This is a genomic window from Candidatus Gracilibacteria bacterium, from assembly GCA_041661045.1.
GTDB lineage: Bacteria > Patescibacteriota > Gracilibacteria > UBA1369 > 2-02-FULL-48-14 > 2-02-FULL-48-14.
Genome location: JBAZVE010000001.1, coordinates 922,744 through 1,038,086, shown reverse-complemented (window position 1 = coordinate 1,038,086; position 115,343 = coordinate 922,744). Strand labels below are relative to the sequence as shown.

Here is a 115,343-nt window from a genome sequence, read left to right as displayed (position 1 = left end):
TTTCTTCCACTCCATTCGTTCGAGAGGCAAAGGACAACAAAGCTGTAATAGATGCCAAGGCGGCTACAACAGCGAACCTATCTCTTTGTTTTTCAAGTCTATTCCGATCATGGCTCATTCTCTCGTGTCGTTCAGTCAAATTGGCCAACATGGAAGCACGCAATTCTATTTCCTCAGTAAGTGTAGCAAAACTTGCAGTTTCTGCCGGAAGCCTAGATAAGTAACCATATGAACCAAAAAATCGCTGAACTCCAGCTATAGCTTGTCTCAACTCCTGCCGCTCTGTTTCTGTGAAAACAGCTTGCTTAATGGCAAGTGAAACGGGGCCTTCAGTCTTCCATTTTTCCAAAAACAACTGAAACAAATCTTCCGCCTGCCTATCCAAAGCACCTTTAAACAAACTGAGGATTGAAGAGGTTCTATGCGTCAGCTCGCGACCAACTCGAAGCCCCGTTGGTTTTTCATGAATCAAAGCAATTGAACCCTCAAGCTCATTTGCAAAGGCATCATATTTTCGAGTAAAAAAGTTGGTAATATTAGCTTTCATTTCCTCAATTTGCTGAGCTTCAACATCGGCACCGTTTTCGGGGCGATAAACAGGATGTGCCAGAGAAGTAGCAGATCCAGGCTGATCCGGTAAAAACAAGCCATGAAGTAGACTCATTAACTTGTTTTTTGCCATTGAAACGCGAAGCGTATCCACTTCATTTAAAGCACGCTCGTCAACCTCCATTCTTGCATGATCCATGTGATCGGAACCCATAGATTTTAGAATATAGAAATAAATACACCGGACAAAATCAAGTCCAAATAATAAACAAAAAGCACGAGATGTCAAGTCCTTATAGTCCACCTTCCAAAGAGCTGTGATAAACTACGCGCGATTCCTTTTTAAATTTCTATGGCTAAAAAGAAAATTGAAGAAAACCTAAACCCCGAGGACGAAGACCCCAAAGAGCAGCCCGAAGAATCCGAAGAAGTGGAAAGTGAAGAAGATGCTAAAGAAACGGCGGCACATTTGGCGGCGGAACCCGAGCCTTCCACTGAGCTTTTTGCGCAAGGAAAAATCACGGCTCGCAATGTGGTGGATGAAATGGAGGAAAGCTACCTGGATTACGCCATGAGCGTCATTGTTTCTCGTGCGCTTCCCGATGTTCGAGACGGTATGAAACCGGTGCACCGCCGTATTTTGTTTGCGATGCAAGAAATCGGATTACGGTCCAGTGCCGGATTCCGAAAATCAGCCGCTGTGGTGGGAGAAGTTTTGGCCAAATACCATCCTCATGGAGATCAAGCGGTTTACGATTCCATGGTCCGTATGGCCCAAGATTTTTCACTGCGCTATCCATTGATTCGAGGTCAGGGAAACTTTGGATCCATCGACGGAGACAATGCCGCGGCCATGCGTTACACCGAGTCCAAGATGGAGAAGATTTCAGATGAAATGTTGGCCGACATCGAAAAAGAGACCGTGGACTTTATTCCAAACTACGATGGACGACACAGTGAACCCCGCGTGCTCCCGACTCGAATTCCTCAATTGCTGCTCAACGGAACCATGGGTATTGCCGTGGGTATGGCCACCAATATTCCTCCTCACAACCTCACGGAAGTGATGGAAGCCCTCATTGCGCTCGCTAAAAATCCAGAAATCGACATCGACGGGCTCATGGAATTCATCAAAGGACCCGACTTCCCCACCGGAGCCACGGCTTACGGCCGCGAAGCAATCAAAGAAATGTACACCACCGGTCGCGGCGGAATCACCGTTCGCGCAAAAGCTGAAATTCAAGAGGAGAAAAATGGCCGTCATCGCATCATCGTGACCGAAATCCCCTATCAAATCAACAAGGCCACCTTGGTTGAAAAAATAGCCGAATTGGTGACCGATAAAAAGATCGTGGGTATTTCCGACCTTCGGGATGAATCCAATCGAGAGGGAATGAGAATCGTCATCGAACTCAAAAAGGATTCCTACCCAAGCAAAATCCTCAATCAGCTCTACAAGTACACAACCATGCAGTCGAATTTCAATATGAATATGATTGCCTTGGTGGATGGACTCCTCCCTCGTCTACTCAATCTAAAGGAAGTGCTGGAATACTTCATCAAGCACCGCAAGGAAGTCATCACGAGACGAACCGTTTACGAACTCAAAATCGCCAAAGCCCGCGCTCACATTCTGGAAGGTCTCAAAATCGCGCTCGACAATATTGATGCCGTCATCGACACCATTCGTAAGAGTGAAACCAAAGAAGAAGCGCACGACGCCCTCATGAAGAAATTCAATTTGAGCGATCTCCAATCTCAAGCCATTTTGGAAATGCGTCTCCAAACGCTCGCCGGACTGGAACGCAGCAAAATTGAAGACGAACTCAAGGAGAAAATGGCCCTCATCGAAGAACTGGAAGGCATTTTGGCCGACACCAAGAAAGTGGAGAAGATTATGGTCAAAGAGTTCGAGGAAATCAAAGAAGCTTACGGCGACGCACGGCGTACAGAGATTGTGCCCCATGCTTTGGGCGATTTCTCTGTAAAAGACACCATCCCCAACGAGGAAATGGTGGTCACGCTCACCAAGGAAAATTATGTAAAACGCGTTCCCCCCACCGCTTTCCGCCGCCAAGAACGCGGAGGTCAGGGCAAAGTGGCCATGAGCACCAAAGAAGAAGATGAAATCGAAATCATGCGTTTTGCCAAGAATCACGATAAATTGCTTTTCTTCACAAATACCGGTCGCGTATTCCAACTCCCCGTGTACGAATTGCCTCAGGCCAGCCGACAGGCCAAAGGGATTCCTCTCATCAACCTAATCCAACTCACCAAAGAAGAGTTCGTAACGGCCATGCTCGTGGTGACCAACGAAGAATTCGGGGGTGACTATCTCTTTATGGCGACCAAAAAAGGAACCGTTAAGAAAACAGCCGTCGCTGAGTTTAAGGCAGTACGAAAATCCGGACTCATTGCCATCAAACTGCGAGAAGATGATTCCCTCTCTTGGGTGAAACAAACCAGCACGGGGGATCACATCATGATTGTGACTTACGAAGGAAAATGCATTCAATTCGATCAAGAAGATGTAAGACCAATGGGTCGAGCTTCCATGGGAGTTCGCGGAATCAAACTGCGCGCCGAAGATGAAGTGGTGGAAATGGATACCGTAAAATCCGCCAATGCCGATCTCTTTGTGGTGATGGAAAACGGACTTGGAAAACGCACTCCAATCGAGGAGTACCGCTTCCAAACGCGTGGAGGAAGTGGAGTGAAAACCGCAAACCTCACCAGTAAGACCGGAAAACTCGTGGGAGCCAAGGTTTTGGAACCCGAGACCGTGGGCGACATCATGATTGTTTCCAAAAAAGGCGTGATGATTCGAACCAATTTGGACAGCGTCCCCAGCCGAGGCCGTGCCACACAAGGGGTTTACCTAATGCGTGTGAAGGGGGATGATAAAGTTGCCTCCATGTCTTTCATTGCTCAAAGCGAGATCCCGGAAAATCAGGGAGACGCAGAGGAAGTGGAAACAGAGGAACAAGCCACGCTTATCTCATAAACCGCCATTTATGAAAAACCTCCTCTCCTGGACGAAATCAGGTCTAACCCTGCTCGTCCTCTCGCTTTCTGTGCTGATCCTTTTCCCCATTCATCCGGCGCTTGCCGTGAGTGGAGATTTGGTGATTTCAGAAGCCAGCGTGTGGTTTGGCAATTCCTATTTTTTTGAAGGAGTTCCCACCCGTATTTGGGCCTCGGTACAAAATGCCAGCCCCAATGATCTGTTGGGAACCGTTCGTTTCACGAGCAAAGATGGCATCATTGGAAGCGATCAACCCATTTCCGCCCTTGCCGGAAAAACCGATGAGGTTTTTGTGGATTGGATTCCTCCCAGTTACGGGGACTACACGGTCACGGTCACGGTGATTCCATGGGATGGCACTTCCGACAACCCCGGCAACAACACCATTCAAAAGACAGTCACCGTTCAACAAGACACCGATCACGATGGAATCCCCAATGCCACCGATCCCGATAAAGACGGAGATGGCGTAAACAATGAAGAAGATGCCTTCCCAATCAGTTCCTCGGAGTCCAAAGACACGGATGGGGACGGCCAGGGCAACAACAAGGATACCGATGACGACAATGACGGGACTCCCGATCTACAAGATCAAATGCCGGAAGATTCCAGGTACACCAAAGACCAAGACGGGGACGGCCTTCCTGATGAAACCGATGAAGACCTAGATGGAGATGGCGTGCTCAACAATCAAGAGCCCAATCAAAATACGAATCCAGTCAATCCAGATACAGATGGCGATGGTAAAAATGACGGAGAAGATCCCTTCCCCACGGATGCAAGCGAATGGTTTGATGCCGATGGTGACGGCACGGGAGACAACACGGACTCAGATATTGATGGAGATGAAATGAGCAACGAAGAAGATCCAGACCCCTCCGACCCCTCCCCAATCGCGCAAGTGAATCAATCCGTGATCATTGCCAGTTTGGGAGAAGAAATCAACTTTGACGCCTCTGCTTCACAAGATGATGGACAGATAGTGAAATTCGTATGGCAATTTGGCGAAGAACAAGTGGAAGGGGCTCAAGTAACACGAAGTTTCGACACCACCGGTTTACAAATTGCAACGCTCACGGTCACCGATGATAAAGGCCAATCTGATTCCATGGAAATACGCGTACGAGTTTTTGATTACGGTTTCCTTGTTAAGGCTTTGGGATTCAGCTTATTCCTCGTTTTGCTTGCGTTCTATATCATCTATCGCTATAATCGGCGGGCTTTATCAGCCAAGAGCAGAAGCAAACCTGTTAAAACTAAGAAAAAACCATGAAAACAGACATTCACCCTCAGTACTTCCCAGGAGCCACCGTCAAGTGCGCAAACTGTGGGCACGATTTCAATATTGGATCCACCAAAGAAGGAATCCGCGTGGAAATCTGCAGCCAGTGTCACCCTTTTTACACCGGTAAGAAGGTGCTCATCGACACCGAAGGTCGCGTAGATAAATTCCGTCAAAAAATGGCAGGTGCTTCAACCGTAGCTCGCGATAAAAAAGTACGAAAGAAGAAAACTTTGGAAGATAAGGTGAATGAAGAGCTTTCCGCTCAAATCTTGAAAGAGAAGGCTAAGGAAGAAAAAGCCAAGGAAGCGAAAGAAGCAAAAAAAGCGGCCTCTGCTGAAGTCTCCCTCGAAGCGTAAATTGTTATGGCTTTTGAATTCACTCTGGAGCAGAAGTCCGGCGAGTGCCAAGCTCGTTTGGGTGTTTTGAGTACACCGCACGGAGCCATTCAAACCCCTGTTTTCATGCCGGTGGGCACCAAAGCCACGGTGAAGTCTTTGGATACCAAAGATTTGGAGAATTTGGGAAGTGAAATCATTTTGGCCAACACCTACCATCTGGCCATGCGCCCGGGTTCCGAGCTCGTCAAAAAGATGGGCGGCCTCCACAAGTGGATGAATTGGAACAAGCCGATCCTCACCGATTCGGGAGGCTTTCAGGTCTTTTCTTTGCGGGACAGCAGCAAAATCACGGATGACGGCGTGGAATTCCAGTCCCATTTGGACGGAACCAAACATTTCTTTTCTCCGGAACGGGCCATTCAAATTCAAGAAGAACTGGGCGCCGACATCATCATGGCTTTTGACGAATGTGCGCCGGGCACCGCTACCGAAGCCTACGCCCGCACAGCCATGGAACGCACTCATGCTTGGGCAGTGCGCTGTTTGGCGGCCAAAACCCGTGAGGATCAAGCCCTTTTTCCCATTGTGCAGGGGAGTCATTATAAAAACTTACGGGAGGAGTCCGCAAAATTCATCGCCAATCTGGGTACGCCTGGTATCGCCATCGGCGGTGTGAGCGTGGGAGAGAGCTTTGAACAAAAATTTAGTGCAATAGACTGGGCCATCCCTCACCTGCCAGAGAACAAGCCCCGTTACCTTATGGGCGTGGGTACACCGGATGATATCTTGGAAGCCGTGAGCCGTGGAATCGATATGTTTGACTGTGTGCTCGCCACCCGGCTCGCCCGCCACGGAGCTTTTTGGGATTTCACCGGCCGACACAGCATTTTTAACGAAAAATACAAGTTTGAGGAAAGCCCACTCTGCCCGGAAATACCGTGCCACGCCAGCCAAGAATTTTCCAAAAGCTACCTCCGCCATCTGATGGTGGAGAATGAACTCTTGGGCATGCGTCTGCTCTCTATGCACAACATTGCATTTCTGTTTCACCTTATGAAACAAATTCGCTATCATATCGCTGCAGGAGACTTTTTACACTTTAAAAAAAGCTTCCTCGCCTCTTTCCTCTCCACCCATGATCCGTTACCTGAAGGGACAAGTCTTTGATCACGATGAACGAACAATTATTTTGCTCGTAAATGGCGTGGGCTACCACATTTGGGTGCCCAAAAGCGTTTTGGACGAAGGAAAAGATGAAGTCGAACTCTTCATCCACAGCCACATTCGTGAAGACGCCTTCACCCTTTATGGATTTCGAACAAAAAATGAGCTCAGCTTTTTTGAATTACTACTAACCATAAACGGAATCGGCCCCAAAAGTGCCATGGATATTTGTTGCGAACCCGTGGAAAAAATCCAAAACGCCATCTTCAGCGGCAATCTGGCCGCCCTCACCGGCATCCCGGGCATCGGAAAAAAGATCGCGGAACGCATGGTGCTGGAACTCAAAGGCAAAATTACTCCCACCGATTTAAACGCCGCCGTGAACAGCACTCCAAGCACCGAAGTCCATCCCGATGTGATCTCCGCCCTCGAAAACCTGGGCTACAAGCGCCACCACATCCAAAAAGTCCTCTCCGAAATCAAAGAGGACCTCGATACCGAGGCCCTCATTCGTGTCTTTTTACAGAGGGCTTAGCCCACCTATTAGAGTAAGCATAAAGTTTACGAACTCAGCCCTCACCTCTTTCACCTCTTGATCCAACAGATGTTGTTTTCTATCGAAGTGAAAAGTCGAAAGTGTCCGCATAGTTCCATTATTGCCTTTCGAAAAGGCCACGATTGGAAGATCCGTGCGAACAGCCAGTATCCGCTTACAAACCTCAAAGCCACGGATGTTTCCAGGATTCATCGATCCGGATTGAAGCTCTTGATAACCATGACTACTCAAAGTGTGATCCACCAATGCCAAAACTATCTGAGGCTGTATCACAACCTCCAAAGCTTCTTTCAAAGTTTCCGGAGCCAAGAAGAACCACGGCGAGGGTAGCACCGGGCTTAAAAGTTCAGCTACTCCATCACGAAACCTCGGCTCATCATCAATCAAAAGAACACCTTTACTAAGTTCCATTTTTAGTGGTTAGGACGAATCATAACATTTCACAAGGAATATGGGAAGTAATATCTCTATCTTCTCACACCAGAACTGAACTAAAATGGTGGAGTAAAATCAATACAATCATGTCAAAACTCATCACCCATCTCACCAATCTTCAGTACCTCATCAGCTTCACGGGGACCTACGGGTTCATGCTGCTCGGCCCACGGAAGAATGTTTTCTTCACGGATTTTCGTTATCGCGGCTTTGCGGAAGCCCTGGAAAAATCCAAAACCAGGATTCCCTTCCAGTTCATAGAGCTGAATAAAGACTTTGAAAAAACTCTCAAAAAACTGGCCGGTAAAACCCTGGAATTTGAAGCCAATCATCTCACGGTGCAAGAGCTGCAAAACTGGAAAAAACGCCTCAAAGGAGTGAAGTTTACCCCCATCAAAACTCCCATCGAAACGCTCCGTCTCATCAAAAACAAGGAGGAAATTAAAAACCTCAAAAAGTCGCAAGAGATAAACGAGGAAACACTTAAGCGAATAATAAAGTTATTCAAAAATGGTGTGACGGAACAAGAACTCGCCTGGCGCATCAAAACCATTGGCCATGATCTGGGCGCAGACGACATTTCCTTTGAACCCATCATTGCCTTTGGGCCCAACAGCGCCACCCCTCATCATCAAAACACCAACAAGAAACTCAAAATGGGCGACATGGTGCTGGTGGATATGGGAATGAAGTACAAGGGTTACTGCAGCGACATGACTCGAACATTTTTCACCAAAACGCCCACGCTTGAGCAGGAAACCGTTTATTTTAAGGTGCTCGACGCGCAAATGGAGGCCATCAAGGCTCTAAAAGCCGGCGTGAAATGCGCCGATCTCGACAAAATCGCCCGCACATCCATGGGCTCCGACGCGGAATTTTTCGGCCACTCCCTAGGCCACGGCATTGGCCTAGATGTGCACGAATCCCCCGGCCTCAGCTCCCGCAGCAAAGACATCCTAAAGGAGAATGAGATCGTCACCGTGGAACCCGGCATCTACCTCCCCGGCCGCTTCGGCGTCCGCATCGAAGACATGGGAAGAGTTACCAAAACAGGATATGAGAACTTCACCAAGTTCGAAAAGTTAGCTGGATGGCAATGATAATTGCAAAGCCGCTAAACGCTCTGCATCAAAAGGAGCGGTCACGGTCTGCTCACCTGGGAAGGAAACGACAAGATTCATAAATGTCCGGGGACTAACAGAAGGAGCACCCTCTTCTCCTGTATCGGTCACTTGCAAAACTTTGAGGTTTACGATCGCCAAAGTTCGTGGCAATCCCTCTTCCACTGCAGGCCCAAAACAAGCGACCAAACGACTCAAGTCCTCAGCAGACGCACCACTAGTGTCGACAGTCAGAAGATCTTTAGTTTCAATCCCCATAAGAAAAATTTAAAAGATTTAAACAGCAACGAGCTGGAACTTATCAACTTTATTCAATCGTGTCAATAGGGACACGGGGTGGCTCAAGACAGTAAAATGTAGTGATATCCTGCGAAGTCCATCGCGATAAGCCTTCCCTTTTTATACAATTGGCTTAGAATGAGCGGGTCTTTTAAGTTTTTACTTTATGTGTGGAATCTTTGCCTATCTCGGACCATCGGAAAAAGCGGCGGAAATTGTGCTGAAGGGTTTGAAGAAGCTGGAATACCGCGGGTATGACTCGTGGGGGATTGCGGCGCAGCAAGCGGACGGGGAATTTGAGATTGAAAAGCATGTGGGAAAGATTTCGGAGGTGATTCATTTGGGTGAATCGATGAGTGGACCCACGCACATGGCCATGGGGCATTCCCGTTGGGCCACGCACGGAGGGGTGACGCAGTACAACGCACATCCGCACACCACGGAAAATCAGGATATTGTGATCATTCACAACGGAATTTTTGAAAACTATTTGGAACTCAAGGAAAAGTTGATCGCCGAGGGGCATCAGTTCCGGTCGGAAACGGACAGTGAGGTGTTTGCACACCTCATCGAACAGGGTATGGACGAAGGTTTTGAAGCGGCGTTCAGACGGGCGAGCAAACAAGTCACCGGGCGCTACGCCGTGGTGGCCATGCATATAAAAGAAAAGAAAGTCATTGCGGCTCGCCGCGGCTCGCCGCTCATCATCGGCAAGGCCGCAGACGGCGCCCTGTTTTTGGCTTCCGATGTGCCCGCCTTCCTGGAATACACCAAGGAAATCATGTATCTGGACGACAATCAGATGGTGATTTTGGCGGACGAACAAGCCCGTTTCTTCGACCTCAGCAACTTCCAACCCATCGAAAAGCGCCTGATCTCCATCGATTGGGAAGAAGAAGAGGCCGAAAAGGGCGACTACCCCCACTTCATGATCAAAGAAATCATGGAGCAAAAGGAAACCCTCACCCGCGCCATCAATTCCAACGAAGAGACCCTGCTCAAAGTAGCGGCGGCTATAAAGAATGCGTACGGAACCTACATCGTGGGCTGTGGAACCGCCGGAAAAGTGGCCATGACCGCGGAGTATTTGTTTGCCAATGTGGCCAAAAAACATATCAATACGAAATTTGGTTCGGAGTTTAAAAGCGTCAAACACTTCCTGACGGATCGCTCCCTAGTGATTGCTATTTCACAATCCGGAGAAACGGCGGACACGCTGGAAGCCTTGGAGCTGGCACGAGCAAAAGGAGCCACCATTGTGGCCATTGTAAATGTGGAAACTTCCACCATGGCTCGCCTGGCGGACATTGTTTTGCCGCTTAAAGCCGGGCCGGAAAAAGCCGTGGCCTCCACCAAAGCCACCACCTCCCAACTCGCCATCCTCACCCTTTTGGCCTACGCTACCGCCGGCCGCCTCGACGAAGGAAAAACCATGCTGATTGAAGCCGCCGGGAAATTGAATGATATGCTCAACCCCAGGTACGAGGAACACATCGAAGCCCTGGCCGATCAAATTAAAACCGCCGCCGATATCATGGTGATTGGCCGTGATGTGAACTACCCCATCGCACTGGAAACCGCCATCAAACTGCAGGAAGTTTCCTATATTCACGCGGAGGGTTTTGCCGGAGGCGAGCTGAAGCACGGGCCCATTGCCCTGATTTCAGAAGGGACTCCCTGCATCGTCTTTGCGTCCGACGATGAATACCGCCAAGAGATTCTGTCCAACGCCATGGAGCTCAAAGCCCGCGGCGCCTTCCTGATTGGAGTCTCACCTCAAAACGCCGAGCTTTTCGACGCCTGGATCAAGGTGCCCAGTGCCGGCGCCGCCGCGCCCATCATGAACCTCATCCCCATTCAGATTTTGTCCTACAAGTTGGCCGTGGCGCGCCAAAACAATCCGGACATGCCGCGCAATCTGGCAAAATCCGTAACGGTGAAATAAGCAGCCCTCAAGATTTATTCCGCCATGCACGCCACCGTCCACGAACTCTGTCCGGGACCGGCATAGGCTTCTTCCAAGTTCATCCCCAAAGGATAATACTGTGGATCTTCTTCAGTGAGATCAATAATAAACAAGCGAGAAAAACTCACCGAACCTCCTTGATTGCAGGAAGTGCTCACCAGAAGATGCTCGTCGTCTCCACAAAACGAAGGATAGTTGAAACTGGTTCCCCGGCAGTCCCCCAAAGCGGGATCCGTATCCTTGAGAACGGAGGGTTTTTGATCCGCCACAAAGAGCTCCATGTCCCCAAAAAGACCATCTTCATACAAGCGGCTCAAAAGACCTCCGGCGGAAACATTGTCACAAACCGTGAGGAAACTCAATGCTCCAAAAGTACAATGACCTGATCGAGATTCATAAAACACCGTTTCTTCCGTCTCCATATTGTAAACCGCTCCTTCCCCCTCTCCGGCACTGGTGTCATGAAAAACCACAAGGCTGCCATCCGAAGAAAAATCAGGGTCCTGTTGATTCGCAACACCCGTGAGCTCAGCAGCACCGCTCAAAGACCGTCCATCTGCACTCAAAGTGGCTTGCATGATTTTTTTTGTTTGATTAGCCACATACAGCAAGACATCCCCATCCGGACTCACTTCCGGCCAAGTGGCCCCGGCCAATAAAACCCCGGTCTCACCACTCTCAAGGTCCACAAAGCCCATATCCTTTTCCCTGGCCGTTTTAAAAATGCTGTAGTAAGCCATTGCTCCATTGGGCGCCAAGGCCGGGTACGATTCACTCACCGGGGTATCCGTAATCTGACGAACCGAGAAAACCTCCCCGGAGTCCAAATCAATCTCCGCCTCAAAAAGATCACATTTATCGTCCGCTCCATGATCCGCGCACCCTTCCCCATTCGCCAAATCTCCCGCAAAAACAATCCGAGCCAAAAAGGGCTCTGTAGCAGAAGGCGGTTCTTCAACAGAAGAGACCTCTTCAACAACGGGCTGCCCCTCCAAAGAGGAAGTCCCTCCATTCACCTCCAAATCCGGCGTCGCACACGCACCCAAAAAGACGCAAGCACTCAAAAGCATAAATTGAGGAGAAAAGTGAGCCATAAGGAGGGGGGGATGAAGGACCTCAATACTACACCCACAAGTCCTTTCCAACAAGAATCCATTCCGAAACATAAACTTGACTCTAGCAAGCCCTTCGCACATAATGAGGATGATAAACGAATTACCCCTGAAAGATGAAGCCTCGTAATATGATTTCGGCAGCAATAGTTATGGGCGCGATTTCCGCCTGTACTCCGGAACAAGCGTCTCCTTTTGCGACCAGTGGAGGGGGTGATACTGAATGCAGTTTGGGGGACCTTAGCAGCCATATCCCGGTGGTAGATCTCATCGAAGATACCTTGGGAAGCGACATTCAAGAAAAGGATGGCAGCACCGTAGAGTTTGGGCGTCAAATCCAAATTGCCTCCCTGAACTCCTCCGTATTGGCAAATTTACCGGAAGGTACCACTGCACAAATATGCAATGAAGATGCGTACTGCACTCCTACCTTCCCTGCGGGAGATTTAGACTTAACCAGAGGAGGCCACTTTGTCCCTTTTTCCGGCAATATTCAGATTAGATTTCAACAAGAAGGCTCCTCCTGCGTCGCCTACACAGGTTTTTCAGATTCACAAGAGGAACCTATTTTAGACCCGGATCGTTTTCAAACCAATGAAGGAGGTGCCCCAGAAGCCGCCAGCGATACCATTAAAACCGGAGTTATTTTTACCCAACCTCTCAGCCTTCCCGACGCAACAATATTCACCGTCAATGAATTCAACTCAAACACCGGAGGCTTTGAAACAACGGGATTAATAGAAATGAAAGGAAGGCCAAGTATGAATAAACTCGTATTGGATCAAGAGTGGGAAAACGCTTGCTTCATACTACCGGACGAGAATGGAATGGCATGCATTCCTCTCAATGGAGATGAAAACGCCATGGTAACGACCCTGTTTACACTTCCCCCAGAACTGAAAATTCACCATGAAATAGCTATTCGATTTCAAGAAAATTCTAAATCGTTTTTAGTTGTGGCCGCCGGTGCCGAAGTAACAGAAAGAGAAGATGATATTCCCTTAGAGGACGGCGGAATCATTACCGTAAGCTGCCAAGAAGATGGAGTCTGTGAAGAAGCCGTTGTGGTTCTCAGTGGAGCGAACAGCGGACTTCCCGAAAGCAATTTTAATGCAGACGGAGCCCTTAAAGTAAGGTACAACAACTCAGTCGCAGTCTCCGAAGAAGGTGACGTGGCTTGCGCCACTTATATCTTTCCACAGGAAGAGGGTGGAACAAGTGCCATTGCCTGCGTCAACCTGGATGGAACCAGTATAAGCTCTATGTTCTTGGAGAGTGTCTATCGCGCACATGACGGACATTTCAGAAAGGTCGGTGGAGACTCACTCCCAGGAATATACGATTCAGCGGGATACGAAGAAGGAGACGGTTGCGACAACGGCTGGGTCACAGCCAACATTCAAACAGGAGCGGAAACGATGGAGACAACTGGATTAGCCCCCTACTCAGACTGTGACCATCCATCGGGGAATTCCGTGTTGGCTACCGACACGGAAGGAAGACCGTTCTCACTCACAACGGCTCAAGAGGGAGGCCATTACCTCGACGCATTGGATCCGAATGGAAGTGCCTCATTGTTGTTTGAACGAATGACCCTACTTGTAGATCAACAAGAGTCAATGGATGTGGGTGCGACCGGCTTTTACTTACTTGAAGCTCCGTCTGACTTGGATGGGTACTTCACTTTTGGAGAGGATGTGGCTGCAGTTGGCGTAGTTGCAGCAGCAGAATCATAATTCAATCATAGAGCGACCCTTGTAAGCTGGGCTTTTTTGTGGTAAAATGAAAAGATTTAAAAAATAAAAACCCACGCTATGGCAAACTTCGTCCCTCAACCCAAATTGTTTAAGGATTATTTACGGTTGAGACCCCTCTTGATTGCGGGGTTTGCGCTCCTTGTGGGAGCATGGATGCAAGTGCCGGGCGCGGATGCCGCCACCTACACCGTGACCAACACGGATGATGCAGGTGCGGGATCGTTCCGTCAGGCCATTACGGATGCCAATGGAAGTGTGGGTGCCGACACCATTGACTTCACCGTGACCGGAACCGTGACCTTGGCCAGTTTATTGCCTACCATCACGGAAGACCTCACCATCAGTGGACAAACCGCTCCCAACTTCACCATCGACGCTTCCGGCTTCACCACTTGTCTCGACTTCACCGATGGAGGTGCCCTCAACACTGTTTCAGTAAAGGGAATCACTTGTATTGGAGGAAGCACTCAAGGAATTTACTTCTCCTCTGTGACCTCAATCACCGTGGGAGGAACCGGTGCGGGAGAAGGCGTGACCGTTCATGATGCAGGGGTTGGTCTCAACATCAGCGCCTCCGGCGGAAACATTGTGAACTCTTCTTTTTACTCCAACACTTCAACAGGAATTCGTGTGACCAACTCCACGGCGCTCAACATTGGAAACGCCGCCTCTTCCGGACTCAACAAAATCTACTCCAACGGAGCGGACGGAATCCAAGTATTGGGAGCCTCCAGTGGAATCGTCATTAATTACAATTACATTGGAACTGCCACCGGAACCACCGCAGCCGGGAACACCGGAGACGGAATTGAAATTGGAGGAACCTCCACCACGCTGACCATCAAAAACAACACCATCGTGAGCAACACGGTTTACGGTATCAATGTGGGCACGGGTTCCAGCGTCATCCAAACCAACGACATCGGACTCGGAACCGATGACAGTGACCTCGGGAATGGAAGCCACGGAATGTATGTCACCTCTTCCAGCAACACCATTGGAGGCGCCACCAGCGACAAAAGAAATGTGATTTCAGGTAACACACAAGCAGGAATTTTGGTGGATGGAGCGGTCCTCACGGCAAACACCAATCTCATTCAAATGAATGTCATCGGGCTCAATTCCGCAGGGACTGCAGCCTTGGCCAACGGAGGAACCGGGGTGACCATCACGGGACCCAACGCCACGGGAAATGATATTTTTGACAACAAAATTTCCGGGAATACTAATTATGGAGTTTATGTTTGGGACAGCGCAGACAGCACCGAAGTTCATGGGAACACCATTGGACTCAACAGTGCGGGGACCGCCATTCTAGGAAATGGATCCATTGGAGTTTATATTAAAGATTCCGACACCTGTGAGATTGGAGATTCCGCCGTTCCCAGCACACGAAACATCATCAGCGGAAATGCGGAGGGAATTCAAATAGACAATGGCAGTGGAACCATCATTGCCGGAAACATCATTGGTAAGATGGCGGATGAAACTACTGATGCCATGAATACCACGGGAAACGCCATTGAGCTCGGGGCATCCACGGTGAACACCACCATTGGAGGCACCGTGGACGACGCCATCAACATCATTAAAGCAGTGGACGGACAATCCGGAGTTTTGCTGGTGGCCACCGCCTCAAACGGGAACAGCATTCGAAGAAACACCTTTAAGTCCGGATCTTATACTTATATCACCCGAAGCGGAACTTCCAATGACAGCATTGCGATTCCCGTGATCACCACCGCCAACGAAACAACTGTTTCCGGAACCTCAGGCGCCAGTGCGACCATCGATATTTATATGGATGGAGTGTGGAACACCTCCACCACCGCAGATGGAGCGGGAGCTTGGACCATTGCAGGAACCTATTCCGGAACCACCATCGACGCCACTCAAACCAACGCAGGGGGGAGCACCAGTGCCTTCGATACAGAAACGATTGATCAAACTCCAGCCACCCCCACTCTCAGTTATGATGCAAATGGGATTGGAGATATTTCTCGCATCACCGTCACAGGAACAGACTCCACCGCCAGTATTTTCGTAGATGGGGCGGACAGCGGACAAGATACGGATGGGGCCGGAGCAGGCTTTGTGGATGTGAACACGGTAGTGGGAAGCAATTCCTTCAGCATCACCATTGTGGACAGCGCGGCCCAGGTCTCCACCGCAGCGGTAGCCAGTATCTATAAAGAAGGATCGTCCTCTCCAGATGAAGAGGAAACCCCTCCTGCAGAAGAAACCGTACCTGAGGAAGAGACCACACCCGAAGAGGAAGTCGAACCAACTACTCCCCCATTGATTGAAACCGAAACAGAAGGGGAAGAAGAAAGCATGGCCGGAGAAGAGGAAGAAGGAGAAGCCGTTGTTGAAGAAGAAACCGGTGAATCCACAAGTTCGGAAGACAGCACCAGCGGTTCTTCTTCCAGCGACAGTTCTTCTTCCAGCGGTAGCTCATCTTCCAGCAGCTCATCTTCCAGCAGCAGCACCAGCACAAGTACGAAGCCCATCAAAGAGGATGCTACCGTACGAAGTTTCTTCAGTGGAATCTATGAATTCGTGGAACCGATCACCATTAAAAGCATTCGAGACGGTCTCCCTGAAAAACCTGTTCGAGAAGGGAAGTACAACTTCAAGCTTTTTGAAACCAAGTTCTTTGGAAACAAAAATCCTCAAGGTGTTCCTCAAATCCTCATCAATCTCTTTATTAAAGACAAGGTGCTCAACGGCACCCGAGATACGGATGGAGATGGAACCCTCGACTGGGAGGAGCTCATCGGTGGAGGAAATATTTATGAAGAGGATACCGATGGAGATGGAATCAGCGATACTCTCGAACTGTTTGAGACAGGAACCGATCCTGAATCCTCCGACAGTGATGGAGATGGAATCAGCGATACCGTAGATGAGACCCCCCTCGCCTACACCGCACAGGAAGTAGATCCACAAATCCTCATCGACTACATTGAAGACGAAGAAATCACGGATTCTCTGGGGTCCATCGATTCCGACGAAGACGGTCTATCAGACTTGCATGAACTCACTATTGATGCCGATCCTCAAGATGAAGACAGTGATGGCGACGGGCTCAGTGATGGAGATGAAGTGCTCCACTATGGAACAGACCCCCTTGTCACCACCCCCGCCTCCGCCGCTGAAATGCTCAATGTGGTGAATGTGAAGGATGGAGATACTGTGGAGGAAGGCCAAGTGCTGTTCATCGGTCACGCCGCCGCAGAAGAAGAAACCGTTCAAGCCTACGAAGTGGATGCTGAGAACGAATTGGTTCTCATTGGAGAAACAAAGTCCGATGAAGAAGGTCGTTTCGTCCTCTTAAGCTCAAGCGAACTTGCCGAAGGAGAACACACCGTGATCCTCACCACCGGTAAAAATCTGAACTCTGTAAACGGACTCTCACGATCATTGGCCCTCAATGTGGTCAGTTATGTGAAGAAACCTCAATACATCAGTTTGGGATTACAAGATGGATCGGTAGTGAATGAACGCCGTCCTTCCCTTGCACTAAAAGCAGCAGACGATTACATGATCATGATTGCATGGCAAAGCACAATATACAGCCAAACCTTGATTGCCGATGCCGCGGAACAAACCGTGTACGCAAGACCGGTGGAAAACCTGGAACTTGGAGAGCACACGGCCACATGGTACGCTATGGACCTGGAAACCGGCGCCAAGAGTAGCCCCACACAAATCAAGTTCACGGTGACCAACACCGCCTTCATCAGTGGAGAAACCACTTCTCCTTGGGTGATTGCATTGGGAACTCTCGCGGTGCTCGCCAGCTTGGCCGGACTCGGGCTCTTCTACCACAACCGTAAACTTAAGAACTGATGCGAAAGACCAAAATCCTTGCGACTCTAGGGCCTGCAACGGAAGAAAAACTAGAAATTAAAGCACTCATTGAGGCGGGCATGAATATGGCTCGCCTCAATTTTTCACACGGCTCTTACGACCAATTTAAAAAGATCGTGAAAAACATCCACGCCGCCGAAAAAGAGAGTGGTCAAAAAATAGAAATCATGCAAGATTTACAGGGGCCAAAAATCCGCCTGGGAGACCTCCCCCCGGAGGGCATTAAGGTGAAAAAAGGCCAAGTCCTGAATTTTTGCACTAAAGGAAAACAAGAAAACTGCATTCCCCTCCCCTATCCTCCCTTGGCGGAAGTGGTGGAAGAAGGCGACCATTTATTGATTGAGGACGGCTTGATTCGAACAAAAATTGTATCCAAAGAAAAGGGCTTCGTGAAAGCCAAAGTTTTAATCGGAGGGGTTTTAAAGTCGCACAAAGGGGTCAATATTCCGGACTCTCGACTCCCCGCCTCCGAAGCGCTGAATCAAAAGGATCAAAAGGACCTTGAGTTTGGGGTGAAAACACTAAAAGTCGATTGCGTGGCCGTTTCTTTTGTGGAGAAGGCGGAGGACATTGAACGAGTGCGAAAAGCTTTGCTTGAGCTCGGGGCGAAGCAAGTGAAAATCATTGCAAAAATCGAACGCCCTCGAGCGCTCAAGAAAATAAAAGAAATCATTGAGGCCTCCGATTGGATCATGGTGGCGCGAGGAGATCTTGGCATTGAAATTGAAGCGGAACGAGTTCCTGTGGAACAGAAAAAGATCATCGCCCTCTGCCGAAAAGCCAAAAAACCGGTGATCATCGCCACTCAAGTTTTGCAGTCCATGATCAAAAGCCCGCTAGCCACGCGAGCGGAAGTGAGCGACGCCGCCAACGCCATCTTTGATGGAGCCAACGCCGTGATGCTCTCCAATGAAACCGCCGTGGGTTCCTATCCCACAGAAGCGGTGGCAACCCTGGCGCGCATCGCGGAGATTTGCGAAAAAGCACTGAAAGAAGATCACGAACTCTTTTCTTCTTGAGTGCATCGGGTAGACTGAGGCCATGCGCATTCTTGGAATAGACCCCGGCCTCGCCACCACCGGTTTTGCCGTTTTAGAAATGAATGCAAAAAAAGAGAAAAAGCTCCTCACCGTGGGAGTCTTGCGTACGGCCGCGAAGCGGCCTCTGGGGGAAAGACTCAAAGAAATCCATACGGATATAAGTGAAATTATCCGTGACTACAAGCCAAGCATCTGCTCCATTGAACAAATTTTTTTCTCAAAGAATGTTACGACGGGAATTCAAGTTTCCCACGCCCGCGGCGTGATCATTTTGGCATTGGAAGAAGCCGGGCTCATGGTGCACGAAATCAGTCCAAGCGCCATGAAGCGCGCCCTCACGGGTGATGGGCGCGCGGATAAAAAAGCCATTCAAAAAATGGTCATGCTGGAACTCAATCTCAAACAAGTGCCCAAACCTGACGACGCTGCCGATGCTCTAAGCCTTGCCCTAACCCTTGCCGCTACGATAAGATGACCCCATGAAAAACAGCGCCACTCAAATTGGACTCATCGCCCTTTCCTCATTCCTTTTTCTGACGCTCGCTCTCCTCTTTGTGAGTTTTGCAAAACCTCTGCTCCAGGCTAATCTTTTAGAAGAATCCCTCCAAATCCCGGCCGCAGACCTCCCCCTCAATTATGAAACGCGCCTTTCCAAAGGCGACCAACTTTTTGAAAACGGCTATTATAAGCTGGCGGCAGCGGAATACTCCATAGCCATCAGCTTGGAAGAAAGCGAAGAGGAAGCATATTCCAAACTCGGAGGAGCGTATCTCAAAATGGGGGCCTATGCCGACGCGCTGGGAAGCTTTAAAAGAGCTTACGAACTCAGACCCAGCGATGAAACGCGCGTAGCGGTGGCCGTGGGACTCATGCGAGTGAAAGACTTTGCTGCGGCAAAATCACTATTGGAGGAAGGCAATGTCGAAGATCAGGCCACTGTATTTTATTTGGGACTCATCGAAATGGCCTTTGGAAACTTTGAAGAAGCCGAAAGGAAAATCGAAAAAGCCGCGGATTTGAGTGGGAACTTGGCCAATGGGCTCATCCAACCCTTTCAAAGTGCTTTCTTAACATACAAAGAGCAGCAAGGCGCTCAGCTCATCACCTTAAAAGCTCTGCTCACCAAAGCATTGATTGATGCGGACGAATATCCTTTGGCGGAAGACTTGGGCCTCCAAATTTTGAACGAAAAAAACGATTACCGGGATGTATGGATACTCCTGGGCTATGCCGAACTGAAAATGGAGAAATTTATGGAAGCGGAAGACGCCTTCAAACAAGCTAAAAAGTTGGACGCCGTAAAACCGGAGACGCATTACTTCTTGGGACTGGCTCATTTTGAACAAGAAGAATACGAGGAAGCCGTGGATGCATTTGAGTTGGCGTTGCTCTATGACTTCGAACCTGAGGGTGAGGCATATCGCAAATTGGCGGAGAGCCAAAATAAACTCGGCCGCTACGAAGATGCGCTGGCCGCATACGAATACCTCACCAAAATCGATGCCGGTGACTTTACGCTGTTTGAAGAAGCCCTCCGTTTATCCATGGAAGAACTGGGGGATCTCGACCGAGCGCTGACCTTGGCAAAAGAGGGAGTCAGCAGCTTTCCGCAAAATGCAGAGGCCTATGCCGCCTTGGCGGCCGTGCACTTGAGCCGAGGAGAACTGGAAGAAGCAAACGAAGCCATCGACTCCGCCTTTGATCTAGATCCCAACCTGGCCATTGCCCATTACACCGCAGGGCTGCTGCGTTTAGCCCAAAACAACAAGGATGGAGCACAATGGGAATTCAAAAAAGCCTACGAATTGGCCAATCCCGGGGACGCGCTCAGCATTGAAGCCGCGAAGCAATACAACGCCTTAAACCTTAGCGAGCAAGAAAATCCATGATGCTCCCTTCTCTTTTCCTGTGTTTTATCTTGGGTCTGATTTTAGGAAGCTTTTTAAGTATGTTGATTCCACGACTGCACAAGGGAGAAACCGGAATTGTGAAGGGCCGCTCGCACTGCCCCAACTGCAAAACAGTGCTTCGTCCTCAAGACCTTGTGCCTCTCCTCAGTTTCCTGGCGCTTCGCGGCCGCTGCAAAAGCTGCAAAAAACCAATTTCATGGTGGTATCCACTCACTGAGCTGAGCTCCGGACTTCTCCTCGCCCTTCTTTATTTTCAAGTACAAAACTGGGAGCTCTTTGCCTTTCTGGTTCCCAACTTTTTTGTCCTGCTCTTCATTTTCTTTTACGACCTCCGTTATAAAGAAATCCACGATGCCATCATGCTCCCGGCCATTCTCTATGCCTTTGTGGCAAATTTCTGGATCGGGGACATTCAAAGCGCCGCCTTCGGCGGCGCCATCGGCATCGGCTTCTTTGGTCTGCAATATTTAATCTCAAGAGGGCGCTGGCTTGGAAGCGGAGATATTCGAATCGGAGCTTTTATGGGCTTCATGCTGGGCTGGCCGTTCACTCCGCTCGCCATTTTCATGGCTTACATTTTGGGCTCCACTGTGGGCATCTTTCTTTTGCTCAGTAAAAAAGCAAACGGAAAAACCGCTGTGCCCTTGGGACCTTTTCTTGCCGCCGGAACCGTGCTAGCCTTCTTCCTCGGAGATCCGATTCTAGACCTTTACTTCTTTGCACTATGAAAATTGTGATTTTAGCGGGAGGCGTGGGCACAAGACTCTGGCCCATGAGTCATCCCCAAAAACCCAAACAATTCCAAAAACTGGTTTCCAGCCGAACCATGCTTCAAGAAACCTACGATCGCGTTTCTTTTGTAAAACCGGAGGACATCTACATCAGCACCAACGCACAGTACAAGGATCTTGTGAAAGCCCAGCTCCCTCAAATCCCCGAAGAGAACCTGATTTTGGAGCCCAGCATTCAGGACACGGGCCCCTGCATCGGTCTGGCCGCCGCCCTCATCGCAAAAAAAGATCCCGAGGCCGTGATGGCTGTGGTGTATGCAGATCATCTGGTCCAAGATCGAGAGGAGTTTGAACAAAAATTGTATACAGCAGAGCTCTTGGCAAAGGAGGAGGACACGCTCAACATCATCGAGGTAAAAGCCAAATACCCCAACACCAATTTGGGTTATGTGCGCATCGGACGCATGCTGGGAGAAAGGGACGGCGTCGAAATCTATGAATTCAAAGCCTTTAAAGAAAAACCCGATTACGAAACCGCCAAACGCTTCCTTTCCTCTTACAGTTACCTCTGGAACACCGGATATTATGTGTGGAAAGTGAAGACCATTTTAGAAGAGTTCAAAACCCACCTCCCCAAGACCTATACACAACTCATGAAGATTCAAGCGGGAGAAAGCATCGAAACCTATTACCCCCTCTGCGATAAAATATCGATCGATTACGGGATCATGGAAAAAGTGGACCCTTCCCGTGTGCGCATCATTCCCGCCGATTTGGGCTGGAGCGACATCGGAACCTTTGCTTCTTTGCACGAAGAGCTCGCCGACGACCCCAAATCCAACCTGGTAAAAGGAGATGCCACCGCAGTGGATTGCGAAGGCAGCCTCATCTACAATGAAGGCCAAGAAAAAATTGCCGCCTTTGGCCTCAAAAACATGGTGGTGGTGAGTGCCGATGGATTCACTCTCATCTGTCCAAAAGACAAATCTTCCAATTTAAAAGAACTTTTAAATAAACTTCAAAACCATGAATCAAACGGAAATTAAAGAAGTCCTCAAACCTTGGGGCAAAGAAATTTGGTTCGCCAACCAACCTGAATATGTGGGCAAAATTCTCCACATCAAAAAGGGCCACCGTTACTCACTCCAGTATCACGAACGCAAAAAAGAAACCCAATACTTGCTCAAAGGCCAAGTCAAATTCTACCTGGGTTCCGATGCCGATCACTTGGACGAAATTCTCATGAATCCCGGCGATAAACTGGATGTGCACCCCGGCATGATTCACCGCGCCGAAGCCTTGGAAGACGCTGAGATCTTAGAGGTTTCCACCAACGATCTAGACGATGTCATAAAACTCTCCGACGACTACGGCCGTAGCGGAAAAGGAAATAATTTTGAGAAAGATGCGGAGCTGCATAAGGACTGACCATTGGTAGCAAGACCACACAATTCACCTTCTGCCAATAAAACAGGCTAGGGATAGCTTGTTTTAAAGTTATTTCCTCGTATAATCTCCCCACAAGCTCATTCTTCTAATCCCTAAGCCAAATTCCCATGCTTTCCGTAAAAAAAATGCTCGCCGGTAAAATTTTAGTCATCCTCCTCTTTGCGGGGGCTTTGGGCTTTGTGGATGCAAAGACCGATCTCAAGCTCGGTTTGGATCTTAAAGGTGGAACCCAACTCGACTACGCCATCGACATGAGCCAGGTGGCAGAAGCGGATCAAGACCAAATTGTGGAGGGAGTAAAAGAAGTGATTCGAAAACGAGTGGATAGTCTGGGCGTTTCGGAACCCAATATTTTTGTTTCCACCGTGGGTAGCGAAAAGCACATTGTGGTGGAATTGGCTGGAATCACCGACTTGGAAGAAGCCAAAGCAACCGTGGGTAAAACCATTCAACTGGAATTCCGCGAAGAAAATCCAAATCCTCAAGATGACGAACAGCTCTCTTGGGCCACCGATGCCGCCAATGCTTTTCTCGCTCAAGTGAATGGCGGAGGGGAATTCATGACGCTTGCAGAAGCCGCACAAGAAGAAAATTCAGGTGAAGTGAGGGTGGAAGAAGTGGAACTCACCGACATCAGCACTTTAAGCACAAGCTTGATGGCCGCACTCCAGGGCCGCGAGGTGAATAGTATTTTTGGTCCTTTTGAATTGGATGAAGGCTACACGATTGATGAAAATGGAATGGGCGTGGCCAACAAAGGAATGACCGTGGTGCAAGTCACCGATAGAAAGAATGAAGAAGAAATCCGAGAAATTGAAGAAGAAGTGAGCGCCCGCCATATTTTAGTAGCTTTCGAGGGCTCCGAAACCTCTGCTGAAGGCATCACTCGAACCAAAGAAGAAGCCTTAACGCGTATTCAAGAAGTACAAACAAAATTATCTGAAGGAGCTTCTTTTGAGGAATTGGCAAAGGAATATACCGATGACCCCAGCGGAAAAGAAACCGGTGGAGATTTGGGAGCTTTTGGCCGTGGAGTGATGACCGATGCTTTTGAAGAAGCAGCCTTTGCCTTGGAAGTGAACAGTGTTTCCGAAGTAGTGGAAACTGAGTTTGGATACCACCTCATTCAAGTCTATGAAAAACAAGAGGCCAGCAGCGAAACCATCAGCGTCGAAAAAGTGGCCTTCAACAAGATTCTCTTCAGCACCACTCCTGACCCATGGCTGGAGACACCTGCCATGACCGGAGAACACTTCGAACGAGCCGATGTGGCCTTCAACCAGGCCTACCAACCTTTTGTGAGCATCACATTCAATGAGGAAGGCGCCACACTGTTTGAACAACTCACCGAGAAAAATGTGGGCAAACGAATCGCTATTTTTGTGGGAGGAAACCTAATCTCCGCCCCCAATGTGAATGAAAAGATCAGCGGAGGTTCCGCTCAAATCAGTGGAAACTTCACTCTGGAAGAAGCTCAAAATTTAGCTCGAGACCTCAACACCGGTGCCATTCCGGCACCCGTTGAGTTGGTGGGACAGTACAACATCAGCGCCTCACTGGGGCAAGAAGCTTTGGATCAAAGCCTTTTTGGAGGTTTGATTGGAGTGATTGTACTGGCTCTCTTTATGATTCTCTACTACCGTCTCCCGGGACTCATCGCCACCGTGGCCTTGGGCATTTACTCTCTCCTGCTCCTCTTTGTCATCAAAACCGCCCTTCCCACCGCAGTGGCCTTGCTCATTGCCCTTGGAGTGTTTGGTTTTGCCATACACCTCATTCTTAAGAACAAAGATTCCGGCGGAGAAAAATTCATCGCCTTTGTGGTGACCTGTTTTGTCCTCTTCTTCCTCACCATGGTCCTCTCCACCAAAATCACCCTCACCTTGGCGGGTATCGCCGGAGTGATCCTTTCCATTGGAATGGCCGTGGATGCCAATGTACTCATCTTTGAACGCATGAAAGAAGAACTCGGCAATGGACGAAACCTCCATCAAGCCATTGAAGAAGGATTCAAACGAGCCTGGGACTCCATCCGCGATTCCAACTTCTCTTCCCTCATCACTTGTATCATTCTCTTTTACTTTGGCTCCTCCATCATCCGTGGATTTGCGCTCAACCTCGCGCTCGGAATTCTGCTTTCCATGTTCAGCGCCATCATGCTCACAAGAACCCTGCTCCTAGCTGCCGCCAACACCAAACTGGCCGACAAATTGAGCTTGTGGGGAAAACCTCGCACCTCTCGCAAAGTCTTGCTGCCCATCATTCAAAAGAGTGCCATCTGGGGTGGAATCTCCGGGCTGCTCGCTGCGCTCGCTCTTGTGGCAATCCTTATCTTCCCCATCAACTGGGGTATCGATTTCACCGGAGGAACCTCCTTGGAACTGCACATGGACGAAGGCCGCACCAGCGAAGAAATCAGCCAAAAACTCGAAGAAGTGGAAACGGCTCTTCAAGGAGACTTTGGAACGCCTCACATCGTGAGCACCGACCAAGGCAATTTCTTGATCCGCATGAAACACATGGATGAACCGACCCATCAAGCCATTGTGAGCAAACTGGCCGAAGGTCAGGAATCTTTTGAAGAAATCCGCTTCACCACCGTTGGACCCACAATTGGTGAAACCCTCAAACAAAAAGCCGGATGGGCTTTGGCCATCACCTCCGTGATGATTGTGCTTTACATTGCTTTTGCCTTCCGAAAAGTGACCAAAGAAATCAGTGCGTGGAAATTTGGAATTTCCGCCATTGTGGCCTTATTGCACGATGTGCTCCTCGTCATTGGAGTCTTTGTGGTGCTTGGGCACTTCCTGGACATTGAGATGGATGCCCTCTTCATCACTGCCTTGCTCACCATCATGGGATTCTCCGTCCACGATACCATCGTGGTCTTCGATCGTATTCGTGAGAATCTTCATTTGCGTGGAGAAAAAGACAGTTTGGGAGAAATTGCCAACAGAGCTTTGAATCAAACCATGGCTCGATCCCTCAACACTTCTGTTTCAACCCTCATCACCATCACGGCACTCTTCATTTTTGGCGCCGACAGCATCCGAATCTTCGTACTCGCCCTCATCATCGGAATGCTTGCCGGAACCTATTCCTCCATTTTCATCGCCAGCCCCATGTTGGTATGGTGGACCAACTGGGAAAATCGACGGAAATAGATTGGAGTGACTTGCAAAGAGAAAATCTACCGTTTAAGATGACTTGGCTGCTCACGCAGCCTCAATGCACCCATAGCTCAACTGGATAGAGCACTGGTCTTCGGAACCAGGGGTTGGGGGTTCGACTCCCTCTGGGTGCACCATACTGCACGAAGTGCAGCTTAAAAAAAGAGACCATGCCAATACAAGCAATCTTGCCGGAACATTTTCGGGAGTACAGAGTGCGGCTGGGTTTTGCAAATCAAAACGCCGTAAAAAACTTTTTCGGGGCAAAAGATATTCCCCCAAGCGTGGACTTCAACTATATCGATCAACTCAACGAACGGCTCTATGAAATGATTGATCGGCTCAACGCCGCAGTGGGAGAAAAAATAAAATTGAAAGACGCGGAAGCATTCAAAAAGGAATTTGTAGACGAGCCTTTCCAAATCATGAAGGCCAACGCCATTTTCCCCGTCCTCAACAACCAAGGCAGACGCCCGGAACAAGTCTACTATTCCTGGATGCGCGGGTACATCATTTCAAATTTCTTTCTAAAAGCACTTGAAGCTATTTTTAGAGTGGATTTTTCAAAAATTGAACTCATTGGCGATGATGATCTTAAAAAAATCGAGACTTTCAAGAGAACCCCCAAAGCCGACCTGGAAATCAGCTTGGAGGGAGGACCGAAACTACGGATTGAGATGCAGGCCGGTTTCACTGGAATAAACGACATCAAACAACACAAGGTTTTAGAGGCAAAAAGAGTTTTTCAAAATCTTGGACTCCACACTCTTGGAATTCACTTTGATCTTTACAATGGCCAAGTGGCTTTTATAAAATTGGACGAAATCGAGGAAGACAATATAAACTGGATCACACGACAGCAGATGGAGGGGCAAACCGTATTCAATATAGATCAGAATTATTTCGTATGGAGGATAACGGAAGATCCAAGACCCTATGCAGAGATGATGCCCGATTGACCCAATCCTCATGAAAAAAACCCTTAAAATCATCGATCTATTCTGTGGAGTTGGAGGCTTAAGTTATGGTTTTGCAAAAGACGATCGCTTTGAAATTGTTGCGGCCAACGAAATTCTTCCCCAAATGGCAAAGGCTTACTCTTTAAATCACCCTAAAACAAAGGTCTACAATGAAGATGTAAAAGAGTTTAATGCAAAAAAAGTGAGCAGGGATCTGGGAATTGATCCGGAAGAGATAGATCTCATTATTGGAGGACCTCCATGCCAAGCCTACTCAACGGTTGGGAAACGAGCGAGCAACGATCCAAGAGGGGAACTCTTCAAAGAATATTTTAGGGTTTTGGACGAGTTCAAACCAAAGTTTTTTCTTTTTGAAAATGTAAGAGGCCTCACCTCCATGCAAAATGGAGAATTACTGGGGAACATCATCACTCTTTTTGAATCCCTAGGGTATAAAGTCCAATGCAAACTACTGAACGCAGCGGATTACGGAGCTCCACAAATCAGAGAACGCATCATCTTGGTGGGCTCAAAACTCAAAACAAATTTTGAATATCCCAGCCCAAGTCATTACAACCCGGAAACCGACTCCAACCTTTTTAGTGGTCTGCTCAGCCCCTACCTGACACTGGAAGACGCCATCGGAGATTTACCCTTTATAAATTCCGGGGAAGAAAGTTTTGAGTACGCTTCTGAACCCAAAAATGAGTTTCAAAAAATAATGCGTAAAAATGCACCAGAGAAACTACAAGATCATAACGCCCCAAAAAACAATCCAAACCTGGTTAAACTGATGCAGCTCTTGCCCGACGGAGGAAGCCCGGAAAATTTACCAAAGAACCTAAGGCCAAAATCCGGCTTTAAAAATACCTACTCTCGTCTGTGGTGGAAAAAACCTTCAACCACCATCACAAGAAATTTAAGCACCCCTTCCTCTTCTCGATGTATACATCCCAAAGCCCCCAGGCCACTCACCACAAGAGAGGGGGCGAGGATACAATGCTTCCCGGATGAATATCAATTTTATGGGTCGAGGAGCCAAAGAAATTTACAAATTGGAAACGCGGTGCCTCCATGTCTCTCCATCAGACTTGCCGAAGCCATACTCAACAACTTTGTCTTAGAGGAACTCTCTACTCTCGAAGCGCCCCGTCCACCACTAAATAACGATAAAGTTCTTCAGCCATCTCGCCACGAGTACGATCGGCATCGGGGTTGAAGTTTGCGGTGGTGAGTTCTTCTAAAACGCCAAGGGCAGAAGCCTTCCATACATAAACGGCATACCAGGCGTTTTCATCCAAATCGGGATATTTGAGATTCGCCACAACAGCATCCTGACTCAATTCTACCTCATACACTTCAAAGAGCATTTTGAGCGCCTCCACCTTGTTCACAGGATCCGCAGGCTTAAAGCTGCCATCGCTATACCCTTGAATCCAACCTTGATTCTTGGCGTAACACACATACTTGGCATACCAATCTTCACGGACATCAGGAAAACAGTTCTTGTTTGTGGATGGATCCACTTCAATACCACGACCCTCCACCAAAATCTTGAGGAGTTCCGCTCGGTTGATCTCATTCTCGGGACCAAAGCTTCCATCACTGTAGCCTTCAAAAATCCCAATTTCCACCAAGGCCTCAATGGCATCAAAGTGAATATCCATGTAAGAAACATCTTCAAAAATCCACTCCATGGGCGTCACCACTAGTTCCGAACTGGGGTCCCCAATTTCGTCATTATCCTCATCCAGAGCAGAAAGGGAGAAATAATAAGTTTCTCCTTCATCCAAATGCGTCACCGTCGCAAAAGTGGTGTATTCGTTCTCAATATCCACAGATTTGGAATAAGACCCACTGTTTGTTCCGTAATTGAGCTCGTAACTGTCGATGTCCTCATCCGCAACCCTGTTCCAAGAAAAGGTGGCAGAGTTGTCATCAAAACTTAAGATGGAAAGGGTCAAAGCTCCTTCACTGCGAGCATCAGAGGCATCCTCAATATCCTCTCCCTCCTTCTCACCTTGATCCGTTTCCACTTCCTCTTGAGCTCCATCCATCAAAGCCTGAAAGGCATCTTCACTAAGCCCGTAATTGCCCAAATAGTAATACAGGTAGCCTTGGTCAAAAACCTCCCAGTTGTTCCCACTCTCAAATTCAATTTCCAGGCTGGAAATCACCGCCACCACTCCATCCTGAGCCCCGATGTTTTCCAGGCTTAAGAAGGCTTCCATTGCTTCGTCCCCTTCAATAATCTGTGTTCTCGCCTTGGAAAGGTCATAGCTCTCTCCATCATAAGGAACCAAAGAAACCGCAAAGCTCACGCCCTCCGGCTTGATGATATGAAACATGAATTCATTCTGTCCGGTACTGTTTTCAAAGTACAAATAGTTGGTTCCATACAGGGCTGGTGCATAGTTCTCATCGCTCAAAGTATACTCCTGGCTTTCCTCCCCTTCCAGAATCAAAACAGAGGGGTAAAGGCTGCCTTCTTCATACTCTTCCAAACTCAAATTCCACAAAGTGAATTCCTGAAAAACAGTCGGCAAATCATCCCCCTCATCATCCAGAACGGCCGAAACCGCCTCATACAATTTAAGATCACTGTCATAACTGATATTGGAGTCAAAATAAGTTTCCCAAATATCCTTCACAATGCCATTGTCGTAATACTCACTTAAAAAGCGAGGCCAAATATTCATTCCATATTCATACAAACTTCCTGTGGGCACAATGGAGGCGAAGATGGAATAATCTACATAACTCAGAAAGTCCGGGATATAAAGGCCGTAATCATTCACCGTATCAAACAGAACATCCTCCGCCCAACTGGCAGTGGCTTCTGCAAAGTTGATACCTTGATAGGTGTAAGCAAAATTGAAGTCGTATCCAAATTGAATGGCATGGTAAAACTCATGCCCCATCGTGACCACCAAATAATCCGGGCTCATCCAAGGATCAATGGCAATGTAAGGTTGATCATTGGTCAAAACACTGGTGATTCCCAAGGCCCCGGAGCTGAGATACTCATAATTGTCGTCCAAAATTACAATGATAGGTTCCCCCGTTTCAATAGGCTCTTCATAATTCATTTCTTCCACCAAAATATCCCAACTGTATTCAGCCGACTCCGCAATAAGTTCAATAATGTCAGAGACCCCATCCCCGTCACTGTCCGCTTGATTCCCAATGATGTCTGAAAATTCAAATTGGAAGTGCTCACTTTGAATCGCATTCCGTTTGATCAAACCACTTTCTATGTCCGACTCGAAAGAAACCGCAAAAGCGGGAAGCACCCAAAACAGGTTCAAGCAGGCGGCAGTGGAAAGCAGCGCGCGAAATGTCATCAGAAAATAGTGAAGCAGGTTTGGGGCTTTTTGTAAAATGGTTTATGCTAAGCCGGAGTGAAACGGAGGCTAAGCAATAAGGTTGCGCAAGCAACATCCATCTCATTCTCATCCTCACTATGTACGCAGAAATTTTAATACAACACGCTTTCGCTCGAAAACAAACGGCGCTCACTTATGGAGTACCTGCAGAATTGAATGTAAAAATTGGGGATGGAGTCTTGGTGCCCTTTCAAAGAGGTGAAAAAGCCGGCCTGGTTTTACGGCTCCATGCCCACAAACCGGAGTTCGCCACAAAAAATATTTTAGGACTGCTGAACGAAGAAGGTTTACTGCAAAATTGGCAAATCGAACTGGCCGAGTGGATAGCTGAATACTATTTTTGCTCAAAATACGATGCATTCCGCTTGATGCTGCCAAAAAACATCTTTAGAAAACAAATAAAAGAACGGAAATCCAAGCCTGAAGTCCAAAAAATAAAGGAGGAAGTGATCCACACCCTGACCCCGGAACAAGGAAAAATCGTGAAAACCATTCTGGAAGAAAAGCCCAAAGTTTCCTTAATTCGAGGCATCACCGGTTCCGGAAAAACTGAAATATACAAGCACTTGATCAAAAATTTTATTCAAAAGGGCGAGCAGTGTTTACTCCTGGTTCCGGAAATCTCCCTCACTCCACAGCTTTTGCATTATTTTGAAGCAGCCTTCCCCGAAGTGACCGTGATCCACAGTCGAATCAGCGAAGGGAAACGAGCAAAAGTCTGGCGTGAGATTCAATCCGGAAAAATTCATTTGGTCTTGGGTTCTCGCAGCGCTCTCTTTTCTCCCTTTAAAAAACTGGGACTCATCATTATGGATGAAGAACACGAATGGTCCTATAAGCAAGATCAAAGTCCGCGATATCACGCCAGGGAAACCGCCCTAAAATGTGCGGAGCTCACGGGCGCCCAAGTGGTTTTTGGCTCTGCAACGCCAAGCATCGAGACCTATTTTAAAGCACAAAACGGAGAGTTTGCCCTCTTTGAGCTCGAGGAACGGATTGCCGGGACTCCGCTCCCAACCGTTCAAATCATCGACATGCGTGAAGAACTCAAAGCTCGCAATTTTTCCATATTCAGCGAGGTGCTTGAACAAAAAATTAGATCAACATTGGAGCAAAAAGAGCAGATCATCCTCTTTCTCAACCGTCGTGGAACCTCCTCTTCAGTGCTGTGTAGAGATTGCGGTTTCGTACTGGAGTGCCCCAATTGTGATCTTCCTCTCACACATCACGCCCGCAAATTTAAAAAAGAAACGCTACTCTGTCATCACTGCGGACAAATGGAAAGCTTCCCCGAACTCTGTCCAAAGTGCAAAGGCTCTCGCATCAAAACCATTGGAGTAGGCACCGAAAAAGTGGAAACTGAATTGAGAAAACTCTTTCCACTGGCTCGCATTCAAAGGGCCGACAGGGACACCATGGGGAAAAAGGACAGCTTCAGTGATCTGCACGACCGCCTGCACAATCGTGAAATCGATATTCTCATTGGGACCCAAATGATTGGGAAAGGTTTAGATGTGCCGAATGTGAGCTTGGTGGGAGTGATTTTGGCAGATCTCGGCCTCCATATCCCGGATTTCCGCACTTCAGAGCGCATTTTCCAACTGCTAACCCAAGTGGCCGGTCGCGCAGGAAGAAGAGAAAAACAAGGAGAAGTGTTGATACAGACCTACAATCCGGACCATCCGAGTATATTTTATAGTCAAACTCACGATTACAAAGGGTTTTATGAACAAGAAATTAGTGCAAGAAAGGAGTCGACCATGCCTCCATTTGGCAAAATCCTCAAACTCATGATCTCCAACAAAGACCAAAGTTTCTGCGAGAATGCCGCAAAAAAACTGGAGGGAGAACTCAAGGCAAAAGCCGAATCCCTCCCGCTCCAGATCCAAATTTATGCCGCCCCCGCCTTACTCCCAAGAATCAAAGGACAGTACCAATGGAATGTGCTCCTTCAAGGCCAAAACCCGGCAGCACTACTCAAAGATCTTCCAGAGGAGAGTCTCACGAACTGGCGAATTGACGCGGATCCTCAAATCAGCGTATAAAAAAGACATGCGCATTTTATCCGGAATCAAGCCAACGGGAAAACCCCACATCGGAAACTACTTGGGTGCGATCAAACAACACATCGCCCTACAAGAAGAAAACCACGAATGTCTCTATTTTGTGGCGGACTACCATGCGCTCACCACGGTAAGAAACGCTGAAGAAATGCGAGGCTACCGCCGAGGAGTTGTTTTGGATTATTTAGCCCTGGGTCTAGATCCCGAAAAAGTCTCGTTCTTCTACCAAAGTGCCGTGCCCGAACACGCTGAACTTACATGGATTTTATCCAGCATTGCTCCACACGGACTCTTAGAAAGAGCACATGCTTGGAAAGATGCGCTAGAAAAAGGAAATCGAGAAATGACCGTTGGACTCTTCACTTATCCAGTCTTAATGGCTGCAGATATTTTGATTTACCAAGCCGATTGGGTCCCCGTGGGCCAAGATCAACGCCAACATGTGGAAATTGCCAGAGATATTGCCGAGAAATTCAATCATATTTATGGAGAAACTTTTAAACTTCCGGAGCCCAAAATTGAAAAAGAAGTGGCCACCGTACCAGGCTTGGATGGTCAAAAAATGAGCAAGAGCTACAACAACACCATCAGTATTTTTGATGACGAAGCGGTGATCAAAAAACAAGTCATGAGCATCAAAACCGCCAGCGTGGATCTCAAGGATCCCATGCCGCTGGAAAACGACCTCATCCTTTCTCTATATGAACAATTTTCTAGTTCAAAAGAGCTGGAGGACCTGAAGGCAAACTATCGTGCAGGGGGCTTCGGTTATGGCCGCGCGAAACAAGCTCTCTTCGAAAAACTCATCGGCTTTTTTGCGGAAGCAAAGGTTCGCCGAGAGAAACTTGAAAACTCCAAAGAGCTCGAAGAAATCATGGATATGGGTGCAAAAAAAGCGGCAAAACTGGCTCGAGAAACCATGGCCACGGTCTACGAAAGGATCGGTCTATAAATATCGCAAGCAACATCCTCCACCCATGAAAAAACTCCTCTCCACTCTTCTCTTCACCCTTCTCATTCCCACTGCTTCCGCAGAGTTGACTGTTTCGGGTTGTGAACATCCTTTCATCGATATCGCGGGCCACTTCGCCGAAGATGAAATTTGTTTTCTCTACCAAAATGGCGTGGTGGAAGGATATTCCGAACGGAATTTTTCGCCCGATACCGAGGTCACTCGAGCGGAATTCTTAAAAATCTCCCTGGTCAACTTGGGCTACACCGTTTATTCGGTGCAGAGCGCAAGCTTCACGGACATTGCTCCGGGAGAGTGGTACTACCCATTCGTCACTTTTGCCAGATCAAAAGGTTTTGTAAGCGGGTACAACGACGGCAGCTTTCACCCCAATGCACCCATCACTCGAGCGGAAGCCTTGAGCATGGCAATCCAAGTCGCAGGAATCACGGATTACGAGGTTTACAATTTTGAAAGCCGGTTCTCGGATGTGAGCGGAGACGATTGGTTCGCCGCCGCCGTAATGGTGGGCATTGAATACGGAATAATTGAAGGTTACGGAGACGGATCCTTTCGTCCTCACAACAACTCGACCCGTGGCGAAGCCTCCGTCCTCTCCGAACGCATTTGGAAAGAACTGTATTAAAACAACGCTTCCATAGCGCTGAGCAATGTGCTAGTTTTGGGCCATGAACGGTTACTCAGACATCGTCATCGGTTTACAATATGGAGATGAGGGCAAAGCCCGCGTGATCGACGACATGGCCAGCGACTACACCGTGGTGGCGCGGTTCAACGGTGGCGCCAACGCCGGACACACCATAGAAGCAAAGGGTCTGAGACTGGCACTGAGGCAAGTTCCATCAGGTGTTTTGTATGAGAGCATGGATCTGTATGTGGGCTCCGGCTGCGTCATCGACATCATCAAACTGGCGGAAGAAATCACAAACATCGAAGCTCAAGGAATTATTTTAAAGAACCGCCTCCGTTTCTCCCCTCAGGCCGGGCTGGTGCAGCCGCATCACATTTTGATGGACACCATTTTGGGAAAAGAAGTGGGCACGACCAAGAACGGAATCGGCCCGGCTTACGCCGACCGAGCCCTGAGAATGAATGGCAAAAACACCGTAAATTTAAGATTGTGCGATCTTTTGGACAATGAAGAAAACTGCTTCTCGCTGATGCAAGCCAACTATGATTATGCGGACTCGCTCTATCACTTCCCAAGTTTTGACCTCCCCTCTCATTTCACAAAAATGCGCGCCGCCCTGGAAAAAGTGAAAGATTTTTTTGAAGAAGATGTGCTTTATCTTTATAAAAAAGCGGAAGTCGGAGCCAAGGTGCTTTTTGAAGGAGCTCAATCCTACATGCTGGATGTCAATAAAGGTTCTGTGCCGTTTGTAACCTCCAGCGCAACCTGCGCCCCCGCCGCCTACACGGGCGGAGACCTCCCCCCAAACTTTCATCACAAAACCATCGGTGTGGTAAAGGCTTTGATGTCCAGAGTGGGACACGGCCCCTTTGTCTCGGAATTTGGTGGCAAAAAATCCGAGGATTACTGCATGGCAGTGAATGAAAATGGAGATTCCATCAACAACCGTGAAACCGAATCCATCCTCCCCGTGGAAACACTCTTACAGTCAGAAGATGATTTTGAAGTGGGAAAAGCCTTTCGAGTGCTTTCCAGAGAATATGGAACCGTAACCGGAAGGCCACGACGCATTGGAATTTTGGATTTGGTTCAATTGAGCCACGCCGTAAAATCCAACGGAGTGGAAGAAATAGTGATCACCAAGTGTGACTTGCTTCAATTCTATTCAAAAACCAAAGAAGGAAAGATTCCATTGGTGGTTGGCTATGAGTTGGAGGGGAAAAACATCGATTACATCCCAGCCTCCACCGCAGCCTATGCCCGTGTTCGCCCCATCTATTCATGGGAAGAAAGTTTTACCGAAGACCTCACCGGTATGCGCACAAAAGAAGAGTTGCCAAAAAACTTGCTGACACTGCTCCAAAAAATTGAAACTCAAGCCGGTTGCCGTATCCGCGGAATTTCCGTGGGACCAAACCGGGATCAGTACATTTCCATGCAGGCCGATCGGCCTGCTAAGCAATAAGGTTGCGCAAGCAACATCCTAAGCGGGCCAACGGCCTGCTAAGCAAGAACGCCGCGTAAGCGGCATCCTCTCTAACCGTTAAAGCACCATGACTGCCATCACCAACGAAGAAGTCCTCGATTACCATCGGAATCCCGTCCCGGGAAAAATTGCGACCAAGCCAACAAAAGCCTGCGAAAGCGCCAGAGATCTTTCCATGGCCTACACCCCCGGAGTCGCACTGCCGAGCCTGGAGATTTATAAAAATAAAGACGCCGTTTTCGACTACACCGGTAAGGGGAACTCTGTCGCCGTGGTGAGTGATGGAACCGCCGTTTTGGGACTTGGAGAAGTGGGACCCGAAGCCGCTCTCCCCGTAATGGAGGGCAAGGTGGTACTTCTCAAAAGATTCGCCGATATCAACGGGACGCCGCTCTGTTTGGGAGGTAAAATCGACCATAATGAAGCTCGCCAAAACGAGCTCATTTCCGCCATCAAATTGTTGGAACCCACCTTTGGTGCCATCATTCTGGAAGACATCAAGGCCCCGCTCTGCTTCGACCTTCAAAAAAAGCTGGATGCAGAAATGGATATTCCCGTCTTTCACGACGATCAAGAAGGCACCAGTATTGTGATCACCGCCGGCATACTCAATGCACTGGAAGCGGTGGGCAAAAAAATCGATGCCGTGAAGATTGTTTTCAGCGGTGCCGGTGCCGCAGGGATCTCCTGCGCCAACCTTCTTTTGGACATGGGTGCGGATCTGCAAAAAGTATACCTGTGTGACAGCAAGGGCCTCATCACGGAAGCTCGAGAAGACTTGAACAGTCAAAAACGCAAATTCGCCAAAGTCTCCGAAGCAAAATCTTTGGGAGAAACGGTTCAGGGAGCCGATATTTTCATCGGAGTCTCCCGTGCCGGTCTCCTCAGCAAAGAGGTAGCAAAAACAATGAATCCCGATGCCATTGTTTTTGCCGTGGCCAACCCCACCCCGGAGATCATGCCGGAAGACGCCATTGAAGCCGGAGTAAAAGTCATTGGAACCGGACGAAGCGATTATCCAAATCAAGTGAACAACTCCCTGGGTTTCCCCGGTATTTTTAGAGGAGCCCTGGACACTCGTTGCCGATCTGTAAATCAAGCCATGAAGCTGGCTGCCGCAAAGGCCCTCGCTTCCCTAGTCAAAAAAACGCCACCCGATGAAGTCCGTGCAATCTTAGAAAGCGCTTATCCCGAAGAAGCTCAAAAAGGTCACTTCCAAGCCAAAGAAGGCATCATCCCGGGTTACATCATCCCCAAACAATTCGACATCCGCGTGGTTCCAACCGTGGCCCGCGCCGTGGCGGAAGCCGCAATGCAGTCCGGAATGGCTCGCCTCATGATCCCGGATCTCGACGCCTACGAAAAAAGCGTCTATGAAAGGATTGCTAAAATCTAGCTTTTGGTGTAAAATGCTAGGATTTAGTTAAAAACAAAAATGAAAAAAATCATCTACCTTTTCATTGCCCTAACAGTACTCGGCGGAATTGTTTTCGCCCTCACTCAAACCAGTCTTCTTAAGGGAAGATTTGGAACAGGTGAAGGAGGAACCGAGACCGAAGGATCCGCCGGCATCGATGACGATGGCGATGGTCTTCGCAAAAGCGATGAAGGGGATTTGGGGACAGACCCCAACGACTCCGACTCCGACGACGACGGCTTAATGGATGGTGCGGAAGTTACAGGATTTGGGACAGACCCCCTCAACCCGGACAGTGATGGAGACGGCGTGAACGATGGTGAAGAAGTCAGCAGCGGTAGCGATCCTCTGGATCGTAGCGCAACAAGCAGTACAACAACGAGCACAAGCACTACGAGCAGCATCGTGTGTACCGCACTCACCGTAAGTCCGGCTTCTTATGAGATTCCTGCAAATACAGCGGAGGTCAATTTCGACCTCACCGCCCTTACAACTTTTGATCTGGATGCTTGGACTGATAGTGAGGCTTTTGAAGCCACACTCGTTTTTGAATCCGATGGAGCCGGAGCTTTTCATGGGAACAGCCTCAGCAACCCCGATGGAAGCGTAACAAGCTTCACGGAAAGCGGCCCCATCAACCCTTATAAAGTAGCCCTCACTCAATCCGGCTCCGTAGCCAACATAAACTTCAGTGGAGGCAAAGAAGGAGAAAATATCACTGTTTCCATCAATGAAGATCCTTCATGCAGCACCAAATTCACACTCACTCAAGTAACCGAGGCGGCTCCAACAGAACCAACAGAACCAACCGAACCCGCTCCAACCGAGCCTGATCCAAACCTAGACACGGATGGCGATGGCCTCACCGATGCCGAAGAAGTGGATACCGTAACAGACCCCAACAACAGTGACACCGACGGGGACACTTACTCAGACGGAACCGAAGTCGATTCAGGAACAGACCCTCTCGACGCCACCAGTTACCCCGGTTCAAGCACTACAACAGGCACCACTACCACAACCGAACCTACCACAACCACAACGGAGCCCACCACAACAACAAGCGATGGCAGCAGTTCCTCCGACAGCACCTCCAGTTCTTCAAGCTCCGGCTCATCCACCACTAGCACCACCACTGAATCCAGCACCACCACGACGACAACCGAGACTACAACAACAATAAATGACATTTTAACAAGCAAAGAAGCTGTATGCTCCGAACCCTTTACCGATGTGGATTCAACACACTGGTCCTACAGCAATGTGTGCCGACTCTATCAAGCCGGAATCGTCAATGGCCGAGATGCCAATAGTTTTGTGCCTGAGGGAGACCTCACCCGCGCTGAAGCCATCAAAATATTGATGCTCCTCTCAGGAAAAACGGAGGAAGATGCCGAAGGCCTCCCGGAAGAGTTTATTGATGTGAAATCAAGCGAGTGGTTTCACCCATGGTATGTACTCGCTCAAGAAGCCGGCGTTGTTCGAGTGATAGATAACGGAGGATACGCAAATCCAAATGCGTACATCACTCGTGGGGACTTTATGCTTTACATGGTGCGAACCGCGGAGCAAACTTTGTGGGACTGGGAGGAAGAAGACATCCCCTTCTCAGACCTCAAAGCCTCCGACCCCTACACCTATGCCATTATTATTGGCTACAACAAGATGGTGGAAGACCCTGATGAAGGGACGACTCGTGTTTTTGAAGGATATTCTAATGGCACTGCCGGTGCCACAAAGTCCATTGCTCGCTCAGAAGCAGTGGCGCTCGCTTTAAGATTTTACCTCGCTTGGTATGCCCAATAAATCCCGTAAACCTTTTATCCTTATCGTCCTCGCCCTCGTCCTCCTCGGCGCCCTCGCCTTTGCCCTTGTGCAAAGCGATTGGTTGAAGGGAAGATGGGGAGGCTCTTTGCCGGGCACCTCAGATTTTGAAGAAACAGTCAATTCCGTCGAAGCGTACAGGCAAGATGCGTTAGACGCTTCCGTAGCGGCAATGGAAGCGGCCGGGGAGGCCACCGTCGCCGCCGACGCCAACGATGCTACCGCACTCGCAGCCGCGCAAGCGGATGCCGTAGCCGCCGCCGAGGCCGCCGAAGCCGCTGCCACCACTGCCGAAGCGCTCCGCGTCCAAGCGGAAGAATTTCACAATGCAACAGAAGCCGCCGCAGATGCCGCCGAAGCAGCCCTCTCTGGCTATCAAGCCTCCTACCTTGAAGCCATCTACAATAGAGACTTTGCCAAGGTGGATCTTGAACACAGCTATTATGGGTTTTACAACGAGCTATTGATGTCAAACTGCACCTATACTCTGTACCCTGGATGGGGGGGCTATACCTATCATTCATTGTGTAGCTTTTGGGGAGAGTGGAGGGTGGAATACACTCAAACAAATTCTGTAGATTTTGTAGACTGTGCAAATACAGACAGAGACAATGCAAGCGGCGCAATGGAAAGAGGAGACTACAATAGCACGGCTTGTCTTGAAGTCTATGAATCCTCTTTTCCTGCTTGTGATACCACCACCTCAGGAGTAATCCCAGGAGGGGAGGACCCAGAAGCTTGGTTCGACAACGAATGTACAGTAGAAAACTTGGTGGATTGGGACACGATCTGGGCAACATGGGGCACGATAGGCACGGCAGAGTGGACCCCAGAAGTTGAGGCATATCTTGAGGAGCACATTGAGGATTACGAGGAGCTCCTCCTTCAGTACCAAACCATGAGTACAATGGTGGATACGAGCCACGCGGCGTACACCGATGCCCTCGCTGCCTACAGCGAACTGAACACACTTCGTAACGAAGAAGGCGTATTGATGGAAGAAGCCAACAGAGCTGCGGAAGCCGCGCGAAATTATGCCACTCAAGCCCGTGCTTCTGCCGACGCCGCGCTCAGCCTCAGTATCACCGCACTCGAAAGTGCCTGTTCAGGCCTCGCGGTTTCACCCAGCTCCTATGAAATGGCGGCAGAGGACACCACTGCCGATTTCGATATCACCGTTGGGATCAGTACCACCGCGGTCACGGCGAGCATTCCCTCGCTTTCAGACAACTTGAAAGCATTCACCCTCACAGAAATAGTCATTCCAACGGATGGCACTAGTGTAGAGGGTTGGACGGGAACCCTAAGATTCCAATCCAGCGGAGGAAGTGGAAGCAGTTTCTTCAGTGAAGATGGCATAACTCTTTCCAATCCTTATCTCCTCAACTTAACGGAACCTCGCATTGTAACCATGCACTTTACTGGAGGGAGTGTCGGAGAGACCATCACTGTTTCAGTGGATGGAGAAGAAACAAATTGCAGCGAATCCTTCACTATCACCCAAGCCGATCCCACCGAACCCGACGCACTGGCTTGTACAGGACTTACCGTCACTCCCAGTTCTTACGAAATTCCTGCCAACACTCCAACGGCCAGTTTTGATATGAGTGTGATGACAACCTTTGACTACGATGCCGCAACAAGCATGACTGCACTCAGCGCCACCCTTTCCATCAAAACCGATGGAGCCGGAGGTTTTAGTGGAAGCAATTTGATTCATTCCGACGGCACCAGTGAGTACTTGTACTCCACCGGACCGGAGAATCCTTATCTCATCACCCTCACCGAAAACAGCACCATATTGAGTGGTCTCTTCAGTGGAGGCGTATCGGGAGACACCATAACCGTTGAAATGCTGGAGTATCCCACTTGCGCAAGCAAGTTCACCCTCACCGGTGGAGGAACCACAACACCAGTGGAAGCCAACATTGTTGAATCTTCCGGAACTACAGCTGTAACAGAAGGTGGAGCCACCGATTCCTACACGGTTGCACTCACTGCGGCTCCCTCCGCAACCATGGGCTTCAAGATCACCCCCGACGCTCAATTGACGGTCACTCCAAGTTCGCTCATCTTTGATGCAACAAACTGGAGCGTACCTCAAATGGTCACCGTAACGGCTGTGGACGACAGCAGTGTGGAAGGGACTCATTCCGGAGTGCTCACCCACTCTCTCAGCATTTACGACACCGACGCGAGTACCGCGGTACCCAATCTCACCGCGACCATCACCGACAACGACACCAGCCCAACAACCCCAACAACGCCAACTGAAACCGGTACCATTTCCGTTTCCACCATCTCCGGCAACACGACGGAAGCCGGTGGAACCGCCACATTCACCATGGTGCTCAGCAAGCAGCCCACAGCGGATGTCAGCGTTGGACTTTCCTCATCAGATACAACGGAAGGAACCGTATCTCCAAGTTCAGTCACATTCACCACCGCAACTTGGTCCACTCCTCAAACCATTACGGTCACCGGAGTTGCCGACAGTTCCGATGATGCGGATGTGGCTTACTCGATCATCACCGCCGCCGCCATCTCAACCGATGCGGCCTACAACGGGGTCAACCCCGGTGATGTTTCAGTGACCAATGTGAATTCTGGAGAAGTGATCAAAAATAGAAATTACCGATGTACCGATCCTTTCACCGACACCAATGGAGAATGGTTTGCAGATTTGGTCTGCCGCCTTTACCAAGCCAGCATCATTCAAGGCCGCACTTCAACCACTTTTGTTCCGGCAGACGAAATCACCCGTGCCGAATGGATCAAAGTGATGGTTTTGATCTTTGGTCATGATGTGGACGATGGGTGGGAAGACAAGACCGGCTTCTACGATGTTTCTGCCAACGATTGGTTCTACCCCTACCTCAACATTGCTGAAGATGAAGATGTGATTCGTACACGGGACAATGGATATTACTTCTACCCCAACGAACCCATCACTCGTGCCGATGCCATTCTCTACGCCGTTCGTTTCGCGGACCAAAGCATCTACGATTACGATGTTGAAGACATCTTTGAAGATGTGGATAACGAAGACTACTTCGCCTACGCCTTGGCCATTGCCTACGGAACCCTCGTGGATACCGCTCAAGAAGACAATGTCCGCGTGATTGAAGGCTATGACGACGACAGCTTCAAACCTTACAACGATATTCTCCGTAGCGAGGCCATGGCCATCGCCTACCGCGTCTCCCTCGCCTGGGGCATCGCTTCAGAAGATTGGGAGGACTAGAAAATCGTGCGGACTCATTCATCTTGAAGCGAAAAAGGAGAGATCATGATCTCTCCTTTTTCTTTCTGAAGGTTTATGATTCATTCGTCAGCACCATTTTTCTGATTCTTTTTTAAGCCCTAGACTTTTGGGGCGAAAGCTTTTTTTATTTCCTGAGAGTACATAAAGGCCCCCGTACTCGAAGGAAATAAAAAAAGCTTTCTCTTGCCCGAAAGGATTGCCCTGCGTATACTTTACCCATGCCGACCAAGTACATCTTCGTCACAGGTGGAGTTTGTTCGAGTTTGGGGAAGGGAATCGCCACAGCTTCCATCGGCGCCCTACTCAAATCGGCAGGGTTCAAGGTCTTTACGATGAAGCTGGATCCTTATTTGAATGTGGATCCCGGCACCATGAGCCCCTTTCAACATGGAGAAGTATTTGTCACCGAAGATGGAGCTGAAACAGATTTGGACTTGGGCCACTACGAACGATTCATCGATGAAAACCTCAATGTGCTGTCCTCCGTAACCACAGGAAAAATTTATACAGAAGTCTTGGCAAAAGAACGCCGCGGAGATTTTTTGGGAGGAACCATTCAAGTGGTGCCCCACATCACCGAGGCCATCAAGAATCGCATCAAGGAAGCCGCCAAACAAAGTGGAGCCAAAGTGGTGCTTATTGAGATTGGAGGAACCGTTGGAGATATTGAAGGCCTTCCCTACTTGGAAGCCATTCGACAGATGCGCCACGAACTCGGGAAAGAGAATACGCTCTTTGTTCACCTCACTTTATTGCCTTATCTCAAAGCCTCCAAAGAACTCAAAACAAAACCCACACAAGCCTCTGTTCGCGAGCTGCGATCGATTGGTATTCAACCTGATTTCATCCTGGCTCGCGCCGACAAAAATATTCCAACTGAAATCTTAAAAAAGATTTCCCTTTTCTGTGATGTGGAAGCGGAATGTGTGATTCCCGCGGTGACCGCCAAATCCATTTACGAAGTGCCTCTCAATTTCAATGAATACAAAATCACCGAGCTCATTGCCAACAAACTGCATTTGGGAAATGTAAACCCAATGTTGGAAGACTGGCAAACCTTGGTGAGCAAAATTCAAGCCAAACGAGAACCCATCAGCATCGCCTTGGTTGGAAAATACACCGATCTCGACGACGCTTACCTTTCGGTAATTGAATCTCTAAAAATTGCGTGCTACCACCAAGATTTGGAACTGGATTTACAATGGGTGGACGCCGAAAAGTTAGAGGAAAAGGATGCAGAGACCTGGGAACAGCTGAAAGCCGCACATGGCATTCTTGTTCCGGGAGGTTTTGGAATCCGCGGAACGGAAGGGAAAATCATGGCTGCCAAATACGCCCGCGAACAGAAAGTGCCTTACCTGGGGCTTTGCCTGGGCCTGCAACTCATGACGATTGAATACGCACGGGATTACTTGAAAGATGCCGAACTCACTTCTGAAGAGTTCGATGAAGATGGCAAGCTGGATGCCCGCAAGTATGTCATTCACTTTCTACCGGGACAACATCGGGATAAAGAAAAAGGTGCCACGCTTCGCTTAGGCGCCTACCCCTGCATGCTCAAAGAAGGCACCATGGCCCGCCGCCTTTACGGAAAAGAGATGGTGATGGAAAGACACCGCCACCGTTACGAGATCAACAATGACTTTGTAAAAGATTTGGAAGGCAGTGACTGGACCCCCTCCGGATATTTTGAAGAAGGAAATCTTGTGGAAATGGCGGAGCTCAAAAATCATCCTTTCATGATAGGAACACAGTCTCATCCGGAATTTTTATCTCGTCCTCACCGACCTCATCCTCTTTTTTATGGATTCATTGAGGCCGGCTCAAAAGTAACTCCTCACGCACCACGCCATGGCGCAGTTTCAATACACAGCGGTCAATAGCAGCGGAAAAAAACTCAGTGGACTCATTGGCGCTGCAAGCGAAGAGGAAGCTCGAAAACAGTTGGGGGCTTTTGGAATTTCGCTCCTCGGTATTCAAAAAAACGCGGAGACTTCCGTCCAAAGCAGCACCCGTGAACCGGGCACCAGTGCGGAACTCCAAAAATTTGAGTTTGAAGCCTTTGATAAAAGTGGGAAAAAAGTGATTGGGACCATTCCCGCCAGCAGCCGCTACAAAGCCTTCAAGCGCTTGATGGAAGAATATCAGTTTGAGGTCTCTTTTGTGGTCCCCTTTGGTGCGAGTGACGAAGAAAAGACCAAGGCAAAGGCAGAAGACCTTTCGATGCTCAAAGCAGAATATGAGGCCAAAAACAAAGTGGAAAACCCCAATGATTTGGCCGACAAAAAGGCCAGTGCAGCATTTGAAGAAAAACGAAAAGCACTGCTTCAAAAGGTCGATTTCATCTTGGGTAAAATCAAAAGCCTTTTGATTGAATATCAAGAAGACATCAAGCCCGAAGCCAAAAAAATCATTCAAAGCACCATCGACAAACTGCTCCGAATCAAAAGCAGCACCAACCTGGATTATATTCAAATGACTTCCGAAGAGTTGCTAAAGAAAGTGCAAGATCAAGAACTCTTTTTGCACAAAGAGAAAATGCAGAGACAGCGGGATCACTTGAAGCTGGAGGCGCAAAAAATGATGGCTTCACTGCACACCCAACCCACCCTCACTCCGGGAATCACCGAGAATCTGGAAGAGATGCAAGGCCGTTTGCAAGCCTCCGACAATCAATTGTTTAGAGGAGTCGCCGAATGGTTGGGGACTTTCCTCCCAAGTCCTGAGGAGAAAACCCTTCAAGAAAAAATTCGCGCAATAAACAGACAAGGCTGGACTTACCGAAGAATTCTTTGGACCGCCCCAAAGGGGGCAAAAGCCGAGGCAAGGCAAAGCTTAAAATCAATCTTGGATGAAAAAGCGCGACTCACTCAAGAGCTCAAGGCATTGCAGCGGGAAAGGAAAAATCAGAAAAAAGAAGTGAATGAACCCCTACTCACAGAGGAAGTGAATCACTTTCTATCTTGGCTTTTGAGCTTTTACCTGGTGGCCTACTTCTTCAGTTATTATGCCAGTGCAAAAGTCTTTCCCGGAGGGAACCCTCTCCCCGGTGATTTCAATCTGCTCGCCTCTCCAACCCTCCGGCATCTCCTCCTCACGGTTTTTTTATGGCACATTGTCCTCAGCCTACGAGTGGATCATCTGCGCTACAAAGCGTGGGCAAATGCTGTCCTCATCCCCTTGGGGATTGTTTTAAATATCACCTTAGTGTTTAATCTTTAAGATGATTCCCATCCTTTACGAGTCTCAATTCGTCTCTATTCAAACCTTGTGGGTCTTTGTTGCCCTGGCTCTCTTAGCTGGAAGTTATTTGGCCGTGCAACGGCTCAAACGAGCCCGCGTGAATTTTACTCTCTTCATCGAACACAGTGGAACCTTTTTCCTCAGTGCCTTGATCTGTTCAAGAATTTTTTATTTTGTCCTGCACACCGATGCCTATTTCCCGGGATTCAACCTGAGAACACTGGGAAATTTCTTTGCGATTTGGGACCAGGGGTTTTCTTTTTGGGGAGCATTATTGGGATTCCTCTTGGCCCTGACTTACCGCCTCTACCGATCCGGAGAGAACATTTGGGAATGGACGGATGCCCTCATCGTACCCCTCCTGGTAGGAATGAGTATTGGAAATGCAGGTGCTTTTTTGGGGGGATACGCCTATGGAAGACCCACCGATCTCTTTTGGGGAGTCCGCTACGAAGTTTATAGTGTTAAATACACCGTTCCCGTGCACCCGGTACAGATCTACACTATCCTTGCAATCTTGGGAGTCCTCGGCTTAAAGAGGCATCTCGGTAAAAAAACCACCTTCTTTGAACGAGAGGGAAACTCCACCCTCTACTACTCCACTTTTCTGAGTTTACTATTTTTTATTCTTGAATTCTTCAAGGGGGATGATACACTCCTGATCTTAAGAATACGGTTGCCCATATTTTTCTTCGCACTCTTCTTCCTCTTAAGTGGTTCCCTACTCCTAAAAAGAATAAAATCCTTTAAATCTCATCCTCATGAATCCCTTTAAACTGTTCAGCCTCTCCTACCTCCTGGATCAACAGCCCGGAAGCAGTTTCCTTTATTTTTGGCCCCTCCTAGTTCTCTTCATTGGAGTTTTTGCGGGAAGCTTCAAGCTTAAACAAGGCGGCCTGGCCTCTCGAATGCGTGAATTCTCCATTGTGGGGCTCTTACTGACATTCTTTAGAGATCAAAATATCCCATATCTTGGAATGCGCCTCTGGATAGTCCTCCTCTTCGTGGCCGCCAGTGCCTATGGAGTCTGGTTTTGGAAAAAAACAAGCAAGGCGGAAGAGATGAAACCCATGCTCGAAGACCAGAAAAAGACCGACAAGTATCTGCCCAAAAAGAAAGGAAAGAAAAAGACTAAGAGAGTTTAAGCACCTCGTATTCCAACTTTCCGACAGGAGCGTCTACCGTAACAACATCCCCCACTTTGCTTCCCAGCAAAGCGGTTCCAATGGGAGACTCATTAGAGATTCGGCCGTTGAAAGGATCTGCTTCGGTGGCACCCACAATCGTGATTTCCATCTCTTCTTTTTTCTTGGTGTTGGAAATTTTAACCTTGGCTCCAATCTCCACTACTTTTTTAGAATGCTGCTTCTCATCCACCGCCTTGGCGATCTTAATCATTCCTTCCAGCTCAATAATACGGCCCTCCACAAAAGCCTGCTCATTCTTAGCTTCCTCATACTCAGAGTTCTCGGAAAGATCTCCATAACTGATGGCTTCTTTGAGCCGTTCAGCCACTTGCTTCCTGCGAGTGGTGGACAAAAATTCCAATTCTTCATGGAGAGCCTTGAGACCTTCCTTGGTCACAAGAAGTTCTTCATCTCCGGTGGCAACAATGGCCTTTTTGGATCCGGTACTTTTTTGAGTCATAGCTTTAGACATAAATAGTGGGTTAGACAAACAGTAAGACTCGGGCAGGGCCGAGGGATCAGAAATATGCGCGGATTTTAACACTCTTTGGGTGTTCACGCAGCTTATGAAGGACCTTGGCTTCAATCTGTCGAATCCGTTCTCGGGTCACTCCAAACTCATTGCCCACCTCTTCCAAAGTGTGACCAATACCATCTTTAAGTCCAAATCGCATTTCAATAATCTTTCGTTCTCGTGGAGAAAGGTATTGAAGCATCTCGTGAATATTTTCCTTAATGAGCTGACGGTTGGTCTGCTCGGAAGGAGAAAGCGCATCATCATCTTCAATAAAGTCTCCAAGCTTGCTGTCCTCTTCGGCCCCAACCGGAGCCTCCAAAGAAACAATATCCTGAGAGATTTTAAGAATATGACGAACCTTTTTCTCATCCATATCCATTTCCGCAGCCAGCTCTTCCACCAGAGGTTCCCGCCCAAGCTCCTGCACCAAACGGCGTTGGGTGTGCGTCAGCTTGTTGATGGTTTCCACCATGTGCACCGGAATACGAATGGTGCGCGCTTGATCCGCAATAGCACGAGTGATGGCCTGACGAATCCACCAAGTTGCATAAGTGGAGAACTTGAACCCTCGATTGGGATCAAATTTCTCTACGGCTCGGAACAAACCAATATTTCCCTCCTGGATAAGATCCAAGAACGAAAGTCCACGACCAATGTATTTTTTTGCGATAGAAACCACTAAACGAAGATTAGCCTCCGCCAACTTAGCTTTGGCCGATTGATCTCCTTTAGCAATCTTTCGCGCCAAATCCGCTTCTTCTTTAGCCGTGAGCAAGTCCACCTTACCGATTTCACAAAGATACATACGGATGGAATCGTTCGCAATTTCCGAAAGATCCACTGTTTTTTTGCTCCTTTCTTTTTTCTTAGCTGCCGCTTCCACAGCCGCCGCATGGTCTTTATCCGCCTTATCTTTTTTCTTCTTCTTGGCCACGCGTTCTTCCGCCTCTTCTTCGGTCTCCGTCACTTCTTCAGAAAACTCTTCCCCAAGATCGTCTGCTTCCGCCAGCTTAATCAATTCCTCATCCATTAAGTCTTCATCCGCAGGCTCCTCTTCTTCCGATTCCTTCTTTCCCCAAATCATCTCATCCTTCACATCAATCAAATCGATTCCAAGCTCCAAAAGCAGCGTGTAGACCTCATCCGCAAATTCAATATCCTCTTCCAGGTTTGGCAAAGCATGCATCAATTCCTGTTGCGTCACAAAGCCGCGTTGGCGACCTTTATCGATCAAATCACGGACTTCTTGAGGGTATTTGGCTAAATTCTCTTCAGAGAAGTGAGCAATAAACTTTTTGGTTCGCGCCATGGAGCGGTGTTAGGGAGCAGAGGGGACTTCAGGGAGACTATTGAGCGATTCAAAGTAGAGCTTGGTGACGAGCTTCTCGAACTCTTTTTTAACCTCATCAGCACTGGAGAAATCTTTTTCGGCGCCAAGCGCAAGTGTGCTCAGAGCCATTCCATCTTCAAGTCCAGCATAAAACAAGTCGTCCACCGTGTCCTGGGCATTATAGTAATCCAGTACCCTCTTGTAAATAGATCGTTCTTCCCCCAAAAACTGTGCAAAATCGCTATAAAAAGCACGATGATGCTCGGCAGTCAGCCTGTCGGATCGTTGAATAAGATTCGTGGACTCCGCCAAAGCCTGGAAAGCATCGAAATGTTCCAGACTCTTCCAAAGCTCAAAAAACACCTTGGGGAAGGCCAAGAGCAGGGCCACGAACTCCCGAGACAAACGGTCTCGTTTAGAAAGTTTCACCTTTTCCTCTTTTGGAGTTTTTACGCGCGTGTGTGTGCGTTGAGATTTAATCTGATTCAAGTAATCGTAGAGCATCCGAGAAGGAGATCCCACCAGCTTAGAGAGTTCCTTAATATAATGATCCATTTCAATGGGATGTGCGGTGCCTTTGAGAATAGCGATGAAATAGTCGGTAAAATCTCGTTTCCCTTGCGCTGTTTTAAGATCAAATTTAGCCAAACCCTGTTCCAAAAAGTAATCCAAATACGGTTTTTTAGTGGAAACCGCATCCTGCCAAAGCTTGGGGTCTTCCTTCACGCTATCCGCCGCATCCTTCCCAAGAGGAACTTCCACCACAAAAAGTTCAAACCCAAGCGGCTGAGCCAATTCCACCCCCCGAAGCAGCGCCGCCTGACCCGCGGCATCTTTATCAAAAGCAAAAGCAATTTTCTTTGTATAGCGACGAATCAACTTGAGCTGTTCTTCCGTAAGGGCCGTCCCGCAAGTGGCCACGGCATTCTCCACTCCCGCTTGATCGGAAGCGATGCCATCAAAGTACCCTTCCACCACCACCACAAAATCCTGTTCCCGAATCGCATTTTTGGCCCGATTCAAGTTGTAAAGAACCGAACTCTTATTATAAAGCGCAAATTCAGAGGAATTGAGGTACTTGGGCTGATCCCCTTTTTTGAGCGCGCGACCTCCAAAAGCAATCACCTCACCCTGCGCGTTGTGAATGGGAACCATGAGCCGAAGTTTGAATCGGTCCGAAACTTCTTGAGCTCCGGAATCCCGGGCCAGAGCCAAAGAACTTTCCAAAATATCCTGTTTCTCATGGCCCTTGGCCAAAAGGTGGCGATAAAGCTCGTCCCTCCCTTCAGGCGCAAAGCCAAGCTGGAACTTTTGAATGGATTCCTTCGTGAGGCCCCGGGCTTTTAAGTACGCATACACTTTTTCCGCATCCCCTTTCTCATGCAATTTTTGAACAAAAAAATTGTTCGCATCGTCACAAATCAACTTCAAGCGGTCCTTCACATCCTTAGAAACCTTTTCCTGTTTCCCGGAGAATTTGGGCAAGTCCACATGAGCCTTATCCGCCAAAAGTTCCAGGGCCCCTCTAAAATCCAGGCTCTCAATATCTTGAATAAACTGAAACATATCCCCTCCCTTGTGGCAGGAGAAACAGTAGGCCAATTGCCGCTCGGGACTCACATAAAAGCTCGGTGTTTTTTCGGAATGGAAGGGGCAACACGCCTTCAAATACTTCCCACTGCGTTTCAGTTGTACAAACGGCGCAACAATGTCCTCAATGGAAAGCTTCGATTTGATTTCTTGTACCGGATCCATTCAATAAAGGGCTTAGGAGCCTCCATTCTAGTCCGCCAGATGAGCGCTAGCAATGAAATCCTCCAAATCTTCTTGAGTCACATCCGTATCAGGAGTCCAAACCCCATCCAAATTCTCAGGGACGGGCTGCGTGCTTCTCACCTGAAAGCCGTAACTATAAGCCTGTCCGGCATAAGCAAAGTTTCCACAGTAGTAAGCCCCTCCACACCCAATATTATAAAGCTGTATACCCTCCGTAGTGGTTTCCACCTCGCTTCCTTCCAAAGGTAATGCCCCTTCAGATTCTTGAGACACAGTCCAAACCAAGGTCACTTCATAATTTTCATCAGGAACAGAGATATCGTAACCTTGCATTTGTTCTTCAGCAGTCCAACCCTCAGGAAGAGTAAATGCAATATCTTGCCACACCACCACCTCCGATGCTGAAACCTCAGGCTCACCCTCTTCGACAGGCAGCGCTGGGGTCGAACACGCAAGAAGGAATAAAGAAGAAAAGATGACAAGTAGAGAGTTTTTCATGTCAAAAATATTTATAGATTAAAATTTAGAGACTCTTCAAGTTTACTCCAGTGAGCAGACTTTCAAAAGCTTCTTTCCCAAGTTCAGCATCATCTCCCGGGCACAAACGCATCTGAATCACCAAGCCTTCTTCGGCACTGCGAATCACCGCGCGATCCAAGGTGCAGACTCCCTCAGGGACAAGGTATCTATAGACTTGATTACGACCCCACACTTGAGAAGCCGACAGTTCGGGGACAATATCAAGATCAGAAAGCCATTCGCTCATCGCAATAATTTCAGCCCCGCCGGTCACTTGAAAGCTCGCTCCAAATTTAGAAGCCCCTTCCAAAGGAGTATCCAAAACTTGAAGCAAACTGCTGTCGTATCGAAAGCTATAAGAAAACGATTGATGATCGCTCATAAAACTGGCCTCAAGCTGAGCGGGTACAAGCCCTCCCTCAGAGCTGAGTTCCACAAAGACCTCTTCATCCACAGGGGATTCGTCCGTTTTTTCACGCACCTGGCAGGCCGTAAAAAGCAGAGATGATAGAACGAGAAGTGAAAATATTTTCATGGCGTTGGAGTGAATATCACGGAAATCTTACTCTTTTTTTGCGTAAAGCAAAGTGAGAAGCACAAGCATTCCGCCCGCAAGAAGCGCCAATGCAATGAGCTTGCCCTCCGTGTGGAGCAAAAGAGAAATGCCGCCAAAAAGTCCCCCGGTGAGCGCAAATAAAATCACCACCTGTCGATCCGAAAATCCGGCCCGCAGCAAACGATGATGAAAATGCCCCAAGTCTCCCTTAAAAGGCGACTGACCCTTAAACAAACGGCGCAAAATCACCCACACAAAATCCAGAATGGGGAAGCCCAAAACCAAAATGGTGGTGGCAATTTTCCCACCGGAAATAATGGCCGTAACCGCCAATAAGAATCCCAAAAGCATGGAGCCCGTGTCGCCCATCAACATCTTGGGTTTTGGAAAATCAAAGATCAAAAATCCGAGGCTAAGCCCCAAAATGGTGGCCGAGAGAGCAATGGAAAGCGTTTGATCTACAAAGTGAAAATCGGGCCTCATGCTGAGCAGCAATAAAATAAAACTCGCGGTCGCCGCACTGGCATTCGCCATGCCTGGGACTCCATCAATCCAGTTGAACGCATTCACCATAGTCACCACCCACGCCACCGTAAGGATGTCTGCAAAAACCGTGAGCGTAAAAGCCAAATTTCCAAAGTGAAAGGGAATATTAAGACCATCTAAAACCAAGGGATCTCCAAAAGGATTGGTGATGGAGCTGATGCCCACACCTCCTGCCACAACACAAAAAGCAACCAGCACTTGAATAAGAAGTCTCAAATAAGGAGACAAACCGAAGCGATCATCCAAAAAACAGGTGAAGGCCAGCAAACTGGCTCCCGCCAAAACCGAAACCAAAACCGCATTGCCTCCCACTCCGGGGAAAGCCAAAGCCACCGTGGCCAAGAAAGCAAAAAAACTCGCCACCCCGCCCGGATATGGAATCGGCGATCGTTTATGCCCATACCGCTCCGGCCTATCCATAAGCCCCAATCGCGGAAAAAGCCGCAAAGCCCCCCACGCAAAAGCAGCAGTGAATCCAAACGCGGTGATGAAAATAGAGAAGGACATAAACAAGGGAAAAACCTTTCCCTCATTTTACTCACGGCGCAGTCACCGAGTCCACAGGAAACTTGAATCAGAAAAGACCACCTTTACCTCCGAGAGCCTGCGCAGAAGCATTCATGATCATACCCAAGTTCTTCTCCTTTATTTGAGGGATCAGATCACCATTAATAAGTTGAATAAGCCCTCGAAGTTCTTGAAGAAAGCTATTGATCGTAAGCAAGTCTGGTATCGATGTGGGCCCAAACAGCTCGGTCAACGGCCTATAATGCTCGCTTCCTGGAACGGACGAATTCACACGCCACTCTGCAAGAGAAGCACAGGAATGTCCAGTGAAGGGTTCTATATATTTCCCAAAAAGATTATCCAAGGAGGGGCTGTGATACAGCTTCCATGCAAGGGTAGCGCCATTGCGTGGGCCACTGAAGCGAACAGTATCCTCAAAGTAGGGACCCGCAGATACAGCTCGCTCTCCAAAAGTAGTAGGATCCATTCCTTGCGGTCCTCGCGAATAAAAAGGATAAAAATCGGGGGAGGGAAAATCGGGGCAGGCCAGGCTCGGATAGGTCGTGCGAGCCACTCGCAACTGTCTCAAAGAAGGCACCGCAAGGGCATAACCGTCGTCGCCAGACGACTCTGCTGCTTGAACATCATCCCACCGTAAGGTCCAACCCTTTTCCTCAACACAAACCAGGGGGGCCTTTACTCCAACATCCTTAAAAACATGTTTGTGGACAAACGGATCCCACTCCTTTTTCTGTGTAACAACGGGTGGCCCACCTTCAACATTGTGCAGCATACGATTGTCCTCAAGGCTAACCTGGACCTCTCTCCCTTTTAATAGACAAGAAAAGACAGGATCAAATTTAGCTGATGGAGCTCCATGATATGAAGGTGTAGGAGATAAGGAGCTATGAGTGCGCCTCAGTTCAGACAAGGCTCCACTCGTTTCTGTCAAAGCCAGTCGCAATGACTCCGTTGTTGGTAAAATAACATCCTGAGAGAGATTGAAGCCCAAGCGAGACCTCTCAATAAAACTTAGACCTTGAATAGCCCTAATCTGATCTTCAAAAGAAGTCCCACCGGAACTGAGTTCCCCAGTAAAAAGGGTTAAAGCTTTGTCAGGATTAGGACTAGACATAAATAATGCAGGGCGATAAAAGAGCTGGCATTATAGCATCATTCACGGAAGAGTCAAGGGGGCTTTTGGGGGCTCTGTTTGCGCCTTTGCAATCTGATCCAAGGAGTGTGCATCCTCAATCTTAAAGTCCCCAACGCGAGTGCGGCGGAGGGCGGTGAGGATGGCGCCGCAGGCCAGTTTTTGACCCAAATCGTGAGCCAAAGAACGGATGTAGGTTCCGCTGCTCACCGTGACCGTGAATCGTACAAAAGGAAAATCCACCGTAATGTCCTTGCCCTGCATAGTCACTTCCACCGGTTTAAGTTCCACAGGCTTGCCGGCTCGCGCCAACTCATAAGCCTTTTTACCATTGATTTTTTTAGCGGAAAAAGCCGGAGGCATTTGCATGGATTTTCCCCAAAAACTCTCCAGTGCCTCTTGAACAAGTTTTTTATCCAACTTCCCAAGGTCAAATCCGGTCTCTTGCACCTTTCCCTCACTATCATAAGTGTCCGAGGTCTTCCCCAACTCCAATTCCACGGTGTATTCCTTATCCAGCTTCATGAAATGCTGGATTTGTTTGGTGGCCTGTCTCCCCACCGCCACCACCAAAACCCCGGTGGCCAAAGGATCAAGGGTGCCCAAATGACCAATCTTCTTTTCTTTTAAAATGCCGCGCAATTTGGCAACAACATCGTGGCTGGTCCAGCCGGAGGCTTTATCAATAATTAAAAATCCTGGATTCATAAGGCGATATCAATGGCTTTTGAAAGCACTTCACGAACCACCAAGCGATCATCGTGCGGAATCCTCTGATTCCCCAGCAACTGATAGGCCTCCGCTCCTTTCCCCGCCACAATAACCGTATCGGCTGCCTCTTGCGCCAAGGAAAGCCCCAAACGAATGGCTTCTTTTCGATTCAAAACCTGCCAAAAGCCCTGGCCCTCATGCCGAGGAATACCTCCACGAACCATCTCCGCAATCTTTAAAGGGTCTTCTCCATAAGGATCGTCATTGGTGAGCACAATATGGTCGGCATATTGATGCGCCACCGCTCCCATTTTAGGTCGCTTGCCGGTATCCCGCTCCCCCGTGGCCCCAAAAACCACAATAAGCTTGCCCTTGGTGAGTTCACGAAACATCTGCAAAACCTGTTTCAAAGATTCTTCCGTGTGTGCAAAGTCCACCACCACGGTGAAGGGCTGGCCTTCCTCAATCACCTCCAATCTTCCGGGCAGAGGCTTCATGGACTCCAAGGCTTTTTGAATAGTGGCAAGATTGATGCGGTGCGCCGTGGCTACCGTGGCTGCCGCAAGTGCATTATAGACATTCATTCGGCCGGGAATTTTTAAATCAATAGGCAACTCCCCATTGGGGATGCGAAGCAAAAAGCGATTTCCCTCCGCGTAAGGCTCCACAGTTCGTGCGGTGTAGCTGCCCTTAACAATCCCGTATTCAAAGAGCTGGTCGGCAGGAAATTTATTAAAATATTCATGCTCGGCATCATCTTGATTCACCACAGAAATTTTAGACACGCCCACTTTTCGTGGCGAGTGATTGAGGGCTTCGAACAAAAGTCCCTTGGCGTTGCGGTATTCCTCCATGGTCCCGTGGTAGTCCAAGTGATCTTGGCTCAAGTTGGTGAAGACCACCGTATCCACATTAATACCCCAAAGGCGCGATTGAACAATGGCGTGGCTGGTCACCTCCACCACTAAAACTTCACACTGAGCATCGCGCATTTCACGAATCTTTTTTTGAAGTTGAAAAGGACCAATGGTGGTGTGATTGGTGGTGTTGCGCTCTTCATCCTCACCCACTTTAAAGTTGATGGTGGTGAGCAGGCCCGTTTTCTTTCCCGCCTCCGTAAAAATCTTGTGGATCATATTGGAGGTGCTGGTTTTTCCTTTGGTCCCCGTCACCGCAATCACCGTCATGCCATTGGCGGGGAAGCCGTATCTAAAAGCGGCCGCAATGGCCACCACCTTATGAAAAAACAAACGAATGGGATGCTGATGCGGAAGAAGTTTGCGAAAGAGATTTTTGATGGCTTCCACGGCGAGGAGTTAAGTGGGGTCATTATAAAGGAGGCCGCGCACAAGGCCAACATCTTTCTGAATCTGCTCTTGTAGGGCGGTTGCCGAATCAAACTTCTGCACCTCTCTAGTCTTTTTTACCACTGTAATTTCGGCCGTCTCTCCGTACAAATCCCCTTCAAAATCCAGCACAAAAACCTCCGCTCGTGTTTGCATACCTTCAAAAGTAGGCTGGGGTCCGTAATTCATTGCACCTCTAAATCGGCCTTGACCAAAATCAACCCAAACCGCATAAACTCCCTGTTCAAGGTCTACAAAATCCCCTTCTATATTAAGAGTGGGAAACCCAAGCGCTTTTCCGCGCCCCTGCCCATGAACAATTTTTCCTGTAAGTTTCACGCAAAGAAGACTATCATAAGGGTGCGTTTTTTTAAAGAAAGCCGATAACCCCCATTCCCATGACAACTCTTACAGGCATCTGGATCGATCACGCTCATGCCATCGTTCTCAAAGCGAATAAAATGGGCGAAGTGAACATGGATTCGTTTCACTCGGAAGTTGAGCCCCACCACAAAGGAGGTCACGACGACAGCGAGCACCAAACCATTGTGAATCAGAACCGCCACGACGACCGCCGCCACAATCAAATGAAAGCCTTTGGAAAAGAGGTTTTAAAGCATTTGGAAGGCAGCGATGAGATTGTGATTTTTGGGCCCGGCACCGCCAAGCATGAATTCAAAGCCGTGCTCGAAACCAACAAAGCCCTCTTCCCCAAACTCAAAGGTGTGGAGACCACCGATGTCCTGAGTGAAGCAGAGCTCAAAGAATTCATGAAGGACTTCTTCAAGTTGCCACGAAACTGATGGGTTTTACTAGAATGTGGCGCACAAGGGTGAGCACACATTCACCATACCATATTCTTGACTGAGTGCCACTCAAAAGGATGCTTTTAACCTGTTAATGAGGTGGATTTTGGTTTAGAATTAAGGTTCATTAACCCTACAAATATGACCCCCAATTCTTTGACATCCACGCCTGACTATTCGACTCGCCTCACAGACGGGGAACTGTACGAAAAGGCACGACTTTATGGAAGAAACGCCCTGGAATGGAGGCATAAGTTTATAGGACTTCTCCCCGAACTCAACCGTCGCCGTTTGTATGAAAGGAAAGGATTCGGATCCATTTTTGAATGTGCATTTAAACTTGCGGGACTGAGTGAACAGCAAGTAAGAACCGCCCTGAATCTTGAGAAATGTTTTTCAGATAAACCCGCTTTGAGGGCCCTCTTGGTGGAGGGAAGTGTAAGCGTGAACAAGCTTGCAAGGGTGGCCTCCGTGGCAAGCACTGAGAATGAAGAAGAATGGGCCGAAGCGGTTCAAAATCTTTCTCAAAGTGCAGTGGAGACTTTGGTACGGGATCAGAAAATCATGGCTGAACAGGCAGCCGACCAAAATAGAAATGGCTTACTACAGCCATTATTTGAGGCAAAATCCTTGCGCGCGCAAGACCTTCGGCTCAGCACGGAGCTTACAAAAAGACTCCTGACCTTACAAGAAAAAGGCCTCAATGTGGATGAAATCCTTACGGATCTCCTTGATAAACGGGACCAAGAGATCGCTGAAGAGAAAGTGGCCATAAGCGAAGGCCTGGAGCCGACACAATCTCGTCATATTCCCGCCCGCACCAAGAAGGTTTTAGATCAAGAGCACGGCAGTAAGTGCTCAATCCCAAGCTGTAGAAAGCCGGCGGAGCAAGTCCACCACACCCAAACCTTCGCACTGAGCCACGCGCATGATCCTCATTACCTGGCCCCACTCTGCAAAGACCACCATGCCATTGCGCATGCGATCAATCTAAAGGTGCAAGAGAAACGGAGGGAGGTCTAAAGAACCTAAATTTACTTGACAGTTCGTTAGAAATTGGCTTAAATAAGCCTCAATTCGCCATCATCCAAGGATAGGCTGACTGAGGCTACCTAAGAAAATTTAAATTCAATATATGGGAAAAGGTATAGAAACAGGTGGTGATGTCATTGAAATTCCAAGCAAAAGAAAGGTGTGTTCTTTTTTGACTCTCACAGGCCTGACGAGTGTGGATCCAGAAGTAATGGCAGCCACTTATAATGATCCCAAGTATCAAGACGCAGCAGCTGCTCATGAATTAAAAAAAGGAATAGCAGTGCTCATAGAAACAGGAAGGGGTAGGGTACAAGGTGTACTAGAGACGAATCAAAGGGTTATTGTGCCTGACACATTAATGATGGAAGCAGCTACCGGGGTTGATTTCCCACACATTGGCAGCTTTTGGCCTGTTACTATCGATGGTCAAATTTGGTTTGTATCTCAGTATTTAGTCCATAAACAAAAGGAGTAAGGACGACCACGATCACGAAAACTTTCCTCACAAGGGCTTAAAGCAGCATTGCCATGAAGAGCCAGAACTGAAAAGCCAGGTCGTTTTTGAAGTAAGGGGTGTCGAAAAGACCATGGATGAGCAGGGTCACCAGCATCAGGGCCACGAGGTGCCGTTCTTTTTTATCGCGTTCGGTGAGCCACAAAAGAGCCCTGCCACAGAGCCAAACAAAAGCGCCAAGGCCGAGTAGACCCATATTGAGCCAAAAGGCCAATAAAATATTGTGGGGGTGCAGCATGTTCCACTCAAAAGGAGCGGAGCCCAAAACCACCTCAGCCACCTCCTGATACTGTTGTTCAAACTGCCCCATACCAATGCCCAAAAGCGGATGATCGGCGATCAAGGCGGTGGAAATTTCATAAATTTGGAGGCGAACGCTGGAAGAAGAGCGTCCGGCAAAGTCCACAAATTGAGCGAATTTATCGGTACCGAGCTGAGAAAGCAAAAGAACCAATCCAAGTCCAAACAAAGCGGCGAATGCAATCCAAAACGATTTTCTGCTGCGCCGCCGCGCCAGAAGCAAAAGACCCAAAGACCCGGCACCGGCCACCGCAATCCACCCCGCGTAGGATTTGGAAAAAAACAGCGCGGCGGCGCCAAGTACGGCGCAAATCCCCAAGAAAATCCTATCGCCTTTTGAATCACTTTCCACGGCAGCCAAGCCCGCAAAAACCACCAAAGGCCCCAGATAAAGCGCCAAATAATTGGCCGATTCAAAAGGCCCGGAGGCGCGCATATCCGGGGTTAAAAAATCTCCCGTCACCACTTGGACCAAGGCCAAAACCGATAAAACCGCTCCGCTGAGCACCAGCGCCCGGAGGGCCCAGAACATCATCGAAGGTTTTTCCCTAAAAATCGTGCGAGCCATCACAAAATAAAGCACCGGCGCCACAATCCATCCCTTTAAAATGCCCAGCGCCTTCATCTTGGCGGGGAATTCCGTTCCATCCACCATGCGGGGGAGCTCCCCACTTCCATCTCCCACAAAAACCACCGCGATGCTCAGGCCCGCCGCCAGCAAAAACAGGAGTACCGGCCAAAGCTTCCAGTCTCTTAAACGAAATTCATACCCCTGCAAAAGGAAAAGCACAAACAAGATTCCAAGCACCAACTCCGGCAAGGACACCGGCACGCCAAGCAAAGTTCCCCTAAAAAAATACAATGGAAAAAGCAGAGGGAAGAATGCAATCAAGCGAGGAAAAAGTCCACCGGGAACTTTAAACATAATTCTTAAATTAAATTCCACTTACGCCCGCAAAGCTCCGCACAATTCACGCAATTTCGCCAAAGGATCCGCGGCTTTCACTACCCCGCTGGACACCAAAACTCCCACCGCCCCCAGACTCAGCGCAATGCGCACATCGTCCGCCGTCTTTATTCCCGCTCCCACAATCACTTTTCCGGCTCCTATTTTAGCCACCGCCTCCGTAATCAACTCCGGCCTGGCCACCGAAACAGAAACCTCTCCTCCAATCAATTCCGGCACTTCAATCGCCACAAAATCCGCCCCCATATCCGCAAATTTCTTCCCTTCCTCCAAGCTCTCCGCGCAAACCAGCGAGAGCATATTGAGCGCCTTCATCCGTTCCAAAGCTCGCGCAATCTCCGAATCGGAAATCCGTCGCTCCGAATGATTCAGCATCGCCCCGTCAATCCCCACTCCTCGCGCCACTTCCACCGGAATAAGCCCTGTATAAGCCCCATAACCCACTCCATCCAAATGCGGAGCCAAAACCGGAATGCTGACGCACGAGGCCAGCATGGGCAAATCCAAAAACATCCCCACAATCGCGGTGTTCACCCCAAGCTCGTTCGCCACTCGTTCATGCAACTTGGCCAGCTCCACCGCCCGTGGGCCCGTGGACTCTTGGTACGATTTAAAATTGGTGATGAGGATGGGAGTCTGTAGCGCCATACCACTATCTTGCCTCAACCTTAAAAATTGCCAAGCGAAGACTCTTGCGGCCATCCTGATTTTGTGATATGATTAATAGATTTAAAACAAAAATAAAACCCACCCGTATGGCACTTCATCAGTCGGAGCAAGCTCCAATCAAAAACGAACTTCATGAAGTCAGAGACCAGGTGGAAAAAGCCGAATTTCTCCTTCCGGAAAGTGTTCGCCATTTAAACAAATTGATTGATAAAGCCAGCCCCGCCGATGCTGCAGTGCTTTTGGAGAATCTAGATCGGATCCTAAACGAGCTGAAGCGTATTCAAGACTTAAAGGATATCCTCAGCCCAAAAAGTTATAAAGAAGCGCTGGAAAGGTTTTTTGAGAGGATTCAGGACTTTGCACTTTCTCAAAAAGAAGTGCGAGACCTCTTCACCTTCCGTCAAACCCAATTGAACCAACACATCGCCCTAAGAGACAAAAACTTAGTGCGTCCCGTACCTCAAGCAGCACCGCTGGATCAGCAAAGCTTTGAAGCCAGCCTAAGGAGCACAACAAGAGTTATTCCAAGCACCGCTCAAGTGGCTCAAGAACCCATCACCTTCGATGGGGCAGATGGCCCAGTAACCGTGACACCAGAGGCTGCGGGACTTTCAACAGACTTTGCTGAATCAGAGTGGGAAGGGCCGGAGGAAGAACCGGAAGAAACCCCCTCCACCCACTTCACGGATGATGAAAAAGCTATGGTTGAAGACGAAATTGCTAGAGAAAAAGCGGCTGCCGCAGCCTCCGAAGATACAGAAACTCCCGAAGCGGTCGCACTACCTGCACAAAGCGAACTGACTCTGGTCAGCTTTCCGGGAACAAGCGTAGAAATTCCGGAGCTTTTCCGTGGAGAAAATTCTTTTGAACACATCGAGACCATTAAAGATCTTGAGAGTGGAGAAGCCATTTACAATGCGCTCCGCATGATGGCTGCCATTCATCGCGACCAAGTGGGCCTCATCGACACCCGCATGACATGGAAAGCACTCCACGGAGGCATTCTTTCTAAGGGAGGTCGTTTTGAAATCAATTCCAACGAAATCGCAAAAGCCGTGTATGGGAAAAATGAAGATCAATTGGAAGCCAACACTCCTCACTTAGAAAAATTTTTTGCCGCCGTACAGACTTTAATAAATGAACTTCCCTCCGCCCAAGAAGACGCCGAAAAAATAAGGATAGAGAAGGAGGCAAAAACACAGCGAGAGGCCGCTTACGAAGGTCTCACCGGAGAAAAAGCCGCCATGTTCCGCCTCACTGGAGAAGTTTTTGATCGCAACAGCCAGGGGCCCAGCATTTCATACAATGTCTTTCAAGCCATCGCCTTCACACTTTCGGGCAAAGACCGTCCGACGGTGAACGCAGACAACTGGATGAGTACTGCTCGCCAACGCGTCAGCAAAGGCTACAAAAGTTATGGCGAACAGCAAGTCATTTCTCACGCCCGTGCCTTTGATAAATTGATGAACCACGAAAATGGGGCCAGTTACCTGGAAACCCTCAACACTTATTTAATTCATGGTCAAAACAAGATCAACGGCGAAAAAAACCATTTGGGATATGGAAAAGCGGTGAGTGTAGCCCCCATCACACTAGAGAATCTCAACGATCCCACATTCACCCTCAGCAAAGATCAAATTGCCGCCATCCGTTACGGAGCCATGGCCTTTGCCGCCGCCGAAATGCGAGTGCTGCAAAATATTGAAGCGGAAGAAATCACTGCAGATGTAAACACCGCAACAAACGGAATGGTGGATGAGCTTACCGCACAAATTCCCGCAGGAACCCTCACCGACGAACAAGAAAAGGCCCTTAAAGAAGACTTAGGCGGACACATTCAAGGAGTGCTCAGCGGATTGGCCGCCATTCAACCCGGCGAAGAAGTACACGCCATGGCCGCACTGGAAGCCGGCGCACTCATCCCTCTCCTTAATAAGGATTTCCCAGGGCGACTCAGTTTGCAATGGACCGTTTCTGCAGGAACTGTCCTGCCTGTGCTCCGAATGCACGGAGGTCTGATCTACCAAATAGACTTGGGTAAAAAAGGCCGCACTCACTTGGAAGCTTATGCCCGCCTCAGCGCCGGACTCAGCGATCCTCAAGGATTGATTGGGCCAACCTTTGGGCTTGGCATCAGTCGCGACCTCAATGAATCCGGAACGCTATCGCTTGGCACGGGAGCAAATCTGGGCCTCAGTAAAAGCGGGGATGTTGCAGGATTTCATCCGCTAAGCCTCGATCGCAATCTCGATAAAGTTTTACAAAAAAGAATCCGCGAGTTTAAAGAAACACATAAAGAAGAATTGGAGACTATTCGAACCGAAATTTATGCACAAATAGATGATCTTGAGCATGTTGAAGACCCCATGAAAAAGGCCCTCAAGGCCGAATGGGAATCCTATGTAAATTACCGAATCGCCTACGGAGAAACCAAAGACTTCAGCAAATGGAGCAAACAAATCAAATACATCAGCGCCGGGCCCACCGCCGCAGTCGGTCTCAAAGAGGGTGGCTTCGCCCTGGGTGCCTACATCACCTTTGGCGTGGGCTTCCGTCCCGTAACACGGTACATTCCCGCCCTATTGGAAACTCCGGACATGGTCAGCGATTCCATGAAGAGCGGCCTACCCGTCGCCTTGCCAGTAGACTACAAAGAAGTTCAACCCGATTGGGAACCCATTGAGCTCAAAGATGAATTCCTTTACGAAAATGATGGTGACAAAGCCAATGCCGAAGCCGAAGCTATTGCAAACGCGAGCAAGGCCTTGGCCGCAATGAACGAAAAACTCAAAGGTCAAGCCGTGCTCACCTTCAACGGAAAATTCACTCAGTTGACCCTCCAAAATATCGATGGAATGGTGCGCTTCTACCCTGATGCAATGAGCGACATAGAAGCCATTCAAGATGGAGACGGCGGAGCGCCTCTCCTCAACTTGGACAGTGGCGATGCCTTGCTCCTCCGCACTCTTGAAACCACCGATCCTTACACTGGGAAAAAACTGTTCTTCGTGGGACTCACGAGCGATGAAAACACCACCATCGAGCAGATCATGTCTCAAAGTCCCAGTTATATGGAATGGATTCAAACCAAAGACGGCACCACCGACACTCGACTTCTGAAGAACGACAAAGTAGAAAATCCACTTTTAAGAGAGAATATCCTGACTCGCACTGATGTCGAAGCAAAAGACAATGGACTCGTCTTGGGCGACCTCAGCCTCGAAGGCGCCAAACAAAACGCACGCGAAGTAGAATGGGAAACCGTTCGCATGCAAGAAGGCGTTCGCGAGGTCAAACTCTTTGAAGGTCTCACCCATGATGACCACGAAGACGCTAAGGCCGTAGCTGAACAACTCGTAAAAACAGACAAAATGGATTACGACCATTTGGCCGTTGCAGCCAACCGCGACACTATCGATTCACTGATCACAGAACGATACAAAAACATCGGCGTCACGGAACCCACAGATCAACAAATCCTCTTGGCTCACCAATACGCCATGCAAATCGGCCGACCTGACGCAAAAGAGATCCCATGGAAATGGAATACCGAGGCTGCGCAGGCAATATTTGGTGAAGAAGATGGAGCAAGAGTCATAGAATCTCTTCAAGCAAATGCAAATACCGTAAGTTCTCTCCCCGAAGGCAGCGAATTCCTCATTGCCATCGACGACAGCGGAACTCGAAAACTTTTACAAGGTTACTACGACTTCAATATCCACGGGGGAATGAATGGCGCGATGTACGCTGAAAAGGACGACCCAGCCGCACAAAGCATAAAAGGCTTATCGGAATGGAAAAAGCTTCCAGCAAATGCCTCGTTTAAAGACATTCGAAAGGACATGGCCGGCCTTCGTCTGGCTCAAATTGCAGACAAACTGTATGGACCAGAAGATGGCAGAGACATCAAGCAAATGGTGGAAACAGGAGTGCCAACTCACCCGGAGCTCGCCCAAGAGTTCACTCAAGATGTTCTTAAACTACTCAAAGATGGTCAAAGCATGGTCCGTGGAAATCCAGTAACTTTAACCGAAGAATTCTTTGTTTGTCTCTATGGCAAGTGTGAAAACCTCACAGTGGCCCGCAATGTGGAAATCGATTACACACTCACCCAGCCCAAAGAAGTCAAAGTCGCCGCCACACGGCAAGCGCTCACTCAAGAAGTTCGCCCGGAAATAGGCGTAGACTACACCACCTTGCGCGTGAGCCCAGGAGTCATTCCTATTGTGCCAGGCGGAGGATTCATTCCTCCGTTGCCTGGGCAAGACAAGCCAAATCTTTGGGGTAGTCCAGACGAATTGCCACAAAACAATCCAGGGGACCACACCATTACCCCACAAGGAGGACAAAACTCCCCACGATAATAACCATTCACCCATTGACTATGAGAACAATTTTTATTATAATGTCAAGCCTGTCTCTCCTGCTCACTGCGTGTGGGACACAAGAACAGGTTGAAAATATCAAATACAACCCTGTCCAAGAAGGAAGCTCAATCCAAATGGAACCCGGCGGACAGGAGTCTCCAATGCAATAAATCTTTCCAACCATGAAAAAATTCGCCCCCCTTTTCACCCTCGCTCTCGGCATTCTCCTCGCTTGGCCCATCCAAGCTTTTGCTTTAATGACTGTAGGCGACCGAGCCACGGAAGGCAATGAAGATGCTTATGAGGTTCCAGCTGTCGCAGAGGGAGGCTACGATGAAGGAGACCGTTACTGCGTAGGAGCAACCCACGAGCATACCCACTATCACACTTCAACCGATACAGACACACAAGAATTCTGGGAGGTGATCCACAGTTTTGCCATTGTGTTTGAGGATGATTTTTTGGAAACGGTAGACACCGACACCAATTTCCTGTGCACAGATGGAAGCGGAACCTACAGAACCTGTAATTTTGATAAAGAAGCAGATTTGGGCGAAGTCATTCATACGGTTTATGGCGGCGAATGGAACGGAATCACCGTAACTTATCAAGTCCTAAACTGGATTGAAGGAAATCCCAAAGGACTGCTCTGGGAATATGGCAGAGAGGACCCTGAAGATATTGACCTTAAACCTTGGCTTCCCAGCGGAGATTATTTTATAGAAGGCATTTCTTTCGAGCTCTTGGATTACGACACCGACCAAATTGTCACCACCACCAGTTGGACGAAACCGGAGTTTTACTACATCGATCCGGACGCTGAGCACAGCATCGAAAGCAATTGGCACCAAACCTATCCAGAAGAAGTTGACTCTTATATCGAGGAAGTGGATCCCGATGAAGATCATATTTTTTGGTACGGGCTCAATGGAACGGCGGTGACCAATTTTCCCGCTTGTCCCCCCACCGAAGAGGAGCTCACTTGTTCCAAACTTGTTTTGAATCCGGGCAGTGTGGGACTCGACAATGTGTTTAGTGATACGGATTTTGAAGCAACGGTTTATGCCAATGACGGAACCGTCATCACCGATGAGGTGGATGTCACTTATCAGGCTTATAATTATGACGGCGCGGCGGCCAGCGGAGACATCCGTTACGGCGGCTCGCTCAATATTTTAAATGGGAATGCCGGACCCGTAGAAACGGGCGATACAGAGGTGGAATACCGCGACTCCATGCCTGGAGACCGCTTTACCGCTTTTGTGAGTGATTATTTGGGCGTGAGCTACGAAGGCACCGGACTCTGTGAAGCCGAAGTGGAATTCCCTTACTGTAGCGATCTCTTGCTTTTGGACCCGGAAACTCTGCTCTTTACCGTGGATGAAACTGAAGTGGACCTTCCCATTGAAGTGGAAGCCGTGGCCTCCAACGGCCATCCTTGGCCTTATGATTTGACCTATTCCGCTACCGACACGGATGCCACATTTGATGGGGACACCACTCCTTACACCACCACCGACTGGACCATCGACTCCTTCCAGAGTGATGAAACCGGTAGCGTGCTTGTAGAAGCTGAAAATGATGTGGCCGGAGTGTGCCGAACAGGTTTCACCTATGTCCTCACTCCCCAAAAACCCGTGTGCGAATCTTTGGAAGTCAGAGTACCCGATCATACCCTCACCTGTGAGGAAATGACCGAAGGTGGCATTGAGATTCGTTGGGAAAGCACCATGACCGACGGGACAGAAACTCCCGGACCTTGGCGCCTCACCAGCAGCAATCCCAACGGAGAATTCAGCCGCAGTGCCGGAGGTCCCTCTTTGGGAACCGGATTTTACATCTCTGCCATCAAAGTGGTGTATTACACCGGAGAACCCGGAGACACCATTGAAATCGTGGACATCAATCAACCGTATTGTTCAGATACTATTGAAAGTGAAACTTGTGAAGGACCAAACCCTGTGTGTGAAGACCTCACCCTCTCCGGTCCTTACATCAATAATGACGATGGAAGCACCACCCCAATCGATCTGAGTGATGAAGAAGATTTGGCTCTGCTCTACGAAGAAAGCACCGTATGTTGGAATTTTGCCTTGGCCGTTTCGGACGCAAGCTACAGCGGAACCCTCCTTGTGGAAGGTTTCACCGATCCGAGCGAAACCGCCTACAGCGGGAACTTGAGCGTGCTGGAACTCAGCACCTTGAGAAATGAATACGGCAACCCCGTAAGCATGGGACTCAGTGGAGCCGCCAGCTACGCCGGAATCATTTGTTGGGAAAACTTTGAAGCCAAAAATGTACTTTCCGTTTCCATGATTGGAGAAGAGGCCGTTTGTTCACAAGAAGTGACCCTGCCTCCTCCTCCAGATGAAGCCCCATTCTGTATCGATCTTCAAATGGATCCCGACTCTTATACCATGTCGGCCGAAGATGAGGATGCCGGAATCATTGCCGTGACCATTGCCGTGGAAGCCAGTGCCCCAGGATGGGCTGGAACTCTGGTGGTGAACCGCAGCGGAAGTGGAGCCTTGTTCTACACCGATGGAAGTCCCTCCGAATATGGAGACGGCCACCTGGAAATTCCTGTTTTTGGAACCGATGATACTGTGATTGTTTTCTACCGCAATGGAGATGCCGGGGACACCGTGAACTCTTACATTGTGAGCGACTCCGAGGCGTGTGCCGATGCGTTTAGCATCGACCAAACTCCTCCCGAGGGACTCTACTGTGTCGACCTTGATCTTAATGAAGACACCGAGACCGTAACCGTACAAGGAAGCGACAGCGATTGGACGGGAACACTCGTCATCACCGAAGACGGCAACGGCCAACTCTATTATAGTGATGGCAGTTCCTCCGGTTACAGCGACGGACACTTGGAAATCCCCGTTTCGGGAACCAGCAGCACCGTGAGCTACTCTTATTCCGGAGACGATGCCGACATTGAAGCTTACATTCGAGGAGAAGCCGGTGAATGTAGCGATGACTACAGCCTAAGCCCAACCCCCACTCCAACTCCTGAAAATGTGTGTGAAGACATTGATTTCACCGATACCGATTTTGAAGTCGACCTCACTTGTGAAGACATCGAAACCGAAATCTGTGTGGATCGTGACGAAAACGGAGACGATGAACGCGTGATTGAAGTGTGTTACGAAACCGCCGAAGGCGATAGAGAGTGTGAAGAAATGGTCTTTGAATTCGACGAAGGCGAAGACCAAGTGTGTGAAGAAGTTTCGTTTGAAGAGGTTTGTGAAGGCGCTGAGATTGAAGTCCTCGAAGACAATATCGTGTGTGAAGACCTCAACATCACGGAAGCTCCCGAAGAAAAAGAAGTGGGATCCTTTGAAAAATTCATTTATACCTTCAACTTCTCTTCCGAGAAAAATTCCTACAGCGATGAAGGAGTCTTCTTCTCCCACGATGAAGATCGAGCCTTCTACACCTTGGCCTACGAACCCAGCGGAGATGAAGACGCCATCACCTTCACCGATGAAATGTGGGGCAGCACTTTGGAAGGACACAAAGGAGATGGTAGCGACTCCGGTGGAAACATCCGCCTGGCCACCAGCTACAGTGAACTTGTGGAAGGAACCAGTGGAGCCACTTATGACTACAACTTGATCACCATGATGGGATTTGGAGATGAACAAGAAGAAAACTCCGATGATCTTGCGGCATTTGTAGACTCCGAAGAATTCCGGAACAACTTCATGGCCTACCTCCCCTACATCAAAATGCCCGGGGAAGAATCCGTTCGCATTGAAGAATGTGATTATGATGAAGAAGGAAACTTGGAAACAGAAGAAGTCTGTTACGACCCTGATCACTCCCCAACCAGTACCGAAGATATTGTGATTGAGAACACCGGAACGGTTGTAGAAGATTATGGAGATGAAGCGGTGATCCGTATTCGTTATGTGGGAGTCATCACTTCCGGTCTCAACTGTGGAGACAGCTCAGACGAATGTTTGACTGAAGAGTTTGAGAACAATGCTTCCGTAGAAGTCTTTGACGATACGGAAGAACTCACCGCCGAAGCAAAATTGGTGGTGCTCTGTTCTTACCTCATGACCCAAAACGCCGGCGATGTGTACCTGGAAGTCTCCCTGGAAGGAGGTTCCGACATCTCTTGTATCTTCGTGGAAGAGGATGAAGCCACCAGCAGCGATTACCGCAATGTGGACGCCTTGATCATCTTGGAAGATACCGAACCCACGGAGGATGACGATGACGAAGACAGCGCCAGCACTGTTTCCACTTATTCACTCGCCACCGTTTCTTTCTGTGACGATGACGATTCCAACAGTATTGTCGGAAATTTGAGTTCCTTTGTGTGTGAAATCGTGGCCAAGGTCAGTGACCTGTGGGCCAGCTCTACGGTGGAAACCACCACCAGCAACATGATCAGCCAAGCCACTCGTAATGCCGACACCAGTCAAATGGCATCCGTGAGCACCTATGACTCATGGGAACAGATGGAAAAAGCCCTGACCAACAACAACAACAGCAGCAGCAATATCTTGTATTTTGATGGAAGTCTCAGCAATGAGGCAGACCCTGCCATGACCTTGGGTGGGCTCACCGTTCCCTCCGGAGCGTGGACCATCATTGTTAAAAATGCCGATTTGCGCCTCACCAAAAACATTCAATATGCTACCGTGAGCAACCCGGGCGATTACAAAAATCTCCCCTCCGTTGCCTTTGTGGTCCTGGGTGGAGATATTTACATCGAAGACGGTGCTCAAAAATTGGTTGGAGTCTACTACACCGATCAAAAGTTTGATGGGGACGAACGCAGCGCGGTGGATGAACAGCTCACCGTGGACGGATCTTTCTACGGAAATGTTCAAACTCTGATTCAAAAGGCAAAATATGTAGGCCCTCCCACCATTGATGGTGGAGGAATCGTGATTCGTTACGACAGCCGCATCCTTTTGAACACTCCTCCCGCACTCTCCGAGTATGTGGACATCAACACAGAAAAAGGAGTAAATTAGGGCCATGGAAAGCCCCAATCTCTATTTGATGTCTGGAGAAGACCACTTCTCCATGCGGCAAGAACTCACCCGATGGAAAGACGCCTTCGTCAGTAAATTTGGGGAAAGCGATTGGGAGGAATTGGACGGTTCAAACACAAGCGTTGAACAAATTATTAGCTCAATCTCAACTCGTCCATTTTTATCTGAAAAACGGCTGGTCGTGCTTAAAAATTTCCTGGGCAGTCAAAAGGCGGAAACCGCCAATACCCTGCTCCCCGCACTGGAAAAACTGCCCGAAAGCACCGTGCTGGTGATGGTGGAAGAGAGCAAACCCGATGAACGAACAAGCATTTTCAAACGACTCAATATTTTGGCCACCAAACGCCTGTTCCTCAAACCCAAGGGAGTCCAACTGAGCACCTGGGTACAGCGCCGCGCGGAGCAGGCCGGAGCCCGCATCAATCCGGAAACCGCAAGTTACCTGGTGAGTGCCGTGGGCGATGATCTCTTTGCCTTGGATCAAGAAATTCAAAAACTCACCCTCTACGCACGGGGGGAACCCATTCTACGAGAAATGGTGGATGAGCTAGTGACGGGGATCGTACAAAAATCCATCTTCACCCTCACCGATCAACTGGCTCAAAAAAACTTTGCCGGGGTACTCAAAACCATGGAAGACCTGAAGGCACAAGGAGAAGATCCAGCCTTTATTTTCTCAATGATTGTGCGACAAATCCGTTTGATCTTAGAGATGAAAGCGCTGAGTGAACAAAACCTGCCGGCACCCATGATGGCCCGCAAAATGGGAGTTCACCCCTTTGTGGTGAGCAGCAGTCTGCGTTTCACCAAAAACTTCACCTTCGAACAGCTACGGTATTTCTTGAAAAAGTTCATGGAATTGGACCATCGCCTCAAAACGGGGCTCATTCCATTGAAACCCCGTGAGGAGGACCAGTACTTACTGGCCATTGAACGAATTTTACTCAGAGCCTAGCAGTCCAAATACCGATCGGTTTCCCATTGAGAAACGCTGGTGCGGAAAGATTCCCACTCTGCGGTTTTTGAGGCATGGAATTTTTCAAAAGTGCTCTCCCCCAGCGCAGCGCGAATCACTTCGTCTTTTTCGAGTGCATCCAAGGCTTCCTTAAGCGTGCCAGCCACGGTGCTGATGCCCATTTTTTTCATTTGTTTGGAATCCAGCTCCCAAATATTTTCTTCCACCGGAGCGGGCGCCACCAAACCTTTTTTAATTCCATCCAGCCCCGCCGCAAGCATCACCGCAAAGGCCAAGTAAGGGTTGGAAGCAGGGTCCGGACAACGAAGCTCAATCCGCGCGCCTTTGCTGGCCACCGCAGGGCTCACTCGGGGAACACGAATCAAAGCGGATCGGTTCCTTTGTCCCCACGCAGCATTCACCGGCGCCTCATAGCCCACCACCAATCGTTTGTAGGAATTCACAATGGGATTCATCACCGCATTCATCGCTCGAATGTGCTGGAGCTGCCCGGCAATGTAACTCTGAGCAAGGGCGGAGAGTCCATACTTCCCCTTTTCATCATAAAATTGATTCGCCCCATCCGTAATGGAGGAAAGCGACTGATGCACATGCATACCACTGCCATTGATCCCGAAAATCGGCTTGGGCATAAAGGAAGCATGGAGTCCGTGTTTTTTGGCCAAAGCCTTGAGCGTAAATTTAAAGGTGAGGGCATTGTCCGCAGTGTGCAAGGAATCCGAGTATTTAAAGTTGATTTCACTTTGCCCCGCCGCCACTTCGTGATGCATCCGTTCAATTTCAATTCCCATCATGTCCAAAGCAAAGGACATTTCCCTCCTTAAGGCCAAAGCCTTGTCACTGTATTGATCAAAATATCCCGCACTGTCGTGAGGGGTGAGCGTCGGGTTTCCCTCCGCATCCAATTCAAAAAGGAAAAATTCCAATTCAGGCCCCATAAAGGGTTTGAGCCCAAGCTTCGCCGCTTCTTCCATCTGTTTGCGCAAAATGAAACGAGGGTCTCCCTCAAAAGGGCTGCCATCAGGATTCAATACATCACAAATCAATCGAGCGGTGGGGTCTTCGTTGCCCACCGTCCAAGGCAAAATTGAAAAAGTATCCAAATCCGGTTTCAGCATCATGTCGGATTCCGTGATGGCGGTAAACCCACTGATGGAAGATCCGTCGAACCACACATTGTTATCCAGGGCATCCTCCAACTTGTGAACCGGGAGCGTCACGGCCTTGAGCACTCCGTCCATATCCGTGAACTGCATATCCACAAACTGAACACCATACTCTTCAACCAATTCCATAATCATGAGCTTGCTCACATTGTTACGGGGAAACTGGGTGTATGCATGTTCTCGCACAAGCGCCCTCACCGATTTCTGTGCCGAAATCGCGGGGGAAGAAATAAGAGCATCCATGGGGTGAAGGGGTTAAATACGGTACCGTTTTAATGGACCCCTCTGCGTTGTGCAAGAGCCTTTAATAAGCCCTTTTTGAGCTGTTGAAACAGTGCAACACCGCCATTTGACCTGAGTGAAAAAACGCACTATGCTGATTCCTCCGAACGACTGTCGAAATTTTCTACAACAAAAACCGCATTTACAATGAACCTTCAAAATGTTCTGAACAACATCGGGCTCAATGCAAAAGAATCTAAAGTCTATTTGGCTGCTCTTGAACTCGGCCCCTCCCCGGCTTCCGAAATCGCCTTGCGAGCCAAACTCAACCGCGTGAGTACCTACGATGTCCTGCAAAAACTTATGGAACGAGGCTACATCAGCCAGGCCATCAAAAACCGCATCAAAACCTTTACGGCCACCGAACCCGACCTTTTACGAATGGATTTCCGGCAAAAATACTTGGAGTTTAAAGAGGCCCTCCCAGATCTTCGCCGCCTCCACGGCAGCACCTATATTCCACGCATCCGTTATTACGAGGGCATCGAAGGGGTCAAAAAAGTCTATGCTGATACGCTTTCCACAAAAACGGAAATCCTAAACTACGCGGACTCCAAATCCATCCGCGAGCACTGGCCCACCTACGATAAAGATTATGTGAATGAACGCGTAAAACGCCGCATTTACCTCCGCGGAATTGCCCCTCTCGATGAGCACGGTGAACGGGTGGCCGCTGAAAATGAAAAAAAACACCGCGAAATCCGTCTAGTAAAAGCAGGCTCCTTTGCCTTTTCCAATGAAATCAATATTTACGACGACAAGATCTCCATCGTCTCTTTCGGTAAAAATGAAGTGGTGGGCATGATCATCGAAAGCCCGGAAATCGCCAACACCCAACGCGCCATCTTCATGATGGCCTGGGAATTCGCCGGCAACGCCACCCGCAGGGAGGAAGATTAATGGTGACAAAAACTCAAGCCACAAGAATCACCTCTCCATCCCGCACCGTCTTAAACGGAATACCATTCTCTGTGCAGTAAGCCACCTCTTTATCGATGTCTTCGGACTCCGGATGGTCGGAATCAAAATGAGGAAGAAAAGCGTAGTCAATGAGCCCCAATCCTTCCCAGATAGTTTCCTTCAAGCCTTCATAGGGATGGTTATTGGGGTCATCCACAATCTGCAAGCCTTTCAAAGTCGGCGAGAGCACACAACAGGCTGCGCTATAGCCGCCGTACACAAAATCTTTTCGCTTGGCCAATTCACCTACAAGTTCATCAAAGCCGGAAAGTCGCATAGCCTGCCGAAGCACAAAAGTATTACCACCACTCACCCAGAGCCCATCAAGCTCTGCAAGCTTTTCGCGAAGTGCTTCTTTTTTTCCAAAGTAATCTCGCAAATCCAGCACCTCCACGCTCAAACCCAAAGCCTTGAGCTCATTCATATCAAAATCCATATGTTTCACACGATTCTCCGGTGGCATACCAATAAAGTCGAAAGCGTCTGGGATATAGCCAACCCTCCCATCACCAAAAGCCAACCACTTTTTAAGCGTTTCAGTTTCATCACCGAGCTTGTAGGAAGAAAGGTAGAGTTTCATGGTCTAAATCTTTGGCTGCATCTTGTTCCACTCGGTCGCCTGTTCATACGCCGCCGCTGTTTGTAAAATGCGGGCTTCGCTCCACATGGGCCCAATGATCTGGAGGCCCACGGGCAAACCGCCGGCGGTAAATCCACAGGGCAAAGAAATGGCGGGCACTCCGGCCGCGGAAGCGGGAATCGCCAAGGCATCCGCAAGATACATGGCCAAAGGATTGCTGGCCTTTTCACCCACCTTAAAGGCGGGCGTGGGCGAAACCGGAGCCATGAGCACATCCACTCCTTCAAAAGCTTGTTCAAAATCTTTGATGATCAAGGTGCGGGCGCGCTGAGCCTGTTTGTAATACGCGTCGGCGTAGCCGGCGGAGGACACGAAAGTTCCCACCATAATGCGGCGCTTGATCTCAGCCCCAAAGCCTTCTCCTCGACTGGTCTTGTAATAGTTCGCCAAATCCTCCGCACCCCCCTCAGCTCCGTGACCAAAGCGCAACCCATCAAATCGAGCCAAGTTGGTGGAAAGCTCGGTGGGCATAGTGACATAGTAAACGGCCACTCCATATTTGGTCATGGGCAGGCTCACCTCCTTAACCGTGGCGCCAAGCTCCTCATATTTCTTAATCGCCGCCATTACCACCTGACGAACCTCCTCATCCACTCCCTCTCCAAAATATTCCTTGGGCACTCCAATGCGCAGACCCTTCACGCCTTTGCCGAGATCCGCCGTATAATCCGGCACCGCCACTTGAGGAGTGGTGGAATCATAAGGATCAGGCCCGGCAATAATATTCATAAGAATCGCGGCATCTTCCACGGTTCGAGAAAAAGTTCCCACGGTGTCCCAACTGGAAGCCAGTGCAATCACTCCAAAACGACTCACGCGACCGTAAGTAACCTTGAGCCCCACGCATCCGCACAAGGAAGCAGGCTGACGAATAGAACCTCCCGTATCCGTTCCGAGTGAGAAGAAACTCTGACCCGCCGCCACAGCCGAGGCGGAACCTCCCGAGCTGCCTCCGGCCACACACTCTTTATTCCAAGGATTCAAACTGGGTCCAAAATAAGAACTCTCCGTGGAAGCCCCACACGCAAATTCATCCAAATTGGTTTTTCCCATAAGAATGTAACCGGCCGCTTCAAGTCGCTTTGTTGCTGTGGATTCGTAGGGGGGAACAAAGTTTTCGAGGATATGAGAAGATGCCGTGGTCCGAACTCCCTTGGTACAGAATAAATCTTTAATACCGGCAGGAATTCCTTCCAAGATTCCAATTTTCTCTCCGCGCGCAATCTTGGCATCCACTTCCTTTGCCCGGGCACGCGCCGATGCTTCCGCCACTGTCACAAAATTATTTAAAACTTTGCCTTTTTCAATCTGAGCCAAGCACGCATCCAGCAAGTCCTCCGCAGAGAACTTTTTTTCTTGTAAGCCTTGGTGTGCTTCGACGATGGAAAGCCAGTTTAAGTCCATAGAGTGGTGTCGCTTTACATAATGCGTTTAATGCGTATTTGATGGTCCACCTTTTCAAGCGGGCTGCAGGCCAAAAGTTCATCGGGAGTGGCTAAGGATCCTCGACCCTCATCTTCACGAGTCACGCTGGTGAGCCCTGTGACCTGAGAAGTCTCCGGCACACCCGCAGTATCGAGCTCCTTCAACATATCCACATAATTCAAAATAGTGGTGAGCTGATCCGCATACCGTTCCATTTCTTCCTCACTCAAACGAAGCCTCGCCAGCTGCGCAATTTTCTCGATCTGTTCTTTTGTAAGCTTCATATGTGTAAGGTCACTTCGCGCAAACTCTATACTGAGAGGCCGAGGGCTTCAAGGTAAATTCAAAAGATTATGCAGAAAGTATTATTGCCTCTGCTCACTTCTGATATAATTGAAGTGGCTTAATATTAACCAATACAGTAAATATCCACCAGCAGAGCTGGTGGCGTTTTAGGAAGCCCCTAGAAGGGCTGAGTGATTTTCCTTGACACATTTCCAAGTATATGCTTTAATTGCATCTTACCTTTAAACTCATCAATATGCCCACTTTATCTGAGACCCCACTATCTCCAGAAATTCAGGATGGGATTAGCAAAATCCATGCATCCTTAGATCAAGCAGAAGCCGATCTAGCAATAGTAACTGATGAACAAACTCCTCAAGAACAAAGAACTGCTATTTTGCAAAGATATTCCGCCCTCATAGGACAAACAAGAATAGGTTGGCAAAATGTACCCGAGGAAACATTTCGTATGTTAATAAGGAGTGTGCCAATGGATCACCCTGACTGGGAAAACGCGTGGCAAAGAGATCGCAAGGTGTCAAGAGAGTGGCTTAAATTGTTCGAAACCAGTTTAAATGTTGATGTCAAGGATTATCAAGAATGGGTAAAGCTCAAATTAAGAGTCTTAGCTTAACTTGATGAAATGGAGGAAGAAGAAGTATAAAACATCACAAAAAAATCATGATTGATCACCAAGGAACTGAATCATTTTCACCTGAAGAAATTGAAGGAATTCAACGAGCACTCCGTATACTCGAAGAAGCAATTCAACAAGCTCAGTACAACAATGCTGGGACGGTCTCACAGTTCTTTGTAGATATATTTAATCAACTTGGACATTCAGATCTATCTAAAATAGAGGAATTGCTTCGGGATTCTGATAGTCGCATACATTTAATAGCTGTTCCAGCTGAGTTTTTTGGCGATCAATTTGAAGCAACATTGCCTCATTCCCCTCACACACTAAAATTTGCTTTATGGGTATGCATGAATGGCCCCGATGAAGCAAGGAAAACACTTTCACAACATAGGATCACAAGTGAGGAAAATAATGAAAATCTACATGAATGCGGCTTTCTAGGCCCCATCATGCATTAACAACAAAATAGCTGCCAAAATTTCTGAGACCTTCGGTCAGTTCTGTCCCAGAAGTTTATTGAAGTTTCTCTATAAGCTAGCTATACTGGGCGCATGCAGAAAATTGTGCAAAATTTGGCCCAGGTTTCACTCTATTTTTTTGTGTTTTTTGGTGCGCTGCATATTGGGACCTCGCTGCTCATGGCCAATGGAGCCATAAACCGAGCGGACACCTTGATCTTCAATGTTTTGGACCTCCCCTTTTTGCTCGCCGCCTTGGTGTATGGAAGCGCTCGCTTTTCGCTCGCGCTCGAACCCATTGTAGGAGACCTCAAAAAATCCTTCATCACTTGTGGCTCGTTCGCGTTCCTCTTCTTCCTCACCGCTCTTTATTTTAATTTTGGCCTCTCCGATGCAAACTTCTAAAGTCATTATGGCCTTTGGTACTTTTGATTTTTTTCATGCGGGACATGAAAATTATTTGGACCAAGCTCGCGCGCTCGGCGATGAATTGATTGTGGTAGTGGCCCGAGATGAAACGGTTAAAAAAGTAAAAAGAGCCAGCCCGCTGTACAACGAAAGAAAACGACTTCGCGCCGTACAAAATTATAAAGCCGTGAGCCGTGCCGTATTGGGAAACGCGGAAGACAAATATGCCGTCATCAAAAAATACGCTCCGGCTGTGCTGGCCTTGGGTTACGATCAATATGTATTCACTTACGGCCTGGAAAACTATTTCATCAAAGAAAACCTCAACATCGAAATCATTCGATTGAAACCCTGGAAACCTGAAACCTTCAAAAGTTCACTCATCAAGCAGTCCCTATGCGCCCAAGACTTGCTCACAATCTAAAACGACTCGCTCGCCTTTCCATGCAAAACATGGGGCGAAATCTTTTGCTCAGCGTCGCCACCACGGTGATGATGGGACTGATTTTGTTCATTTTTAATGTGATCATGGTTTTGAATGCGCTCACCCATTCCACCTTGGACGACCTGGCACAAAAAATCGATCTCATCATTTACTTGAACGATGAACAGTCTCCGTACGAAATGAACCAACTGGTGAAAGAGGTGGAAGCCTTGCCCGTTGTGGAAAGTGTGGAGTTCACCAGCAGCAGTGAAGCCTTGGAGAAGTTTTTGGAGACCTACCCAAAAGATACGGATCCCTTCACCAGTTACGGAATCGAAAACCCTCTCCCCGCGAGCCTTCGCATCGTCACAGAAACCCCAAATCAGCATGAAATGGTGCTCAATTATTTAAAGGAATCCATATATTCAGACCTCTTACAAGGGACCGAAAGCTCGGGAGAAAACCAATTGATTGCCGCCCGACTCTTGAATGTCACCGACTTCACCCAAAAACTCATTATTGGAGTGGTGGTGACCTTTTTGTTCGGCTCCTTGCTCATGATCATGAACGCCATTCATCTGAGTATTTTTACACGCAAAACTGAGATTCAAATCATGCAATTGGTGGGGGCAAAGTATGGAATGATTCAACTCCCCTTCTTGTTTGAAGGAGCCTTTTACAGCCTGGTGGCGGTGTTTTTCAGTTTCTTTTTATTGGTCTTTTTCCTGGAAGGGACTTCCCTATCCAACTACTTGAGTTTTCAAAATTACTGGAGTCCGCTCTGGCTCTTTGCCGCAGAGCTGGTGATCTCCATGGGAATAGGGGTGCTTTCCAGTTTTGTCGCCACAAAAGTTTATCTCAAAAGGGGTCTCGTTTTACAAAACTCATGATCCAAAACCTTCGCGCCATTGTTTTACGGAAACGAGAATACGGGGAAAAAGACCTCATGCTCACCGTGCTCACCGATGCCGGCGAACGAATGGAGGTGGTGGTCAAGGGAGCCAACCTCCCCGCTTCTCGCCGCCGCGCCCACTTGGAATCCATGAATCTTATTGAGGGCAGTATCTACAAAAGCACTCATCATCAGTACCTTCAAAGCGTTCAAGTGAAAAACAGTTTCATGCGCCTCAAAGAAAGCGTGGACGGGGTGCTACGGCTCAGTGTGTTTTTAGAGATTTTAGATCGCGGACTTCAAGAAAAAAATCCGGAGCCTCAAATTTACACGCTATTGGAGGAGACTTTGCAAAGCTTAAATACCGCCCCGCACGCCTTTTTGCCGGACATTGCGCTCATCAAACTCGCCCACCTTTTGGGCTTTCTCCCCAGTTTCAAACACTGCAATGCCTGCCACCAAAGCATTGAAGCAGAAGCACACTGGGACCAAAGTGCCGGAACTCTGGCCTGCCCAGCATGCCGAAACGAAGGCTGCCGACCTCTCCCCCTCAAATACCGAAAAGCCTTCGAATTCTTCCGTTGCGCCTCCACCGAGGAGTGTAGAAAAATATTGATGCAAAAGGATGAAGCTCAGCTGCTCCGCGAATGGATTCCCAGTTTCTTCAGCCTACACTTGGATCGGCCCCTCAAGAGTTTATCTGTTTCCATTTAGTGTCCAAAAACCGCGCCTCATCCAAGCCATGCAGCTCTCGACAATTCTTTTTGTGAATTCGAATAAACTGCCCCTTGGTGACATACCCCACAATTTCGTGAGGCGGTCTGGGTTTGCAGCAGGCACTGAGCACCACGGGCAGGTTTTCCTCATCCGTAACCAAAACTTCTTCGGTGTACTGTGCCGGAATCAAAATTTCCCCGCGTTTCCTTTCCTGAGCGGTTTCACCGGGAAAGAGCGTCTTGAGCAACTGAAAAGCCGTCACATTACCGAGCCCAAGATTTTCCAAAAGCTGTTCCCGTTCCGCAAAACTTCGGGGTTTGCCGGCATAATCCTTGAGCAGATTGAGCCGCTCATCCAAAAGCGGTTTTCCAAGATCATGCAATTCTTTGTTGAGCATTTCTCGACCCGCAGCGGTATTGGCCTCCTTATCTTGACGATTAAACCAATTTTTAATTTTACTTCGGGCGGAAGCAGTTTTTGCCAAAGAAATCCAGTAGCGGCTGGGTTTTGCATTATTGCGCGTCACCACTTCCACCTTTTCCCCACTTTTGAGTTCATAATCGATGGGGACGATGCGGCCGTTCACCTTGGCATTGGTCATTTTGTTGCCCACTTCCGTGTGCACGGCAAAAGCAAAATCAATGGGATTGGACCCCACCGGGAGCTCGATCACCTGATCTTTTGGAGTGAGGACAAAAATCTTATCGGGGTACAAATCCAACTCCAAACGAGGGGAGGCCGAGGCCAGGTCTTTGAGCCAAGCCAACTGCGCGGTGGCTGCAGGTTCGAGAAGCGATTTGCCCAGCTTGTAACTCCAATGCGAGGCAATTCCAATTTCCGCTTCTTCATGCATACCCTCCGTCCTAATCTGAATCTCGGTGGGCTCGCTGTACAAATCTCCACCCATCCCCAAAACCGTGGTGTGCAAACTGCGGTAACCGTTGGCTTTGGGGGCCGCGATATAATCCTTAAAACGATCTTGCATCGGCAAAAACTCTCCGTGCAAAAGACCCAGCACCGAATAAAGTTCAGAAAAATCTTCGCGTGAAAGCTTCGAGCGATCCGGCAAAATAACCCGCAGCGCAAAAAGATCATAAATTTCCCCCAAATCTTTTGCCGATTTTTTTTGGAGTTTTTGATAAATGCTCCACAAGTGTTTCATCCGTCCTTGAACTCTCAAGGAACCAATCCCCTCCCGAACCAAAAGCTGCTCAAGCTGAGAAGTCGCAAACTCCATGCACTCCTCACTCCGCCCTCGATAAGTGGCCAAACGGTCCGAAAATTCTTTATAATCCTCAGGGTACAAGTGCTCAAAACACAAATCTTCCAGATCACTTTTTATTTGGTAAATACCCAGACGAGACGCAATGGCCGCATGAACGCCCAAAGTTTCCCGAGCGATGCGCTCCCGTTTGTGTTCCGGCACATGATGCAGCGTGCGCATATTGTGCAAACGATCCGCCAGCTTAATGAACACAATGCGAATGTCTCGCGCCATGGCCAAAAACATCTTTTTCCATTTCTCTTCCTGCGGATCACCGCTGGGAACTTTTACAACCGCCAACTTCTCGAGCCCCTGCACAAGGGCCGCCACTTCTGAACCAAAATTTTGTTCAATCTCCGCAAGTGGCACCGGCGTGTCCTCGGTAACATCGTGCAGCAATGCAGCCTGAAGCGCGGCCATATCCGGATGCAGATCGAGCAAAATCTTCGCCACCTCCACCGGATGAATAATATAATCTTCTCCGGAATACCGCTTTTGCCCCGCATGCGCCCGATCCGCAAATTCAAAAGCCTTATCCAAAAGCGCGATGTCCAAATCCGGCCGTCGACTCAAAACTTCGTTTCTTAAACTTAAGTAAATCATACGGTGGAGTATAGCAAAGGGAACTCCAAGAGGCAAAAAGCTTAATCAAATTTTCTTACAATTCGTCCTCCCTTAAAATGAGATTCAAATTGGAACCTTCGATGTCCACAACCTGAACGCCCTTCACCAAGGCTTCTTCGTTGAGCTCGATGTCGCGGATCCGTAAATCCAGCTCTTCCAGGGCCTGTTCGTAATAGGAAATCAACTTTTCCCGAGCATTGAATTGTGCGCGCAAGAAAACCAAGTTCTCCCCATGTGCAATAAAAGCATTCAAAGCCGACTCCGCACCTGCAGGGTTCAATTCCTCCAAAGCAGTGAAAAAGCGATCTTCTTGTTCAGCCTTGGCCTCATCCACAGCGGTGAATTCTTCCACAAGCGCATCTCGCTCCTCCGTAAGCCGCTCCAAGTTCCGCTCAGCAGTGCCCTGAAGCCCCGCAAGCTCATTTTGATACTCTTGCAAGGCATCATAACGGTCAGTGCTCTGGTTGAGCATGCCATTCACCTCCACTTGAAGTGCATTATAAACACTGGAGAAATCACGGATGAAAACACCCAAATCCCCACCTCCAGCCAAAGAATCCCCCAGACTCTCCCCCACTTCTGTGGCCGGATCGTCTTCCGCGGTCTCCTCCCCCACCAAAATTCCACTCAAAAGAGAATCATCCAAAAAGAAATCGCTCTCTTCCTCAGGTTCGGTGGGCGTATCCTCCGGCACCTCCTCCTCTGTACCGGCATCCTCCGGTCGATCCTTCCACCATTGCCAAAATGCCCGGCCTCCAAAAATCAAGGCGATCAAGAGCCCAACCAAGAACAATCCACTGCAACAAAACTTTAAATGACGAGTGGAAAGATTGGCCTCTTTAAGCAAATCCATGAATCCGGACTCATCTTCTTCACCAAAAGTGGAGTCCTCTCCCTTTTCCCCATCCGGTCCCATATTAGAAAGCTCCTGAAGTCGATTTTTCGTTTTCCTACGGCGTTCCTGCAGTTCATTGCTCTCCGGCATGGTGGCCACCTCAAGTCCACCCATTTCCCTCAGGTTATCTAAAGGAGAAGAAGTGGTGAGTCCTTCGGGAAGTTCAACTTTTTCCTCCGGCGGTGCAGCGGGTGCAGCAGAGACGGTTTCTCCGGGACGAAGTGGTGCTTTTGAATCTTCAGCCATGGCTCAATTATAGCACAAAACCAGCCTGATGAACAGATCAGAAAGAGGGCCCCATCATTTCAAACCAAATCCCAACAAGAACTCCACTAAGCAGAAGATCCAAAATAATAAGAAGGAGGATGGAACCCGGTTGCAATTTTCCAAGTCGAGTTAAAACCGTGCACAAAACCACCAAGTACCAAATCCCGGAAATAATATTTAAAGGCTGATAAAAACCAAGCGCCGTAATGAGAGAAGCATGACCCAAAACTCGTACCGTTGCTTCCGTGCTGAGTTTAGAGTGAAACAGCCGTTCCGCAAGCAAGCCGGTGAGGAAAAGCATGGCAATCCCAACTCCGATGCCCAAAACAGAGCTCACCAAGAAATCCACAAAACTGGGGCGATAAACGATCATCCCGGTGGAATAAGGGATCAAAAGAGTTCCCAATTTTGAAAGCACCGTCGCTCCCGCAAAAATCCCCAAAGAAACAGGTAAAGCAGAGGAATCCTTTGCCACCGCTTGCATGGCGACATCCTTTAAAAGCAAAATGTCCCAGGCCTGTTTGAGCGATTTCTGCAAATCCATAGATGAAAATTAGATTGGACTAAGTATAACAAGACTGTGTAAAATTCCGCCAGTCATTCTTAACTTATCTCTTTATGAGTATTCCAGTCCTCGCAAGTGCCGCTAGCGTGCTAGCCTTAGGATGGGCCATCGGCCTGATCATCAGCGTTCTCTCAAAAAATGACGGGAACCTCAAGATGCAGGAAATCGCCGAATCCATCCGAGAAGGAGCCATGGCCTACCTCAATCGCCAGTACAAAACCTTGGCGATTTTCACCATTTTAGTCTTTTTAGCACTTGGATTTGGCCTTCCGGACAACGGATTCCTGATTGCGATGGGATTCTTGGTCGGAGCGATATTCTCCGCACTGGCCGGTTATATTGGAATGGGCGTCTCCGTTCGCGCCAATGTTCGAACCGCCGCCGCTGCCAAAGATGGACTCGGTGCCGCTTTGCTGGTTGCGTTTAGAGGAGGTGCCGTAACAGGACTCGCTGTGGTGGGTCTTGCCCTCTTGGGCGTTTCCGGATTCTACTGGCTCTTCACCACCTATTTTGGACTCGGTGTGGATGAAGCCCCCGGACTTTTGATTGGATTTGGATTTGGAGCTTCACTCATTTCACTCTTTGCCCGTGTGGGAGGAGGAATTTACACCAAAGCAGCCGATGTGGGCGCAGACCTTGTGGGAAAAATTGAAAAAGGAATCCCTGAAGATGATCCTCGAAATCCAGGGGTGATTGCCGACAATGTGGGAGACAATGTGGGAGATTGCGCCGGGATGGGAGCAGATCTGTTTGAGACCTACGCCGTAACCTTGATCGCCGCCATGATTTTGGCCGGTTCAACCCTCACCACCAAAGTGGGAGCCGCCGGAGTGGAATATCCTCTTGCCCTCGGTGCCGTCGCCATTTTGGCCAGCATCATTGGAATTTACTTTGTTCGTCTGGGAGAAGGAAAAAAGAACATCATGGGCGCACTCTACCGAGGAACTCTGGTGACCGGCCTCCTCTCTATGGTGGGGTTCTACTTCGTCACAGACATCATGCTCAATGATCTGAACATCTTCTTTGCAGGGGTTGTGGGTTTGATTCTCACCCTCCTTATTAATGTGGCCACCGAGTACTACACTTCTAAAGATTACGCACCGGTAAAAATGATCGCCAAGGCGTCTGAAACCGGAGCCGGAACAAACTTGATCACCGGACTCGCACAAGGAATGTTCTCCACCTTCCCTATGGTGGTTTTGATCGTCCTTGCCATGCTCGCCGCTTACTGGCTTGGAGACACCTCCACACTCGATAGCGGTATCTACGGTATTGCCATTGCAGCCGTAGCTATGCTTTCCACCACCGGTATGGTGATCGCCATGGATTCCTATGGGCCCATCACCGACAACGCCGGAGGAATTGCTGAAATGGCAAATCTACCTAAAGAAGTTCGCGTTCACACCGATGCCTTGGATGCCGTTGGAAACACAACCAAAGCCGTGACCAAAGGATACGCCATTGCTTCTGCCGCACTCGCTGCGCTCGTGCTGTTTCAGGCCTACGGAGAAGAGTTACTCAAGAACAGTCCGGAAGACTTCATTTTCAACCTCACCGACTACCGCGTGATGGTGGGTCTCTTCATTGGAGGAGCCCTTCCCTTCCTCTTTTCCGCCTTCCTCATGCAAGCGGTTGGAAAAGCAGCCTTCAGTGTGGTGGAAGAAGTTCGCCGTCAATTCCGTGAAATCAAAGGAATCATGGAAGGAAAAGCCAAGCCTGAATACGGAGCCTGTGTGGACATCGTAACCCGCGCCGCACTTAAAGAAATGATTTTGCCCGGCCTCATCGCCATTTCCGCCCCCATTTTGGTGGGATTCATCCTTGGACCTTTGGCACTCGGAGGACTCTTGGCGGGAGTGATTGTGACCGGTCTGCTCATGGCTATTAATATGAGCAATGCCGGAGGAGCTTGGGACAATGCCAAGAAGTTTGTGGAAGATGGAAATGGAGGTGGAAAAGGATCCGAAACACACAAGGCCGCTGTGGTTGGAGACACCGTGGGTGATCCGTACAAAGACACCGCCGGTCCCGCACTCAACGCCTTGATTAAAGTGATCAACACCATTGCGCTCATCATCGCTCCGGTGATCGCCGCAAATTCCCTGCTTTAAAAAGAAAAAGTGTCAACGGGAAAACTCCTGTTGGCACTTTTTTTGTGCCCAAATTTTGCTAGAGTGAGAAACCTTCACCAATCTATGCCAAGCGGGGCCCGCAGCCTGCTAAGCAATAAGGCCGCGTAAGCGGCATCTATATGTCCTGGAACCCCTTTAAATTTCAATACACCGCCTTCTACAGAGGCGAAGAAAACGACCAGGCGATACTGGAGCTTCACAAAGGCACACAAACAGAATTGATTCACTTTCCAAAGCAGCTTCTAGCTCCGGGCTTAAAGATTGGGGATTCATTCACGCTAAGAATCGAAGACGATGAAACGGCTCGCAGCAACGAGGCGGAAACCATGAAAAAGCTCTTGAGCGAGCTGATCCAATAAACAGAGATTATTCTTCTTTCTTCTCTTCCGCAGCACCTTCCTCACCCTCCTTCTTCTCTGTGGTCACTTCCACAGCAGAGACATCAACAGGTTCAGTGGCAGCCACTTCCTCTTCTTGAGGTTGAGTGACATAAGCAACGGATGCTTCAAGTTCATTGAGGACTGTGATTCCGGCAGGAATCTTGAGATCTCCAACGGTAATGGAGCTGTTGAAGTCCACGAGGCTGGACACATCCACAATAATTTCGTGAACCAAGTCTTTAGGCAAACAAGTCACTTCAATACCATCCAAGTTTTGGATCAAAATACCCGCCAATTCCTTAACGGCAGGAGCCTGACCTTCCAATCGAACAGGAATCGTGGTGGTTACTTCTTGATCCATACGCACATTGATGAATTCCACATGAGTGTAAAGACCGGTAACAGGGTGGAGAGCCACATTATGGATCAAAACATTCTTCATTCCCTTCCCTTCAATTTCAAGATCAATCACGGTATTGGAACCTGCTTTTTTGTAAAGTTTACGAAAAGGCTGGTATTCCATTTGAAGGCTCATGTTTTCAACTCCACGACCGTAGTATTCGGCAGGAATTAAATTCTTCTTTCGAAGAGTCTGTGCCTTCACGCTAGTATCTCGAGTTTGAACGGGAAAAGTGACTTTATCCATATATTCTTATATAACGGGACTTTCTTGCTTAGCCTTCGCTTCGCTTCAGCTTGCGGAGGGATTTTAGCGACAGAGGCCCAAGATGGCAAGAGGAAAATTTGGAAGCTTGCCTTTAAAGCGCTATACTAGGCCCACTTAATCTTAATTTTTCTCCATGGGACTCTTTGGACAAGCAAAGGATTTATATAAACTGCAAAAACAAGCCAAAAAGATAAAGGAAGAGCTCAAAAACCTTCATATTGAGGCGGAAGTGAACGGAATCGCCGTAGTGATCAACGGAGAACAAGAAGTGATGGAAGTGCGTATCCCTCCTGAAATGCTCACCACCGAGAACCGGATCAAACTGCAAACAGACCTGCTCGCCGCCTTCAACAAGGCCATTAAGAAATCTCAAGAGCTCGCCGCAGAAAAAATGCGCGGCATGATGGGAGATTTGGGCATGGAAATGCCGAGCATGCCGGAGCGCAGCGAAGGCTAAGCAATAAAGCAGCGCAAGCTGCATCAATATTATCAACTTCATTATCAGCATCAACCTATTACTCGATGGAAAAACGCCTTCTACAACTTCTTTTCTTGGGTTTACTCCTGGTGGTCGTATGGACCGTGTGGGAGCCCTTTTGGCGACGGGATTTGAATGAGGCGGCAGACCATGGGAACACGGAAAAAGTAGTTTTTGAGGTAGAAAAAGGGTCCAGTGCCAAAAGCATCGCTCAAAACCTGGAGAATGAAGATCTCATTGTAAGCGACAAGAGTTTTGTACGAACCGTAAAAGAGGAGGAATTGGATGGAAGCCTGCGCTACGGCCGCTTTGTACTGAGCCCCGGCATGACGCTCCGAGAAATCATAACGGTTTTGACCACCGAAGGCACCGGCGAGCTCGCGTTCACCGCTCCCGAAGGCTGGACCATCGCCGAAATGGATGCGGAACTGGCTGAAATGGGACTGATTGGAGCCGGAGCTTTTGAAGAATGTGCCAAAACCTGCTCCTTTGACTATGATTTCCTGGAAGAAGACGCAAGTTTGGAGGGCTACCTCTTCCCCGACACCTATTTTATAGATAGTGCCACATTCAGCAGCGAAAACCTCATCAACATGATGCTGCAGAACTTCGACAACCGATTGACCGACGAGATGACGGCCGCCATCGAAGCCTCGGATCGCAGTTTAAGCGAGGTGGTGATCGTGGCCTCCATGGTGGAACGCGAAGTCCGCACCGAGGAGGATTTGCCCATCGTGGCCGGCATCATTTGGAAACGATACGACAACGGCTGGTATTTGGGTATTGATGCCACACTGCTCTACATTCAAGACGACAACGAGCTCACCGCCGCCGACCTGGCCGAAGACAGTCCCTACAACACCCGTTTAAATACGGGTCTCACCCCCACCGCCATCAGCAACCCGGGTCTCGCCAGCTTGATGGCCACCATTTATCCGGAAGAATCCGAATATTTCTACTACCTCACCGACATGGACGGCGCCGTCCACTACGCCACCACCAACGAAGAACATGAGGCAAACAAGGCAGCGTACTTGGAGTAAGGCTAGACAAAGAAGCATTTTTGGCTTAGAGTAGCACTCAATCCTTCTTCTTTCGTTTTAAAAATGGCCCTCAAATTCAGTCACTTGGCACCCCTGTTGCTCTCGACCGTACTCAGCGGCTGTTCTCCGAAACAAATGGACAGCGCTTCTTCCCCTTTCACCGATTCAGGTGACTCAGGGGACTCGGGCAACTCCGATGGAGGAGCTACTCCCCCCTGTGAAGGGCTGAGTATCAATATTCAAGCAAATCCAGGGAACACTGCCGATTTAAGGGTGGACACGGACCTGCCCGTTACTGAAGTGGATCTGCTCATCCAGGCCATGGCGGGAACCGTGCATTACTCCTTAAACGGACTGGCATTGGATGAAAATCTCGAGGTTCAAATACACGGATTCCCTGAAACACGAGCGAACAATCCGCTCCATCAAGCCTTCCCCGACGCTGAAGTACAAGTGACGGTGCATGGAACCGATTTCTCATGCGTGGTGGGAACAACGGTCCCCATGCAGACCCTTGATGAGGCTCAAATTGCAGGCCTGGCCGCTCCAGACCACATCACGATGGGAAATCTTTCGGCGCTGGCCGAAGCACTGGATGGAGAGAGTATTCCTTTAACCACCATCAACTCAGGGAATGGGGATTCCACCGATGACTCAACCTTATGGGGGGGCATAACGGTAGACCCCGTAACAGGCTTGGTTTTTGGAACCGTTATTACAAGTTCAGGTTCTATAGGGAAAGTCATGGGTAAGTCTTCCTGGGGAATTGAACCCATGGGTTGTGATTATGAAGAAGGCGTGGCAAAGTGCGGCCTTGAAACCTCCTTCGCCGAGGCATGGCAAGACCTACCCGTAATAGAAATTTCTGACGGTGAGCTCTCAATAGCCAACGACCTCAATGACACTCTGATCCACCACAATCTGGTCCATGCAAGCGACTCAAACGGGAATCCGATCCTGTACGCCCTGTCCTATGAAGTTGAAAATAAATCCTGTGCAGACGACCCTTCCGTTTTCGACTGCCCCGGAGCATTTATACAAGCTCCCGATGCTGCTTCAATTTATCCGGAAGATGTCACCTCGTTACTCAACAGCACCACCATCAGTAATCAACCGTATCTCAATTCACTCCAAGTGGCGGCTCTTTCAACTGAAGAAAGCCCAACCCTAGGCATTACCTCCCCACTCATGGAGCCCACGGATGACGGCACGGTTCGTTCCTTCAGTCTTTTTGTGGAGCCGGAGACCGGAAAATCCATGCTATTTACAAATCCGGGAGAAACTCCCTTTGCAGAGTTCGAGGGACAACACATTGAACTCCCCAACGATTCAAATGGAGGTGAGGCCTATCGATTTCCCCATTCAACAGATGCTACAAAAACACACGACGGTGAACTCCGAGTAGCCAATTATGATCTTTTCCCAGCCATTGAAAAGGAAGGCGTCTTAGGCCCTATTGAGGTGAAGCAATATAGATTGCTTCAAAACGGGTCAAACCCAGATACCCTGTTTGAAGCGGATGCCGCCGAATGGATCTGCACCGCACAACTGGTTTTGGGCGATGTGACCACTGGCATAGAAGGCGTCCCCCGCCAACGAGGAAATGCGTATTACCTCACCGATGCCGGCGTCATTGTGGCTTACGATACATTGAGAGGCGGCCTCTGGCTCCTAACACAGGATTGTGAAGTAGCCTCCGTCTTGGCTGGAGAGGACTCACCCATTCATAGTAAATGGGGCACTCCAACATCTGTAGAAAATTTAACTGGATTAAACGGCAAATTCCACTACGAAAAATTGGGGGAACTGAATGGGTATTTAGACTAACCTAGCGATCACACGAGCCGGAGCACTATCTGCGGCATATTTTGTGGGAAGAGCGGTCACTTCAAAGGATTTTCCGTCTAAAGCCGCTAAACCGGTGAGATTTTCCACAATTAAAATCTCCTCCTTAAGTAGGATGCGGTGAACGGCATAAGGCTCGTGATCAGGACTTGGAGTATCGAGCCCAACCATTTTAACTTTGAGTTCCACCAATCGCTGCGCGAGTGCCTCTGTGAGCACGGGGAAGTTTTCGAAATAAACCGGCTGGCCAAAGTGGCTGCCCCAGTCCGTCCAAAAAAGTACAATGTCGCCCGCATGAATATCCGCAGGGAGCAGATCCGTGTCCAAAAGATTTTTACCTCGTGCATCCACCAAAAGACCTCGCCCAAAGAACCGCTCGACTTCAATATCACAAAGCCGACGGCCTTCTTTGACCATGTGCATGGGACCATCCATATGCGTGCCCACATGCATGCTGCTTTTTATGGAGTGATTCACACAATGATATTCTTCAAAATCCAGCGTTTGCAGCAATTCAGGGGATTCATCACCGGGATACACGGGCATCCCCGAAGTGGTTAAACGAGTGAGGTCAATGAAGGGGCTAGAATTCTGCATTGAGAGTGATGGTAACCGTGTTGCTCACCTGCCCATTTTCATCATAAGCCACAATGGTGTAGGTGTTGGAGCCCAAAGAGTAATTGGCATAATCGGTGTCGGCCACATAGCGGAAACTGCTGCTGCCGGCCACAAAACTGCCCAAGGTGTAGGGCGCCCCATTGCCGGACCAAGTCACGGTGACGGTGCTGGCCGTTCCGGACACAATCTGCCCCTCAATCGCAATGGCATCTTTTTTAATAGTGGAACCGGAGGCCGGGGAAAGGATGGAAATTTTAAGACCGGTCGTGGTTTCAGGTTCGACCACAGCCTCTTCGTCAGGAATTTCGGCCTCCTCTAGAGAGGTTTCTTCTTCCTCTTCCGCAATCTCCCTTGGCTCTTCTTCCATGGCCACCAGCTCTCCACGACTCCACAAAGAGAAAGAATCCGTAAACGCGTCTTCTCGAAGAGGTTCTTTTAAATTCACATTCTCACGAGCCTGAAGTGCAATTTGAGTGTCTTCATCCAAAAGACTCATCTCACCCCCTTTAAACACCAAAGTTTCAATGGTGCGGTCTTCTTCACTGCGATCCAAATATTCCACGGTTACCGGCCCCTCTTCCACAAAAAGAGCTTCCTGCTCACCCAAATGAGAAATCAAATATTGTCCCTGCAGAGATTGAATACTCATGGCTGCCGTTTGAACACGAACATCCAGAATTTGATCCTCGTTTTCTTTGTGATTCACCCAAATGCGCCCCTCTGTAAGTTGCAAGAGCACCTGTTCGCTGTCTTCGGCAATCTGAACGGCAGAGAGCGTCAAAGAACTATTGGCGTCCATAAAAATCTTAGTGTCATCGTAAAAAGAAAGGATTGCCCAAGAATCGGGCCCAACCCGCACTTGATCTCCCTCCAAAATCAGCTGTGCATCCGAAGCTTTTTTGGGTTCCTGTTGGCCCCATTCCAAAATCTCCGCCTCCCCTTTATAGAGCGTGAGCACGGCTTCATCTTTCTTTTCCTCCAGCATGGAGCTGGCAACAGAGATACAGGCACGGAGCAACAAAAGCGCAAAAACCAAGAATAAAACGAGCCAAAAGAACGAGCGGAAACTGCTGTTTTTTTTCTTAGGAGCCTGGTAACGACGGTAGTAAGTGGTCTGCATAGACTAAAGTCCCATCTCTTTCTTAATGGAATTGATGTCGCGAAGCAAGTTTTTATCTTTCTTAAGCTGCTTCTCAATTTTGGTGCACGCATGCATCACCGTGGTGTGGTTTTTACCTCCACACTCCGATCCAATCTGTTCATAAGCAAGATTGAGTTCGTGACGAAGCAAATACATCACCACTTGTCGGGGAAGAATGACTCCACTTTTTCTGGAATCCCCTAAAAGTTCCTCAGCCGGAATACGGAAATAGCGGCCCACAAGATCAATCACATCTTCCGCATGAAGGGCTTGCGTGTTTTCTACCACGCCGTCCGACTGCAAAGAAGTTTCTCGCCCAAGTTTTTTAATGATCTTGGCCACGCTGCGAACCGTGGGAGTAGAATGTTCCAATTCGGCTTGAGCAATGGCTTGAATGAGCACGCCTTCGAGCTCACGAATGGAATCGTGCACATTCATGGCAATGAACTCCAAGACTTCGGGATGAATCAAAACCTCATGGTCACGGCACTTGGCATGCAGGATGGCAAGCCGTGTTTCGTAATCGGGGAACTGAACATCCACAATCATGCCCATTTCAAAGCGGCTCACCAAACGGTCTTGCAAAGAGTCCAACTCTTTGGGGGGACGATCGGAGCTGATGATGATTTGCTTTCCGTTGTCGTACAGTTCATTGAAGGTGTGAAAAAACTCTTCCTGCGTACGATCCTTGTTGGCCAAGAATTGAATGTCATCAATAATGAGACAGTCCACTCGACGGTATTTATCCTTAAAATCTTTGGAGTTGCGCTTTCCGATGGCTTCCACAATTTCATTGGTGAACCGTTCGCTGGTCATGTACACCACCACCTTGTTGGGATCGTTGCGCAAGATTTCATTTCCGGTGGCTTGCAGTAAATGGGTTTTTCCGAGGCCCACGCCCCCGTAGACGAAGAGAGGATTATAAATGGACCCTGGGCTCATTCCCACCGCCAAGGAGGCGGCGTGGGCCAAACGATTACTGGGACCAACGACAAAGTTGTGCAAAGAATATTTGGGGTTCAGACATTTGCTCGAAATTCCCTCAAGCAAACGGACTTCTTGGCGCCCCGGAAGTTTGCGAGTTTTCTTTTCTTTCGTTCCAAACGATTTGTTCACATCCACCCCGCGACTGTCTTCGGGCAAAGCCAAATGCGGATCCACTTCAATCATGAGTTCACGAACCTCCGGATGCACGGACTTGATCGCTTCCATGAGTTGCGTGCCCACTTTGTTCTCAAGCCAATCCTTAGCAAAAATATTAGGCACTCCCACCACCAAAAGACCGTCATGAAAAGACAGCAGCGCGGTGTTTTGGAACCAAGTGAGGAAATGAGGCCTTTTAAGCTCTACTTCAACCTTTTCCAGAATTTGAAGCCAAAGATCTTGCCCGGGAAGAACAGCAGACATAAGTGCATGGGAAATGGGATGTCATTATTGCGGGAATTGTTCAAAACTCGCAAGGCACAATTGTGCAAAACTCTTTGACAGAAGAATCCGCAGTGGCGCAAAGCTAGTGGCTCACAAGCAAGCGAACAACAACCCGTTGGGTTAGCCCTTGTTCACACCCTAAAATAAATTCATGATATCGTTGAAGGTGATCGCAAGAATGAGCACGATGAGAAACAAAAAGCCGGCGGCATGAATGAGCTGCTCATATTTGGGATTGAATTTTTTGCCCGTGATTCCGCGCACCAGAATAAAGAAAAATTTGCCTCCGTCCAAAGCGGGAATCGGCAAAATATTGATGACCCCCAAACTCAAAGAAAGCAAAGCGATGAAACGAAGCATGGCCGCAAATCCATCTTGAAGCGTCACAAAAGTCATTTGCGCGATGCCCACGGGACCGGAAACTCCGGCGGAGACACCTCCACCCGTGATGAATTGTTGAATCACTCCCACAAAAGAAACAGCCGTGAGCTTGGCGAGTCGCCCCATTTCGTTAAAAGCCACCCAAGGCGCAGCCCACCCATACTGAATCTTTTCAAACCCCACAAGAGTGTGTGGCACATAGGTTTGATAGAGCGAAAGATTTCCCGTGTTTGGGATGAGATCCGAAATCCCAATACCCACCCGACCGTCTTCAGGCCGAGGAGCAATTTCAAAGATCAATTCCTGTTCCTCTCCACTTCTCAAAATCGTATAAGTGATCAAATCTTCCCCGGCAAGCAAGGGCATTTGTCCAAGGATTTGTTCAGCGGTATAAACGGGCTCCCCTTCCAAACGAAGGATTTGATCCTGAACTTGAAGGCCCGCCAGTTCTGCAGGCGACTCCGGCTCAATAAAGGAAATGATTGGATGCATCTCAGGTAAAGAGATCACAACTGGAAAAATTCCGGTTCCTTCCCGGTAGACCTCAAGCTCCATGCTATTTTTCCCTTCAATCGTAGCAAAAAAATCATCTTCCGTGAGCACTTCTTCACCATTCACAAGAATAATGACATCCCCATTCTCAAGTTTATCGGAAAAAACCGTTCCCTCTTGAGCAAGATAAACCAAGCGAGGCAAATACACGCCTTCTTCCTCCAAACCCTCCGTTAAACCGGGTTCAATATTCACCGTGCCTTCCCGAATGCCATTGTAAAAATCATCCTCGGTACTGATGAGCGGTTCAATCCCAATCCAAAATCCAATCGTTAAAAACACAAAGGCCAAAAGAAAGTTCATCACAACCCCCGCCACCACAATCCAAGCCTGCGTGCGCAAAGGCTGATTGGAAAAACTTCGTTTGCTTTTGCGAGAAGCTTCGGTGGATTCATCTTCACCCAGCATGCGCACAAAACCTCCAAAGGGAATGGCGTTGAGCGAATAGAGTGTTTCCCCTTTCTTGACTCCAAACAAGCGCGGAGGCAAACCGAATCCAAATTCCTCCACCTGCACCCCTGCTCGTTTCGCTGCAAAAAAATGCCCCAATTCGTGCACAAGAATCAACGCAGAAAAAACCAAGAGGAAAACAAGAACAGTGAGGAAAATAGTCATAGGTTTATTATGTTTATATTGATGCCGCTTATAATGTCATTATAGCGTCCTCTTTCTTCTTCGCCAGTTCCTCAATTTGTTTGTTGATGGCGTCCACTTCTTCTTGAAGCGCATTCTCAGCACCTTTCCGTTCATCCTCACTCATCTCTTCGGCATGTTCCATTTTTTTAAAAACGGCCATGGCCTCATGACGCAAATTGCGCACCGCAATTTTGGCTTCCTCCGACATGCGGCCCACCACCTTCACCAAATCCCGGCGGCGTTCCTCAGTGAGCGGTGGAATATTCAACATAACCGCAAGCCCGTTGTTGCTCGGATTGAGATTCAGGTCAGAATCACGAATGGCTTTTTCGATGCCGGCCAAAGTGGACCGATCCCACGGTTGAATTTGAATGGTTCGAGCGTCCGGAATACTCACACTGGCCAGATTTTTGATGGGTTGCATCACCCCATACGATTCCACCATCAAAGTATCCACCATCCCACTGGAAGCTCGTCCAATTTGAAGCTTATTGAATTCATCAGAAAGATGCTCAATAGCCTTGATAAAATCCTGTTTGCTTTTTTGTACGAGGGGATGAGCCATAAAAAGTTTAAGTTTTTTTAAGAAATATTAGGAGATAATGGAGCCAATTTTCTTGCCGGTCGCGGCCTTGAGCAAATTGCCTGCCTTCCCCTGAAAAACCACAATGGGAAGCTTGTTCTCACTGCACAGCAAAATAGCGCTCAAATCCATGACTTGCAACTCCCGTTTCAACACCTCCTCATAAGAAATTTTCGGAAGAAGCTTTGCGTTTTTGTACTTCATGGGATCTTTATCGTACACGCCGGAGACCTTGGTCTCTTTTAAAAGCACGCTGCACTCCAATTCCAGAGCCCGAAGCGCCGCAGCCGTGTCTGTTGTAAAGTACGCATTCCCCGTTCCTCCTCCACAAATCACAACCGTTCCTTTATCCAGCAACGCTTTGCCACGAGAAGGCACATAAGGCTCCGTGAAATAAAAATTTCCATGTGCCGAAAGGGATTTCGCCGGGACTCCAATCGATTCCAGGGCTTCCTGCAAAAGCCGCGCATTCATCATGGTGGCAAGCATCCCAATGGCATCTGAAGCGCTGCGCGAAATACTCAATTTTTTATTGTCACGATAGCGCCAAAAATTGCCGCCGCCCATCACAATGGCCACTTGAATTTTCTTTTTCCAAAGCGCCTTAATATCCTGAGCCAGTTTAAGCACGGCGGCGGCATCGGCCCCCTGCCCTTGTTCCGCCATCATTTCCCCGGAGACTTTGAGGAGAATCCTTCGAGCTTTCTTTGTCTTCATGAGTTGAAAATAAGGTAACCAAGCAAAATACCCACCGCAATCCCCCCTGCAATCAAGAGAGGCATCCGTGTGTTGGGAGAATACCGTCGCGCATTCGCCAAGTCCGTGAGCAAATTTGTGCTCAGAACCACCTCTTCATTTTTATTGCGTTCCACGGTCTCCAAAAAGCTGTGATTGGCCACCAAGGCCACAAATCGATCAAAAGAAATCTTCACATAGCCCGAAGGGTTGAGCCCGGAAGGATGCCCCCCTCGTGACCCCTCAAGCGCTTGTTTTTCAAAAGCAACGGGGACGGCTTCATCCTCATCTTCATTCTCGTCTGGAATAATAATGTCGTCCATCATGGCGAATAAGTCTTCCCCATCTTACTGGAGTTCCTCCGCCAGCTCAACAGCGATTTCAAGATTTTGGATAAGCGTGGACATTTTTAGGAACTCCGCATAGCTCACCTCATTGGCAGGTCCAAAGGTGCCATCTCCATACCCATGAATCACTCCATAACTATACGCATGAATAACAAAGGGTGCGTACCATGCCTCCAAATCAATATCGGTGAAAGGGCTTTCGGAGAGACCGTACTCATCCAACAGGGATTGCCCTCGCAAGCCACTGTCCACGGTAATCCCAAAGAAAAAGGAGATCAATTTAAGCGCCTCCGCTCGATTGATCACTCGGTCGGGCTGAAACGACCCGTCCGGATACCCACCAATCAACATCTGCTCATACGCAAACTGAATGAATCCCACTCGAGGATTGTTTTCATCCACATCACTGAAGATCAAATCCCTCACATTGATGCTGATGGAATCCACTTGGTATCCCGCAAGCGCAATCAAAAACTCCGTGGCCTCTCCTCTGCTCACACCCAAGTTCGGTCCTAAGAAAATGCCTTCCAAAATTTCCGTGAATGTGGGGATCTGAATGGCCACCTCCACAATATTATCCTGTTCCTCCAAATACTTAATGTATCCACTAGACCAGTGATCCGGCACGCTGTAATCATCCCAAAAGCTGTCGGATTCCTCTTCCTCAACGGGTTCTTCTTCCACAGTCTCCTCTACAGGCTCTTCTTCCACGGCCTCTTCTTCCTCATCATTAGAACCACTTCCGGAAGATCCTCCTCCACCTCCACCACTGGAACCTCCAGTAGATCCACTGGAGCTATTGTTGGAATCGGAGGTACCGGAAGAACTGGAACTGCTCGCCACTTGAATGGTGTACCCGGTCACGGTACTTTCGTTACCAAAATCATCCACCGCAAACACTTGGAAGAAATGACCGGAAAGACCGCTGGAACTGGTGAGAACGGTTGAAGTGGTGGTGCGAGTGGCTAAAGCGGCGTCATCACTATTATCCCATTCCAAAGCAGTTCCACTGCGTGAAGAAACATCAGAGGAACTCGTACCATACCAAATTTCATAATGATCAAAATTACTCTCCGTAACAGCGGTCCAATTGAGGGTAAAGGAGGTCTGAGAATTGATGGAGAAATCCCCGTTTGCCAGCCCGGTGGGATCCACCAAATCAATGATGAAATCACTGCTGGATCCGGCCGTTCCGTCTATAGTTCCATCATAAGGGGTAACTCGAATCCGCGCATTCGCAATATCCGTGGAAGCCGCAATATCCGTAGCCGCCTCCCAACGAATCGTCACTGTGTTGGCTCCGCTTGAAGAAGTGATGTATGTGGTTTGTCCCACCTGTCGTGTTTGAGCATTATCTATACCCGGATCTCCAAAAGTGGCAAAGGTTTCACTCCCCGTTGTGGAAAGCGTGGGGTCGGCCCAAGAAGAACCTCCATTTAAACTGTATTCGATTTTTGCTTGAAGGGTGTTGTCGTCATCGGCATCATCCATAATGAAGGTGATCACGATGTCTCCATCTCCGGCACTGCTTTGCGTTCCGGTAACACTGGCCACGCTTGGATTTTGATTGGTCACCACATTGATAGCTTTATTCGCCCCCAAAGATCCTGCAGCTCCGGGCGAAGCCAGCGTGAGCGTTGCCGTATTCCCGGCAATATCTTTAATGGTCCCACTGTTCAAGGTGAGCGCTCCAGTACCCGTATAGTCCAAATCTGTTTTATTATCGCCCGTCACCACCGTGTAGGTGAAAGAAAGCGTGGTGGTGCTGGTGCTGGTGTAGCTTGCCTGGCGGTTCGTACCATCCATATCCAGTTCAAGTTGAGGCGTACCCGTGACCTGCATGGTGGAATCGGTGAATTGCACGGTTACCGTAATCACTTCACCCACACCATAGTTCCCATCGGCATTGGAAGAGCTCACCGAAACAACCGTTGGTGCTGTGGTGTCGTAAGTCGTGGTGTCTGAAACGGTGGAAGACTCGTTGCTAGCGTCTTTGATCTTTGCAGAAATAGTTTTTTCCCCATCCGTCGCACTGCATCCCGTGGCGTCTGAAGTGATGTTGAAGGTGCTCACAATGTCATCGACTGGGTACGCGATCCATGAACTCCAGTTGCCCCCCCCATTACAAGAAAAAGCCACATGCGTGGGCGCGGTTCCACTCTCAGAGATGGTGATGACCGGCGTTGCGTCATTCGTGTAGCCACTGTTATCCGTAATGACAATGGAATCTAAAATCACAGTTACAAACCAATTGGTGGCATTCCCACTATCCACGGAGTTGGCGGGATTGAGGGGTGAAGAAATACCCGTGGAAGAGTCCACGAGGGTGTTGTCCATCACATCCAAAAAGTCCCCACTAAAGGTGGAAGATCCCGAAAAAGTAAAGGTAGCCAAAGATCCGGCAGAGGAGGAAACGATGTTTAAACGATCACTGGCATCAAGCCCATCAAGCGTGAGCGTTCCCTCAAAAGTTTGTGTGGAACCCGCCTCCACCGTCAGCATGGTGTCGGTGGCGTTGTCATTGGTGTCTTGCAGGGTGAGGGAGTTCCACGATACACTCCCCGTAAGTGTGGGGGTGCCGTTCGCATCCAAAACCACCGTTCCACTGTTGTGGGTGAAGGTCCCCCCGCTTTTCGTGAAATTGCCTTGCACCGCAAAGGATCCGCTACCATTGGGTGCCGTAAGAGTTCCCGAAGAAAGCGTCACATTGCCATTGATGTCCAGCGCCCCCGTTGAACCGGTGAAGGTTCCACCATCCACCGTCAGGGTGGTGGCGGTAACACTGTTTGCCCCTTGGATGAACTCACTGCTGGTGACCTGCAAGGTAGTGACCGAAAGCCCCCCTCCAATAGTAAAGGTATCTTTCGTCGCATTCGCATCGTTGATTTTCAAAGTATAATAATCCGTCCCACCAAAATCCGTAATCGTCACGGCATCCACCACTCCATCCCCGTTTCCAATGTATTCAACCGTTCCGGAGTCCGTGTCCATGGTGCCCGTGAATGCCTCCGTTTGAAATCGTCGCAAAGTGCCATCGTTGCTGACCGTACCGGTGACTCCCAGCGTGTAACCACCCTGAGAAAGGGTACCAGCAATGATCGTCAGATTCCCAGCAATGCTTTCATTGGCCGCCAGGGTAAAGACCCCAAGAGTGCCGTCAATCGTAAGGTGGTGATAGGTATAATCTTTGAGAGTATAAGAAGACCCCCCGTCGTAATACACCGTGGAGCCGGTCGCTAAAGAAGGATAGGTCGCAAGCGCGGTGATGGTCTCCCCTCCTTGCAAACGCAAAGTGGCCCCTGAAGCAACCGTCATGGTGCTGGTGGTCCCATTCACTGTCACATTGTAGCCGTTGAGGTCAAAAGTCCCTGCGGTCAAAATGAGGTCTTGTGAAGCGGCATTCAAAGTCATTGCCCCCACAAGCGTCACCGTTCCCGCTGTTTTGTTCACGGTGATATCGGCATTAAAATCTCCAGGAGCCGCCAAGGTCAAGGTTTGATCCGCCCCTTCTCGAAATTGCATGGGGCCGGTTCCCCCATCATAATCGACCGAAATATTCACCGCCGTTCCTTCCACTCGCAATGTTCCCGACCCCACCGCCCCATCGGTGAGATTCAAAGTTCCTTCTACAATCAAGGTATCCCCGCTTGAAATAGTCATTACGAAACCATCCGTACAATCCACAGTAAAATTATTAAAAATTTCTGAGGTGGCAAAATTCCAAGTCGAAGTACCCCCATCCGCAATGACCGTTCCACTGTTGTGAGCGAAGGTTCCTCCCGCTATATGAGTGAAATTGCTTTGCACCAAGGTGTTCCCCGAAGCAGCATTGAAGGTACCCCCGGAAATGGTGAGAGTGCTGTTGAAGTCAAGATTGCCACTTCCTCCATTGAAGGTACCGGAAGAAATGGCGAAAGTACTTGTGAAGGTGTGGGTCCCGCTTCCAAGCGTCAAAGTCCCTCCCGCCACAGAAACCGCAGCATTGGAGGCAAAAGTATAACCCGTCATGTCCACGGTTCCAAAGTTCACACTGAGTCTTTCAAAACCAACCCGGCCCGTCGCTCCCGTACCTGTAACGGTGGCATTGGAATTCCCCACGGTGAATTGATACACGGGCTCAAAGGTCGCTGTCGTCTGAGAGGCAATGCTTACCGTTTGAACTCCGGCTCCATTGATGCGAAGAGTACCGGTGCCATTCGCAGCAAGTCCAAAATCAGCACCAATGGTCACCGTTGAACCCTTGGCATCGAGCGTGCCCGTCACAATCGCTCCATCTATTAAGTTGAGGTTGTTGTTCGCCACCAAGGTGTCTCCATTCGAAATGAGTAAAGCCCCAAAAGTAGCTTGAGTATTGTTTACAGTAAAGTCATAAAAGTCTTCTGTGACCGCAACGCCGTAGGTCACCTGGCTGGACCCATCCACAGTCCAAGAGCCATTATTGTGGTTGAAGGTTCCTCCAACTTCATGCGTGAAACTGCCTGCTGCGGTCGCGATCAACGGCGCATTAACCGTTCCCCCAGTAATGGTAAACCCCCCATTAAAATCAACGGTTTGACCAGTTGCAGTGAAAGTACCCCCCGCAATGCTAAATGCGCCGCTGAGCGTGAGCGAACGGCTGAGCGAAAGAGTGCCTGAATAACCGGAGGCGATGGTGAGGGCCGTGATTTGTCCGCTCGAAGCAGTCCACGCCGCATCCACGACGGAATCTTCGACGCTTGTTGCATTAAAAGTGAGGGAATCGGCAGCCACGGGACACACATCGGTGGACCAGTTTGTACATTCGCTCCAAGCAGTGGTGGATCCGCCCCCATCCCAAGTGTAGGAAGCAGCTTGAGAAGTTTGAACAAACAAAAAAGACGCTAAAAGTGCCGCGAAAAGAACTCCCGTGAAGCGGATAAGATTTAAGATATGTTTCTCAAAAATAGGGTTCAAGCTCATGCGCGAAAATGGGTTCACAGATAGTGTACCGAAACAGACCCAAAGTAACAATGCTATTTCCTGTCTTGAAGTCGTCCATTCAAGACCTTTACGATTCCCAAAAGAATACCCACGGCTGCCTGGGCATCTTTGAGCACCAAGGCTTCAAATTTGGGCTGAGAAAGTTTGAGGACCACCGTATCACTCACGGCCGTCACGGTGGCGTTTCTTTCTTTGTCGGAGAGCAAGGCCGCTTCACCAAAAAAATCACCGGCTCCGAGCGTAGCGAGGAGCTTCATGGCCGTTGTAATTTCAACCGAACCGGAAAAAATATAAAAGAAATCCTGAGAATCTTCGCCTTCTTTCAAGATCGTAGAGCCCGCGGGGAAATCTACTTTAGTCCAGTACTCGTCCCCACCAAAACTTTGAAAAACAACCGGATCCGTTAAATTGATGAAGGGAGAACTCATGATTGCATGAGGTTAGCGATGAGTTCAGGATCTCGCGCCCGAAGCAACATGTCTTGCTCGGAAATCAGTCCATTCTTATAAAGTTCAGCCAAAGATGCGTCCAAAGTGATCATTCCATCCTCTCTTCCAATCTGCATCATGGAGTAGATTTGATGCGTGTTTCCTTCTTTAATACAATTGGTGATCGCGTCGTTGCGCACCAAAACTTCAAGAGCCAGAACCCGTCCGCTTCCATCCACCCGAGGAATGAGCCGTTGTGCCACCACTCCAAGCAAGGTTGTGGAAAGCTGAGTCCGAATTTGTTCTTGTTGATGAGAAGGGAAAATATCAATGATACGGTCGATGCTTTGCGCGGCATCTTGAGTGTGCAAAGTGGCCAAAACCAAATGTCCCGTCTCCGCCAAAGTGATGGCGGCGGAAATGGTTTCGAGATCACGCATTTCTCCCACCAAAATCACATCCGGATCTTCCCGTAGGGCCGCGCGAATGGCGGAAGGAAAAGATTGCGTGTGAGCCCCCACTTCCCTTTGAGTCATCAGCGCCATTTTGGGTTGATGCACAAATTCAATGGGATCTTCCACGGTAATAATATGCACCCGTCGTGTGGTGTTCACTTCATTGATCATCGCCGCCAAAGTGGTGGATTTTCCACTTCCGGTTGGCCCCGTCACAATCACAAGTCCCTTGGATTTTTGCGTGAATCGTTTCAAAATCTCCGGAAGCCCCAAGCCGGCAAGCGTGGGGATTTCACCTGGAATACTGCGGAAAGCCAAAGCCGGTCCGTCCGAATCCATAAAGACATTCACACGGAACCGCCCCGTTCCCATCAAAGCATAGGAGCTATCAACCTCTTGTTTTGTTTTAAAAAGAGCGAGCTTTTCAGGGCTCAAAACCTGGGCAATCACTTCTTCAACCCCCTGAACCGTCATGAGTTCCGCATCCTCCATCTCATGAATTTCTCCATTAGCCAAACGAACCAAAGGCACTCGCCCCACTTTGAGATGGAGATCCGGCGCGCGGCTATCGGCCACTTGTTTAAGATAAAGATTGATATCCATAGATTAGATTAAGGTTGAGGACCCTTGGGGCCACCCGGGTTAACCGGCGCTGCAGGTGCAGGCGGAGGACTTGCCTCCGGTGCGGGTGGTTCGACGGCTGGTGCGGCAGGTGGTGCAGCAGGTTCAGCAGGCGCAGCGGGTTCAGCAGGCGCGGCGAGTTCTGCAGGGGCAGCGGGTGCGGCAGGCGCATCCGGCACAGGAGGAACCGTGGGAGCAAGACTAAACTGGCCTTCAGGCAAAATACCTTTAAGAGAGGTCATAAACCCAGGATCACTATTTTCATCCATATTGCCAAAATCAGGTCCAATAGATTCCTCAAAGGCCTCTTCAATGGGTTCCTCGGGTTTTCGTTGTCGCATACGGATCGCGGCAAGCAAGGGGCTGGCCTGCATAAACATGCAATCATTCACTGTATGACGCTTCACATACCAATCCAACATTTTATAATCCAATTCTCCATTCTTCAAAGGAATAGCACTGGCAGGGAGCAAAGACAGCTGAATCTCTTTAGGACCCGGTGCAGGCATATCTTCTCCTGGTCTCAAAAAAGAAAGAGTTATGCCGGGAGCACAGGCTTTTTGAAGAACAGAAAACAAAGTGGGCCTCAGCTTGGGACCCTGCTCTTGCGGCAAAAGATTCACATTAGCAAACCAAACCGTGCCGGGCACTAAAGGCAAAGCCTCTCTTCCTTCAGCTGAAAGGTCCTTCCCCAAATCCGCCAAACTAAAAAGATTAGTGAATTGAGAAAATAAGCCAGAGTTATCCCACACCAAATGCTTGCCGACTCTTCGAGCTCGTTTTGCAGGATCTTTTGCAAAAAAATCCGTCGCTTCCTCCATTGTTAAAGGATTCACATTGGGCTTAGTTTTGTTTGGGAAAAAGATGGAAAGCAGCTGCTCCCCAAGCAGATGTGAAGCAAGCATGGCAAATTTTTCCCGAGTAGTCAGCTGATCTTTCAAATGCGCGAGCTTAATAGCTCCTTCTTCCGTCCAAAATTCCTGCCAATCATTGGGCCGGATTTGCATAAGTTTAGCCTCAAAAGCATCCTGTTTTTGGGGGTCTTTATCGTTCGCCCATTCAAACAAAGTGTTGTCCACACCCAAGCCATTCACCACTTCTTTTTCCAAAAGATTTTTAACAGCGGCTTCATCCGGCACACCCTGACTCATGGGAACATTAAAGGCCATTTTATTGGGGTAATCGACTCAAAAGTTTTTTCTTGTTTGCTTCATGGCGACGGTGGCGTTTTTCCTCCACCTCTCGATCAGTATCCGCCTCTTCTTTGAGCAAAAGCAGACAGTCTTCCACGGCGGATTCATCTAAACGAGAAAGATAAGCGGCCCACTGCTCCGGAGAGAGCTTAAGCACCTCTCCAAAGGCAGGGCTAAGCGACATTTTTTGCGCCGCAACGGCAATCTTTTGACTTTTTGTTTGAGTGGAATCCACGATAAGGCTTTTTAAATCTCATAATTATAGCAGAAAAGCCGCCCTTTTACAAGAAAGACCCCGCCGAACTACGACAGGGCCTTTTCTTCACTAAAACTTTTACATCATATCCCCCATCCCGGGCATGCCACCCATTCCACCCATGGCGGGTTTCTCTTCGGGAATGTCGGTGACGGTCGCACCGGTGGTGAGCACCGTTCCGGCCACAGAAACCGCATTTTCCAGAGCACTGCGAGTCACCATTTTGGGATCCACAATGCCAGCTTCAAACATATCGGTGTATTCATCTTTGAGGGCATCATAACCAAAGGAATCGCTCTTGCTCTTTAAAATTTCCGTGATCACCACTTCCCCATTCTTTCCGGCATTCTCCGCAATTTGGCGAATGGGCGCGGAGAGTACAAAACGAACCAAGCGGGCTCCCACATTTTCATCTTCATTGCTACCTCTAAAGTCTTCAAGCGCTTTGGCCGCGTGAAGCAGCGCCGCACCTCCCCCAGCCACAATTCCTTCCTGAACCGCCGCCTTGGTGGCATTGAGCGCATCCTCGATGCGGGTTTTCTTCTCTTTCATTTCAATTTCAGTCGCCGCCCCCACTTCAATGATTCCAACTCCCCCCCCCAATTTAGCAATCCGTTCCTGCAGTTTTTCTCGATCAAAGTCGGACTTGGTGTCCTCCATTTGCACTTTGAGTTCAGCCACGCGGTTTTCCACTTCTTTGTGGCTGCCCTTCCCATCAATAATCATGGTGTGATCCTTGCCGGAAACCACTTTTTTGGCTTCTCCCAAATCGCTGAGTGTCACGCTCTCGAGCTTGAGTCCCACCTCTTCAGAAATCAAAGTTCCACCGGTGAGCACTGCAATGTCCTTGAGCATTTCCTTTCGTCTTTCTCCAAATCCAGGCGCTTTAATGCCCAGAATGCTGAAACCACCGCGGAGCTTATTCACAATAATATTGGTGAGCGCGTCTCCATCAATATCCTCCGCCAAAATCACCAATTCTTTTTTTCCACTCTGCACCACCGCTTCTAAAATCGGCAAAAGATCCTTAAAGCTGCTGATTTTTTTGTCGGTAATCAAAATTTTAACATCTTCGTACACCGCCTCCATTCGATTGGAATCCGTGATCATGTACGGAGCAATGAATCCGTTGTCGAACTGCATCCCTTCCACCACGCGCATAGAAATTCCAATGCCGCGCTGGCTTTCTTCCACCGTGATCGCGCCGTCATGACCCACTTTTTCCATGAGCTCGGCAATCACCTCACCCACCTCGCTGTCTTGCGCAGAAATCGTGGCCACTTGCGCCACTTCTTTTTGGCTCTTGAGCGGTTTGGTCATCTCATTGAGACGGTCCACAACCTTGCGTACAGCCTTATCCATGCCCTTTTTAAGCAAAACAGGATTGGCTCCGGCCACCACATTGCGAATTCCTTCTTCGAGGAGCGCGCAGGCCAAAACGGTTGCCGTGGTGGTTCCATCTCCGGCGATGTCGTTGGTTCGCGTTGCCACTTCTTTAACCAATTGAGCTCCCACATTTTCTTCGGGATCTTTGAGGTCGATTTCCTTGGCGATCGTCACTCCGTCGTTGGTGATCATCGGTCCGCCGAACTTTTTTTCAAGCAGCACATTGCGACCTTTGGGCCCCATGGTGATACGCACCGCATCGGAGAGTTGCCTTACTCCACTAAGGAGTTTTTGTCGTGCTTCATCTTGGAATAGAATTTTCTTAGCCATAGTAGTTGAGAGTTAATTTTTATAAGGTTGTGGATTACGCCTGAATGATCGCCAAAATATCGTCCTCTTCAAGGAGCAACATTTCCTGACCGTCCATCTCCACTTCCGTAGGACCGTACTTTTTGAACAGCACTTTTTGACCTACTTGAACTTGAGGCGTAACAAACGAAACATCTGCATTACCAGAACCATTCGTAGAAATCGTTTGCTTACCCCTTCCCACCGCCATCACTTCCCCTCGTTGAGGCTTTTCCTTGGCGGAATCCGTTAAGTAAATACCGGATGAAGTTTGTGAAGCTTCTTCTTCGCGCTTCACCACAATGTATCCTGCGAGAGGCTGTAATTTGGACATATAGGATGGGTTAATCAAGTATTAATATTAAGGTTGAATACAAGCAATTTGTTTCAATTTTGTAAGGATGGGAGTCGTAGAAATAAACTCATATTCAGCAGTAACCGCGTCCAGTGTCGCCGTGGATAGAGGTGGAAGAGGCAAGATACTAAATTTAGGACCTACAAGTTTTGAAATTTGCTCTGTGTTTGAGTTTTTTAATGCTGATGGGTCTAATTCATTAATTTCCGCTAAGGCATCTTCAATAAATTTATTAGAGGCATATTTATTTTGATCAATAAGATCAAGCGCATGTCTTTCAATTAGTTTATCTAAAAACTCTCCTGAAGAGTAAGTATCACTAATCTTAGTCAAGTCTATAACAGAGAAATCTCTTACAAATAATTGTACATTTTTTGCCCAAGAGTTATTAGCAATAATCTTCCTTCTAAACTTATAGGATTTGAAATTCTTATAATCTGTCACAATACCATCAGCCCTTAAAATTTCATAATATACTGCTGCCGCGACATCTCTTTTTAAGTGTTTCTTGGATAGCCAAAATTTATAAAGAGCAAAAAATAAGGCTCCTACCCCAGCAACAGGAGAGATCCAAACCAAAAACTTACCGAAGGGTAGTAGAAAGGATTCATAAAAAAGTTGTATGAGTTCGATCATTTTTTAGAGTTATCGAATTAAATTAGCACTCCAGTTTTGGCAGTGCTAATTTTAAGGATTTGGGTTTTAAAGTCAAGAGCGAAAGAATTCAGGAAAATTTCAGGAATTTGTCAGGACTTTTGAAAAAAATTCCGTCAGAATGATCAAACTATGAAAATCTTTTTTTACGATCAGAACCTGGTAAATGAACTCCATAAATTGGGGGACCAAAGTAGTACTAAAGTTTTTCGTGCAATTGAACTTCTCCGAGAATTCGGCAATGCACTAAGAATGCCGCACAGTAAGAAAATCACGACAACGCTTTTCGAGTTGAGAACAAAAGGCCAAGAGGAAATCCGACTGATTTATACATTCAATAAAGGTACAGCCGTAATTCTGCACTTTTTCAAAAAGAAAACCGACAAAATCCCTAGAAAAGAAATTCAAACAGCAGAAAATAGAAGAAAGATATTGAAATAATATTACATATATGTTATCATTGGACCGTTATGAAAATGATACCCTACGAAAAAGTCAGGAAAGAATTCCTCAAAGACCCTGAATTCAAAAAGGCCTATGATGCCCTGCAACCTGAATTTGATTTGGCCGCCGCTATCATTCAAAAACGAATCGACAAAAAAATGACCCAGGCTGCTCTCGCCAAAAAAATGGGCACCAAGCAATCAGCCATCTCAAGACTGGAGTCGGGAGACTCCAATCCAAGTTTTGTTTTTTTAAAGAAAGTGGCAAAAGGGCTGGATTCTAAGCTGAAGATTTCTTTTTCTTGATCCTCAAAGTCAAGCTCTACCCCGCGAACGCCTCCACCCTCAGTTCGCGAATGACTTCCACTTTGATTTTGCCGCTGTATTGAAGATCTTTTTCGATCTTGCGAGCGACTTCGTGGGACATCTTTAGAGCTTGCAGGTCATCCACCTCATCAGGGCGAACGAAGACACGGAGTTCACGGCCCGCCTGAACGGCAAAGGCTTTTTGAACGCCACCAAACTCTCCGGCCAATTTCTCAATTTCAGAAAGCCGTTTAACATAAGTTTCCAGATTTTCTTTGTTGGCACCGGGTCGAGCCACGGAAATAAGGTTGGCCACTTGAATGATTTTGGCCTCCACGCTCTTGGCCTCCATGTCCCCTTCGTTGGCTTCCACACAATGCAACACCTCGTCCGACATTCCAAATTTCTTTAAAATATCACGGCCGATGAAAGCATGCTTTCCTTGCACTTCATGATCCACCGCTTTTCCAATGTCGTGCAAAAGCCCGGCCTTCTTACAAAGGTCAATATTTGCACCCATCATGCCAGCAAGTTCAGCGGCCAAAAACGCCACTTCCATGGAGTGTTTGAGCACATTCTGACCATACGCAATACGGAACTTGAGTCGTCCCAAAATTTTGAGTAAGTTCGGTGGCAAAGCCGCCACACCCACTTCAAAGGCAGCTTTTTCTCCAAGTTCTTTAATAAGACCATTCACCTCCTCCTTCACCTTGACATACATTTCCTCAATGCGTGCGGGGTGAATACGGCCATCTTCCACCAAGCGTTCCAAAGTGATCTTGGCCATGTAACGACGAATAGGGTCAAAGCCACTGATCACAATAGAGCCAGGAGTATCGTCCACAATCACATCCACACCGGTGACCGATTCAAAGGCGTTGATGTTGCGCCCCTCCCTTCCAATAATCCTTCCCTTCAATTCGTCGGAAGCCAGCGGCACAGAGGTTGTGGTGGTTTCCACCGTGGTCTCGGAAGCATAGCGCTGAATCGCATCAGCCAAAATTTGCTTGGCCTTTTCGTCTACATCTCGCTTCATTTCTTCCTCAAGCTGCTTGGCGTGCGCCACCAACTCATCCTTAAATTCCTCCTCAATTTTCTTAAGAAGAAGTTCCTTGGCTTGTTCATGAGACAAGTTTGCAACTTCTTGAAGTTTCTTCTCTTGCTCCTGCACCAATTGTCCCGCTCGTTCTTTATCCTTTTTAAGAGCCTCCGCCTTGTCTTCAAACTGAGCTTTCATTTTATCCAGATCTTCCACCTTAGTGTCGAGCTGTTCCTCTTTCTTCAAAAGTCGAGTCTCATTTTCTTCGAGCTTCTTGCGTTTGATGCGCTCTTCCTTTTGAGCTTCTTCTCGTTCCTTAAGAGCCTCATTTTTGGCCCGCATGATCACCTCATTGGCCTTACTCTGAGCTTCTTGCAGCGCACGATCCATTTCTTTGCGCTTCTTTTGATCCTCACCTTTAAGCTGCCGGGTTCTAAGAACGAAACCAAGCGCTCCTCCACCACCCAGGCCAAGCAGGAGAAGCACGATTGAAACGAAATCCATAAAAAGAGGGGATTAAACCCCGAGATGCGCAAAACGCCGACAAAAAAGTCGATTTTCTAACCTAGCCATCCAATCTGTGTACAATGCGTTCAAATCGTTCTTAAGGTTACGAGCTGCGTTTTGTCTCCCGGTTTTGAGAAATAAAAGACTGGACGCACTTTAACAAAGGTTCTGCACAAAAGCCAGACTCATTTTGAAAAAATTTCAGGAAAAATTCAGAAAAGTTTAAGGAAAAATTCAGGATTTCATCAAGGTCGACCCTCTATGCTGAGTCCACTTAACCTCATTTTATGAAAAAATTAATTCTACTCATGATCGGTCTCCATTTGGCAGTCCCAAAAACGGCTCTGGCCTGCGAGACGGAAGTGGCGGATGAACTTTCCATGGACCTGGAAATTTCCGCGCTTTACCCCAACCCCAATGCCGGGGAAAGCGAATGGATTGAACTACGCAATTTGGGCACCAGCCCCATCGACCTTTCTTTATATACACTGGAAGATTCCACCGCCAAACCCTGGACGCCATCCGGGACCTTGGAGGAAAGCAAAGTGATTGAGGGTTTTTCTTTTCAATTGAACAACTCCAATGAAACCGTCACGCTCAAAACCATGCATGGAGAAGTGGTGGACAGTTTTTCCTACGCAAGCAGTGAAAAAGGGGTGATTTTGTACACAGACACCACAGCGGAAGTCAGTACTGAAGCGGTCGCCGAAGTCCCCACCGAAACGGAAACCCCAGAGTCCACCCCCACCCCAAGCACCACCCCCACTCTTTGGCCGATTTTCTCCGAAGCCTTGCCAAACCCCGAAGGCTCGGACAGCACCGAAGAATGGATAGAACTCTACAATCCCCATGGAGAAACGCTTGTTTTGAATGGGCTCTTTTTGGACGACAGTGAAGGCGGCAGCACGCCCCATGGCCTGACCGGCAGCCTTGCCGCGGAATCCTATTTAGTCCTTTCCGTAACGGAAAGCGGCCTCACGCTCAACAATGATTCCGACAGCGTACGGCTCTTGGGCGTCAATCAAGAAGTGCTTTGGGACATTCCTTATACAGGTTCGCAGGAAGGCCTGAGCACCGCCTGGTTTGGAGATTTTTACGACTGGACCGAGGAACTCACTCCCGGTTCCGAAAATCTTTTATCGAGCGCCCAAGAATCCAGCGAATCCACCGAGGAAACGGAAGAAAGCCCCTACCAAGATGGAGACCTCTCCGATCAAGTGGAACTCTCCGAAATATTCCCGAACCCCGAAGGCCCCGATGCGGAAGAAGAATGGATCGAGCTCACCAACGGTGGAAGTGAACCCGTGAACTTGGGAAATTGGATTTTGGATGATGGCGAAGGCGGCTCCGAACCCTTCACCCTGCCGGACAGCACCATTTTGGAACCCGGCCAAACCCTCATCTTGTACAGAACCGAAACCGGTATTGCTCTAAACAACTCCAATGAAACCGTACAACTCTCCGATTTCACCGGTGAAATCGTTTCAGAAATTCAGTATGAAAGCAGTGAAGAAGATCAGTCCTACTCAGAAATCCAGATTGAAGAAGTTCAAAGTGTTCAGGCTTCAGCTTCAGGGTTAGGGCAATCGAGGTTTTCCACTTGGCAGTGGGTGACGCCCAGCCCTGGAGCACTGAACCCGGTTTGGAAACAAATCAAAGGCGAGGTCATGGAATTCGATGGCTCCCTCCTCACTCTTTTTGACGGCGTGAGCACTTGGTCCTTTAAACTCACCGAACAAGAAGCCGTAGACGACCTCCTCTACCAAAGCGGAAACACCCTGCTCGTCCAAGCCAGCGCCCAAAACGGCATCTACCAAGTGATGCACAGCGAACTCCTGGAAACCGCTGCAGCCGGCACCAAAACCCATTCCTTCCCCTGGGGCTTCCTCATCAGCGCCTCCCTGGCCACCGCCTGGATCGGCCACGAACGCTACAAACGAAGAAAATCTTGGCATTTGGGCGCAAAAGTCTTAAACTAGCTCCGCACCCCGAACCCCAACCCAGATGAATACCCCCATAAGTTGTCGCGACCGAAATATTCAAGACCCCTGGAGCATTCAGAAACGCTGTTTTTTTCATGAGCGCCGAGACTTGGATGCTTATACCCAAGAAGAACGCGATGAAATTCAGAGTCGACATCGAGGTCTCGGAGAAAGGGGGGAAAGCGTATACAAAGTCACGAATCATACCCTAAGCCCCAGAAGCCAGAAAAAGAAAAAAGATTTGGTGGAGGGCCTCAAGGCATTCGAAGAACAATCAAAGACCAATGGATCCAAAATCGATGAATCCGAATACATTGAACAAGTAGAAGAGGCCATGAGTGATGGAGAACTGGACAAGTTGGAAAAAAAGTTCAACCGAGCCGCAGATCATTATTACGAAAAAGTACTCAAAGATTCAGGGGCGTTCACACCCATTCACGCAAAAGAAGCTCGATTCCTGGGTGCCGAGATGCGTTATCTCAAAGAAAATTTTGCCGAGCGACCTTTATATCAAAAAGGCAAACTGAATAAAGTGGACATATTGGGGAAACTAAAAGAAAGCCTAAAGCCTCGTATTGCATTTCGAGAAAAGCTTAAAAAATTGTGCAAGAATACAATGATCCGAGATGAATACATCAGTTACTTCGACGAACAGCTCAGTGAAAGTGGATTCCTTGAATCCAGAGAAGAACGCCTCAAAAAAATCATGGCGGAAGTTAAAGAAGTAGAAGAAGCCGATCCCGCCATTCAAAACGAATTCCGAAAAAGACAAAAAAACCGTGGAGGAAAAACGACCGAAGAGATAAAGAAAGAAGTCATGGAAGAGTTCGACGAGAAGACAAAAATCTATGCGGATAAATTGCTCCCTTGGAAAGACAAACTGTTCGGCGGCCCCTGGATGGTCACACCACAAGGAAAAATGCGAACAGCCGCTTGGGAGTTTTTGAATTGGTTTGAGGAACTCGAAAGTTTCAAAAAAATGGAGGACATGACCAAGGCTTTGGATGGCGTCCTGGAAGAAAGACAAGAAGTCTACGAAGAACGAGATGCCATTTTAAAAGACATGAAGCCCGACGAGGCTAAACGAATAAAAATTCGCACAGATGACATGCGTTTCCATAATCTCAAGGCCTACCTCCCGGAGCTTCGAACGAAACTCAAAAGCACCAGCATAATGGCCTTGGAGTACATCGCCCTCCTTGAGGATGCGGAAGCAGAGCATGTGCCTCTTTTCACAGAAGAAGAGAAGATCAAACTCAAGACACAAATGCAAGTAGCGGATCCTGAACTTCAAAAAGCAAAATTGATGATTTTGGAAAAAGAAACTATCCCCGAACGCGCTCAAGTGGTTCACGAATATTTTGCCCTAAGAGACACTTTGCGAGACGACCAAACTTTTATGAGAGCAGATAAAGACAACCGAGAGGCCATGCTAAAAGAAGCCAACGCACAAGAAGCCAGAGAATCCGAGAACCCAATCGACCTCTCTTCGGTAGATCATTTTGGAAGCGAAGAGCAAGAAGAATGGATCAATCGAGCGAACAGTAAAAAAGGGAAAGAGTTCATAGAAAAGAACCTGGAAGCCTTGGATAAACAAGGTAAATTTGCCATTGGGAAGGTACAAGGACAGCTATTGGAAAGAATTTATGGAGTGAGTAAACACATGGAAGAGGACAATCTCTCCCAAAAAGACGCGTACTTGGAAGATGCATCTTTTTGGATGAAGATGTCCAAAGACAAGTATAAAGAGAACATAAATGATGTGAGTGAAGACAGCCGCTCTCGTTGGCAGGTGGAAGCTCTGGAAGAGAAAAAATTGGCCTATGACATGGGTAAAGTGAGTGGTTCAGGGGGGATAGAGGAGAATCTACAAGTCATCAGCGCCCAGGAACTCAAACAAGGCAAGAATTCCACAAAAGAAAAAATCAATAAAGCCCGATGGCCTCAATTCATCATGCTTGAAGACGAAGAGGGTAAAGACGAATTGCATCCCCATCAAAAAATTCTTAGAGAGAAAACTCAAGAATTAACGCGTCTACTCAATATGGTGATGCAAATAATGGGGATTGAAACGAATTTAGGAGCAGCAAATACAATGAATATGATGAATTCAGCTCCGATAAAAGAAGAAATAGCTCGCATGATGGTGGAATCTCAGTTTAAAAAACACCTCAAAGTGGGAGGAGAAGGAATGGTGGAAGAGATGATCCATAACATCGCCGCCTGATGCATATTGTTAAAATTTGTACTGCGGGGTCGTGCACAAGAAATTTTGGATTGGAGACCTTGGAACGGGCGGAGAAAGTGCTGGGGATTAAGGCGGGAGAAACCACGCCGGATGGAAAATTTCGTCTTGAAAAAACGGGGTGCTTGAGTCAGTGTGAGCTCGGCCCCAATGTTGCGTTCCTAAGCCAAGAAAGTCCGCTTTCCATGCTGTTCACGGAGGGTCACATTGAACACCACATGCTTCCGAGTCGCATCGAAGCAAAACTCAATCAATTAAAAACCGAATAAATGCTTTACGATCTCATCATTATCGGTGGCGGCTGCGCCGGCCTCTCCGCCTCCATTTACGCTCGCCGTTACAACATGAATATTCTTGTGCTCACCGAAGGCCTTGGCGGAACCATCACCACCACACATTTGGTGGAAAATTATCCCGGATTCATCGCGCTCAGCGGGCAAGAGTTGGCTGATAATTTGATTGCCCACGCAAAAGCCAATGATGTCCCTTTTAAAATTGGAAGCCGAGTCAATCGCATCACAAAAGAAGGAGATATCTTTAAAATCGAGTTTGGAAAAGAAATTTATGAAGCCCGCACCGTGCTCCTAGCCACCGGAACCACCTACCGCAAAATGGGCGCCAAAGGAGAAGCTGAGCTCCTCTCCAAGGGAGTCTCCTACTGCGCCACTTGCGACGCACCTTTTTACAAAGGAAAGGAAGTGATCATTGTGGGAGGAGGAGACAGCGCCGTGAAGGAGTCCCTCATCTTGGCCGAACACGCCAAGCAAGTGACCATCGTGTACCGTGGCGAAAAAATCACCAAGGCCGAACCCATCAACATGAAACGAGTGGAGGCCACCCCCAACATCGACTTCCGCCTCAAAACCAATATCGTGGAAATCATGGGGACCAATCGTGTAGAAAAAGTGCTCTTTGATGATGGAACCGAAATGCCCATCGATGGCGTCTTTATTGAAATCGGCCGCATTCCTCTCACCACCATGGTGGATGAACTCGGCGCCGAGAAAAACGAAAAAGGAGAACTCAAAATCTCCGGCATGAGCGAGACCTCCGTACCGGGCTTCTATGCCGCCGGCGATGTCACCGACACCGAATGGAAACAAGCCATCGTCAGCGCCAGCGAAGGTTGCAAAGCCGCCTTCCGCGCCTTCGAGTTTGTATCTGCTCAGAAATCTGCTTAAATAGAGAACCCATTTAAAATTCTAACCCATGCTCCCTATGTGTTGCTCCGATTCCAAACCTAGTCTCAAAGTAGGCCAACCCGCTCCCGACTTTACCGCCGAAGGACTTTTCGGTTCAGAAACCAAAACTGTTTCTCTCAAAGACTATCGCGGAAAGTGGCTCGTACTTTTCTTTTATCCCCTCGATTTCACCTTCGTCTGCCCCACTGAAATCACGGCCTTCAATGCGGCTTATGATAAATTCGCCAGCATGAATACGGAAGTGCTTTCGTGTTCCGTGGACAGCGTGCACGCACACTTGGCGTGGCAAAAGGACCTCGGCATGATGAAGTTCGGCATGCTTTCCGACCTGAACCACAAAGTCAGCGAAGATTATGGCGTTTTGATTGAAGACAAAGGAATCGCCCTGCGTGGAGTTTTTGTGATCGATCCGGATGGAGTCCTCAAAATGTCTGCCGTGCACGACCTCGCAATCGGACGAAATGTGGATGAAATCATCCGTGTGGTGGAAGCCTGCCAAACCGGCGAGCTCTGCCCCATCAACTGGAAACCGGGAGCTCAAACGCTTGGAAAAGCTTAACCCTTTGATCTATGCCAGAAGAAAACCCGACAGACAGGCCCCCCGTAGTTATTGATTATTCCGAAGACCCAAGTTTTCGCTTAGTAGAGGGCGAATACACTCAAGCAAGTGGTGTCCGTGCAAGAGAAGCCTCTGACCGTGCGGGTGCAGTCGTCGAAAACACTATAAGGAGGTTTCTAGAAAGGCGCGATGAAGCACTCCAGGAAAATGATTAAACCCCGCTTCATCGCTTTTGTGGCGGCGAGTGTGGATGGACGAATTTCCTTACACGCAAAAAAGCGGCCGGATTGGACGAGCCCGGAGGATTGGGAGTTTTTTCAGAAATCACTCGCAAAGATGGATGCGGTACTGGTGGGCCGTAACACCTATGAGGCGGCAAAAGACAGATTAAAGAACCGTAATACCGTTGTCTTTTCCAGAAAAGTAAAAACACTCAAACGGTATGGAAGCGTGTGCTTTGTGAATCCCACTACCATAGATCTACGGAATATTTTTGAAGGATATAAAACGATTGGCATACTCGGCGGGACGGAGATTTATGGGTTCATGCTCAAACAAAAACTCTTGGACGAAATTTTTGTGACCCTCGAACCCCTTTTATTTGGTCGAGGGAAAATAATGATCACCGGAATGAGTAAAACCACAAAGCTGCGGCTCATTTCAGTAAAAAAGTTGAATCGCCAAGGCTCGCTCCTCCTCCACTACCGAGTGGAATATGATTCACCACAAGCCGTAAACGGCGCAAGTCAAAAGCAGCAATCTGCCCTTCGCAAAGACCACAAATAAAACTAGCATGGGGAACTAGTTTTATTCACGAAAACCCCCAATGCTCAACCAGGCACTCGAAGCTTTTGGACAAGCACAAACCCTCCTGCTTCAGGCGAAAAGAGTGGTCATCATCGCACACAGAAACCCAGATGCGGATGCGGTGGGGTCCAACTTGGCCATGCGCGAGGTTTTGGAAAGCTTGGGAAAGGAGGTGATTTCCGCCTGCATGGATCCGATTCCCGAAAGCTGTCGCTTCCTCCGGAAAGCCGAAACTTTTGTGCAGGATTTTGATTCCACGCTCGTCGATTTGGTCATAACGCAAGATTGCGGCGGTCACAAGGTTATGGGCTTCCACGAAAAAAAACCGGAACTGCTGGATCGAACAAAAATGAAACTTCTCAACATCGATCATCACCCCTCCAATGACTACTTTGGGACCGTTAATATCGTAATGCCCGAAGCCCCAGCAACCTGTTTTATTCTCTTTTTAATGTTCGCCAGTTACAGTTGGCCCATCACACCCACCATGGCCACCGCTCTCTTTCACGGTCTTTCCTACGACACCGGATCTTTCATGCATTCCAATGTCACCGCCGACTGTCTCCGCGTAGGTGCGCGGCTCAAGGCCTTGGGCGCGGACCTGGAAAAATCCGTAAAAGAGCAGTTTCACACCGCATCCATTCCCAAACTTCGACTCTGGGGCCGCGCCCTCTCCCGCGTGGAATTGAACGATAAAAACGCCGTGGTCACCGCCGTAACGGAACAGGATTATAGAGACGAAAACGCCAACTTAGACGACCTTTCAGGCTTAGTAACTTACCTGAGCCATGTGCCGCAAACCAAATTCGGCATGCTCCTCACCGAAGATTTCAAAGGCAACATCAAGGGTTCCCTTCGAACCCAAGACGAAACCATCGACCTCACAAAAATCACCGCTCTCTTTGGCGGC

89 protein-coding genes, 1 tRNA gene and 8 pseudogenes (2 of these 98 only partly in view) are annotated in these 115,343 nt (G+C 48.6%); 58 read left to right on the top strand and 40 right to left on the bottom strand.

Translation table 25 applies throughout. The annotated features are described in order from the left end of the window. Positions 1-763: the 5' portion of a hypothetical protein gene (locus WC777_05055; GenBank protein ID MFA6024546.1), read on the bottom strand. It extends 332 nt beyond the left edge of the window; the window shows 763 of its 1,095 coding nt (coding positions 1-763); the start codon lies at positions 761-763; the stop codon falls past the left edge of the window. 138 nt (positions 764-901) lie between these two features. On the opposite strand from WC777_05055, the gene gyrA reads away from it, so the two are divergent. The 6 genes and pseudogenes from gyrA to ruvA all read left to right on the top strand — a co-directional run bounded on the left by gyrA (position 902) and on the right by ruvA (position 6,896). After that, positions 902-3,553 carry a DNA gyrase subunit A gene (gene gyrA / locus WC777_05050; GenBank protein MFA6024545.1) on the top strand — a complete coding sequence of 884 codons (2,652 nt, stop codon included), beginning with the start codon at positions 902-904 and terminating at the stop codon, positions 3,551-3,553. After that, positions 3,447-4,685 (top strand): annotated as a pseudogene (locus WC777_05045) (PKD domain-containing protein). The gene gyrA and the pseudogene WC777_05045 overlap by 107 nt, the downstream one beginning before the upstream one ends. Before the next feature lie 158 nt (positions 4,686-4,843). Further along, positions 4,844-4,987, top strand: a pseudogene (gene rpmE / locus WC777_05040) (50S ribosomal protein L31). Positions 4,988-5,035: 48 nt separating this feature from the next. Further along, positions 5,036-5,215 (top strand): hypothetical protein, encoded by a 180-nt coding sequence (locus WC777_05035; GenBank protein ID MFA6024544.1) that lies wholly within the window; start codon positions 5,036-5,038, stop codon positions 5,213-5,215. Positions 5,216-5,221: 6 nt separating this feature from the next. Beyond that, a pseudogene (tgt, locus tag WC777_05030) lies at positions 5,222-6,307 on the top strand (tRNA guanosine(34) transglycosylase Tgt). Positions 6,308-6,332: 25 nt separating this feature from the next. After that, positions 6,333-6,896, top strand: coding sequence for a Holliday junction branch migration protein RuvA (gene ruvA / locus WC777_05025; GenBank protein MFA6024543.1), 564 nt, complete (start codon positions 6,333-6,335; stop codon positions 6,894-6,896). Here ruvA and WC777_05020 read toward each other — a convergent pair. Next, a complete protein-coding gene (locus tag WC777_05020; GenBank protein ID MFA6024542.1) occupies positions 6,882-7,328 on the bottom strand; it encodes a hypothetical protein in 447 nt (148 codons plus the stop codon). The two genes, ruvA and WC777_05020, sit on opposite strands and share 15 nt — an antisense overlap. A 110-nt stretch (positions 7,329-7,438) precedes the next feature. Between WC777_05020 and WC777_05015 the strand changes: the two genes are divergently transcribed. After that, positions 7,439-8,455: an aminopeptidase P family protein gene (locus WC777_05015; protein ID MFA6024541.1), complete on the top strand. Its 1,017-nt coding sequence runs from the start codon at positions 7,439-7,441 to the stop codon at positions 8,453-8,455. On the opposite strand, the gene WC777_05010 is transcribed toward WC777_05015, so the two are convergent. Continuing rightward, positions 8,435-8,731 (bottom strand): hypothetical protein, encoded by a 297-nt coding sequence (locus WC777_05010; GenBank protein ID MFA6024540.1) that lies wholly within the window; start codon positions 8,729-8,731, stop codon positions 8,435-8,437. The genes WC777_05015 and WC777_05010 overlap by 21 nt on opposite strands. A 187-nt stretch (positions 8,732-8,918) precedes the next feature. Between WC777_05010 and glmS the strand changes: the two genes are divergently transcribed. Beyond that, positions 8,919-10,697, top strand: a complete 1,779-nt coding sequence (gene glmS / locus WC777_05005; protein ID MFA6024539.1) for a glutamine--fructose-6-phosphate transaminase (isomerizing) — start codon at positions 8,919-8,921, stop codon at positions 10,695-10,697. A gap of 14 nt (positions 10,698-10,711) precedes the next feature. Here glmS and WC777_05000 read toward each other — a convergent pair whose 3' ends face one another. After that, positions 10,712-11,812 (bottom strand): hypothetical protein, encoded by a 1,101-nt coding sequence (locus tag WC777_05000; protein ID MFA6024538.1) that lies wholly within the window; start codon positions 11,810-11,812, stop codon positions 10,712-10,714. Between the two features lie 134 nt (positions 11,813-11,946). Between WC777_05000 and WC777_04995 the strand changes: the two genes are divergently transcribed. The 12 genes and pseudogenes from WC777_04995 (at position 11,947) to WC777_04940 (ending at position 27,830) form a co-directional block, all read left to right on the top strand. Continuing rightward, positions 11,947-13,566, top strand: a complete 1,620-nt coding sequence (locus WC777_04995; GenBank protein MFA6024537.1) for a hypothetical protein — start codon at positions 11,947-11,949, stop codon at positions 13,564-13,566. 78 nt (positions 13,567-13,644) lie between these two features. Beyond that, the gene (locus WC777_04990; GenBank protein ID MFA6024536.1) at positions 13,645-17,469 is read left to right on the top strand and encodes a right-handed parallel beta-helix repeat-containing protein; all 3,825 of its coding nucleotides are present in this window, start codon (positions 13,645-13,647) and stop codon (positions 17,467-17,469) included. Next, positions 17,439-18,401: pseudogene (pyk, locus tag WC777_04985) on the top strand (pyruvate kinase). The gene WC777_04990 and the pseudogene pyk overlap by 31 nt, the downstream one beginning before the upstream one ends. A 100-nt stretch (positions 18,402-18,501) precedes the next feature. Continuing rightward, the gene (gene ruvC, locus WC777_04980) at positions 18,502-19,086 is read left to right on the top strand and encodes a crossover junction endodeoxyribonuclease RuvC (protein ID MFA6024535.1); all 585 of its coding nucleotides are present in this window, start codon (positions 18,502-18,504) and stop codon (positions 19,084-19,086) included. Continuing rightward, positions 18,980-20,434 (top strand): tetratricopeptide repeat protein, encoded by a 1,455-nt coding sequence (locus WC777_04975; protein ID MFA6024534.1) that lies wholly within the window; start codon positions 18,980-18,982, stop codon positions 20,432-20,434. The genes ruvC and WC777_04975 overlap by 107 nt, the downstream gene beginning before the upstream one ends. Before the next feature lie 14 nt (positions 20,435-20,448). Then, positions 20,449-21,153: a prepilin peptidase gene (locus WC777_04970; GenBank protein ID MFA6024533.1), complete on the top strand. Its 705-nt coding sequence runs from the start codon at positions 20,449-20,451 to the stop codon at positions 21,151-21,153. Beyond that, a complete protein-coding gene (locus WC777_04965; GenBank protein MFA6024532.1) occupies positions 21,135-22,187 on the top strand; it encodes a sugar phosphate nucleotidyltransferase in 1,053 nt (350 codons plus the stop codon). The genes WC777_04970 and WC777_04965 overlap by 19 nt, the downstream gene beginning before the upstream one ends. Then, positions 22,168-22,620, top strand: a complete 453-nt coding sequence (locus WC777_04960; protein MFA6024531.1) for a cupin — start codon at positions 22,168-22,170, stop codon at positions 22,618-22,620. Before WC777_04965 ends, WC777_04960 begins: the two co-directional genes overlap by 20 nt. Positions 22,621-22,697: 77 nt before the next feature. After that, a complete protein-coding gene (secF, locus tag WC777_04955) occupies positions 22,698-25,754 on the top strand; it encodes a protein translocase subunit SecF (protein ID MFA6024530.1) in 3,057 nt (1,018 codons plus the stop codon). 66 nt (positions 25,755-25,820) lie between these two features. Further along, positions 25,821-25,897, top strand: a tRNA-Arg gene (locus WC777_04950). Between the two features lie 33 nt (positions 25,898-25,930). Beyond that, positions 25,931-26,746: a restriction endonuclease gene (locus tag WC777_04945; GenBank protein MFA6024529.1), complete on the top strand. Its 816-nt coding sequence runs from the start codon at positions 25,931-25,933 to the stop codon at positions 26,744-26,746. After that, positions 26,730-27,830: pseudogene (locus tag WC777_04940) on the top strand (DNA cytosine methyltransferase). Before WC777_04945 ends, WC777_04940 begins: the two are co-directional and overlap by 17 nt. A 22-nt stretch (positions 27,831-27,852) precedes the next feature. Here WC777_04940 and WC777_04935 read toward each other — a convergent pair. Next, complete coding sequence (locus tag WC777_04935) at positions 27,853-30,063, bottom strand: S-layer homology domain-containing protein (GenBank protein MFA6024528.1); 2,211 nt, start codon at positions 30,061-30,063, stop codon at positions 27,853-27,855. Positions 30,064-30,182: 119 nt separating this feature from the next. Between WC777_04935 and priA the strand changes: the two genes are divergently transcribed. The 11 genes from priA (at position 30,183) to WC777_04880 (ending at position 46,152) form a co-directional block, all read left to right on the top strand. Beyond that, positions 30,183-32,150 carry a primosomal protein N' gene (gene priA / locus WC777_04930; protein MFA6024527.1) on the top strand — a complete coding sequence of 656 codons (1,968 nt, stop codon included), beginning with the start codon at positions 30,183-30,185 and terminating at the stop codon, positions 32,148-32,150. 7 nt (positions 32,151-32,157) lie between these two features. Continuing rightward, positions 32,158-33,120, top strand: coding sequence for a tryptophan--tRNA ligase (trpS, locus tag WC777_04925; protein MFA6024526.1), 963 nt, complete (start codon positions 32,158-32,160; stop codon positions 33,118-33,120). A 25-nt stretch (positions 33,121-33,145) separates the two neighbouring features. After that, positions 33,146-33,766, top strand: a complete 621-nt coding sequence (locus WC777_04920) for an S-layer homology domain-containing protein (protein ID MFA6024525.1) — start codon at positions 33,146-33,148, stop codon at positions 33,764-33,766. A 43-nt stretch (positions 33,767-33,809) separates the two neighbouring features. After that, the gene (locus WC777_04915; GenBank protein MFA6024524.1) at positions 33,810-35,237 is read left to right on the top strand and encodes an adenylosuccinate synthetase; all 1,428 of its coding nucleotides are present in this window, start codon (positions 33,810-33,812) and stop codon (positions 35,235-35,237) included. Positions 35,238-35,325: 88 nt separating this feature from the next. After that, on the top strand, positions 35,326-36,654 hold the full coding sequence (locus WC777_04910; GenBank protein MFA6024523.1) for a malic enzyme-like NAD(P)-binding protein: 1,329 nt from the start codon (positions 35,326-35,328) through the stop codon (positions 36,652-36,654). 39 nt (positions 36,655-36,693) lie between these two features. Next, positions 36,694-38,481, top strand: coding sequence for an S-layer homology domain-containing protein (locus tag WC777_04905; GenBank protein MFA6024522.1), 1,788 nt, complete (start codon positions 36,694-36,696; stop codon positions 38,479-38,481). Further along, a complete protein-coding gene (locus tag WC777_04900; GenBank protein ID MFA6024521.1) occupies positions 38,471-41,743 on the top strand; it encodes an S-layer homology domain-containing protein in 3,273 nt (1,090 codons plus the stop codon). The genes WC777_04905 and WC777_04900 overlap by 11 nt, the downstream gene beginning before the upstream one ends. Positions 41,744-41,982: 239 nt before the next feature. Beyond that, a complete protein-coding gene (locus WC777_04895; protein ID MFA6024520.1) occupies positions 41,983-43,647 on the top strand; it encodes a CTP synthase in 1,665 nt (554 codons plus the stop codon). Further along, positions 43,616-44,986: a hypothetical protein gene (locus tag WC777_04890; GenBank protein ID MFA6024519.1), complete on the top strand. Its 1,371-nt coding sequence runs from the start codon at positions 43,616-43,618 to the stop codon at positions 44,984-44,986. Before WC777_04895 ends, WC777_04890 begins: the two co-directional genes overlap by 32 nt. A gap of 1 nt (position 44,987) precedes the next feature. Next, positions 44,988-45,782, top strand: a complete 795-nt coding sequence (locus tag WC777_04885; protein ID MFA6024518.1) for a prolipoprotein diacylglyceryl transferase family protein — start codon at positions 44,988-44,990, stop codon at positions 45,780-45,782. Next, the gene (locus WC777_04880; protein ID MFA6024517.1) at positions 45,769-46,152 is read left to right on the top strand and encodes a hypothetical protein; all 384 of its coding nucleotides are present in this window, start codon (positions 45,769-45,771) and stop codon (positions 46,150-46,152) included. The genes WC777_04885 and WC777_04880 overlap by 14 nt, the downstream gene beginning before the upstream one ends. Here the strand turns inward: WC777_04880 and greA are convergent. The 10 genes from greA to WC777_04830 are packed head-to-tail and all read right to left on the bottom strand — an operon-like array spanning position 46,139 to position 55,494. Further along, the gene (gene greA, locus WC777_04875) at positions 46,139-46,654 is read right to left on the bottom strand and encodes a transcription elongation factor GreA (protein ID MFA6024516.1); all 516 of its coding nucleotides are present in this window, start codon (positions 46,652-46,654) and stop codon (positions 46,139-46,141) included. The genes WC777_04880 and greA overlap by 14 nt on opposite strands. Before the next feature lie 22 nt (positions 46,655-46,676). Further along, positions 46,677-48,020, bottom strand: coding sequence for an RNA polymerase sigma factor RpoD (gene rpoD, locus WC777_04870; protein MFA6024515.1), 1,344 nt, complete (start codon positions 48,018-48,020; stop codon positions 46,677-46,679). 9 nt (positions 48,021-48,029) lie between these two features. Beyond that, positions 48,030-49,796 carry a DNA primase gene (gene dnaG, locus WC777_04865; protein ID MFA6024514.1) on the bottom strand — a complete coding sequence of 589 codons (1,767 nt, stop codon included), beginning with the start codon at positions 49,794-49,796 and terminating at the stop codon, positions 48,030-48,032. Between the two features lie 27 nt (positions 49,797-49,823). Beyond that, positions 49,824-50,315, bottom strand: a complete 492-nt coding sequence (locus tag WC777_04860) for a hypothetical protein (GenBank protein ID MFA6024513.1) — start codon at positions 50,313-50,315, stop codon at positions 49,824-49,826. A 25-nt stretch (positions 50,316-50,340) separates the two neighbouring features. Beyond that, positions 50,341-50,871, bottom strand: coding sequence for a hypothetical protein (locus tag WC777_04855; protein MFA6024512.1), 531 nt, complete (start codon positions 50,869-50,871; stop codon positions 50,341-50,343). A 27-nt stretch (positions 50,872-50,898) separates the two neighbouring features. Continuing rightward, positions 50,899-51,945 carry an MraY family glycosyltransferase gene (locus WC777_04850; protein ID MFA6024511.1) on the bottom strand — a complete coding sequence of 349 codons (1,047 nt, stop codon included), beginning with the start codon at positions 51,943-51,945 and terminating at the stop codon, positions 50,899-50,901. Further along, positions 51,851-53,080: a hypothetical protein gene (locus WC777_04845; GenBank protein ID MFA6024510.1), complete on the bottom strand. Its 1,230-nt coding sequence runs from the start codon at positions 53,078-53,080 to the stop codon at positions 51,851-51,853. Before WC777_04845 ends, WC777_04850 begins: the two co-directional genes overlap by 95 nt. Before the next feature lie 30 nt (positions 53,081-53,110). Continuing rightward, positions 53,111-53,806 (bottom strand): tRNA pseudouridine(55) synthase TruB, encoded by a 696-nt coding sequence (gene truB / locus WC777_04840; GenBank protein ID MFA6024509.1) that lies wholly within the window; start codon positions 53,804-53,806, stop codon positions 53,111-53,113. After that, on the bottom strand, positions 53,788-55,116 hold the full coding sequence (locus WC777_04835) for a UDP-N-acetylmuramoyl-L-alanyl-D-glutamate--2,6-diaminopimelate ligase (GenBank protein ID MFA6024508.1): 1,329 nt from the start codon (positions 55,114-55,116) through the stop codon (positions 53,788-53,790). The genes truB and WC777_04835 overlap by 19 nt, the downstream gene beginning before the upstream one ends. Positions 55,117-55,125: 9 nt before the next feature. Then, positions 55,126-55,494: a riboflavin kinase gene (locus tag WC777_04830; GenBank protein ID MFA6024507.1), complete on the bottom strand. Its 369-nt coding sequence runs from the start codon at positions 55,492-55,494 to the stop codon at positions 55,126-55,128. Positions 55,495-55,553: 59 nt separating this feature from the next. On the opposite strand from WC777_04830, the gene WC777_04825 reads away from it, so the two are divergent. From WC777_04825 to WC777_04815, 3 genes are all read left to right on the top strand, one after another. Beyond that, positions 55,554-56,048 (top strand): hypothetical protein, encoded by a 495-nt coding sequence (locus WC777_04825; GenBank protein MFA6024506.1) that lies wholly within the window; start codon positions 55,554-55,556, stop codon positions 56,046-56,048. A gap of 54 nt (positions 56,049-56,102) precedes the next feature. Further along, positions 56,103-56,984, top strand: coding sequence for an HNH endonuclease signature motif containing protein (locus WC777_04820; protein ID MFA6024505.1), 882 nt, complete (start codon positions 56,103-56,105; stop codon positions 56,982-56,984). Between the two features lie 112 nt (positions 56,985-57,096). Continuing rightward, positions 57,097-57,471: a hypothetical protein gene (locus tag WC777_04815; protein MFA6024504.1), complete on the top strand. Its 375-nt coding sequence runs from the start codon at positions 57,097-57,099 to the stop codon at positions 57,469-57,471. A gap of 37 nt (positions 57,472-57,508) precedes the next feature. On the opposite strand, the gene WC777_04810 is transcribed toward WC777_04815, so the two are convergent. Next, complete coding sequence (locus tag WC777_04810) at positions 57,509-58,735, bottom strand: O-antigen ligase family protein (GenBank protein MFA6024503.1); 1,227 nt, start codon at positions 58,733-58,735, stop codon at positions 57,509-57,511. A 21-nt stretch (positions 58,736-58,756) separates the two neighbouring features. After that, positions 58,757-59,425: a triose-phosphate isomerase gene (gene tpiA, locus WC777_04805; protein ID MFA6024502.1), complete on the bottom strand. Its 669-nt coding sequence runs from the start codon at positions 59,423-59,425 to the stop codon at positions 58,757-58,759. Positions 59,426-59,532: 107 nt separating this feature from the next. Between tpiA and WC777_04800 the strand changes: the two genes are divergently transcribed. The 4 genes from WC777_04800 to holA are packed head-to-tail and all read left to right on the top strand — an operon-like array spanning position 59,533 to position 69,789. Next, positions 59,533-63,810 carry a hypothetical protein gene (locus tag WC777_04800; protein ID MFA6024501.1) on the top strand — a complete coding sequence of 1,426 codons (4,278 nt, stop codon included), beginning with the start codon at positions 59,533-59,535 and terminating at the stop codon, positions 63,808-63,810. 20 nt (positions 63,811-63,830) lie between these two features. Next, positions 63,831-63,983: a hypothetical protein gene (locus tag WC777_04795; protein MFA6024500.1), complete on the top strand. Its 153-nt coding sequence runs from the start codon at positions 63,831-63,833 to the stop codon at positions 63,981-63,983. A gap of 12 nt (positions 63,984-63,995) precedes the next feature. Continuing rightward, positions 63,996-68,813 (top strand): hypothetical protein, encoded by a 4,818-nt coding sequence (locus WC777_04790; protein MFA6024499.1) that lies wholly within the window; start codon positions 63,996-63,998, stop codon positions 68,811-68,813. A 4-nt stretch (positions 68,814-68,817) separates the two neighbouring features. Next, on the top strand, positions 68,818-69,789 hold the full coding sequence (gene holA, locus WC777_04785) for a DNA polymerase III subunit delta (GenBank protein MFA6024498.1): 972 nt from the start codon (positions 68,818-68,820) through the stop codon (positions 69,787-69,789). Here the strand turns inward: holA and glnA are convergent. Next, positions 69,786-71,111, bottom strand: coding sequence for a type I glutamate--ammonia ligase (glnA, locus tag WC777_04780; GenBank protein MFA6024497.1), 1,326 nt, complete (start codon positions 71,109-71,111; stop codon positions 69,786-69,788). The two genes, holA and glnA, sit on opposite strands and share 4 nt — an antisense overlap. Before the next feature lie 294 nt (positions 71,112-71,405). Between glnA and WC777_04775 the strand changes: the two genes are divergently transcribed. Then, positions 71,406-72,158, top strand: a complete 753-nt coding sequence (locus WC777_04775; protein MFA6024496.1) for a helix-turn-helix domain-containing protein — start codon at positions 71,406-71,408, stop codon at positions 72,156-72,158. A 31-nt stretch (positions 72,159-72,189) separates the two neighbouring features. Here WC777_04775 and WC777_04770 read toward each other — a convergent pair. The 3 genes and pseudogenes from WC777_04770 to gatC form a co-directional block, all read right to left on the bottom strand. Continuing rightward, a pseudogene (locus WC777_04770) lies at positions 72,190-72,798 on the bottom strand (Type 1 glutamine amidotransferase-like domain-containing protein). Between the two features lie 3 nt (positions 72,799-72,801). Then, a complete protein-coding gene (gene gatA, locus WC777_04765; GenBank protein ID MFA6024495.1) occupies positions 72,802-74,262 on the bottom strand; it encodes an Asp-tRNA(Asn)/Glu-tRNA(Gln) amidotransferase subunit GatA in 1,461 nt (486 codons plus the stop codon). Positions 74,263-74,276: 14 nt separating this feature from the next. After that, complete coding sequence (gene gatC / locus WC777_04760) at positions 74,277-74,567, bottom strand: Asp-tRNA(Asn)/Glu-tRNA(Gln) amidotransferase subunit GatC (GenBank protein ID MFA6024494.1); 291 nt, start codon at positions 74,565-74,567, stop codon at positions 74,277-74,279. Between the two features lie 257 nt (positions 74,568-74,824). Here gatC and WC777_04755 point away from each other — a divergent pair, with 257 nt between their 5' ends. The 5 genes and pseudogenes from WC777_04755 (at position 74,825) to WC777_04735 (ending at position 77,349) form a co-directional block, all read left to right on the top strand. Next, positions 74,825-75,202: a hypothetical protein gene (locus WC777_04755; GenBank protein MFA6024493.1), complete on the top strand. Its 378-nt coding sequence runs from the start codon at positions 74,825-74,827 to the stop codon at positions 75,200-75,202. Continuing rightward, on the top strand, positions 75,169-75,666 hold the full coding sequence (locus tag WC777_04750) for a hypothetical protein (GenBank protein MFA6024492.1): 498 nt from the start codon (positions 75,169-75,171) through the stop codon (positions 75,664-75,666). The genes WC777_04755 and WC777_04750 overlap by 34 nt, the downstream gene beginning before the upstream one ends. Before the next feature lie 93 nt (positions 75,667-75,759). Further along, the gene (locus WC777_04745) at positions 75,760-76,071 is read left to right on the top strand and encodes a hypothetical protein (GenBank protein ID MFA6024491.1); all 312 of its coding nucleotides are present in this window, start codon (positions 75,760-75,762) and stop codon (positions 76,069-76,071) included. Further along, positions 76,058-76,498 (top strand): adenylyltransferase/cytidyltransferase family protein, encoded by a 441-nt coding sequence (locus WC777_04740; protein MFA6024490.1) that lies wholly within the window; start codon positions 76,058-76,060, stop codon positions 76,496-76,498. The genes WC777_04745 and WC777_04740 overlap by 14 nt, the downstream gene beginning before the upstream one ends. Next, a pseudogene (locus tag WC777_04735) lies at positions 76,471-77,349 on the top strand (permease-like cell division protein FtsX). The gene WC777_04740 and the pseudogene WC777_04735 overlap by 28 nt, the downstream one beginning before the upstream one ends. Positions 77,350-77,547: 198 nt before the next feature. On the opposite strand, the gene WC777_04730 reads toward WC777_04735, so the two are convergent. Genes WC777_04730 through WC777_04720 form a run of 3 tightly spaced genes read right to left on the bottom strand, consistent with a single transcriptional unit; the run spans position 77,548 to position 81,701 of the window. Next, positions 77,548-79,974, bottom strand: coding sequence for a RelA/SpoT family protein (locus tag WC777_04730; protein MFA6024489.1), 2,427 nt, complete (start codon positions 79,972-79,974; stop codon positions 77,548-77,550). A 55-nt stretch (positions 79,975-80,029) separates the two neighbouring features. Further along, the gene (locus WC777_04725; protein MFA6024488.1) at positions 80,030-81,136 is read right to left on the bottom strand and encodes a hypothetical protein; all 1,107 of its coding nucleotides are present in this window, start codon (positions 81,134-81,136) and stop codon (positions 80,030-80,032) included. Positions 81,137-81,143: 7 nt separating this feature from the next. Then, positions 81,144-81,701, bottom strand: coding sequence for a hypothetical protein (locus WC777_04720; protein MFA6024487.1), 558 nt, complete (start codon positions 81,699-81,701; stop codon positions 81,144-81,146). A gap of 74 nt (positions 81,702-81,775) precedes the next feature. Here WC777_04720 and WC777_04715 point away from each other — a divergent pair, with 74 nt between their 5' ends. Both WC777_04715 and WC777_04710 read left to right on the top strand, forming a co-directional pair. After that, positions 81,776-83,833, top strand: coding sequence for a sodium-translocating pyrophosphatase (locus WC777_04715; protein MFA6024486.1), 2,058 nt, complete (start codon positions 81,776-81,778; stop codon positions 83,831-83,833). Between the two features lie 140 nt (positions 83,834-83,973). Beyond that, positions 83,974-84,213 carry a hypothetical protein gene (locus WC777_04710; protein MFA6024485.1) on the top strand — a complete coding sequence of 80 codons (240 nt, stop codon included), beginning with the start codon at positions 83,974-83,976 and terminating at the stop codon, positions 84,211-84,213. Between the two features lie 7 nt (positions 84,214-84,220). Here WC777_04710 and WC777_04705 read toward each other — a convergent pair whose 3' ends face one another. Continuing rightward, positions 84,221-84,880: a 50S ribosomal protein L25 gene (locus tag WC777_04705; protein ID MFA6024484.1), complete on the bottom strand. Its 660-nt coding sequence runs from the start codon at positions 84,878-84,880 to the stop codon at positions 84,221-84,223. Positions 84,881-85,034: 154 nt separating this feature from the next. Between WC777_04705 and WC777_04700 the strand changes: the two genes are divergently transcribed. From WC777_04700 to WC777_04690, 3 genes are all read left to right on the top strand, one after another. Next, positions 85,035-85,358 carry a YbaB/EbfC family nucleoid-associated protein gene (locus tag WC777_04700; GenBank protein ID MFA6024483.1) on the top strand — a complete coding sequence of 108 codons (324 nt, stop codon included), beginning with the start codon at positions 85,035-85,037 and terminating at the stop codon, positions 85,356-85,358. A 65-nt stretch (positions 85,359-85,423) separates the two neighbouring features. Next, positions 85,424-86,422, top strand: a complete 999-nt coding sequence (gene mltG / locus WC777_04695) for an endolytic transglycosylase MltG (GenBank protein ID MFA6024482.1) — start codon at positions 85,424-85,426, stop codon at positions 86,420-86,422. A 63-nt stretch (positions 86,423-86,485) separates the two neighbouring features. Next, a complete protein-coding gene (locus WC777_04690; GenBank protein ID MFA6024481.1) occupies positions 86,486-88,249 on the top strand; it encodes a hypothetical protein in 1,764 nt (587 codons plus the stop codon). On the opposite strand, the gene WC777_04685 is transcribed toward WC777_04690, so the two are convergent. The 14 genes from WC777_04685 to WC777_04620 form a co-directional block, all read right to left on the bottom strand. Beyond that, positions 88,241-88,864 carry a cyclase family protein gene (locus WC777_04685; protein ID MFA6024480.1) on the bottom strand — a complete coding sequence of 208 codons (624 nt, stop codon included), beginning with the start codon at positions 88,862-88,864 and terminating at the stop codon, positions 88,241-88,243. The two genes, WC777_04690 and WC777_04685, sit on opposite strands and share 9 nt — an antisense overlap. Beyond that, the gene (locus tag WC777_04680; protein ID MFA6024479.1) at positions 88,851-90,005 is read right to left on the bottom strand and encodes a FecR domain-containing protein; all 1,155 of its coding nucleotides are present in this window, start codon (positions 90,003-90,005) and stop codon (positions 88,851-88,853) included. The genes WC777_04685 and WC777_04680 overlap by 14 nt, the downstream gene beginning before the upstream one ends. A gap of 3 nt (positions 90,006-90,008) precedes the next feature. Beyond that, positions 90,009-91,433: a chromosomal replication initiator protein DnaA gene (gene dnaA / locus WC777_04675; GenBank protein ID MFA6024478.1), complete on the bottom strand. Its 1,425-nt coding sequence runs from the start codon at positions 91,431-91,433 to the stop codon at positions 90,009-90,011. A 159-nt stretch (positions 91,434-91,592) separates the two neighbouring features. Continuing rightward, complete coding sequence (locus WC777_04670; protein ID MFA6024477.1) at positions 91,593-93,002, bottom strand: site-2 protease family protein; 1,410 nt, start codon at positions 93,000-93,002, stop codon at positions 91,593-91,595. Positions 93,003-93,030: 28 nt separating this feature from the next. Then, entirely contained in the window at positions 93,031-93,588 is a 558-nt protein-coding gene (gene frr / locus WC777_04665) for a ribosome recycling factor (protein ID MFA6024476.1), read from the bottom strand. Between the two features lie 27 nt (positions 93,589-93,615). After that, positions 93,616-94,323 (bottom strand): UMP kinase, encoded by a 708-nt coding sequence (gene pyrH, locus WC777_04660; GenBank protein ID MFA6024475.1) that lies wholly within the window; start codon positions 94,321-94,323, stop codon positions 93,616-93,618. 365 nt (positions 94,324-94,688) lie between these two features. Further along, positions 94,689-99,626, bottom strand: coding sequence for an S-layer homology domain-containing protein (locus WC777_04655; protein MFA6024474.1), 4,938 nt, complete (start codon positions 99,624-99,626; stop codon positions 94,689-94,691). 53 nt (positions 99,627-99,679) lie between these two features. Beyond that, a complete protein-coding gene (locus WC777_04650) occupies positions 99,680-100,075 on the bottom strand; it encodes a cyclic nucleotide-binding domain-containing protein (protein ID MFA6024473.1) in 396 nt (131 codons plus the stop codon). After that, complete coding sequence (locus WC777_04645; GenBank protein ID MFA6024472.1) at positions 100,051-101,133, bottom strand: type IV pilus twitching motility protein PilT; 1,083 nt, start codon at positions 101,131-101,133, stop codon at positions 100,051-100,053. Before WC777_04645 ends, WC777_04650 begins: the two co-directional genes overlap by 25 nt. A gap of 8 nt (positions 101,134-101,141) precedes the next feature. After that, positions 101,142-102,320, bottom strand: coding sequence for a hypothetical protein (locus tag WC777_04640; GenBank protein MFA6024471.1), 1,179 nt, complete (start codon positions 102,318-102,320; stop codon positions 101,142-101,144). 1 nt (position 102,321) lies between these two features. Beyond that, positions 102,322-102,579, bottom strand: a complete 258-nt coding sequence (locus WC777_04635; protein ID MFA6024470.1) for a hypothetical protein — start codon at positions 102,577-102,579, stop codon at positions 102,322-102,324. Between the two features lie 99 nt (positions 102,580-102,678). Continuing rightward, entirely contained in the window at positions 102,679-104,316 is a 1,638-nt protein-coding gene (gene groL, locus WC777_04630) for a chaperonin GroEL (protein MFA6024469.1), read from the bottom strand. Between the two features lie 34 nt (positions 104,317-104,350). Continuing rightward, the gene (locus WC777_04625) at positions 104,351-104,668 is read right to left on the bottom strand and encodes a co-chaperone GroES (protein ID MFA6024468.1); all 318 of its coding nucleotides are present in this window, start codon (positions 104,666-104,668) and stop codon (positions 104,351-104,353) included. 27 nt (positions 104,669-104,695) lie between these two features. Further along, positions 104,696-105,325, bottom strand: coding sequence for a hypothetical protein (locus WC777_04620; protein ID MFA6024467.1), 630 nt, complete (start codon positions 105,323-105,325; stop codon positions 104,696-104,698). Positions 105,326-105,475: 150 nt separating this feature from the next. Between WC777_04620 and WC777_04615 the strand changes: the two genes are divergently transcribed. Further along, entirely contained in the window at positions 105,476-105,784 is a 309-nt protein-coding gene (locus tag WC777_04615) for a type II toxin-antitoxin system RelE/ParE family toxin (GenBank protein MFA6024466.1), read from the top strand. A gap of 29 nt (positions 105,785-105,813) precedes the next feature. Further along, a pseudogene (locus WC777_04610) lies at positions 105,814-106,059 on the top strand (helix-turn-helix transcriptional regulator). Positions 106,060-106,108: 49 nt separating this feature from the next. Here WC777_04610 and rny read toward each other — a convergent pair. Then, positions 106,109-107,635 carry a ribonuclease Y gene (gene rny / locus WC777_04605; protein MFA6024465.1) on the bottom strand — a complete coding sequence of 509 codons (1,527 nt, stop codon included), beginning with the start codon at positions 107,633-107,635 and terminating at the stop codon, positions 106,109-106,111. Between the two features lie 290 nt (positions 107,636-107,925). Here rny and WC777_04600 point away from each other — a divergent pair, with 290 nt between their 5' ends. The 7 genes from WC777_04600 to WC777_04570 all read left to right on the top strand — a co-directional run. Then, positions 107,926-109,617 carry a lamin tail domain-containing protein gene (locus WC777_04600; protein ID MFA6024464.1) on the top strand — a complete coding sequence of 564 codons (1,692 nt, stop codon included), beginning with the start codon at positions 107,926-107,928 and terminating at the stop codon, positions 109,615-109,617. Positions 109,618-111,846: 2,229 nt separating this feature from the next. Further along, complete coding sequence (locus WC777_04595; GenBank protein ID MFA6024463.1) at positions 111,847-112,134, top strand: NAD(P)H-dependent oxidoreductase subunit E; 288 nt, start codon at positions 111,847-111,849, stop codon at positions 112,132-112,134. Next, the gene (locus WC777_04590) at positions 112,135-113,046 is read left to right on the top strand and encodes an FAD-dependent oxidoreductase (GenBank protein ID MFA6024462.1); all 912 of its coding nucleotides are present in this window, start codon (positions 112,135-112,137) and stop codon (positions 113,044-113,046) included. 28 nt (positions 113,047-113,074) lie between these two features. Further along, positions 113,075-113,626 carry a peroxiredoxin gene (locus WC777_04585; GenBank protein MFA6024461.1) on the top strand — a complete coding sequence of 184 codons (552 nt, stop codon included), beginning with the start codon at positions 113,075-113,077 and terminating at the stop codon, positions 113,624-113,626. A gap of 11 nt (positions 113,627-113,637) precedes the next feature. Continuing rightward, on the top strand, positions 113,638-113,841 hold the full coding sequence (locus tag WC777_04580) for a hypothetical protein (GenBank protein MFA6024460.1): 204 nt from the start codon (positions 113,638-113,640) through the stop codon (positions 113,839-113,841). Continuing rightward, positions 113,834-114,412, top strand: coding sequence for a dihydrofolate reductase (locus WC777_04575; GenBank protein ID MFA6024459.1), 579 nt, complete (start codon positions 113,834-113,836; stop codon positions 114,410-114,412). The genes WC777_04580 and WC777_04575 overlap by 8 nt, the downstream gene beginning before the upstream one ends. A gap of 40 nt (positions 114,413-114,452) precedes the next feature. Next, positions 114,453-115,343: the 5' portion of a bifunctional oligoribonuclease/PAP phosphatase NrnA gene (locus WC777_04570; protein ID MFA6024458.1), read on the top strand. 75 nt of this gene lie beyond the right edge of the window; only the first 891 of its 966 coding nucleotides appear in the window; its start codon is at positions 114,453-114,455; the stop codon falls past the right edge of the window.